The organism is Escherichia sp. MOD1-EC5189, assembly GCF_002966045.1.
In the GTDB taxonomy this organism is placed as follows: Bacteria; Pseudomonadota; Gammaproteobacteria; order Enterobacterales; family Enterobacteriaceae; genus Escherichia; species Escherichia coli_F.
The window spans coordinates 1-115343 of record NZ_PTRX01000002.1; the positions used below are offsets into that span (position 1 = coordinate 1).

Annotated in this window: 95 protein-coding genes, 2 tRNA genes and 1 pseudogene (1 of these 98 running past the window's edge); 59 read left to right on the forward strand and 39 right to left on the reverse strand. The window is 51.1% G+C overall.

The genetic code is table 11. The features are described from left to right. A partial coding sequence (locus ATB02_RS01620; RefSeq protein ID WP_123059820.1) for an IS110 family transposase occupies positions 1-546 on the forward strand: 546 nt, incomplete at its 5' end. Between the two features lie 504 nt (positions 547-1050). Here the strand turns inward: ATB02_RS01620 and aqpZ are convergent. Continuing rightward, positions 1051-1746 carry an aquaporin Z gene (aqpZ, locus tag ATB02_RS01630; RefSeq protein WP_074501056.1) on the reverse strand — a complete coding sequence of 232 codons (696 nt, stop codon included), beginning with the start codon at positions 1744-1746 and terminating at the stop codon, positions 1051-1053. A 425-nt stretch (positions 1747-2171) separates the two neighbouring features. Here aqpZ and ATB02_RS01635 point away from each other — a divergent pair, with 425 nt between their 5' ends. Further along, complete coding sequence (locus ATB02_RS01635; RefSeq protein ID WP_000599806.1) at positions 2172-3830, forward strand: ATP-dependent endonuclease; 1659 nt, start codon at positions 2172-2174, stop codon at positions 3828-3830. Here ATB02_RS01635 and ATB02_RS01640 read toward each other — a convergent pair. Beyond that, a complete protein-coding gene (locus ATB02_RS01640; protein WP_157945198.1) occupies positions 3827-4783 on the reverse strand; it encodes a VirK/YbjX family protein in 957 nt (318 codons plus the stop codon). The genes ATB02_RS01635 and ATB02_RS01640 overlap by 4 nt on opposite strands. A gap of 150 nt (positions 4784-4933) precedes the next feature. Between ATB02_RS01640 and macA the strand changes: the two genes are divergently transcribed. After that, positions 4934-6049, forward strand: coding sequence for a macrolide transporter subunit MacA (gene macA / locus ATB02_RS01645; protein WP_000746460.1), 1116 nt, complete (start codon positions 4934-4936; stop codon positions 6047-6049). Further along, on the forward strand, positions 6046-7992 hold the full coding sequence (gene macB, locus ATB02_RS01650) for a macrolide ABC transporter ATP-binding protein/permease MacB (protein ID WP_000188165.1): 1947 nt from the start codon (positions 6046-6048) through the stop codon (positions 7990-7992). The genes macA and macB overlap by 4 nt, the downstream gene beginning before the upstream one ends. A 72-nt stretch (positions 7993-8064) precedes the next feature. Here the strand turns inward: macB and cspD are convergent, their stop codons facing one another. Further along, on the reverse strand, positions 8065-8289 hold the full coding sequence (cspD, locus tag ATB02_RS01655; protein WP_000410785.1) for a cold shock-like protein CspD: 225 nt from the start codon (positions 8287-8289) through the stop codon (positions 8065-8067). 149 nt (positions 8290-8438) lie between these two features. On the opposite strand from cspD, the gene yljB reads away from it, so the two are divergent. The 3 genes from yljB to clpA all read left to right on the forward strand — a co-directional run bounded on the left by yljB (position 8439) and on the right by clpA (position 11239). Further along, positions 8439-8513 (forward strand): protein YljB, encoded by a 75-nt coding sequence (gene yljB, locus ATB02_RS26565; RefSeq protein WP_001406719.1) that lies wholly within the window; start codon positions 8439-8441, stop codon positions 8511-8513. A gap of 98 nt (positions 8514-8611) precedes the next feature. After that, entirely contained in the window at positions 8612-8932 is a 321-nt protein-coding gene (gene clpS / locus ATB02_RS01660; protein WP_000520781.1) for an ATP-dependent Clp protease adapter ClpS, read from the forward strand. A 30-nt stretch (positions 8933-8962) separates the two neighbouring features. After that, complete coding sequence (gene clpA / locus ATB02_RS01665) at positions 8963-11239, forward strand: ATP-dependent Clp protease ATP-binding subunit ClpA (protein ID WP_000934050.1); 2277 nt, start codon at positions 8963-8965, stop codon at positions 11237-11239. Between the two features lie 343 nt (positions 11240-11582). On the opposite strand, the gene ATB02_RS01675 is transcribed toward clpA, so the two are convergent. The 6 genes from ATB02_RS01675 to trxB all read right to left on the reverse strand — a co-directional run bounded on the left by ATB02_RS01675 (position 11583) and on the right by trxB (position 17754). Next, a tRNA-Ser gene (locus tag ATB02_RS01675) sits at positions 11583-11670 on the reverse strand. A gap of 258 nt (positions 11671-11928) precedes the next feature. Continuing rightward, complete coding sequence (gene infA, locus ATB02_RS01680; protein ID WP_001040187.1) at positions 11929-12147, reverse strand: translation initiation factor IF-1; 219 nt, start codon at positions 12145-12147, stop codon at positions 11929-11931. Positions 12148-12431: 284 nt separating this feature from the next. Continuing rightward, complete coding sequence (gene aat / locus ATB02_RS01685) at positions 12432-13136, reverse strand: leucyl/phenylalanyl-tRNA--protein transferase (RefSeq protein ID WP_032183842.1); 705 nt, start codon at positions 13134-13136, stop codon at positions 12432-12434. A 41-nt stretch (positions 13137-13177) separates the two neighbouring features. Beyond that, the gene (gene cydC / locus ATB02_RS01690) at positions 13178-14899 is read right to left on the reverse strand and encodes a heme ABC transporter ATP-binding protein/permease CydC (RefSeq protein ID WP_032183844.1); all 1722 of its coding nucleotides are present in this window, start codon (positions 14897-14899) and stop codon (positions 13178-13180) included. Next, complete coding sequence (gene cydD, locus ATB02_RS01695) at positions 14900-16666, reverse strand: heme ABC transporter permease/ATP-binding protein CydD (RefSeq protein ID WP_001043631.1); 1767 nt, start codon at positions 16664-16666, stop codon at positions 14900-14902. A 122-nt stretch (positions 16667-16788) separates the two neighbouring features. Then, complete coding sequence (trxB, locus tag ATB02_RS01700; protein ID WP_105270989.1) at positions 16789-17754, reverse strand: thioredoxin-disulfide reductase; 966 nt, start codon at positions 17752-17754, stop codon at positions 16789-16791. 544 nt (positions 17755-18298) lie between these two features. On the opposite strand from trxB, the gene lrp reads away from it, so the two are divergent. The 8 genes from lrp (at position 18299) to dmsC (ending at position 30639) form a co-directional block, all read left to right on the forward strand. After that, positions 18299-18793 (forward strand): leucine-responsive transcriptional regulator Lrp, encoded by a 495-nt coding sequence (lrp, locus tag ATB02_RS01710; protein WP_000228473.1) that lies wholly within the window; start codon positions 18299-18301, stop codon positions 18791-18793. A 134-nt stretch (positions 18794-18927) separates the two neighbouring features. After that, the gene (gene ftsK, locus ATB02_RS01715; RefSeq protein ID WP_105270990.1) at positions 18928-22956 is read left to right on the forward strand and encodes a DNA translocase FtsK; all 4029 of its coding nucleotides are present in this window, start codon (positions 18928-18930) and stop codon (positions 22954-22956) included. Positions 22957-23114: 158 nt separating this feature from the next. Further along, entirely contained in the window at positions 23115-23726 is a 612-nt protein-coding gene (gene lolA, locus ATB02_RS01720) for an outer membrane lipoprotein chaperone LolA (RefSeq protein WP_001295343.1), read from the forward strand. Between the two features lie 10 nt (positions 23727-23736). Further along, positions 23737-25080 carry a replication-associated recombination protein RarA gene (gene rarA, locus ATB02_RS01725; protein ID WP_000067769.1) on the forward strand — a complete coding sequence of 448 codons (1344 nt, stop codon included), beginning with the start codon at positions 23737-23739 and terminating at the stop codon, positions 25078-25080. Positions 25081-25170: 90 nt separating this feature from the next. Further along, positions 25171-26463, forward strand: coding sequence for a serine--tRNA ligase (gene serS, locus ATB02_RS01730; RefSeq protein ID WP_105270991.1), 1293 nt, complete (start codon positions 25171-25173; stop codon positions 26461-26463). A 238-nt stretch (positions 26464-26701) separates the two neighbouring features. Continuing rightward, the gene (gene dmsA, locus ATB02_RS01735; RefSeq protein WP_032183849.1) at positions 26702-29146 is read left to right on the forward strand and encodes a dimethylsulfoxide reductase subunit A; all 2445 of its coding nucleotides are present in this window, start codon (positions 26702-26704) and stop codon (positions 29144-29146) included. Between the two features lie 10 nt (positions 29147-29156). Further along, on the forward strand, positions 29157-29774 hold the full coding sequence (gene dmsB / locus ATB02_RS01740) for a dimethylsulfoxide reductase iron-sulfur subunit DmsB (protein ID WP_000213098.1): 618 nt from the start codon (positions 29157-29159) through the stop codon (positions 29772-29774). Position 29775: 1 nt separating this feature from the next. After that, positions 29776-30639 (forward strand): dimethyl sulfoxide reductase anchor subunit DmsC, encoded by an 864-nt coding sequence (gene dmsC, locus ATB02_RS01745; RefSeq protein ID WP_000534649.1) that lies wholly within the window; start codon positions 29776-29778, stop codon positions 30637-30639. Between the two features lie 34 nt (positions 30640-30673). Here dmsC and ycaC read toward each other — a convergent pair whose 3' ends face one another. Then, positions 30674-31300, reverse strand: a complete 627-nt coding sequence (gene ycaC, locus ATB02_RS01750) for an isochorismate family cysteine hydrolase YcaC (RefSeq protein WP_000165876.1) — start codon at positions 31298-31300, stop codon at positions 30674-30676. A 314-nt stretch (positions 31301-31614) separates the two neighbouring features. Here ycaC and ATB02_RS01755 point away from each other — a divergent pair, with 314 nt between their 5' ends. Together ATB02_RS01755 and ATB02_RS01760 are read left to right on the forward strand one after the other, a co-directional pair. Then, positions 31615-32763, forward strand: a complete 1149-nt coding sequence (locus ATB02_RS01755; RefSeq protein WP_000109295.1) for an MFS transporter — start codon at positions 31615-31617, stop codon at positions 32761-32763. Between the two features lie 209 nt (positions 32764-32972). Continuing rightward, positions 32973-34403 carry an APC family permease gene (locus tag ATB02_RS01760; protein ID WP_000918528.1) on the forward strand — a complete coding sequence of 477 codons (1431 nt, stop codon included), beginning with the start codon at positions 32973-32975 and terminating at the stop codon, positions 34401-34403. Here ATB02_RS01760 and ATB02_RS01765 read toward each other — a convergent pair whose 3' ends face one another. Then, positions 34404-35312 carry a LysR family transcriptional regulator gene (locus ATB02_RS01765; RefSeq protein ID WP_001242673.1) on the reverse strand — a complete coding sequence of 303 codons (909 nt, stop codon included), beginning with the start codon at positions 35310-35312 and terminating at the stop codon, positions 34404-34406. A gap of 99 nt (positions 35313-35411) precedes the next feature. Here ATB02_RS01765 and ATB02_RS26570 point away from each other — a divergent pair. Next, positions 35412-36002: pseudogene (locus ATB02_RS26570) on the forward strand (NAD(P)H oxidoreductase). Between the two features lie 80 nt (positions 36003-36082). On the opposite strand, the gene pflA reads toward ATB02_RS26570, so the two are convergent. The 4 genes from pflA to ycaO all read right to left on the reverse strand — a co-directional run bounded on the left by pflA (position 36083) and on the right by ycaO (position 42375). Beyond that, the gene (pflA, locus tag ATB02_RS01780) at positions 36083-36823 is read right to left on the reverse strand and encodes a pyruvate formate lyase 1-activating protein (protein WP_000111043.1); all 741 of its coding nucleotides are present in this window, start codon (positions 36821-36823) and stop codon (positions 36083-36085) included. 191 nt (positions 36824-37014) lie between these two features. After that, a complete protein-coding gene (gene pflB / locus ATB02_RS01785) occupies positions 37015-39297 on the reverse strand; it encodes a formate C-acetyltransferase (protein WP_001292814.1) in 2283 nt (760 codons plus the stop codon). A gap of 54 nt (positions 39298-39351) precedes the next feature. Next, positions 39352-40209 carry a formate transporter FocA gene (focA, locus tag ATB02_RS01790; RefSeq protein WP_000642546.1) on the reverse strand — a complete coding sequence of 286 codons (858 nt, stop codon included), beginning with the start codon at positions 40207-40209 and terminating at the stop codon, positions 39352-39354. A 405-nt stretch (positions 40210-40614) separates the two neighbouring features. After that, positions 40615-42375 carry a 30S ribosomal protein S12 methylthiotransferase accessory factor YcaO gene (ycaO, locus tag ATB02_RS01795; protein WP_105270994.1) on the reverse strand — a complete coding sequence of 587 codons (1761 nt, stop codon included), beginning with the start codon at positions 42373-42375 and terminating at the stop codon, positions 40615-40617. Positions 42376-42504: 129 nt separating this feature from the next. On the opposite strand from ycaO, the gene ATB02_RS01800 reads away from it, so the two are divergent. The 14 genes from ATB02_RS01800 (at position 42505) to ATB02_RS01865 (ending at position 58386) form a co-directional block, all read left to right on the forward strand. Next, entirely contained in the window at positions 42505-43197 is a 693-nt protein-coding gene (locus tag ATB02_RS01800; RefSeq protein WP_000642852.1) for a DUF421 domain-containing protein, read from the forward strand. Between the two features lie 198 nt (positions 43198-43395). Continuing rightward, positions 43396-44484 (forward strand): 3-phosphoserine/phosphohydroxythreonine transaminase, encoded by a 1089-nt coding sequence (gene serC, locus ATB02_RS01805; protein WP_000057129.1) that lies wholly within the window; start codon positions 43396-43398, stop codon positions 44482-44484. Positions 44485-44554: 70 nt separating this feature from the next. Further along, positions 44555-45838 (forward strand): 3-phosphoshikimate 1-carboxyvinyltransferase, encoded by a 1284-nt coding sequence (gene aroA, locus ATB02_RS01810; protein ID WP_105270995.1) that lies wholly within the window; start codon positions 44555-44557, stop codon positions 45836-45838. Positions 45839-46006: 168 nt separating this feature from the next. Then, on the forward strand, positions 46007-46771 hold the full coding sequence (gene ycaL / locus ATB02_RS01815; RefSeq protein ID WP_001353317.1) for a metallopeptidase YcaL: 765 nt from the start codon (positions 46007-46009) through the stop codon (positions 46769-46771). Positions 46772-46943: 172 nt separating this feature from the next. Beyond that, complete coding sequence (cmk, locus tag ATB02_RS01820; protein WP_000125016.1) at positions 46944-47627, forward strand: (d)CMP kinase; 684 nt, start codon at positions 46944-46946, stop codon at positions 47625-47627. Between the two features lie 110 nt (positions 47628-47737). Next, positions 47738-49411 carry a 30S ribosomal protein S1 gene (rpsA, locus tag ATB02_RS01825; RefSeq protein ID WP_000140327.1) on the forward strand — a complete coding sequence of 558 codons (1674 nt, stop codon included), beginning with the start codon at positions 47738-47740 and terminating at the stop codon, positions 49409-49411. A 159-nt stretch (positions 49412-49570) separates the two neighbouring features. Then, complete coding sequence (ihfB, locus tag ATB02_RS01830; RefSeq protein WP_000167336.1) at positions 49571-49855, forward strand: integration host factor subunit beta; 285 nt, start codon at positions 49571-49573, stop codon at positions 49853-49855. Between the two features lie 205 nt (positions 49856-50060). Beyond that, a complete protein-coding gene (locus ATB02_RS01835) occupies positions 50061-52325 on the forward strand; it encodes a ComEC family protein (protein ID WP_105270996.1) in 2265 nt (754 codons plus the stop codon). Between the two features lie 36 nt (positions 52326-52361). After that, entirely contained in the window at positions 52362-54110 is a 1749-nt protein-coding gene (gene msbA / locus ATB02_RS01840) for a lipid A ABC transporter ATP-binding protein/permease MsbA (RefSeq protein ID WP_000551266.1), read from the forward strand. Beyond that, positions 54107-55093, forward strand: a complete 987-nt coding sequence (gene lpxK / locus ATB02_RS01845; protein ID WP_105270997.1) for a tetraacyldisaccharide 4'-kinase — start codon at positions 54107-54109, stop codon at positions 55091-55093. Before msbA ends, lpxK begins: the two co-directional genes overlap by 4 nt. Before the next feature lie 36 nt (positions 55094-55129). Further along, positions 55130-56362 carry a crosslink repair DNA glycosylase YcaQ gene (ycaQ, locus tag ATB02_RS01850; protein ID WP_105270998.1) on the forward strand — a complete coding sequence of 411 codons (1233 nt, stop codon included), beginning with the start codon at positions 55130-55132 and terminating at the stop codon, positions 56360-56362. Positions 56363-56413: 51 nt separating this feature from the next. Beyond that, complete coding sequence (gene ycaR, locus ATB02_RS01855; protein ID WP_000350058.1) at positions 56414-56596, forward strand: protein YcaR; 183 nt, start codon at positions 56414-56416, stop codon at positions 56594-56596. Continuing rightward, positions 56593-57339 (forward strand): 3-deoxy-manno-octulosonate cytidylyltransferase, encoded by a 747-nt coding sequence (gene kdsB / locus ATB02_RS01860; RefSeq protein ID WP_000011610.1) that lies wholly within the window; start codon positions 56593-56595, stop codon positions 57337-57339. Before ycaR ends, kdsB begins: the two co-directional genes overlap by 4 nt. A gap of 153 nt (positions 57340-57492) precedes the next feature. Then, positions 57493-58386: a YcbJ family phosphotransferase gene (locus ATB02_RS01865; RefSeq protein WP_000436921.1), complete on the forward strand. Its 894-nt coding sequence runs from the start codon at positions 57493-57495 to the stop codon at positions 58384-58386. On the opposite strand, the gene elyC is transcribed toward ATB02_RS01865, so the two are convergent. Next, positions 58363-59142: an envelope biogenesis factor ElyC gene (gene elyC / locus ATB02_RS01870; protein WP_105270999.1), complete on the reverse strand. Its 780-nt coding sequence runs from the start codon at positions 59140-59142 to the stop codon at positions 58363-58365. The two genes, ATB02_RS01865 and elyC, sit on opposite strands and share 24 nt — an antisense overlap. Before the next feature lie 135 nt (positions 59143-59277). On the opposite strand from elyC, the gene cmoM reads away from it, so the two are divergent. From cmoM to gloC, 7 genes are all read left to right on the forward strand, one after another. Continuing rightward, entirely contained in the window at positions 59278-60063 is a 786-nt protein-coding gene (gene cmoM, locus ATB02_RS01875; protein ID WP_001360537.1) for a tRNA uridine 5-oxyacetic acid(34) methyltransferase CmoM, read from the forward strand. Continuing rightward, a complete protein-coding gene (mukF, locus tag ATB02_RS01880; protein WP_001288850.1) occupies positions 60060-61382 on the forward strand; it encodes a chromosome partition protein MukF in 1323 nt (440 codons plus the stop codon). The genes cmoM and mukF overlap by 4 nt, the downstream gene beginning before the upstream one ends. Then, positions 61363-62067: a chromosome partition protein MukE gene (gene mukE, locus ATB02_RS01885; protein ID WP_001295347.1), complete on the forward strand. Its 705-nt coding sequence runs from the start codon at positions 61363-61365 to the stop codon at positions 62065-62067. Before mukF ends, mukE begins: the two co-directional genes overlap by 20 nt. Continuing rightward, on the forward strand, positions 62067-66527 hold the full coding sequence (mukB, locus tag ATB02_RS01890) for a chromosome partition protein MukB (protein WP_105271000.1): 4461 nt from the start codon (positions 62067-62069) through the stop codon (positions 66525-66527). Before mukE ends, mukB begins: the two co-directional genes overlap by 1 nt. Before the next feature lie 260 nt (positions 66528-66787). Beyond that, on the forward strand, positions 66788-68635 hold the full coding sequence (gene ldtD, locus ATB02_RS01895) for a L,D-transpeptidase (protein ID WP_105271001.1): 1848 nt from the start codon (positions 66788-66790) through the stop codon (positions 68633-68635). Positions 68636-68815: 180 nt separating this feature from the next. Continuing rightward, the gene (locus ATB02_RS01905) at positions 68816-69364 is read left to right on the forward strand and encodes a YcbK family protein (RefSeq protein ID WP_001295932.1); all 549 of its coding nucleotides are present in this window, start codon (positions 68816-68818) and stop codon (positions 69362-69364) included. A gap of 26 nt (positions 69365-69390) precedes the next feature. Then, a complete protein-coding gene (gloC, locus tag ATB02_RS01910) occupies positions 69391-70038 on the forward strand; it encodes a hydroxyacylglutathione hydrolase GloC (RefSeq protein ID WP_105271002.1) in 648 nt (215 codons plus the stop codon). A gap of 49 nt (positions 70039-70087) precedes the next feature. On the opposite strand, the gene aspC is transcribed toward gloC, so the two are convergent. The 4 genes from aspC to pncB all read right to left on the reverse strand — a co-directional run bounded on the left by aspC (position 70088) and on the right by pncB (position 75909). Continuing rightward, positions 70088-71278 (reverse strand): aspartate transaminase, encoded by a 1191-nt coding sequence (gene aspC / locus ATB02_RS01915; RefSeq protein ID WP_000462687.1) that lies wholly within the window; start codon positions 71276-71278, stop codon positions 70088-70090. A 184-nt stretch (positions 71279-71462) separates the two neighbouring features. Further along, positions 71463-72536, reverse strand: coding sequence for a porin OmpF (gene ompF / locus ATB02_RS01920; protein ID WP_000977905.1), 1074 nt, complete (start codon positions 72534-72536; stop codon positions 71463-71465). A gap of 601 nt (positions 72537-73137) precedes the next feature. Further along, on the reverse strand, positions 73138-74538 hold the full coding sequence (gene asnS / locus ATB02_RS01925; protein ID WP_000117877.1) for an asparagine--tRNA ligase: 1401 nt from the start codon (positions 74536-74538) through the stop codon (positions 73138-73140). Positions 74539-74706: 168 nt separating this feature from the next. Next, positions 74707-75909, reverse strand: coding sequence for a nicotinate phosphoribosyltransferase (gene pncB, locus ATB02_RS01930; protein WP_001305916.1), 1203 nt, complete (start codon positions 75907-75909; stop codon positions 74707-74709). Positions 75910-76174: 265 nt separating this feature from the next. On the opposite strand from pncB, the gene pepN reads away from it, so the two are divergent. Beyond that, positions 76175-78787: an aminopeptidase N gene (gene pepN / locus ATB02_RS01935; protein WP_105271003.1), complete on the forward strand. Its 2613-nt coding sequence runs from the start codon at positions 76175-76177 to the stop codon at positions 78785-78787. Between the two features lie 206 nt (positions 78788-78993). Here the strand turns inward: pepN and ssuB are convergent, their stop codons facing one another. The 5 genes from ssuB to ssuE are packed head-to-tail and all read right to left on the reverse strand — an operon-like array spanning position 78994 to position 83229. Next, on the reverse strand, positions 78994-79761 hold the full coding sequence (gene ssuB, locus ATB02_RS01940; protein WP_032302800.1) for an aliphatic sulfonates ABC transporter ATP-binding protein: 768 nt from the start codon (positions 79759-79761) through the stop codon (positions 78994-78996). Further along, positions 79758-80549 carry an aliphatic sulfonate ABC transporter permease SsuC gene (gene ssuC, locus ATB02_RS01945; protein WP_000235189.1) on the reverse strand — a complete coding sequence of 264 codons (792 nt, stop codon included), beginning with the start codon at positions 80547-80549 and terminating at the stop codon, positions 79758-79760. Before ssuC ends, ssuB begins: the two co-directional genes overlap by 4 nt. A 10-nt stretch (positions 80550-80559) precedes the next feature. Beyond that, on the reverse strand, positions 80560-81705 hold the full coding sequence (ssuD, locus tag ATB02_RS01950) for an FMNH2-dependent alkanesulfonate monooxygenase (protein WP_105271004.1): 1146 nt from the start codon (positions 81703-81705) through the stop codon (positions 80560-80562). Continuing rightward, complete coding sequence (gene ssuA / locus ATB02_RS01955) at positions 81702-82661, reverse strand: aliphatic sulfonate ABC transporter substrate-binding protein SsuA (RefSeq protein WP_105271005.1); 960 nt, start codon at positions 82659-82661, stop codon at positions 81702-81704. The genes ssuD and ssuA overlap by 4 nt, the downstream gene beginning before the upstream one ends. Then, positions 82654-83229, reverse strand: a complete 576-nt coding sequence (gene ssuE, locus ATB02_RS01960) for an NADPH-dependent FMN reductase (RefSeq protein WP_105271006.1) — start codon at positions 83227-83229, stop codon at positions 82654-82656. The genes ssuA and ssuE overlap by 8 nt, the downstream gene beginning before the upstream one ends. A gap of 236 nt (positions 83230-83465) precedes the next feature. On the opposite strand from ssuE, the gene pyrD reads away from it, so the two are divergent. Beyond that, positions 83466-84476 (forward strand): quinone-dependent dihydroorotate dehydrogenase, encoded by a 1011-nt coding sequence (pyrD, locus tag ATB02_RS01970; RefSeq protein ID WP_105271007.1) that lies wholly within the window; start codon positions 83466-83468, stop codon positions 84474-84476. Between the two features lie 173 nt (positions 84477-84649). Continuing rightward, the gene (gene zapC, locus ATB02_RS01975; RefSeq protein WP_001295353.1) at positions 84650-85192 is read left to right on the forward strand and encodes a cell division protein ZapC; all 543 of its coding nucleotides are present in this window, start codon (positions 84650-84652) and stop codon (positions 85190-85192) included. Here zapC and ycbX read toward each other — a convergent pair. After that, entirely contained in the window at positions 85189-86298 is a 1110-nt protein-coding gene (gene ycbX / locus ATB02_RS01980) for a 6-N-hydroxylaminopurine resistance protein YcbX (RefSeq protein ID WP_105271008.1), read from the reverse strand. The genes zapC and ycbX overlap by 4 nt on opposite strands. 97 nt (positions 86299-86395) lie before the next feature. On the opposite strand from ycbX, the gene rlmKL reads away from it, so the two are divergent. From rlmKL to rmf, 6 genes are all read left to right on the forward strand, one after another. Further along, on the forward strand, positions 86396-88504 hold the full coding sequence (rlmKL, locus tag ATB02_RS01985) for a bifunctional 23S rRNA (guanine(2069)-N(7))-methyltransferase RlmK/23S rRNA (guanine(2445)-N(2))-methyltransferase RlmL (protein ID WP_001086495.1): 2109 nt from the start codon (positions 86396-86398) through the stop codon (positions 88502-88504). 11 nt (positions 88505-88515) lie between these two features. Beyond that, positions 88516-90423 carry an ABC transporter ATP-binding protein gene (locus ATB02_RS01990; protein ID WP_105271009.1) on the forward strand — a complete coding sequence of 636 codons (1908 nt, stop codon included), beginning with the start codon at positions 88516-88518 and terminating at the stop codon, positions 90421-90423. Between the two features lie 129 nt (positions 90424-90552). After that, a complete protein-coding gene (gene pqiA, locus ATB02_RS01995) occupies positions 90553-91806 on the forward strand; it encodes a membrane integrity-associated transporter subunit PqiA (protein WP_000333170.1) in 1254 nt (417 codons plus the stop codon). A gap of 4 nt (positions 91807-91810) precedes the next feature. Next, entirely contained in the window at positions 91811-93451 is a 1641-nt protein-coding gene (gene pqiB / locus ATB02_RS02000; protein WP_000445539.1) for an intermembrane transport protein PqiB, read from the forward strand. Then, positions 93448-94011, forward strand: coding sequence for a membrane integrity-associated transporter subunit PqiC (pqiC, locus tag ATB02_RS02005; RefSeq protein WP_105271010.1), 564 nt, complete (start codon positions 93448-93450; stop codon positions 94009-94011). Before pqiB ends, pqiC begins: the two co-directional genes overlap by 4 nt. 255 nt (positions 94012-94266) lie before the next feature. Beyond that, positions 94267-94434 carry a ribosome modulation factor gene (rmf, locus tag ATB02_RS02010; RefSeq protein WP_000828648.1) on the forward strand — a complete coding sequence of 56 codons (168 nt, stop codon included), beginning with the start codon at positions 94267-94269 and terminating at the stop codon, positions 94432-94434. 69 nt (positions 94435-94503) lie between these two features. On the opposite strand, the gene fabA is transcribed toward rmf, so the two are convergent. Next, positions 94504-95022 carry a bifunctional 3-hydroxydecanoyl-ACP dehydratase/trans-2-decenoyl-ACP isomerase gene (fabA, locus tag ATB02_RS02015; RefSeq protein WP_000227927.1) on the reverse strand — a complete coding sequence of 173 codons (519 nt, stop codon included), beginning with the start codon at positions 95020-95022 and terminating at the stop codon, positions 94504-94506. A 68-nt stretch (positions 95023-95090) separates the two neighbouring features. Continuing rightward, positions 95091-96851 carry an AAA family ATPase gene (locus ATB02_RS02020; protein WP_105271011.1) on the reverse strand — a complete coding sequence of 587 codons (1761 nt, stop codon included), beginning with the start codon at positions 96849-96851 and terminating at the stop codon, positions 95091-95093. 185 nt (positions 96852-97036) lie between these two features. Here ATB02_RS02020 and matP point away from each other — a divergent pair, with 185 nt between their 5' ends. Further along, positions 97037-97489 carry a macrodomain Ter protein MatP gene (gene matP / locus ATB02_RS02025; protein WP_000877161.1) on the forward strand — a complete coding sequence of 151 codons (453 nt, stop codon included), beginning with the start codon at positions 97037-97039 and terminating at the stop codon, positions 97487-97489. A 75-nt stretch (positions 97490-97564) separates the two neighbouring features. Here matP and ompA read toward each other — a convergent pair whose 3' ends face one another. Together ompA and sulA are read right to left on the reverse strand one after the other, a co-directional pair. Next, positions 97565-98605, reverse strand: a complete 1041-nt coding sequence (gene ompA, locus ATB02_RS02030; protein WP_001314606.1) for a porin OmpA — start codon at positions 98603-98605, stop codon at positions 97565-97567. Positions 98606-98961: 356 nt separating this feature from the next. Further along, the gene (gene sulA / locus ATB02_RS02040; RefSeq protein WP_000288710.1) at positions 98962-99471 is read right to left on the reverse strand and encodes an SOS-induced cell division inhibitor SulA; all 510 of its coding nucleotides are present in this window, start codon (positions 99469-99471) and stop codon (positions 98962-98964) included. Between the two features lie 218 nt (positions 99472-99689). Between sulA and sxy the strand changes: the two genes are divergently transcribed. Further along, positions 99690-100319, forward strand: a complete 630-nt coding sequence (gene sxy, locus ATB02_RS02045; RefSeq protein ID WP_000839153.1) for a CRP-S regulon transcriptional coactivator Sxy — start codon at positions 99690-99692, stop codon at positions 100317-100319. Here the strand turns inward: sxy and yccS are convergent. Next, positions 100282-102444: a YccS family putative transporter gene (gene yccS, locus ATB02_RS02050; RefSeq protein ID WP_000875038.1), complete on the reverse strand. Its 2163-nt coding sequence runs from the start codon at positions 102442-102444 to the stop codon at positions 100282-100284. The two genes, sxy and yccS, sit on opposite strands and share 38 nt — an antisense overlap. A 9-nt stretch (positions 102445-102453) precedes the next feature. After that, entirely contained in the window at positions 102454-102900 is a 447-nt protein-coding gene (locus ATB02_RS02055; RefSeq protein ID WP_001261235.1) for a YccF domain-containing protein, read from the reverse strand. A gap of 122 nt (positions 102901-103022) precedes the next feature. Between ATB02_RS02055 and helD the strand changes: the two genes are divergently transcribed. Continuing rightward, positions 103023-105077 (forward strand): DNA helicase IV, encoded by a 2055-nt coding sequence (gene helD, locus ATB02_RS02060; RefSeq protein WP_105271012.1) that lies wholly within the window; start codon positions 103023-103025, stop codon positions 105075-105077. Positions 105078-105108: 31 nt separating this feature from the next. Here helD and mgsA read toward each other — a convergent pair whose 3' ends face one another. Together mgsA and ATB02_RS02070 are read right to left on the reverse strand one after the other, a co-directional pair. After that, positions 105109-105567: a methylglyoxal synthase gene (gene mgsA, locus ATB02_RS02065; RefSeq protein ID WP_000424181.1), complete on the reverse strand. Its 459-nt coding sequence runs from the start codon at positions 105565-105567 to the stop codon at positions 105109-105111. Between the two features lie 95 nt (positions 105568-105662). Further along, positions 105663-106325, reverse strand: coding sequence for a DUF2057 family protein (locus tag ATB02_RS02070; RefSeq protein ID WP_000847791.1), 663 nt, complete (start codon positions 106323-106325; stop codon positions 105663-105665). 172 nt (positions 106326-106497) lie between these two features. Between ATB02_RS02070 and ATB02_RS02075 the strand changes: the two genes are divergently transcribed. Then, positions 106498-106911: a CoA-binding protein gene (locus ATB02_RS02075; protein WP_000665218.1), complete on the forward strand. Its 414-nt coding sequence runs from the start codon at positions 106498-106500 to the stop codon at positions 106909-106911. Between the two features lie 44 nt (positions 106912-106955). Here ATB02_RS02075 and hspQ read toward each other — a convergent pair whose 3' ends face one another. Next, positions 106956-107273: a heat shock protein HspQ gene (gene hspQ, locus ATB02_RS02080; RefSeq protein WP_001295356.1), complete on the reverse strand. Its 318-nt coding sequence runs from the start codon at positions 107271-107273 to the stop codon at positions 106956-106958. Between the two features lie 57 nt (positions 107274-107330). Beyond that, positions 107331-108521, reverse strand: coding sequence for a 23S rRNA (cytosine(1962)-C(5))-methyltransferase RlmI (gene rlmI / locus ATB02_RS02085; protein WP_105271013.1), 1191 nt, complete (start codon positions 108519-108521; stop codon positions 107331-107333). Between the two features lie 94 nt (positions 108522-108615). Between rlmI and yccX the strand changes: the two genes are divergently transcribed. Beyond that, complete coding sequence (gene yccX / locus ATB02_RS02090) at positions 108616-108894, forward strand: acylphosphatase (protein WP_000048228.1); 279 nt, start codon at positions 108616-108618, stop codon at positions 108892-108894. On the opposite strand, the gene tusE is transcribed toward yccX, so the two are convergent. The 3 genes from tusE to ATB02_RS02105 all read right to left on the reverse strand — a co-directional run bounded on the left by tusE (position 108891) and on the right by ATB02_RS02105 (position 110264). Next, a complete protein-coding gene (gene tusE, locus ATB02_RS02095) occupies positions 108891-109220 on the reverse strand; it encodes a sulfurtransferase TusE (protein ID WP_000904443.1) in 330 nt (109 codons plus the stop codon). The two genes, yccX and tusE, sit on opposite strands and share 4 nt — an antisense overlap. Positions 109221-109310: 90 nt before the next feature. Further along, positions 109311-109970 (reverse strand): FtsH protease modulator YccA, encoded by a 660-nt coding sequence (gene yccA / locus ATB02_RS02100; protein WP_000375136.1) that lies wholly within the window; start codon positions 109968-109970, stop codon positions 109311-109313. A gap of 206 nt (positions 109971-110176) precedes the next feature. Further along, positions 110177-110264, reverse strand: a tRNA-Ser gene (locus ATB02_RS02105). A gap of 425 nt (positions 110265-110689) precedes the next feature. On the opposite strand from ATB02_RS02105, the gene hyaA reads away from it, so the two are divergent. The 6 genes in view from hyaA to ATB02_RS02135 are tightly spaced (at most 18 nt apart) and all read left to right on the forward strand, a layout consistent with a single transcriptional unit that may run on beyond the window. Beyond that, complete coding sequence (hyaA, locus tag ATB02_RS02110; protein ID WP_001353311.1) at positions 110690-111808, forward strand: hydrogenase 1 small subunit; 1119 nt, start codon at positions 110690-110692, stop codon at positions 111806-111808. Beyond that, positions 111805-113598 (forward strand): Ni/Fe-hydrogenase large subunit, encoded by a 1794-nt coding sequence (gene hyaB, locus ATB02_RS02115; protein WP_000107384.1) that lies wholly within the window; start codon positions 111805-111807, stop codon positions 113596-113598. Before hyaA ends, hyaB begins: the two co-directional genes overlap by 4 nt. A gap of 18 nt (positions 113599-113616) precedes the next feature. Continuing rightward, complete coding sequence (gene hyaC, locus ATB02_RS02120; RefSeq protein ID WP_001186424.1) at positions 113617-114324, forward strand: Ni/Fe-hydrogenase b-type cytochrome subunit; 708 nt, start codon at positions 113617-113619, stop codon at positions 114322-114324. Beyond that, the gene (hyaD, locus tag ATB02_RS02125) at positions 114321-114908 is read left to right on the forward strand and encodes a hydrogenase 1 maturation protease (RefSeq protein ID WP_000003634.1); all 588 of its coding nucleotides are present in this window, start codon (positions 114321-114323) and stop codon (positions 114906-114908) included. Before hyaC ends, hyaD begins: the two co-directional genes overlap by 4 nt. Further along, positions 114905-115303 carry a hydrogenase-1 operon protein HyaE gene (gene hyaE / locus ATB02_RS02130; protein ID WP_105271014.1) on the forward strand — a complete coding sequence of 133 codons (399 nt, stop codon included), beginning with the start codon at positions 114905-114907 and terminating at the stop codon, positions 115301-115303. The genes hyaD and hyaE overlap by 4 nt, the downstream gene beginning before the upstream one ends. Continuing rightward, on the forward strand, positions 115300-115343 hold the 5' portion of the coding sequence (locus tag ATB02_RS02135) for a hydrogenase expression/formation protein (protein ID WP_105271015.1). 814 nt of this gene lie beyond the right edge of the window; the window shows 44 of its 858 coding nt (coding positions 1-44); its start codon is at positions 115300-115302; its stop codon lies beyond the right edge, outside the window. Before hyaE ends, ATB02_RS02135 begins: the two co-directional genes overlap by 4 nt.

Consider the following 115343-nt stretch of genomic DNA (forward strand, 5'->3'; position numbering starts at 1 on the left):
CTGCCAGCCATTCTGGAGGATGGCGAAAATGGTTTATCTCCCTTTGTCAGAACCAGCATCTACAGACAGTCTAAACATATCCGGGAACTTGAAGAACAAGTTAAACAGGTAGAAGAAGCTCTGGCCTCCTGGTATAGAACGCAGGAAGCCTGCCAGAGAATGGCCAAGATCCCGGGGGTTGGCATGCTAACGGCCACTTATGTGGTAGCAGCAGTGGGTAATGCCCGACAATTCAGTACCGCAAAGCAGTTCGCTTCATGGCTGGGGCTGACACCAAAGGAACATTCCAGCGGCGGGAAACAGCAACTGGGAGGGATCAGCAAACGTGGAGATGGATATTTCCGATACCTGCTGGTTCACGGCGCACGCGCACTTACCGCCTGGGTCAACCGAAACGGCGCGGTTGAGGAGAATTCCTGGCTTCAGGGACTCCTTGAGCGGAAGCACTACAATGTAGCTGTTGTCGCCATGGCGGCAAAAACAGCGAGGATCATGTGGTCAATGTTGTCACACAATACTGAATATCAACCTCGGCAGCTCGCCTGACACAAGGTCAGTCAATCTGACGAGGTGCTGAAAAAAAGTTAACGTCCTGGTAGGTGCAGGTGACTTCAGAAGATGGCAAAACAGGTAAGACCGCAGGCAGGATACACCGAGAGGTAACAAGGGCAAGTTAGCCCGTAGAGGATGATTGGTACCTGCCTGGCGGATTTCATCATGGTTCGGGATAAAAATCCCATCAGAAACCGGATATATGGCTGCACCTACCCGTTTTATTACATAACTGAAGAAAGCATTGCATTCCGGGAGCGTCCATATATGTTACCTCGCGCCCGACCCGGTAGCCGCAAGGGATAAGTCGAGGGCACCGCGCAGCGGCGATTTTGTTCGCCAGAGCCCGGGGGTGCAGGGGGCGGCGGCGATTGGCCGCCCCCTGCGCGCTCCCTGCGCCAGTGACTATATGTGGCTTAACACATCAAGGAGCGCAACAGGAAGATGAATCAATATATTTAAAAAAGGCCTGACATTGCGCCAGGCCTTCTGCGTTAATTAATTACGTTTTTCCAGCAGAGTCCGGTAAATCAGACCACCGATAATGCCGCCGACAATTGGCACCACCCAGAAGAACCACAGTTGTTCTAACGCCCAGCCGCCCTGGAAGATGGCAACCGCAGTACTGCGCGCCGGGTTAACGGAAGTGTTAGTCACCGGAATACTGATTAAGTGAATCAGCGTTAATGCCAGACCAATGGCAATTGGTGCAAAACCCGCCGGAGCGAATTTGTCGGTTGCGCCGTGGATCACCAGCAAGAAACCTGCACTCAATACCAGTTCAACTACCAGCGCGGAAAGCATGGAATAACCGCCTGGTGAATGCTCGCCATAACCGTTAGAAGCAAAACCGCTGGCTACCGCGTCAAATCCCGTTTTACCACTGGCAATTAAATACAGCAGCGCCGCTGCAACAATACCGCCGACAACCTGGGCAATTACGTAGCCAACGACTTCTTTTGCCGGAAAACGTCCGCCAGCCCATAAGCCAATAGTGACCGCCGGGTTAAAATGACCACCAGAAATATGACCAACAGCGAAGGCCATCGTCAGAACGGTTAAACCGAATGCCAGCGCCACGCCGGTAAAACCAATACCTAATTCCGGGAAGCCTGCGGCCAGTACGGCACTACCACAGCCACCAAAAACAAGCCAGAAAGTACCAAAACATTCAGCTGCTAATTTTCTGAACATATCCACCTCAATTAAAAATTGACCCTGTGAAAAATATGGTCGTTTTATAGGGTCGTCGTAAAAAAGTGACGACGGAAATAATGCGCGGCTATTTTAAAAACGAAGGCGAGTCATTCACCAGATAAATAAATCCAGTAAATTTGATTTAGGGCAACAGCGGGTTGCCCCATATAGTCATTTGTCTGATTGACAGTGTAGTGCAAGCAAAAGATTTAATCCTTTAGGCGTAATAAAAAATAATTTATCATGCTAATTATTTGATTTTGTTGTTTTTGCAGACTTATCAGCAAGAGGGAGTATAACGCGATTATTCGCTCATTTTTCAGACATTTGCCATGCTTAAATGTGATGTCATCACGTATTAGCAAGGCCTTTCCCGTTATACTGCCAGCGTAAAGGATAAGTCACATATTTCTGGAGGGGATATGATTCTTGAGCGCGTTGAAATTGTGGGTTTTCGCGGTATCAACCGTTTATCGTTGATGCTGGAACAAAACAACGTCCTGATTGGGGAGAACGCGTGGGGTAAATCCAGCTTGCTGGACGCCTTAACCCTGCTGCTATCGCCAGAATCAGATCTCTACCATTTTGAGCGCGACGATTTCTGGTTTCCGCCGGGAGATATCAACGGGCGGGAACATCATCTGCATATTATTTTGACCTTCCGCGAATCGCTGCCAGGCCGTCATCGGGTACGCCGCTATCGACCGTTGGAAGCATGCTGGACGCCATGCACCGATGGTTATCATCGAATTTTTTATCGCCTGGAAGGGGAGAGTGCGGAAGATGGCAGTGTGATGACACTCCGCAGTTTTCTCGATAAAGACGGACATCCGATTGATGTCGAGGATATTAACGATCAGGCACGCCATCTGGTGCGTTTAATGCCGGTGTTGCGCTTGCGTGATGCCCGTTTTATGCGCCGTATTCGTAACGGCACGGTGCCAAATGTCCCTAATGTGGAAGTCACCGCGCGCCAGCTCGATTTCCTCGCCCGTGAATTATCCTCACATCCGCAAAATCTCTCTGATGGACAGATTCGTCAGGGACTTTCCGCAATGGTGCAGCTGCTTGAGCATTATTTCTCTGAGCAGGGGGCTGGACAAGCGCGATATCGTTTAATGCGGCGGCGGGCCAGTAATGAGCAACGAAGCTGGCGTTATCTGGATATCATCAACCGGATGATTGACCGGCCTGGAGGGCGCTCGTATCGGGTTATTTTGCTCGGCCTGTTTGCTACTTTATTGCAGGCAAAAGGCACATTGCGGCTGGATAAAGACGCCCGTCCATTGTTGCTGATCGAAGATCCAGAAACCCGTTTACACCCCATTATGCTTTCAGTTGCCTGGCATCTGTTGAATCTTCTGCCATTGCAGCGCATTGCCACCACCAACTCTGGCGAGCTGCTTTCGTTAACGCCGGTAGAGCATGTTTGCCGACTGGTACGTGAGTCCTCTCGCGTTGCCGCCTGGCGTCTGGGGCCGAGTGGCTTGAGTACCGAAGATAGCCGACGCATCTCTTTCCACATTCGTTTTAATCGTCCGTCATCGCTGTTTGCACGCTGCTGGCTGCTGGTGGAAGGCGAAACGGAAACCTGGGTTATCAATGAACTGGCGCGTCAGTGCGGACATCATTTTGATGCCGAAGGGATCAAGGTCATTGAGTTTGCCCAGTCCGGGCTAAAGCCACTGGTTAAATTTGCTCGCCGAATGGGGATTGAATGGCATGTACTGGTCGATGGCGATGAAGCCGGGAAGAAGTATGCCGCTACGGTACGCAGCCTGTTGAATAACGATCGGGAAGCCGAACGAGAACATTTAACGGCGTTACCGGCGCTGGATATGGAACATTTTATGTATCGCCAGGGATTTTCCGATGTGTTCCACCGCGTGGCGCAGATCCCGGAAAATGTGCCGATGAATCTGCGTAAAATTATCTCGAAAGCGATCCATCGCTCTTCCAAACCCGATCTTGCCATTGAAGTGGCAATGGAGGCAGGACGTCGTGGTGTGGATTCCGTACCGACACTGCTGAAAAAAATGTTCTCACGCGTGCTGTGGCTGGCGCGCGGTCGCGCGGATTAACCGCGAAACATCGTGGCCATTTGTGGCTGAATAGCGTCGAGCATCTCATAGCGCCGACGGTATTCAGCCCGTTTTTTACTGGCGATTTCGGCAATCTCTTTTCGTGCTATCTGTGCCGGAAGGCGGTAATGGCGTTCAGCATCACATACGCCGCCAACCGACTCCCAGAACGCGTTGTAATCAGCATGGATCTTGCCTTCTTTATCGCGATAACGCAGGCTGCGGTAAATATGTGTTTCATTGCTGACGGCAATGATCTGCTCTACCTGCAAACGTTGGGCAAACAGACAGGCCGCTTCCATCACAAGGCGTTTGGGAAATAGCCCGTGGCAGGCTTTCGTCGCATTCTGGATTTCCTGATGTGGAATTTCCCATTTTGCGCCTTGCAGTCCGCCAATAAACATTGTTCTTTTCCCCTGATATTCACACAGGGTAAACGTGATCTCTGCCAGAGGAATACCTTCGCTGTTGCGGAACAGGATTGTGCTGTCACCTTCTTTATCCATTGAGATCATCATGGTCAGCTCAAGCGTGAACTGCTCGCCGTTTTTGCCTTCCAGCTTCGCCAGTTGCAGCCCGGGGGTATTCAAATATAAGCTGAATTCTTCCGCCGACATACATCCGCGGAGTAACGCATAATGGTAACGTAACGCTCCCAGCAATTGCTTACGGCTAAGATTCGCCGCAAGGTAAGGGCGATGCAGACGCACAGGCAGTCGCGGCTGGCGCGTTAACAACACATTGAGATTAGGCCAGTGGGAAAGTTCGTTCATCCACTCAACGCTTAAACGCGGCATAATCAACGAGCGCAGCAAAAATTTCTGGCGAAAACTACGGCGATGCCAGAATTTACCCGGCCGACACTGTCCACGTGCCAGACTAAGAAAAAGTGACAGGCTGCTGAGAGATTCAGATGGCGTAAAGGTCCGTTCAGTTAGCTGCGACATATTCATGAAATCAATGGTTATACATAACGTCGATTTCACCATGGCGTATCTTAACCAAACATCAATAGTGTGATTACTAACGTAAATTTTAGGGTTTTGTTGATATTTCGTTGAAGTTAATGACCCGGATTGGCATATGGAGTATTCAGAATATTTATGAAAAAGCGGAAAACCGTGAAGAAGCGTTACGTTATTGCGCTGGTGATAGTCATTGCCGGGCTGATTACGTTATGGAGAATTCTTAACGCACCCGTGCCGACTTATCAGACGCTGATTGTGCGCCCCGGTGATTTACAGCAAAGCGTGCTGGCGACCGGAAAGCTGGACGCGCTGCGTAAGGTTGACGTGGGTGCACAGGTCAGCGGTCAGTTGAAAACGCTGTCGGTGGCGATTGGCGATAAAGTAAAAAAAGACCAGCTTTTAGGGGTTATTGATCCTGAACAAGCTGAAAACCAGATCAAGGAGGTGGAAGCAACGCTGATGGAGCTACGCGCGCAGCGGCAGCAGGCGGAAGCGGAGCTGAAACTGGCGCGGGTGACGTATTCCCGTCAGCAACGTCTTGCACAAACGCAGGCGGTTTCACAGCAGGATCTCGATACCGCCGCGACGGAGATGGCTGTGAAACAGGCGCAAATTGGCACCATTGACGCGCAAATCAAGCGCAATCAGGCCTCACTCGATACGGCTAAAACCAATCTCGATTACACCCGCATCGTTGCCCCGATGGCCGGGGAAGTCACGCAAATCACCACTCTGCAAGGCCAGACGGTGATTGCCGCACAACAAGCACCGAACATTCTGACGCTGGCAGATATGAGCACCATGCTGGTAAAAGCGCAGGTTTCTGAAGCGGATGTAATCCACCTGAAGCCGGGGCAAAAAGCCTGGTTTACGGTGCTTGGCGATCCGCTGACGCGCTATGAGGGGCAAATCAAGGATGTGCTACCGACGCCGGAAAAGGTTAACGACGCTATTTTCTATTACGCCCGTTTTGAAGTACCCAACCCCAATGGTTTGCTGCGGCTGGATATGACCGCGCAAGTGCATATTCAGCTCACCGATGTGAAAAATGTGCTGACGATCCCTCTGTCGGCGTTAGGCGATCCGGTTGGCGATAATCGTTATAAAGTCAAATTGTTGCGTAATGGTGAAACACGCGAGCGTGAAGTGACAATTGGCGCACGTAACGATACCGACGTTGAGATTGTCAAAGGGCTGGAAGCGGGCGATGAAGTGGTGATTGGTGAGGCCAAACCAGGAGCTGCACAATGACGCCCTTGCTCGAATTAAAGGATATTCGTCGCAGCTATCCTGCCGGTGATGAGCAGGTTGAGGTGCTGAAGGGCATCACCCTCGATATTTATGCTGGTGAGATGGTGGCGATTGTCGGCGCTTCGGGTTCCGGTAAATCGACCCTGATGAATATTCTCGGCTGCCTGGATAAGGCCACCAGCGGCACCTATCGCGTCGCCGGTCAGGATGTTGCCATGCTGGACGCCGATGCGCTGGCGCAACTGCGTCGCGAACACTTCGGCTTTATTTTCCAGCGTTACCATTTGCTTTCACATTTAACCGCCGAGCAGAACGTTGAAGTACCCGCCGTCTATGCCGGTCTTGAGCGGAAACAGCGGTTGCTTCGCGCCCAGGAGTTACTGCAACGACTGGGGCTGGAAGACCGTACAGAGTATTACCCGGCACAGCTTTCGGGTGGTCAGCAACAGCGCGTCAGCATCGCGCGGGCATTGATGAACGGCGGTCAGGTAATTCTTGCCGATGAACCAACCGGCGCACTGGACAGTCATTCTGGCGAAGAGGTGATGGCGATCCTGCATCAGCTGCGCGATCGCGGGCATACGGTGATTATCGTTACCCACGATCCGCAGGTCGCTGCTCAGGCCGAGCGGGTGATCGAAATTCGCGACGGCGAAATTGTGCGCAATCCTCCCGCCATTGAAAAAGTGAATGTTGCTGGCGGGACGGAGCCTGTTATCAATACGGCGTCTGGCTGGCGGCAGTTTGTCAGCGGTTTTAACGAGGCGCTGACGATGGCGTGGCGGGCGCTGGCAGCGAATAAAATGCGTACTTTACTGACCATGCTGGGGATTATTATCGGTATTGCGTCGGTGGTTTCCATTGTCGTGGTGGGCGATGCCGCTAAACAAATGGTGCTGGCGGATATCCGTTCTATTGGTACGAATACTATTGATGTCTATCCCGGGAAAGATTTTGGCGATGACGATCCGCAATATCAGCAGGCGCTGAAGTACGACGACTTAATCGCCATCCAAAAACAACCGTGGGTCGCCTCAGCCACTCCTGCCGTCTCGCAAAACCTGCGCCTGCGTTATAACAATGTCGATGTGGCTGCCAGTGCCAATGGCGTGAGCGGCGATTATTTTAATGTCTATGGCATGACCTTCAGTGAAGGGAACACCTTTAATCAGGAGCAGCTGAACGGTCGTGCGCAAGTCGTGGTTCTCGACAGTAATACTCGCCGTCAGCTTTTCCCCCATAAAGCAAATGTGGTTGGCGAGGTTATCTTGGTTGGTAATATGCCAGCGAGAGTCATCGGCGTGGCAGAGGAAAAACAGTCGATGTTTGGCAGTAGTAAAGTGCTGCGCGTGTGGTTACCTTACAGCACGATGTCCGGGAGAGTTATGGGCCAGTCGTGGCTGAACTCTATTACTGTCAGGGTGAAAGAGGGCTTTGACAGCGCCGAGGCGGAACAGCAACTCACGCGTTTACTTTCACTGCGCCACGGTAAGAAGGATTTCTTTACCTGGAACATGGACGGCGTCTTGAAAACCGTTGAAAAGACCACACGTACTTTACAACTGTTTCTGACGCTGGTGGCGGTGATTTCGCTGGTGGTGGGCGGTATTGGTGTAATGAATATTATGCTGGTGTCAGTGACCGAGCGGACGCGGGAAATTGGCATTCGCATGGCTGTAGGTGCGCGAGCAAGCGATGTTTTGCAACAGTTTCTGATCGAAGCCGTACTGGTTTGCCTGGTCGGTGGCGCGTTGGGAATAACACTGTCACTGTTAATTGCTTTCACCTTGCAGCTTTTCTTACCCGGCTGGGAGATTGGTTTTTCACCGTTGGCGCTGCTGCTGGCGTTTCTCTGCTCGACGGTCACCGGGATTTTATTTGGCTGGTTACCCGCACGAAATGCGGCACGACTGGATCCAGTAGATGCTCTGGCACGAGAGTAATTTTTGAGATAAAAATGCCAGCCGATCGGGCTGGCATTTTGCCTTTAGGATGTACACAATGAGACAGAAGAGCTATGCGACTGCCGCTTCTACTTCGACGGGCACAATAACACTGGCGTGATTGCCTTTTGGCCCCTGGTGGACATCAAACTGAACGGATTGTCCAGCTTTTAGCGTTCTGTAACCATCCATCTGAATGGTGGAATAATGAGCGAAAATATCTTCGCCGCCGCCTTCAGGGCAGATGAAACCAAACCCTTTGGCATTGTTGAACCACTTAACAGTACCCTTTTCCATGCTTCGACATCCTTCGCAAATCTTATACAAGTAAGATGGAATAAACCGGGGTCAGAGAGGGGGCTGTTCAAAACCTCGCCAACTCTAGAAATACAATTTAGAGAATTAGGGCGAGCCGTCAAGCATTTGACAGGGGCCAGGGGGCAGGTATGAATCAAAAATTTGAAGCAGTTAACGCTATTGACAGGAATGTGACAGATGTCGCTGATGCCAACGATAGATGATAGTTATCTATCATGTGGAGTAGATTGGTCAGGCAAATAAGCTCTTGTCAGCGGCAGGGCGTTCTGCCGATAACCGTAACCGAAGATGATAACTGACAATGGGTAAAACGAACGACTGGCTGGACTTTGATCAACTGGCGGAAGAAAAAGTTCGCGACGCGCTAAAACCGCCATCTATGTATAAAGTGATATTAGTCAATGATGATTACACTCCGATGGAGTTTGTTATTGACGTGTTACAAAAATTCTTTTCTTATGATGTAGAACGTGCAACGCAATTGATGCTCGCTGTTCACTACCAGGGGAAGGCCATTTGCGGAGTCTTTACCGCCGAGGTTGCAGAAACCAAAGTGGCGATGGTGAACAAGTACGCGAGGGAGAATGAGCATCCATTGCTGTGTACGCTAGAAAAAGCCTGAATGCAGGCATAAAAATTGGGGGAGGTGCCTATGCTCAATCAAGAACTGGAACTCAGTTTAAATATGGCTTTCGCCAGAGCGCGCGAGCACCGTCATGAGTTTATGACCGTCGAGCACTTGTTACTGGCGCTGCTCAGTAACCCATCTGCCCGGGAGGCGCTGGAAGCGTGTTCTGTGGATTTGGTTGCGCTCCGTCAGGAACTGGAAGCCTTTATTGAACAAACCACACCCGTTCTGCCTGCCAGTGAAGAGGAGCGCGACACACAGCCAACGCTGAGTTTTCAGCGTGTACTGCAACGTGCGGTCTTCCATGTCCAGTCCTCCGGTCGCAATGAGGTTACCGGTGCAAACGTTCTGGTCGCTATCTTTAGCGAACAGGAGTCGCAGGCGGCATATCTGTTGCGCAAACATGAAGTCAGCCGTCTCGATGTGGTGAACTTTATCTCTCATGGCACGCGTAAAGACGAGCCGACACAGTCTTCTGATCCTGGCAGCCAGCCAAACAGCGAAGAACAAGCTGGTGGGGAGGAACGTATGGAGAATTTCACGACGAACCTGAATCAGCTTGCGCGTGTGGGCGGAATCGACCCACTGATTGGTCGTGAGAAGGAGCTGGAGCGTGCTATTCAGGTTCTCTGCCGTCGCCGTAAAAACAACCCGCTGCTGGTGGGGGAGTCTGGTGTCGGTAAAACCGCGATTGCGGAAGGTCTTGCCTGGCGAATTGTTCAGGGCGATGTGCCGGAAGTGATGGCTGACTGTACGATTTACTCTCTCGATATCGGTTCTCTGTTAGCGGGCACTAAATATCGCGGCGACTTTGAAAAACGTTTTAAAGCGTTGCTCAAGCAGCTGGAGCAGGACACTAACAGCATCCTGTTTATTGATGAGATCCACACCATTATCGGTGCGGGTGCAGCCTCTGGTGGTCAGGTTGATGCGGCTAACCTGATCAAACCGTTGCTCTCAAGCGGTAAAATTCGCGTAATTGGTTCGACAACCTATCAGGAGTTCAGCAACATTTTCGAGAAAGACCGTGCTCTGGCGCGTCGCTTCCAGAAAATTGATATTACTGAACCGTCGATCGAAGAAACCGTACAGATCATCAACGGCCTGAAACCGAAGTACGAAGCGCACCATGACGTGCGTTATACCGCAAAAGCGGTGCGTGCAGCGGTAGAGCTGGCGGTGAAATACATTAACGATCGTCATCTGCCGGATAAAGCCATTGACGTTATCGACGAAGCGGGCGCTCGCGCACGCCTGATGCCGGTAAGCAAACGCAAGAAAACCGTTAATGTGGCGGATATTGAGTCCGTGGTGGCCCGTATTGCGCGCATTCCAGAGAAGAGTGTTTCTCAGAGTGACCGCGATACCCTGAAAAACCTCAGCGATCGCCTGAAAATGCTGGTCTTCGGTCAGGATAAAGCCATTGAGGCGCTGACTGAAGCCATTAAGATGGCGCGTGCAGGTTTAGGTCACGAACATAAACCAGTCGGTTCGTTCCTGTTTGCCGGCCCTACCGGGGTCGGGAAAACAGAGGTGACGGTACAGCTTTCGAAAGCTTTGGGCATTGAGCTTCTGCGCTTTGATATGTCCGAGTATATGGAACGCCATACCGTCAGCCGTCTGATTGGTGCGCCTCCGGGATACGTTGGTTTTGATCAGGGCGGTTTGCTGACTGATGCGGTCATCAAGCATCCTCATGCGGTGCTGCTGCTGGACGAAATCGAGAAAGCGCACCCGGACGTGTTCAATATTCTGTTGCAGGTGATGGACAACGGTACGCTGACCGATAACAACGGACGCAAAGCGGACTTCCGTAACGTGGTGCTGGTGATGACCACTAATGCCGGGGTACGGGAAACTGAGCGTAAATCCATTGGTCTTATCCACCAGGATAACAGCACCGATGCGATGGAAGAGATCAAGAAGATCTTTACACCGGAATTCCGTAACCGTCTCGACAACATTATCTGGTTCGATCATCTCTCCACCGACGTGATCCATCAGGTAGTGGACAAATTCATCGTCGAGTTGCAGGTTCAGTTGGATCAGAAAGGTGTTTCTCTGGAAGTGAGCCAGGAAGCGCGTAACTGGCTGGCCGAGAAAGGTTACGACCGGGCAATGGGCGCACGTCCGATGGCGCGTGTCATCCAGGACAACCTGAAAAAACCGCTCGCCAACGAACTGTTGTTTGGTTCGCTGGTGGACGGCGGTCAGGTGACGGTTGCGCTGGATAAAGAGAAAAATGAGCTGACTTACGGATTCCAGAGTGCACAAAAGCACAAGGCGGAAGCAGCGCATTAATCTGATTGTTAGGTAGGTTTGTGAAGTCCGTAATCTCGTCAGGGGTTACGGACTTTTTATTTGTAGGGTGGAATGGTGAAAACCCTATTTTTGGAGGTGAAGGTAAGTTGTTGATAATTAATGGTGCTGGAAGGTAAGAATAAAAAAGGGTGGCAGCAGGAAAATGAGATGATTTTTCTTTATTAACAACGAGCTAAACGTGTAGTATTTGAGTTCACTGCCGTACAGGCAGCTTAGAAAGCCAACCGAAAGAAAAACTCGATTTTTATACCGTTCACTGCCGTACAGGCAGATAAAATGCGAAAAAAAAGCCCGTACTTTCGTACGAACTCTTCTTCAAATATGGCGGTGAGGGGGGGATTCGAACCCCCGATACGTTGCCGTATACACACTTTCCAGGCGTGCTCCTTCAGCCACTCGGACACCTCACCAAATTGTTTTGCTGCCTGACCTCATGGGGGGCAACGGGGCGCTACTATAGGGAGTTGGAGTAAAACGGTCAAGAAGAATTTTAATGATAATTATTGTTTGCTCATACTGTAAACAAGTTGTGCAGTATATCTACATCGAGACAAGTTATGTTATGGACTTATACTTCCAAAGTACTTCATACATATCACAAAATAAAAAGGCCGGTTAAACCGACCTTTTACTCGTTCTTTCTCTTCGCCCATCAGGCGGTAAAACAATCAGCGACTACGGAAGACAATGCGGCCTTTGCTCAGGTCGTACGGGGTCAGCTCAACAGTCACTTTGTCGCCCGTCAGGATGCGGATGTAGTTTTTACGCATTTTACCGGAGATGTGTGCAGTAACCACGTGACCGTTTTCTAACTCTACGCGGAACATGGTGTTAGGCAACGTTTCAAGAACGGTACCTTGCATTTCAATATTGTCTTCTTTGGCCATCTAATCCTCTGGGGTATCACTACCGTAATTTGAACCGGCAAGATAATGCCGAAGTTCTGTAAATAAGTAAAGATTTGCGCGCTAAATCGCAACAAACAGGTTCGGCACATTACTCCGAAAACACACGGCTAAGCCGCACCAAAAGCGCAACGTATAAGGGAGCGGTGAGATAAACGATGGGCGTTACCTGACGCGAAAAATTCCTTATCGGCAGCGGGGTAATGAGCGTAACCAACTCTGCGACCGCAATTATAACACTCTGGGGAGAAATGTGCCGAAAACATTCATTCTTGTGGTGAAAACAAGCACCGTGGTACCCAGAAATTATTCGGCAATCGTCCGAGGCGCATTTGATTGAGATAATTTAGATAATCCCGGCGGGGAATTTCGCAGGCACCAAGCGAAGCTGTGTGATCGTTAAGGACCTGGCAGTCGATAAGTTTGCCACCGTGACGGATAAATTCATCACAGAAGACCAGTAGCGCTGTTTTGGACGCGTTTTCCATCCGGCTGAACATAGACTCGCCACAAAATAGCGTTCCCTGGGCCACGCCGTACATACCGCCGACAAGCTCATCTTCACACCAGACTTCGATGGAGTGGGCATGACCGAGTTCGTGAAGGCGATGGTAGGCTTCGACCACGCCACGCGTGATCCAGGTTCCTTCTTCGCGATCGCTGGCACAGCCTTCAATGACCTGACCAAAGGCGTAATTCATCGTGACACGATAGGGCGAGCGTTTATGAAATCGTTTCATACTACGGCTGATATGCAATGATTCAGGCCATAGTACCGCGCGAGGATCGGGCGACCACCAGAGGATGGGGTCGCCTGGAGAAAACCACGGAAAAATACCACGCTGATAAGCCATTAACAGGCGCGCAGGGCTAAGATCGCCCCCCAGTGCCAGCAGGCCGTTAGGCTCACGTAATGCGCCTTCCGGGGAAGGGAAGGCTATTGAATGGCGAGAAAGCTGAACCAGGCGCATGACCGCAAAACCCCACGCAAGTCGGATCGTTCAATAATAGCTTACAAACCCTGCTTAAACTGGTAATAACGCCCCTGTCGGGCAAGCAGTTCTGCGTGAGTACCTTGCTCAATAATTTGCCCGTTGTCCATCACTATTATTTGCTGGAAACGAGAGAGCCCGCGAAGTCGATGGGTGACCATTAACACCGTTTTCTCACGCATCATTTCTGCAAGTAATTCAAGGATCTGACTTTCAGTTGTGGCATCTAAGCCTTCGGTAGGTTCATCCAGCAATACCAGTGGCGCATCATGTAACAGCGCACGGGCGATAGCCAGACGGCGCAGTTCACCACCGGAGAGCTGGCGTCCGCCTTCACCTAACCAACTGTTGAGACCTGCATCCTCGAGCAGCTTCTCCAGACCAACTCGACGCAAGATCTCCGCCAGAGCTTCATCACTACTGCCAGGCGAGGCGAGTAACAGATTATCACGCAGCGTGGCGCTAAACAGATGCACTCGCTGTGGCACAACGCTGATGGTCTGGCGCAGAGTTGCTTCGTTCAGGCTGGCTATGGGACTATCGTTAAGTAAAATCTCGCCCTGTTGCGGGTCCCATGCGCGGGTCAGCAGTTGTAACAATGTTGATTTACCGCATCCGGTTCGCCCGAGAATCGCAATATGTTCTCCGGCGTTTACTTGAAGAGAAATCCCTTTCAGTGCTTGTTGGGATTGCTCCGGATAAGTGAACTGAACATCCCGTAACGTCAGCGAAACGCAATCGGCAACACGGGTTTGGGTATCAGGGAAGGTGACTTCAGGTTTTTGATCCGTTAAATCGGTGATCCGTACGGCAGAGGCAATGACTTGCCCCAGATGCTGAAATGCACCCGTTACTGGTGCCAGTGCTTCAAACGCGGCTAACGCACAGAAGACAAACAGGGCAATTAACGCGCCTGGTTGAGTATTGCCACCAACGCCGCCAGACGCCATCCACAGCATCAGGATCACCGCTAACGCGCCAATTAACAGCATTATTGCTTGCGACAAAGCTGTCAGTTCAGATTGACGGCGTTGCGCTTCCAGCCACTGAATTTCAGTATTCTCTAATTGCGTGCGATAACGATCGCTGGCACCAAAAATGGTCAGCTCAGCTTGCCCTTGCAGCCAGGCTGTCAGTTGTTGGCGATACTGCCCGCGAAGATGAGTCAGATTTTGCCCGGTGCTTTTTCCCGCACGATAAAACAGCGGTGGCATCAGCAAAAGCGTCAGTAACATAATGCCGCCCAGCGTAAAGGCGAGGGTGAAATCAAGGAAACTTAACCCGATTGTCACCACCATAATCACCACAAAAGCGCCCACCAGCGGCGAGATAACGCGCAGGTAAAGATGATCGAGCGTATCAACATCCGCCACCACGCGGTTGAGCAATTCGCCCTGACGATAGCGCGCCAGTCCGGCAGGGGAGAGGGGGAGCAATTTGCTGAAGGTGTAAATGCGCAGATGCTGCAACACGCGGAAAGTCGCGTCATGGCTCACCAGACGTTCAAAATAACGCCCGGCGGTACGGGTGATTGCTGCGCCACGCACGCCTGCAGCGGGTAGCATATAGTTGAAGCTATACAGTCCTGCAACGCCCGCCACCGCTGAGGCGGAGAGGAACCAGCCGGAAAGTGTCAACAGACCGATACTGGCGAGCAGTGTGACAATTGCTAGCACAATGCCAAGGCTTAACATCCATTTATGACGTTTATACAGAGCCAGATAGGGTAGCAAAGCGCGCATTTAAATCTCCTCCTGACGATGGGCCAGCAATGTGGCAAAAGGACCGTTAGCCACGCTTAATTCCGCGTAACGTCCTTGCTCGATAATCTGACCATCCTGCATTACCCAAATGACATCCCAGTCAGCAAGATCTTCTAACTGGTGGGTGACCATTAACGTTGTCTGGCGCAGAGAGGCGGCATTCAGCGCCTCCATTACGCGCTGTTCACTGTGAGCATCAAGGCTTGCTGCGGGTTCATCCAACAGTAATAGCGAACAGGGATTCAGTAATGCACGCGCCACCGCCACACGTTGTGCCTGGCCTACGGAAAGGCGGGCAGCCTGGTCGCCAACAGGCGTATCAACTCCTTGTGGCAGGAGCGGTAGAAACTCACTGACCCACGCGTTATCCAGTGCTGTTTGTAACTCTTGTTCGCTGGCATCAGGTCGTGCCAGCAGTACGTTATCTCGTAGTGTTGCTGCTGGTAATTGTGGATTTTGACCAACCCAGGAGAGATGCTTACGCCATGATTCCGGTGATAAATCACGTAATTCTATTCCGTTGATTCGTAGCGATCCCTGATATGAAAGAAAACCGGAAAGCGCATTCAGTAGTGAGCTTTTACCTGAACCGCTACGACCAACCAACACCGCTCGTTGGCCTGCTGGCAAAGTAAAGTTCAACGGACCTGCCAGCGTTTTACCTTCCGGCGACGTGATAAACAGATCCTCGGCCTCAATGGTCACCGGATCGGCCGACGTTAATTCAGCCTCACCGCGCTGCGGATGGGCGAGCGGGGTTTCCATAAACGTTTTCAGACTGTCCGCCGCGCCAACAGCCTGGGCTTTAGCATGATAAAACGTACCCAGATCGCGCAATGGCTGGAAAAACTCCGGCGCAAGGATCAGGGCCAGAAACCCCGCAGCCAGCGTCACGCCAGTATCGTAGTGACCAAAATCCAGCTCGCCGAGGTAGGAAAAACCAAAGTAGACCGCCACCAGAGCAATTGACAGCGAGGTAAAAAATTCGAGAATGCCGGAGGATAAAAACGCCAGCCGTAGCACTTCCATTGTCCGTTGGCGGAAATCTTCCGAAGCAGAACGAATACTTTCAATTTCAGCTTCGCCACGACCAAAAATACGCAATGTTTCCATGCCGCGCAGGCGATCGAGGAAATGTCCACTTAAGCGAGCAAGTGCAAGAAAGTTACGTCTGTTAGCATCGGCAGCTCCCATTCCAACCAGCGCCATAAACAAGGGAATTAACGGTGCAGTACCCAACAGAATGAGTGCTGCAGCCCAGTTAGAGGGGAAGATAGCCACCACAATCAGCAGCGGCACCGATACCGCCAGCGCCATTTGTGGCAGGTAGCGTGCATAGTAATCATGCATATCGTCAATTTGCTCGAGTACCAGCGTCGCCCAACTACCTGCCGGTTTACCCTGAATCCACGCTGGCCCTGCTTGTTGCAGACGGTCGAGAACCTGACGGCGGATGGCAAAGCGGATATGCTGCCCGGCGTGATAACCCACTCGTTCGCGTAACCAGACCACCCATGCGCGCAGTACAAAGGTCAGAACCAGTAACGTAAAGGGAAGCAGCAGGGCTTCACGGGGAATACTCTCCATAATCATATGTTGCAGAATACGCGCCATGAACCAGGCCTGGGCAATGATCAATATGCCGCTCACAAAGCCCAGTAGACGAGAAATATTCAGCCAACGTTGGGAGATGACGCTTTGCTGTTTTAACCAGCGGGTTAACTCTTTTTGACGGGATTTATTCATTGCACGCTTAGCAGGTGAGTTATCAGAATTATTTGCAGAGCAATGTTACAACGGGGAAAAAATAAAGGCGACCCATAGTCGCATGGTGTCGCCTTCTTTACTTTTGTTACTGATTTGTAAAATTATTTTGCGTCAGCTAAACCATCGAGGTAGCGTTCCGCATCAAGTGCCGCCATGCAGCCTGTACCCGCAGATGTAATGGCCTGGCGATAAATGTGATCCATCACGTCGCCTGCGGCAAAGACGCCAGGGATGCTGGTCTGGGTGGCATTACCATGAATACCCGACTGCACTTTGATGTAGCCGTTTTCCAGTTCCAGCTGCCCTTCGAAAATAGCCGTGTTCGGGCTGTGGCCGATAGCAACAAACAGACCGGCAACGTCGAGTGACTCGATATTATCGGTGTTTTGCGTATCGCGCAGACGAACGCCAGTGACGCCCATCTGATCGCCGGTCACTTCTTCCAGCGTACGGTTGGTGTGCAGAATAATGTTGCCGTTCTCCACTTTATCCATCAGACGCTTAATGAGGATTTTTTCCGCGCGGAAACCATCTCGGCGGTGAATCAGATGAACTTCCGAAGCGATGTTAGACAGATACAGCGCCTCTTCAACCGCGGTATTGCCGCCGCCGATGACCGCAACTTTCTGGTTACGATAGAAGAAACCGTCGCAGGTTGCACAGGCAGAAACCCCACGCCCTTTAAAGGCTTCTTCAGAGGGCAGGCCGAGATAGCGAGCAGAAGCTCCAGTGGCAATAATCAGCGCATCGCAAGTGTATTCGCCGCTATCGCCAGTCAGACGGAACGGACGATTCTGCAAATCTACTTTGCTGATGTGATCAAAAATGATTTCAGTTTCAAATTTAGCGGCATGTTCGTGCATGCGCTCCATTAATAACGGACCGGTCAGATCGTTTGGATCGCCTGGCCAGTTTTCCACTTCCGTAGTGGTGGTCAGTTGGCCGCCTTTTTCCATGCCGGTAATCAGCACAGGTTGCAGGTTGGCGCGCGCCGCGTAGACAGCAGCGGTGTATCCCGCCGGGCCTGAACCCAGGATAAGCAGTTTACTGTGTTTGGTCGTGCCCATGAGATCCCCATAGTTGTTGGCAGACAATGGGCAGGATTGTAGGGAATTTACAGACGTAAAAAAAGAGTATGACGATTTTGTTAACAATTTGTGCAATCGGCAGTATCGATAAGCAGGTCAAACTCCCTCCGGCATTATCACCTCTGCTACTTAAATTTCCCGCGTTATAAGCCGATTAAATGATGAATAAACGCCCCTGTTAATGAATATCTGGCATGTTGTACTAAAAATCGATGTTTTGCTTTGACAATCCCCTGGTGTTTTGCGAAAACATTCGAGGAAGAAAAAAAACAGTATTCTTATATGCGCATAACCATGCATGTAAATACCATGTTTACCGTGCTAGTGAAATCTACGTATGGCGTGGACAGACGCCATTCGTGATGTCGATAGCTGCCACCAGGCAACGGTCTTCTCACCGTAGACCAGGCATTGCGCGCCGTGAATCTTAATGATTTCGGTCTATCGTGACGGGTAGCGACTCTGAACAGTGATGTTTCAGGGTCAGACAGGAGTAGGGAAGGAATACAGAGAGACAATAATAATGGTAGATAGCAAGAAGCGCCCTGGCAAAGATCTCGACCGTATCGATCGTAACATTCTTAATGAGTTGCAAAAGGATGGGCGTATTTCTAACGTCGAGCTTTCTAAACGTGTGGGACTTTCCCCAACGCCGTGCCTTGAGCGTGTGCGTCGGCTGGAAAGACAAGGGTTTATTCAGGGCTATACAGCGCTGCTGAACCCCCATTATCTGGATGCATCACTTCTGGTATTCGTTGAGATTACTCTGAATCGTGGCGCACCGGATGTGTTTGAACAATTCAATACCGCTGTACAAAAACTTGAAGAAATTCAGGAGTGTCATTTAGTATCCGGTGATTTCGACTACCTGTTGAAAACACGCGTGCCGGATATGTCGGCTTACCGTAAGTTGCTAGGGGAAACCCTGCTGCGTCTGCCTGGCGTCAATGACACGCGGACATACGTTGTTATGGAAGAAGTCAAGCAGAGTAATCGTCTGGTTATTAAGACGCGCTAACACGGAACAGGTGCAAAATCGGCGTATTTTGATTACACTCCTGTTAATCCATACAGCAACAGTACTGGGGTAACCTGGTACTGTTGTCCGTTTTAGCATCGGGCAGGAAAAGCCTGTAACCTGGAGAGCCTTTCTTGAGCCAGGAATACACTGAAGACAAAGAAGTCACATTGACAAAGTTAAGTAGCGGCCGCCGCCTTCTGGAGGCGTTGCTGATCCTTATTGTCCTGTTTGCCGTCTGGTTGATGGCTGCCTTACTAAGCTTTAACCCTTCGGACCCCAGCTGGTCGCAAACGGCCTGGCATGAACCTATCCATAATATAGGTGGGATGCCCGGTGCGTGGCTGGCAGATACGCTGTTCTTTATTTTTGGCGTGATGGCTTACACCATTCCCGTCATTATTGTCGGCGGTTGTTGGTTTGCCTGGCGTCATCAATCCAGCGACGAATACATTGATTATTTTGCCGTTTCGCTACGCATCATTGGCGTTTTGGCGCTCATCCTTACCTCCTGTGGTCTGGCGGCAATCAACGCTGACGATATCTGGTATTTTGCCTCCGGTGGCGTCATTGGCAGCTTACTAAGCACTACGCTACAACCACTGCTACACAGTAGCGGGGGAACTATTGCGCTGCTCTGCGTTTGGGCAGCGGGCCTGACGCTGTTCACCGGTTGGTCATGGGTGACCATTGCTGAAAAACTCGGCGGCTGGATTTTAAACATTCTCACCTTCGCCAGTAATCGTACCCGTCGCGATGATACCTGGGTCGATGAAGATGAGTATGAAGACGACGAAGAATATGAAGATGAAAATCACGGCAAACAGCATGAATCACGCCGTGCCCGTATTCTTCGCGGCGCGTTAGCGCGTCGTAAACGTCTGGCGGAAAAATTCATTAATCCGATGGGGCGGCAAACAGATGCTGCGTTGTTCTCCGGTAAGCGGATGGATGATGAAGAAGAGATTACCTACACTGCACGCGGTGTGGCTGCCGACCCTGACGACGTCCTCTTTTCGGGCAATCGTGCAACGCAGCCAGAATATGACGAATACGATCCATTATTAAACGGTGCGCCAATTACCGAACCTGTTGCTGTAGCTGCTGCTGCTACCACGGCGACACAAAGCTGGGCTGCACCGGTTGAACCTGTGACTCAGACGCCGCCAGTTGCCTCTGTTGATGTTCCACCTGCGCAACCAACTGTAGCCTGGCAGCCTGTACCGGGGCCGCAAACGGGCGAGCCGATTATTTCTCCTGCACCGGAAGGTTACCCACAGCAACCACAATATGTGCAGCCTGCAGTGCAATATAATGAGCCGCTGCAACAACCTGTACAGCCACAGCAGCCGTATTATGCACCTGCGGCGGAACAACCTGTGCAGCAGCCTTGTTACGCTCCTGCGCCGGAACAACCTGTTCAGCAACCGTATTACGCTCCTGCACCTGAACAACCGGTGGCAGGTAACGCCTGGCAAGCCGAAGAGCAGCAATCCACTTTTGCTCCGCAGTCTACATACCAGACGCAGCAAACTTATCAGCAGCCAGCCGCTCAAGAACCGTTATACCAACAGCCGCAATCCGTTGAACAGCAGCCTGTTGCGGAGCCTGAACCCGTTGTAGAAGATACAAAACCCGCACGTCCGCCGCTTTACTATTTTGAAGAAGTGGAAGAGAAGCGTGCCCGTGAACGTGAACAACTTGCGGCCTGGTATCAACCGATTCCTGAACCGGTTAAAGAACCAGAACCGATTAAATCATCGCTGAAAGCACCTTCTGTTGCAGCAGTACCTCCAGTAGAAGCCGCTGCCGCTGTTTCTCCGCTGGCATCTGGCGTGAAAAAAGCGACATTGGCGACGGGGGCTGCCGCAACCGTTGCCGCACCAGTCTTCAGTCTGGCAAATAGCGGTGGACCGCGTCCGCAGGTTAAAGAGGGGATTGGCCCGCAGTTGCCACGACCGAAACGTATCCGGGTGCCAACTCGTCGTGAACTGGCGTCATATGGCATTAAGCTGCCCTCACAGCGTGCAGCAGAAGAAAAAGCCCGTGAAGCCCAGCGCAATCAGTACGATTCCGGCGATCAGTATAACGATGATGAAATCGATGCGATGCAGCAGGATGAACTGGCGCGTCAGTTCGCCCAGACGCAGCAGCAACGCTATGGCGAACAGTATCAACATGATGTGCCAGTCAACGCAGAAGATACAGATGCTGCAGCAGAGGCAGAACTGGCTCGTCAGTTTGCTCAAACTCAACAGCAACGTTATTCGGGCGAACAACCAGCTGGGGCGAATCCGTTCTCGCTGGATGATTTCGAATTTTCGCCAATGAAAGCTTTGCTGGATGATGGGCCACACGAGCCGCTGTTTACGCCAATTGTTGAACCTGTACAGCAGCCGCAACAACCGATAGCGCCGCAGCAGCAATACCAGCAGCTACAACAACCGGTTGCACAGCAGCCGCAATATCAGCAGCCGCAACAGCCGGTTGCACCACAGCCGCAGTATCAGCAGCCACAACAGCCGGTTGCACCACAGCAGCAATATCAGCAGCCGCAACAGCCAGTTGCGCCGCAGCCGCAGTATCAGCAGCCACAACAACCGGTTGCGCCGCAGCCGCAGGATACCCTGCTTCATCCGCTGTTGATGCGCAATGGCGACAGCCGTCCGTTGCATAAACCGACGACGCCGCTGCCTTCTCTGGATTTGCTGACGCCGCCGCCGAGCGAAGTGGAGCCGGTAGATACCTTTGCGCTTGAACAAATGGCGCGTCTGGTGGAAGCGCGTCTGGCTGATTTCCGTATTAAAGCCGATGTCGTCAATTATTCTCCGGGGCCGGTTATCACTCGCTTTGAATTGAACCTGGCACCGGGCGTAAAAGCGGCGCGTATTTCTAACTTGTCACGTGACCTTGCCCGTTCACTTTCGACGGTGGCGGTGCGTGTCGTTGAAGTTATTCCTGGCAAACCCTATGTAGGTCTGGAGTTACCGAATAAAAAACGACAAACCGTTTATCTGCGCGAAGTTTTGGATAACGCCAAATTCCGCGATAATCCGTCGCCATTAACCGTGGTGCTGGGTAAAGATATCGCCGGTGAGCCGGTGGTTGCCGATCTGGCGAAAATGCCGCACTTGTTGGTTGCGGGGACTACCGGTTCCGGTAAGTCTGTCGGTGTGAACGCGATGATCCTGAGCATGCTTTATAAAGCACAGCCAGAAGATGTGCGTTTCATCATGATCGACCCGAAAATGCTGGAGCTTTCGGTTTATGAAGGCATTCCGCACCTGTTAACGGAAGTCGTTACCGATATGAAAGATGCCGCCAACGCGCTGCGCTGGTGTGTTAACGAGATGGAGCGTCGTTATAAACTGATGTCTGCACTGGGTGTGCGTAATCTGGCGGGTTATAACGAAAAAATTGCTGAAGCCGATCGCATGATGCGTCCGATTCCAGACCCGTACTGGAAGCCGGGTGACAGTATGGATGCCCAGCATCCGGTGCTGAAAAAGGAACCGTACATTGTGGTGTTGGTGGACGAATTTGCCGACCTGATGATGACGGTAGGTAAAAAAGTGGAAGAGCTGATAGCACGTCTGGCGCAAAAAGCCCGTGCTGCAGGTATCCACCTCGTACTGGCAACTCAGCGTCCATCGGTTGATGTTATTACTGGTCTGATTAAAGCGAATATTCCGACCCGTATCGCCTTTACCGTATCCAGTAAGATTGACTCACGTACCATTCTTGATCAGGCTGGCGCGGAATCACTGCTGGGTATGGGGGATATGCTTTACTCTGGGCCGAACTCCACGTTGCCGGTACGTGTTCATGGTGCTTTTGTTCGCGATCAGGAAGTTCATGCCGTGGTGCAGGACTGGAAAGCGCGTGGTCGCCCACAGTATGTTGACGGCATCACCTCCGACAGCGAAAGCGAAGGTGGTGCGGGTGGTTTCGATGGCGCTGAAGAATTGGATCCGTTGTTCGATCAGGCAGTGCAGTTTGTCACTGAAAAACGCAAAGCGTCAATTTCAGGCGTACAGCGTCAGTTCCGCATTGGTTATAACCGTGCGGCGCGGATTATCGAACAGATGGAAGCGCAGGGGATTGTCAGCGAACAGGGGCACAATGGTAATCGTGAAGTATTGGCCCCACCTCCGTTTGACTAATTAGAGTATCGTAGGCCGGATAAGATGCGATAGCATCGCATCCGGCAATCTGGTAACTGAAAATTCAGTATTTTCTTCTTTCCTCAAGCTGATTATTAGCCTGGAATAGAGAGTAGAGGGAACTCCCGGTCGGGAGTGACGTAATTTGAGGAATAATGATGAAAAAAATTGCCATCACCTGTGCATTACTCTCAAGCTTAGTAGCAAGCAGCGTTTGGGCTGATGCCGCAAGCGATCTTAAAAGCCGCCTGGATAAAGTCAGCAGCTTCCACGCCAGTTTCACACAAAAAGTGACTGACGGTAGCGGCGCGGCGGTGCAGGAAGGTCAGGGCGATCTGTGGGTGAAACGTCCAAACTTATTCAACTGGCATATGACTCAACCTGATGAAAGCATTCTGGTTTCTGACGGTAAAACACTGTGGTTCTATAACCCATTCGTTGAGCAAGCTACGGCAACCTGGCTGAAAGATGCTACCGGTAATACGCCGTTTATGCTGATTGCCCGCAACCAGTCCAGCGACTGGCAGCAGTACAATATCAAACAGAATGGCGATGACTTTGTCCTGACGCCGAAAGCCAGCAATGGCAATTTGAAGCAGTTCACCATTAACGTGGGGCGTGATGGCACAATCCATCAGTTTAGCGCGGTGGAGCAGGACGATCAGCGCAGCAGTTATCAACTGAAATCCCAGCAAAATGGGGCTGTGGATGCAGCGAAATTTACCTTCACCCCGCCGCAAGGCGTCACGGTAGATGATCAACGTAAGTAGAGGCACCTGAGTGAGCAATCTGTCGCTCGATTTTTCGGATAATACTTTTCAACCTCTGGCCGCGCGTATGCGGCCAGAAAATTTAGCACAGTATATCGGCCAGCAACATTTGCTGGCTGCCGGGAAGCCATTGCCGCGCGCTATCGAAGCTGGGCATTTGCATTCTATGATCCTCTGGGGGCCACCGGGTACCGGCAAAACAACCCTCGCTGAAGTTATAGCCCGTTATGCGAACGCTGATGTGGAACGTATTTCTGCCGTCACCTCTGGCGTGAAAGAGATTCGCGAGGCGATCGAGCGCGCTCGGCAAAACCGCAATGCTGGTCGCCGCACTATTCTTTTTGTTGACGAAGTTCACCGTTTCAACAAAAGCCAGCAGGATGCATTTCTGCCACATATTGAAGACGGCACCATCACTTTTATTGGCGCAACCACTGAAAACCCGTCGTTTGAGCTTAATTCGGCACTGCTTTCCCGTGCCCGTGTCTACCTGTTGAAATCCCTGAGTACAGAGGATATCGAACAGGTACTGACTCAGGCGATGGAAGACAAAACCCGCGGTTATGGTGGTCAGGATATCGTTCTGCCGGGTGAAACAAGACGCGCCATCGCTGAATTGGTGAATGGCGACGCGCGCCGCGCGTTAAATACGCTGGAAATGATGGCGGATATGGCTGAAGTCGATGATAGCGGTAAGCGAGTCCTGAAGCCTGAATTACTGACCGAAATCGCCGGTGAGCGTAGCGCCCGCTTTGATAACAAAGGCGATCGCTTTTACGATCTGATCTCTGCACTGCATAAATCGGTGCGTGGGAGCGCACCCGATGCGGCGCTGTACTGGTATGCGCGAATTATTACCGCCGGTGGAGATCCGTTATATGTCGCGCGTCGCTGCCTGGCGATTGCGTCTGAAGATGTGGGTAATGCTGACCCACGGGCGATGCAGGTGGCAATTGCGGCCTGGGATTGCTTTACTCGCGTTGGTCCGGCTGAAGGTGAACGTGCCATTGCTCAGGCGATTGTTTACCTGGCCTGCGCGCCAAAAAGTAACGCTGTCTATACCGCATTTAAAGCCGCGCTGGCCGATGCTCGCGAACGTCCGGATTATGACGTGCCGGTTCATTTGCGTAATGCGCCGACGAAATTAATGAAGGAAATGGGCTACGGTCAGGAATATCGTTATGCTCATGATGAAGCAAACGCTTATGCTGCCGGTGAGGTTTACTTCCCGCCGGAAATAGCACAAACACGCTATTATTTCCCGACAAACAGGGGCCTTGAAGGCAAGATTGGCGAAAAGCTCGCCTGGCTGGCTGAACAGGATCAAAATAGCCCCATAAAACGCTACCGTTAATGTTATCGTTGCGGTAATGTTGTTACTGTATCCCTGTGGTCGCAGGCTGTGGCCACATCTCCCATTTAATTCGATAAGCACAGGATAAGCATGCTCGATCCCAATCTGCTGCGTAATGAGCCAGACGCAGTCGCTGAAAAACTGGCACGCCGGGGCTTTAAGCTGGATGTAGATAAGCTGGGCGCTCTTGAAGAGCGTCGTAAAGTATTGCAGGTCAAAACGGAAAACCTGCAAGCGGAGCGTAACTCCCGATCGAAATCCATTGGCCAGGCGAAAGCGCGCGGGGAAGATATCGAGCCTTTACGTCTGGAAGTTAACAAACTGGGCGAAGAGCTGGATGCAGCAAAAGCCGAGCTGGATGCTTTACAGGCTGAAATTCGCGATATCGCGCTGACCATCCCTAACCTGCCTGCAGATGAAGTGCCGGTAGGTAAAGACGAAAATGACAACGTTGAAGTCAGCCGCTGGGGTACCCCGCGTGAGTTTGACTTTGAAGTTCGTGACCACGTGACGCTGGGTGAAATGCACTCTGGCCTCGACTTTGCAGCTGCAGTTAAGCTGACTGGTTCCCGCTTTGTGGTAATGAAAGGGCAGATCGCTCGCATGCACCGCGCACTGTCGCAGTTTATGCTGGATCTGCATACCGAACAGCATGGCTACAGTGAGAACTATGTTCCGTACCTGGTTAACCAGGACACGCTGTACGGTACGGGTCAGCTGCCGAAATTTGCTGGCGATCTGTTCCATACTCGTCCGCTGGAAGAAGAAGCAGACACCAGTAACTATGCACTGATCCCAACGGCAGAAGTTCCGCTGACCAACCTGGTACGCGGTGAAATCATCGATGAAGATGATCTGCCAATTAAGATGACCGCTCATACCCCATGCTTCCGTTCTGAAGCCGGTTCTTATGGTCGTGATACCCGTGGTCTGATTCGTATGCACCAGTTCGACAAAGTTGAAATGGTGCAGATCGTGCGTCCGGAAGATTCAATGGCGGCACTGGAAGAGATGACCGGTCATGCGGAAAAAGTCCTGCAGTTGCTGGGCCTGCCGTACCGTAAAATCATTCTTTGCACCGGCGACATGGGCTTTGGCGCTTGCAAAACTTACGACCTGGAAGTATGGATCCCGGCACAGAACACCTACCGCGAGATCTCTTCCTGCTCCAACGTTTGGGATTTCCAGGCGCGTCGTATGCAGGCACGTTGCCGTAGCAAGTCGGACAAGAAAACCCGTCTGGTTCATACCCTGAACGGTTCTGGTCTGGCTGTTGGCCGTACGCTGGTTGCGGTAATGGAAAACTATCAGAAGGCTGATGGTCGTATTGAAGTACCAGAAGTTCTACGTCCGTATATGAACGGACTGGAATATATTGGCTAATACCCAATTTTTCTGAATCTAAAAAGCGCCTTCGGGCGCTTTTTTTGTCTCCCTTTGATACCGAACAATAATTACTCCTCACTTACACGTAATACTACTTTCGAGTGAAAATCTGCCTATCTCTTTGATTTTCAAATCATTCGATGTATACAAACCTATATAGCGAACTGCTATAGAAATAATTACACAATACGGTTTGTTACTGGAATCAATCGTGAGCAAGCTTGAGTGAGCCATTATGAAAACGAAAATCCCTGATGCGGTATTGGCTGCTGAGGTGAGTCGCCGTGGTTTGGTAAAAACGACAGCGATCGGCGGCCTGGCAATGGCCAGCAGCGCATTAACCTTACCTTTTAGTCGGATTGCGCACGCTGTTGATAGTGCCCTTCCGGCAAAGTCAGACGAAAAGGTTATCTGGAGCGCCTGTACAGTTAACTGTGGTAGCCGCTGCCCGCTACGTATGCACGTTGTGGACGGTGAAATTAAATATGTTGAAACGGATAATACCGGCGATGACAACTATGACGGCCTGCACCAGGTGCGCGCCTGTCTGCGTGGGCGTTCCATGCGTCGCCGTGTCTACAATCCGGACCGCCTGAAATATCCGATGAAACGAGTCGGGGCGCGCGGTGAAGGCAAATTCGAGCGCATTAGCTGGGAAGAAGCCTACGACATCATCGCGACCAATATGCAGCGCCTGATCAAAGAGTACGGCAACGAGTCTATCTATCTGAACTATGGTACCGGTACGCTGGGCGGCACCATGACCCGCTCCTGGCCGCCGGGAAATACCCTGGTCGCTCGCCTGATGAACTGCTGCGGCGGTTATCTGAACCATTACGGTGACTACTCTTCCGCGCAAATTGCGGAAGGTTTGAACTATACCTACGGCGGCTGGGCGGATGGTAACAGCCCGTCAGATATTGAAAACAGTAAGCTGGTGGTACTGTTTGGTAATAACCCTGGCGAAACGCGAATGAGCGGTGGTGGGGTGACTTATTACCTTGAGCAGGCTCGTCAGAAATCCAACGCTCGTATGATCATTATCGATCCGCGCTATACTGACACCGGTGCCGGGCGCGAAGATGAGTGGATCCCTATTCGTCCGGGAACAGATGCCGCACTGGTTAACGGTCTGGCGTATGTCATGATCAGCGAAAACCTGGTGGATCAGGCATTCCTCGATAAATATTGCGTTGGCTACGACGAGAAAACACTGCCAGCCAGTGCGCCGAAAAATGGTCACTATAAAGCTTATATTCTGGGTGAAGGGCCAGATGGCGTGGCTAAAACACCGGAATGGGCCTCGCAAATTACCGGTGTTCCGGCAGACAAAATCGTCAAACTGGCACGTGAGATCGGCAGTACTAAACCCGCGTTTATCAGTCAGGGATGGGGGCCGCAGCGTCACGCTAACGGTGAAATCGCAACCCGTGCTATCTCAATGCTGGCGATTCTGACCGGTAACGTTGGTATTAACGGGGGCAACAGCGGAGCACGCGAAGGTTCATACAGCTTACCGTTTGTGCGGATGCCTACCCTGGAAAACCCGATCCAGACAAGCATTTCCATGTTCATGTGGACCGATGCGATTGAACGTGGTCCGGAAATGACGGCGCTGCGTGATGGGGTGCGCGGGAAAGATAAGCTTGATGTGCCGATCAAAATGATCTGGAACTATGCCGGTAACTGCCTGATTAACCAGCATTCTGAAATCAACCGTACCCATGAAATCCTTCAGGATGATAAGAAGTGCGAGCTGATTGTGGTTATCGACTGCCACATGACTTCATCGGCGAAATATGCTGACATCCTGCTGCCTGACTGCACCGCTTCCGAACAGATGGACTTTGCACTGGATGCATCCTGCGGGAATATGTCTTACGTGATTTTCAACGATCAGGTGATTAAACCACGCTTTGAATGTAAGACCATCTATGAAATGACCAGCGAACTGGCAAAACGTCTTGGCGTTGAGCAACAGTTTACTGAAGGCCGTACCCAGGAAGAGTGGATGCGGCATCTGTATGCCCAGTCGCGGGAAGCGATTCCTGAACTGCCAACGTTTGAAGAGTTCCGCAAGCAGGGGATCTTTAAAAAGCGCGACCCACAAGGGCATCACGTTGCTTATAAAGCCTTCCGTGAAGATCCGCAGGCAAATCCACTGACCACGCCATCGGGTAAAATTGAGATTTATTCGCAGGCGCTTGCTGACATTGCCGCTACCTGGGAATTGCCAGAAGGCGATGTGATCGATCCACTGCCGATCTACACGCCGGGCTTTGAAAGTTATCAGGATCCGCTGAACAAACAGTATCCGCTGCAGCTTACGGGTTTCCACTATAAATCTCGCGTTCACTCAACTTACGGCAACGTTGATGTGCTGAAAGCGGCTTGCCGTCAGGAAATGTGGATCAACCCGCTTGATGCGCAAAAACGCGGTATCAACAACGGCGATAAAGTCAGGATCTTTAACGATCGTGGTGAGGTTCATATTGAGGCGAAAGTGACGCCACGAATGATGCCGGGTGTGGTCGCACTGGGTGAAGGTGCCTGGTATGACCCGGATGCAAAACGTGTCGATAAGGGCGGTTGTATCAACGTACTGACCACTCAACGTCCGTCTCCTCTCGCTAAGGGGAATCCGTCACATACAAACCTTGTTCAGGTTGAAAAGGTGTAAGGAGTAACCGATGACAACCCAGTATGGATTTTTTATTGATTCCAGCCGTTGCACCGGTTGCAAAACCTGCGAGCTGGCTTGTAAAGACTACAAAGATTTGACGCCAGAAGTCAGTTTCCGCCGCATTTATGAATATGCTGGCGGCGACTGGCAGGAAGATAACGGTGTCTGGCACCAGAACGTGTTTGCCTACTATCTGTCGATTTCATGTAACCACTGCGAAGATCCGGCTTGTACTAAAGTCTGCCCGAGCGGTGCGATGCATAAACGTGAAGATGGTTTTGTTGTGGTCGATGAAGATGTATGCATTGGCTGCCGTTACTGCCATATGGCTTGCCCGTACGGCGCACCGCAATATAACGAAACGAAAGGCCATATGACCAAATGCGATGGTTGTTATGACCGTGTTGCGGAGGGGAAAAAACCGATCTGCGTAGAATCCTGCCCGCTGCGGGCGCTGGATTTCGGCCCTATCGACGAGCTGCGTAAAAAACATGGCGATTTGGCGGCTGTTGCGCCGTTGCCGCGAGCTCACTTTACCAAACCGAATATTGTGATCAAACCCAATGCCAACAGCCGCCCGACCGGGGATACCACTGGCTACCTGGCAAACCCGAAGGAGGTGTGAGATGGGAAGTGGATGGCATGAATGGCCGCTGATGATCTTCACGGTCTTCGGGCAATGTGTAGCGGGTGGTTTTATCGTTCTGGCTTTGGCGCTGCTCAAAGGCGACCTGCGAGCAGAAGCCCAGCAGCGTGTTATTGCCTGCATGTTTGGCTTATGGGTGCTGATGGGTATTGGCTTTATCGCCTCTATGCTTCATCTTGGTTCACCGATGCGCGCCTTTAACTCGCTCAACCGGGTAGGGGCTTCAGCACTCAGTAACGAAATCGCCAGCGGTTCGATCTTTTTTGCTGTTGGTGGCATCGGCTGGTTACTGGCAATGCTGAAAAAGCTGTCACCGGCATTGCGTACGCTGTGGCTGGTGGTGACGATGGTTCTTGGCGTAGTCTTTGTCTGGATGATGGTGCGTGTCTATAACAGCATCGATACCGTACCCACCTGGTACAGCATCTGGACACCGATGGGCTTCTTCCTGACGATGTTCATGGGCGGCCCGTTACTGGGTTACCTGTTGCTGAGTCTGGCTGGCGTCGATGGCTGGGCGATGCGTCTGCTGCCAGCTATTTCTGTACTGGCCCTGGTAGTGAGTGGCGTGGTGTCAGTGATGCAGGGCGCAGAGCTGGCGACTATTCATAGCTCTGTGCAGCAGGCCGCAGCGCTGGTGCCGGACTATGGTGCGCTGATGTCCTGGCGGATCGTGCTTTTGGCTGTTGCCCTGTGCTTGTGGATTGCACCACAGCTAAAAGGTTATCAGCCTGCGGTTCCGCTACTTTCCGTATCATTCATTCTGCTTCTGGCAGGGGAATTAATCGGTCGTGGCGTATTCTATGGTTTGCATATGACCGTGGGGATGGCCGTCGCAAGCTAATCATAACAACCGGGGTTTCGGCCCCGGTTCTCTTTTATTTCTGCTTCGTTAACGTGTCATAACTGGTCATCAAATTACGATAATCAGGAATATGGTTAGAGAACAACGTCGCCAGTCCTTCAATATCATTACGCCAGTCGCGATGCAGCTCGCACGCCACGCCGAACCATGTCATCAATTGCGCACCAGCTTGCGACATGCGATCCCATGCCGAATGCCGGGTAATTTCATTAAAGGTCCCTGACGCGTCAGTCACGACAAAGACGTCAAACCCTTCTTCAATGGCTGAAAGCGCCGGGAATGCCACGCAAACTTCGGTTACCACACCGGCAATAATTAACTGTTTTTTACCTGTCGCTTTGACAGCTTTTACAAAATCTTCGTTATCCCAGGCGTTAATATTTCCCGGGCGAGCAATGTAAGGTGCATCGGGAAACTGTGCTTTCAGTTCTGGAACTAATGGGCCGTTAGGACCGGTTTCAAAACTGGTGGTAAGAATAGTAGGTAAGTTGAAATACTTAGCTAGGTCGCCCAGCGCCAGCACGTTATTTTTAAACTTATCGGGTTCGATATCCCGTACAAGGGAAAGTAAACCAGCCTGGTGATCAACAAGCAAAACGGCAGCATCATTTTTATCAAGACGAACATACGGTTTGGTCATCCTCTTCTCCTTTCGAGAGTCAGCGGTACGTCTGAAATCGGTCAGACGCGATGCATTGCTCTGAAAGCATAGACGGGAAATATGAGTTTGCTGTGACCATGAAATTTTTCGACTGAACGAAGCGTATGAAATTTGTGTTAGATCAATAAAAACAATCAGATGAGATTAATCGTCTCTCCAGCATTAGCGTTATGAATGAGTAATATAAATCGATAATACCTCAGCTGCGATATGCGCGTATTTTCACCCATTGACAATGTTTTTGGCGGTGGCATGATGCGCATGAAATTTGAACTTCCTCACGGTTTTAATTCATGTCCACGTATACCCGGCCTGTCATGCTTTTGCTGTCTGGCCTGCTTTTGTTGACTTTGGCGATCGCAGTGTTAAATACACTCGTGCCGCTTTGGCTCGCCCAGGAACATATGTCCACATGGCAGGTAGGCGTTGTCAGCTCATCCTATTTTACCGGCAACCTGGTCGGTACATTGCTGACAGGGTATGTCATTAAGCGCATTGGCTTTAACCGCAGCTATTATCTGGCCTCCTTCATTTTTGCCGCTGGCTGTGCCGGCCTTGGCCTGATGATTGGATTCTGGAGCTGGTTGGCTTGGCGTTTTGTCGCCGGCGTCGGCTGTGCCATGATTTGGGTGGTTGTTGAGAGCGCGCTGATGTGCAGTGGGACGTCACGTAACCGTGGGCGTTTGCTTGCTGCGTATATGATGGTTTATTACGTGGGAACGTTTTTAGGCCAGTTACTGGTCAGCAAAGTTTCAACCGAGCTGATGTCCGTATTGCCGTGGGTTACAGGTTTGACGTTGGCAGGGATCTTACCGCTGTTGTTTACGCGTGTGCTGAATCAGCAGGCTGAAAACCATGATTCGACGTCAATTACGTCCATGCTAAAACTCCGTCAGGCGCGGCTTGGCGTGAATGGCTGCATTATCTCAGGAATCGTTCTGGGATCTCTATATGGCCTGATGCCGCTGTACCTCAATCACAAAGGGGTGAGCAATGCCAGCATTGGTTTCTGGATGGCGGTACTGGTTAGTGCGGGTATCCTTGGACAATGGCCGATTGGACGTCTGGCGGATAAGTTTGGTCGACTGCTGGTGTTGCGTGTTCAGGTCTTTGTCGTCATTCTCGGCAGTATCGCGATGCTTAGCCAGGCGGCGATGGCCCCAGCGTTATTCATCCTCGGTGCCGCTGGCTTTACGCTATATCCGGTGGCGATGGCATGGGCTTGCGAGAAAGTTGAACATCATCAACTGGTGGCGATGAACCAGGCCTTACTGTTGAGCTATACTGTGGGAAGTCTGCTTGGCCCGTCATTTACTGCCATGCTAATGCAGAATTTCTCCGATAATTTATTGTTTATCATGATCGCCAGCGTATCGTTTATCTATTTGCTGATGCTGCTTCGCAACGCCGGTCATACGCCGAAACCCGTTGCTCACGTGTAAATGAATTAACGCAGAGTGTGAACTTACTGTTTCACACTCTGCTTTTTTGTTTCTTCTCTCTGACTTGCTTTTTTCAAAATTTTATTCGTTTCAAAATAAAATGTGCAGCAGGTTATAATTTTGCATTTCGCTATTTCCGCACTTCTTATTTGCCGCGCATAATCCCTCGTTTTACAGATGCCCCTTTAATTTTGGCGAAGGATTTGTCTATGGCTGGGAATGTTCAGGAAAAACAGCTGCGATGGTACAACATTGCGCTGATGTCTTTTATCACTGTCTGGGGTTTTGGCAACGTTGTTAATAACTACGCCAACCAGGGGCTGGTGGTTGTTTTTTCATGGGTGTTTATCTTTGCGCTCTATTTCACACCTTATGCGCTAATTGTTGGTCAGTTAGGCTCGACCTTCAAAGATGGGAAAGGCGGGGTCAGTACCTGGATTAAACACACGATGGGACCCGGACTGGCTTACCTCGCCGCGTGGACCTACTGGGTAGTGCATATTCCCTATCTGGCACAAAAACCCCAGGCAATACTGATTGCGCTCGGTTGGGCGATGAAAGGCGACGGTTCGCTAATCAAAGAATATTCAGTCGTAGCGTTACAGGGGTTAACGCTGGTGCTGTTTGTCTTCTTTATGTGGGTTGCTTCACGCGGTATGAAATCGCTGAAAATCGTCGGTTCTGTGGCAGGGATTGCGATGTTTGTTATGTCGCTCCTGTATGTGGCGATGGCGGTAACCGCGCCTGCGATTACTGAAGTGCATATTGCGACCACAAACATTACCTGGGAAACGTTTATTCCTCATATCGACTTTACCTACATTACCACTATTTCAATGCTGGTCTTTGCGGTTGGTGGAGCAGAGAAGATTTCTCCCTACGTTAATCAAACACGCAACCCAGGAAAAGAATTTCCAAAAGGGATGTTATGCCTGGCGGTGATGGTTGCGGTGTGCGCGATCCTTGGATCGCTTGCAATGGGGATGATGTTTGACTCCCGCAATATTCCCGATGACTTAATGACCAATGGCCAGTATTACGCCTTCCAGAAGCTGGGCGAGTATTACAGCATGGGTAATACTTTAATGGTGATTTACGCCATTGCGAATACTCTGGGTCAAGTAGCTGCGCTGGTATTCTCGATTGATGCGCCGCTTAAAGTATTATTAGGCGATGCTGACAGCAAATATATTCCTGCCAGTTTATGTCGTACCAACGCATCTGGTACGCCCGTTAATGGCTATTTTCTGACCCTGGTGCTGGTGGCGATCCTGATTATGCTGCCGACTCTCGGCATCGGTGATATGAACAATCTCTATAAATGGCTGTTGAATCTTAACTCGGTAGTGATGCCGCTGCGTTATTTATGGGTATTTGTTGCATTTATTGCAGTTGTTCGCCTGGCGCAGAAATATAAGCCGGAATATGTCTTTATTCGTAATAAGCCGCTGGCAATGACCGTCGGAATTTGGTGTTTTGCCTTTACCGCTTTTGCCTGCCTGACTGGTATTTTCCCGAAAATGGAAGCCTTCACCGCAGAGTGGACATTCCAGTTGGCGCTGAATGTTGCAACGCCGTTTGTGCTGGTGGGATTAGGGCTGATATTCCCGCTGCTGGCGCGTAAAGCGAATAGCAAATAATTATTGTGGTCGGTGACGCTGACTCTGGCAGATCTGACCCGTTTTTACATAATCGAGAAATGCGCGCAAGCCGCAGGACATATACTGGCGGTTTGGGTAATAGATCTGGAAGCCTGGACGCTCTGTGATCCAGTCTTCCAGTACACATTCTAAACGACCGGTATCAAGGTACTCCTTGATCTGTTCATAGAGCAGATACCCGATACCAGCACCCATCAAAACGGCATCCAGTTCAGCATCAACATCATCCAGAATGATATTTCCTGCGACAGCAATTTCCAGCTCCTTTGCAAATTGCCAGTGGAAAGGTTTGCCGCTGGGATAACGAAAAACAACACATTGATGATTAAGCAGATCATGAGGATGGCGGGGTTTGCCATATCTTGCAAAGTACTCTGGCGTTGCTGCTACACATAATTTCACTGGCGGGCCGATCGCCACGCTGATCATATCTTTTTCGACGATGCCACTAAGTCGAACGCCAGCGTCAAAGCCCTGCTGGACGATATCAACAAGAGAGTCGTCAGTTGTGAGCTCGACTTTAATATCAGGATATTCACGTGTGAAACCAACCAGTAAAGGCATTAAAAATATACGTGCAGCTACCCGGGCGGCATTGATTTTGAGCGTACCTGTCGGTGTCAGACGAAAATCATTCATCTCATCTAACATGATCTGAATTTCGTCGAAAGCTGGGCGCAATCGTTCATAGAGATTAGAACCCGCTTCCGTTAACGATACGCTTCGGGTTGTCCGATTGAATAAGCGAATTTTAAGACGTTGTTCCAGTGTTTTAATACTATGGCTAATGGCGGACGAAGATAAGCCTAACTCATCGCCTGCTGCACGAAAGCTTTGATTACGGGCCACGGCAAAGAAAGTGGCAAAGTCAGACATATTCATCCGCATTAGTGAAAATCCTTCATTAACTCATCCTGAATCATCACGTTTACAGGATGATGCCGCCTGCGTAAAGTGCGCTCCAGAACTTAACGTGGAGGTAAAATTATGCAGTCTGAACGTATTTATTTGGTATGGGCCCATCCTCGTCATGATTCATTGACCGCATATATTGCTGATGCGATCCATCAGCGGGCAATGGAGCGGAAAATACAGGTGACGGAACTCGATTTATATCGGCGTAATTTCAACCCGGTGATGACGCCGGAAGATGAACCAGACTGGAAGAATATGGATAAACGTTATTCTCCAGAGGTTCATTAGCTTTATTCAGAGCTGCTTGAACATGACACGTTAGTGGTGGTTTTTCCTCTCTGGTGGTACAGCTTCCCAGCAATGCTAAAAGGATATATTGACAGAGTATGGAATAATGGGCTGGCTTATGGAGATGGGCACAAATTACCATTCAATAAAGTTCGTTGGGTGGCGCTGGTTGGAGGAGACAAAGAATCATTTGTCCAGATGGGCTGGGAAACAAATATAAGCGATTATTTGATAAATATGTGCAGTTATCTTGGTATTGAAGATGCCGATGTCACTTTCTTGTGTAATACAGTGGTATTCGATGGGGAAGAACTTCACGCGAGCTATTATCAGTCGTTATTATCTCAGGTACGGGATATGGTAGATGCACTATAAGATGTGTTAAAACGCTGTAGCAGAATAAAGCGCGGAATAACAAAGCGGCAACTCAATAAAGTTGCCGCTTTACGGGGAAATTAGAACATTACCTTATGACCGTACTGCTCAAGAATGCCTTTCACGCGTTCCATGGTCTCTTTCTTCGGTGGTTTAACACCATCAAGTTTGTATTCTTCACCCATCGCAACCCATTTGTGTTTGCCCAGCTCGTGGTAGGGGAGAAGCTCGATTTTCTCAACGTTGCCCATATCACGGGTAAATTCACCGAGGCGATGCGCTGAATCGTCATCGTCAGACCAGCCTGGGACAACAACGTAGCGGATCCACACCTTCACATTTTTATTCGCCAGATATTTAGCAAACTCCAGCGTGCGGTGGTTGGAAACTCCAACCAGATTTTGGTGGATCTCGTCGTTCATCTGTTTGAGATCGAGCATTACCAGGTCGGTTACTTCCAGCAGTTCATCAATCACCGGATCGTAACGACGAACAAAACCGTTGGTATCCAGACAGGTATGAATGCCTTCTTTTTTGCAGGCGCGGAACCAGTCACGAACAAACTCAGCTTGCAGGATTGCTTCACCGCCGGATGCGGTAACGCCGCCGCCGGAAGCGTTCATAAAGTGGCGATAGGTCACCACTTCCTTCATCAAATCTTCAACGGTAACTTCTTTACCGCCATGCGTGTCCCAGGTGTCGCGGTTATGACAATACAGGCAGCGCATCAGGCAGCCCTGGAAAAAGGTGATAAAGCGAATACCCGGGCCGTCTACGGTTCCACAGGATTCAAAGGAGTGAATGCGACCAATAACTGACATTGCGGTGTTTCTCCAGATGTGGCCCATCTGAGGCCGTGTTGGTGCGCAGCTCGAAGGCTACGTCGAGTCTGTTTTGGCAGTCACCTTAAAGTATAGATAGCTGACAAAAAAGGCTCTCGTGCTAAAAAAGGCCCCACTTTCGTGGAGCCTTTATTGTACGCTTTTTACTGTACGATTTCAGTCAAAACTAATTACATAGATTGAGTGAAGGTACGAGTAATAACGTCCTGCTGCTGTTCTTTAGTCAGCGAGTTGAAACGTACTGCGTAGCCAGATACACGGATGGTCAGCTGCGGATATTTTTCCGGGTTTTCCATCGCGTCGAGCAGCATTTCACGGTTCATCACGTTAACGTTCAGGTGCTGACCACCTTCGATGGATGCTTCGTGGTGGAAGTAACCATCCATCAGACCAGCCAGGTTGGTCTTACGAACTTCGTCGTCTTTACCCAGTGCGTTCGGAACGATAGAGAAGGTGTAGGAGATACCATCTTTAGCGTAAGCAAACGGCAGTTTAGCAACGGAAGTCAGAGATGCTACAGCACCTTTCTGGTCACGACCGTGCATCGGGTTAGCACCCGGTCCGAACGGCGCGCCAGCACGACGACCGTCTGGGGTGTTACCAGTTTTCTTACCATACACAACGTTAGAAGTGATGGTCAGAACAGACTGAGTCGGGATTGCGTCACGGTAGGTGTGCAGTTTCTGAATTTTCTTCATGAAACGTTCTACCAGGTCAACCGCCAGGTCATCTACACGCGGGTCGTTGTTACCAAACTGCGGGTATTCGCCTTCGATTTCGAAGTCGATAGCCAGACCGTCTTCGTCACGAATCGGTTTAACTTTCGCATATTTGATTGCAGACAGGGAGTCAGCAGCAACGGACAGACCAGCGATACCACACGCCATGGTGCGGATAACGTCACGGTCGTGCAGCGCCATCAGAGAGGCTTCGTAGCTGTACTTGTCGTGCATGTAGTGGATGATGTTCAGTGCAGTGATGTACTGTTTAGCCAGCCAGTCCATGAAATGATCCATGCGCTCCATCACTTCATCGTAGTTCAGGACGTCGCCTTTGATCGGTTCAGATTTCGGACCAACCTGCATTTTCAGTTTTTCGTCAACGCCGCCGTTGATTGCGTACAGCATGGTTTTTGCCAGGTTTGCACGCGCACCGAAGAACTGCATTTGTTTACCAACGATCATCGGGCTTACGCAGCAAGCGATAGCGTAGTCATCGTTGTTGAAGTCCGGACGCATCAGGTCATCGTTCTCATACTGCAGAGAAGAGGTGTCGATGGACACTTTAGCGGCGAATTTCTTGAAGTTCAGCGGCAGTTTTTCAGACCACAGAATGGTCATGTTCGGTTCCGGAGACGGACCCATGGTGTACAGGGTGTTCAGGAAACGGAAGCTGTTTTTGGTAACCAGGGTACGACCGTCGAGGCCCATACCACCGATAGATTCGGTTGCCCAGATCGGGTCGCCAGAGAACAGTTCATCGTATTCCGGAGTACGCAGGAAGCGAACCATACGCAGTTTCATGACCAGGTGGTCAACCATTTCCTGCGCTTCTTGTTCGGTGATCTTGCCAGCTTTCAGGTCACGTTCGATGTACACATCCAGGAAGGTGGAGGTACGACCGAAGGACATTGCAGCACCGTTCTGAGACTTAACAGCAGCCAGGTAGCCGAAGTAAGTCCACTGGATTGCTTCCTGAGCGTTGGTAGCCGGACCAGAGATGTCGTAGCCGTATTTCGCAGCCATTTCTTTCATCTGACCCAGAGCGCGGTGCTGTTCAGCGATTTCTTCGCGCAGACGGATAGTCTGTTCCAGGTTTACGCCGTTTTCCAGATCAGCCTGCAGAGAGGTGAACTGAGCGTATTTGTCTTTCATCAGGTAGTCGATACCGTACAGCGCAACGCGACGGTAGTCACCGATGATACGACCACGGCCATAAGCATCTGGCAGACCGGTCAGAACACCGGATTTACGGCAACGCAGGATGTCCGGAGTGTAAACGTCGAACACGCCCTGGTTGTGAGTTTTACGGTATTCAGTGAAGATTTTTTTGATCATCGGGTCCAGTTCGCGGTTGTACGCTTTGCAGGAACCTTCGATCATTTTGATACCACCGAACGGGATAAGAGCACGTTTCAGCGGAGCTTCAGTCTGCAGACCAACAACTTTTTCCAACGCTTTGTTGATGTAGCCAGCGTCGTGAGAGGTGATGGTGGAAGCAACAGCGGTGTCAAAGTCAACTGGCGCGTGAGTGCGGTTTTCCAGTTTAACGCCTTCCATTACTTTGTCCCACAGGGTGGTGGTCGCTTCAGTAGCGCCAGCCAGGAAGGACTCGTCACCCTCGTACGGAGTGTAGTTTTTCTGAATGAAGTCACGGACGTTTACTTCATTCTGCCAGTCACCTTTGGTAAAACCTTCCCAGGCTGTGGCTAACTTTTCATTAAGCTCGGACATGTAACACCTACCTTCTTAAGTGGATTTTTTATTTACTGCGTACTTCGACAACCATTAATGGTGATCGTTTTCACGCAGGTAAATGACCCAGTATGTCAACCCAACCAACAAACCACCGCCGATAATATTACCGATCGTAACCGGAATCAGGTTATCAGTGATGAAGTTCATCACGGTCAGGTGAGAAAAATTTTCCGGTGCAGAACCGACAGCGGTCCAGAATTCCGGAGATGCGAAGTCGCGGATTACAATACCCATCGGGATCATAAACATGTTTGCGATACTGTGCTCAAAACCGCTGGCAACAAACATCGCGACCGGCAGCACCATAATGAACGCTTTATCCATCAGGCTGCGGCCAGAATAACTCATCCATACTGCCAGACATACCATCAGGTTTGCCAGGATACCAAGGCAGACGGCCTCAATAAAAGTATGGTGAACTTTGTGGTCGGCGGTTTGTAGGACGTTTAGTCCCCATTGACCATTCGCGGTCATATACTCGCCGGAAAGCCACATTAAAAGTACAAACAGCAGTGCGCCGACCAGGTTGCCAAAATAGACATTTAGCCAGTTTTTCGCCAACTGACCCCAGGTGATGCGCCCACTCGCCTTAGCAACAACAATCAACACTGTGGAAGTAAAGAGATCGGCTCCGCAGACAACACAAAGAATCAGCCCCAGAGAGAAGCAAATGCCGCCAACCAGTTTTGCCATGCCGAAGGGCATTGTTCCTGTGCCAGTGGTTGCTGTGATATAGAAGACGAATGCGATTGAGATGAAAACACCGGCGGTAATCGCCAGATAGAAAGTCTTAAGCGGATGTTTCGTTGCTTTATAGACACCTGCCTCTTCGGCCACTTTGGCCATTGCTGCAGGAAGTAAAAGATCAAAAGGGTTGTCAGCTTTCACACTAACTCTCTCTTTATTAAGTCGGCGACGAGATACTAACAAAGCATTATAGATGAGAAATTGATATAGATCATATCTCGCCTGGCTTATAGGCCCGTAACTCGCATGGTTTTTATGCAAATACGGAGTAAATATTTGATTATCCAAATAAAAATAAATTTTAAAAATTAACAAATGAGTTGAATTTTTTCCGCATCCTCCGCTAAAACAGTTAATTAAAAGGGAGCACCAGGCGAATAAAGTAACAATATCGATCGTATTTATTAAATACAAATTACCGATATTTAACTTTATAATTACAATTATTTTATTAATGCAAATATATGTAAAGCGGGGCATTAAAAAAACGCCCCGTAATATAACTCAGACGAATCATTAAGCCTACATTGCGTAGGCTATTTGATTTTATTTTGCCCAGAATGCTGCTTTGGCGCGCTGCAGCTTTTCGTAGGCCTTCAACAACGACTGATGTGCAGCAAACGCGTGCAGATCGCTATCTACGGGTTGCAAGCCATAAAACGCCGCTTCGCCGCTCATTGCCGCACTGGCGGCTTCCACGGCATCTGCGCCGTACATGCGAACAAACGCATTCAGATATTGCAGCGGCTGGCGATCTTCTTCCTGCGCCAGTAATAACAACGTTTGCAGGCAGCGATAATAGTTGGCGCGTTCCGGACTGAACACTGATGAGTTAAATTCCATCGTCCATTCAGTCCAGACCAGAGCCTGTTCCAGATCGCCACCAGCCAGCGCCAGCATGGCTTTTAATTCTCCGATACGCAGGGTGTACCAACCGTTATCCGACCCGGTCGCCAGACCCAACAGCTCACGCACGCGAGTAAAGTCATCAAAACCTTCTTCATCCAGTTGCTCGATGAGGTTCAGGTAATCTTCTTTTTCCCACTCGCTGCCTGGGAGTGAAAGAATCATTTCACGTAAATGGCTGCCCATGCTGTTATTCGCCAGCCACAGATCTTCTGCCGGATAAATATCGGACATGCCAGGCACGATAATGCGGCAAGCATAAACGCCCAGATGCTCGTAATCGGCAATATAAACTTCTTTATCTTCTTTGTTGAAGATAGCCATCAGCGTAGCAAACTCTTCTTCCGTGGTGCCTGAGAAGCTCCAGTCCACAAACGGATAATCAGCATCCTGCTTGAATAGGTCCCAGGAGATTAAACCGCTGGAATCGATAAAGTGCGTTTCGAGGTTAGTATGTTCAGCGACTTCTTCATCATCGAAGGTTGGCGGAGTAAACACATCCAAATCTTTCAGACCGCGGCCTTGCAGCAACTCGGTCACGGTACGTTCCAGTGCAACGCCAAAATCAGGATGTGCACCGAAGGATGCAAAGCAGGTACCGTTAGCTGGATTGAACAGTACCACGCAGATCACCGGATATTGACCGCCAAGCGAGGCATCATAAGCGAAGATCGGGAAACCTTCCGCTTCCAGTGTTTCGATCGCTTCAACCACCGCTGGATAACGCGCCAGCACGTCTGCCGGGATCTCTGGCAGGCTGATGCTTTCAGCAATAATCCGGTTTTTCACGTAGCGTTCGAAAACTTCGGACAACCCCTGAACGCGTGCTTCGTTTCGGGTATTGCCAGCGGACATACCGTTAGAAACGTACAGGTTACCAATGATATTCATCGGAATATAAACGATCTGATTGTCGGACTGGCGCGTAAACGGTAGACCGCAAATACCACGATCTTCGTTACCAGATTGTAGGTCAATCAGCATGCTGCCGGTCAGTTCATTCTCCGGATCGTAAAATGCGCGCAGACGGTCATCGAGCAGCCCTTCTGGTACATCGTCGTTTTCGGTCAGTGGGAACCATTTTTCGTTGGGATAATGCACGAATGGACCGTTGGCGATGGTTTCGCCCAGCCAGAAGTCAGCAAAAAAGTAGTTGGTAGACAGACGCTCGAAATATTCACCGAGTGCAGAAGCCAGCGCCGCTTTTTTGGTTGCGCCTTTACCGTTGGTAAAACACAGTGCGCACTCTTTGTCGCGAATATGCACAGACCAGACGTTAGGCACGGGATTCAGCCAGGAGGCCTCTTCAATCTGAAAACCGAGGTCTGAAAGTTTTTGCTGGAAGCGAGCGATGGAATCTTCCAGGGCGGCATCTTTGCCGGGGATAAATGTTTGCGTCATGAAAATCACTTTAGTCGTACGGAAAGCGCGCAATAATACGGGTTTTATCTCAAAGGCGCTATCACCGCCGCCAGGCAGATGAACTGTTGACTATGCTTTTAGCGGATAAACCACGATAAGAGCATAAAAATGAAGGCATTCGATCTCCACCGTATGGCATTTGATAAAGTGCCTTTTGATTTCCTTGGCGAAGTTGCACTACGTAGTCTTTATACCTTTGTACTGGTCTTTTTATTCCTCAAAATGACCGGCAGACGCGGTGTGCGGCAGATGTCGCTGTTTGAAGTGTTAATCATTCTGACGCTGGGGTCAGCGGCGGGGGATGTGGCGTTTTATGATGATGTGCCGATGGTTCCGGTGCTTATCGTCTTTATTACTCTGGCGTTGTTATACCGTCTGGTAATGTGGTTGATGGCGCACAGTGAAAAACTGGAAGATCTTCTGGAAGGCAAGCCGGTTGTCATTATTGAGGATGGTGAGCTGGCCTGGTCGAAACTTAATAACTCCAACATGACGGAATTTGAGTTCTTTATGGAGCTGCGACTGCGTGGAGTGGAGCAGTTGGGGCAGGTACGTCTGGCGATTCTCGAAACCAACGGGCAAATCAGTGTCTATTTCTTTGAAGATGACAAGGTCAAACCGGGCTTGCTTATTTTACCCAGTGACTGTACTCAGCGTTACAAAGTGGTGCCTGAGTCGGCGGACTATGCTTGCATCCGTTGCAGTGAGATCATTCATATGAACGCAGGGGAAAAACAATTATGTCCGCGCTGTGCAAATCCAGAATGGACGAAGGCAAGTCGGGCTAAACGGGTGACCTGACAGCAAAAAAATCGGTTTTTGGACAATAATCCGAGAGATTCTATTGTGTGACGCGTGCCGCATTTTTGCCCTCGACTGTTTTACCCATTGCGATGCGCGCCACTGAATGATAAAACCGATAGCCACAGGAATAATGTATTACCCGCGGTCGCAATCGATTGTCCGTGGGTTAATGGCAACGCAACGTGGTGAGGGGAAATGGCTCAAATCTTCAATTTTAGTTCTGGTCCGGCAATGCTACCGGCAGAGGTGCTTAAACAGGCTCAACAGGAACTGCGCGACTGGAACGGTCTTGGTACGTCGGTGATGGAAGTGAGCCACCGTGGTAAAGAGTTCATTCAGGTTGCAGAGGAAGCCGAGAAGGATTTTCGCGATCTTCTTAATATCCCCTCCAACTATAAAGTATTGTTCTGCCACGGCGGTGGTCGCGGTCAATTTGCTGCAGTACCGTTGAATATTCTTGGTGATAAAACCACTGCAGATTATGTTGATGCCGGTTACTGGGCGGCAAGTGCCATTAAAGAAGCGAAAAAATACTGCAAGCCAAATGTCTTTGACGCCAAAGTGACTGTTGATGGTCTTCGTGCGGTTAAGCCAATGCGTGAATGGCAGCTCTCTGATAATGCCGCTTATATGCATTACTGCCCAAATGAGACCATCGATGGTATCGCCATCGACGAAACGCCAGACTTTGGTAAAGAAGTGGTGGTTGCAGCCGACTTCTCTTCAACGATTCTTTCCCGTCCAATTGACGTCAGTCGTTACGGTGTGATTTATGCTGGCGCACAGAAAAATATCGGCCCGGCGGGCCTGACAATCGTCATCGTTCGTGAAGACTTACTGGGTAAAGCGAATATCGCTTGTCCGTCGATTCTGGATTATTCCATCCTTAACGATAACGACTCAATGTTTAACACGCCGCCGACATTTGCCTGGTACCTGTCCGGTCTGGTATTCAAATGGCTGAAAGCGAACGGCGGCGTGGCTGCAATGGATAAAATCAATCAGCAAAAAGCAGAACTGCTGTATGGGGTGATTGATAACAGCGATTTCTACCGCAATGACGTGGCGAAAGCTAACCGTTCGCGGATGAACGTGCCGTTCCAGTTGGCGGACAGTGCGCTTGACAAATTGTTCCTTGAAGAGTCTTTTGCTGCGGGGCTGCATGCCCTGAAAGGGCATCGTGTGGTCGGCGGTATGCGTGCGTCAATTTATAACGCAATGCCTCTGGAAGGCGTTAAAGCGCTGACAGACTTCATGATTGAGTTCGAACGCCGTCACGGCTAATGCCGAAATTTTGCTTAATCCCCACAGCCAGCCTGTGGGGTTTTTATTTCTGTTGTAGAGAGTTGAGTTCATGGAATCCCTGACGTTACAACCCATCGCTCGTGTCGATGGCACCATTAATCTGCCCGGTTCCAAGAGCGTTTCTAACCGCGCTTTATTGCTGGCGGCATTAGCACATGGCAAAACAGTATTAACCAATCTGCTGGATAGCGATGACGTGCGCCATATGCTGAATGCATTAACCGCGTTAGGGGTAAGTTACACGCTTTCAGCCGATCGTACGCGTTGCGAAATCATCGGTAATGGCGGTCCATTACACGCAGAAAGTGCTCTGGAGTTGTTCCTCGGTAACGCCGGAACGGCAATGCGTCCGCTGGCGGCGGCTCTTTGTTTGGGTAGCAATGATATTGTGCTGACCGGTGAACCGCGTATGAAAGAACGCCCGATTGGTCATCTGGTGGATGCGCTGCGTCAGGGCGGGGCGAAGATCACTTACCTGGAACAAGAAAATTATCCGCCATTGCGTTTACAAGGTGGCTTTACTGGCGGCAACGTTGACGTTGATGGCTCCGTTTCCAGTCAGTTTCTCACCGCACTGTTAATGACTGCGCCTCTTGCGCCAGAAGATACGGTGATTCGTATTAAAGGCGATCTGGTTTCTAAACCTTACATTGACATCACACTCAATCTGATGAAGACGTTTGGTGTTGAAATTGAAAATCAGCACTATCAACAATTTGTCGTAAAAGGCGGGCAGTCTTATCAGTCTCCGGGTACTTATTTGGTCGAAGGCGATGCATCTTCGGCTTCTTACTTCCTGGCAGCAGCAGCGATCAAAGGTGGCACTGTAAAAGTGACCGGTATTGGACGCAACAGTATGCAGGGTGATATTCGCTTTGCTGATGTGCTGGAAAAAATGGGCGCAACCATTAGCTGGGGCGATGATTATATTTCCTGCACGCGTGGTGAACTGAACGCTATTGATATGGATATGAACCATATTCCCGATGCGGCGATGACCATTGCCACGGCGGCATTATTTGCAAAAGGCACTACCACGCTGCGCAATATCTATAACTGGCGTGTTAAAGAGACTGATCGCCTGTTTGCGATGGCAACAGAGCTACGTAAAGTCGGCGCGGAAGTAGAAGAGGGGCACGATTACATTCGTATCACTCCACCGGAAAAACTGAACTTTGCCGAGATCGCAACATACAATGATCACCGGATGGCGATGTGTTTCTCGCTGGTGGCGTTGTCAGATACACCAGTGACGATTCTTGATCCCAAATGCACGGCCAAAACATTTCCGGATTATTTCGAGCAGCTGGCGCGGATTAGCCAGGCAGCCTGAATGAACAACGTGCAATAAATAGCCAAATCTTTCTTTATCAATACGTCGGCACATTGCCGGCGTTTTTTTTCGGACCTTGTGAGTCATTTTGATTAATGGTAGCGTCGTTTGTCGATGTAAGTTATTGATACATAATATTTATATATGATTAATCAACGGATGATTCACATGAAGAATACTAAATTACTGCTGGCGATTGCGGCCTCTGCAGCTTTACTGACAGGGTGTCAGAATACCCACGGTATTGATACCAATATGGCTATCAGCTCAGGTTTAAATGCCTATAAAGCAGCAACGTTAAGCGATGCTGATGCAAAAGCGATTGCCAATCAGGGCTGTGCCGAAATGGACAGCGGCAATCAAGTCGCAAGTAAATCCAGCAAGTACGGTAAACGTCTGGCAAAAATCGCCAAAGCATTGGGTAACAATATTAATGGCACGCCGGTCAACTATAAGGTTTATATGACCAGCGACGTCAACGCATGGGCGATGGCGAACGGCTGTGTTCGTGTCTACAGTGGCCTGATGGACATGATGAACGACAACGAAATTGAAGGCGTTCTGGGTCATGAACTGGGCCACGTCGCGTTGGGTCACTCGCTGGCTGAAATGAAAGCTTCTTATGCGATCGTTGCCGCACGTGATGCGATTTCCGCTACCAGCGGTGTGGCTTCCCAGCTTTCTCGCTCACAATTAGGTGATATCGCAGAAGGCGCGATCAATGCTAAATACTCCCGCGATAAAGAGTCCGAAGCAGATGATTTCTCCTTTGATCTGTTGAAGAAACGTGGCATCAGCACCCAGGGGCTGGTTGGCAGCTTTGAAAAATTGGCCAGCCTGGATGGCGGCCGTACCCAGTCCATGTTTGACTCTCACCCACCATCAACAGAGCGTGCGCAACACATCCGTGATCGTATCGCCTCTGGTAAGTAAATCATTGTCATCTTTCGGGCTGGTCTTCTGCCAGCCCGCTATAATTGCGCAATAAATCCCCATCTGAATACAGACAAAACTGGTTTTTGCACACAACGTTAACGATTTGTGGCGTCGGCGCGTATAATGCGCGCGGTTATGTTAACGGTACGCCTGTTTTAAGGAGATAAAGATGACGGCAATTGCCCCGGTTATTACCATTGATGGCCCAAGCGGTGCAGGGAAAGGCACCTTGTGTAAGGCTATGGCGGAAGCGTTGCAATGGCATCTGCTGGACTCGGGTGCAATTTATCGCGTACTGGCACTGGCGGCATTACATCACCATGTTGATGTTGCATCGGAAGATGCGCTCGTGCCGCTGGCATCCCATCTGGATGTACGTTTTGTGTCGACCAATGGCAATCTGGAAGTGATCCTCGAAGGGGAAGATGTCAGCGGCGAAATTCGTACTCAGGAAGTGGCGAATGCTGCTTCACAAGTCGCGGCATTCCCACGCGTTCGTGAAGCATTATTGCGTCGCCAACGCGCGTTTCGCGAATTACCAGGCTTGATTGCCGATGGCCGCGATATGGGAACGGTGGTATTCCCTGATGCGCCAGTGAAAATTTTCCTTGACGCCTCCTCGGAAGAACGTGCGCATCGCCGCATGCTACAGTTGCAGGAGAAGGGCTTTAGTGTTAACTTTGAGCGCCTTTTGGCCGAGATCAAAGAACGCGACGACCGCGATCGTAACCGAGCGGTAGCGCCACTGGTTCCGGCTGCCGATGCTTTAGTGTTGGATTCCACCACCTTAAGCATTGAGCAAGTGATTGAAAAAGCGCTACAATACGCGCGCCAGAAATTGGCTCTCGCGTAAGCGACCGAATTTGCAGTACCCCCGTTGCAATGGAATGACAGCGGGTATGTTAAACAACCCCATCCGGCATGGAGCCAGGTGGACGTTAAATATAAACCTGAAGATTAAACATGACTGAATCTTTTGCTCAACTCTTTGAAGAGTCCTTAAAAGAAATCGAAACCCGCCCGGGTTCTATCGTTCGTGGCGTTGTTGTTGCTATCGACAAAGACGTAGTACTGGTTGACGCTGGTCTGAAATCTGAGTCCGCCATCCCGGCTGAGCAGTTCAAAAACGCCCAGGGCGAGCTGGAAATCCAGGTAGGTGACGAAGTTGACGTTGCTCTGGACGCAGTAGAAGACGGCTTCGGTGAAACTCTGCTGTCCCGTGAGAAAGCTAAACGTCACGAAGCCTGGATCACGCTGGAAAAAGCTTACGAAGATGCTGAAACTGTTACCGGTGTTATCAACGGCAAAGTTAAGGGCGGCTTCACTGTTGAGCTGAACGGTATTCGTGCGTTCCTGCCAGGTTCTCTGGTAGACGTTCGTCCGGTGCGTGACACTCTGCACCTGGAAGGCAAAGAGCTTGAATTCAAAGTAATCAAGCTGGATCAGAAGCGCAACAACGTTGTTGTTTCTCGTCGTGCCGTTATCGAATCCGAAAACAGCGCAGAGCGCGATCAGCTGCTGGAAAACCTGCAGGAAGGCATGGAAGTTAAAGGTATCGTTAAGAACCTCACTGACTACGGTGCATTCGTTGATCTGGGCGGCGTTGACGGCCTGCTGCACATCACTGATATGGCCTGGAAACGCGTTAAGCATCCGAGCGAAATCGTCAACGTGGGCGACGAAATCACTGTTAAAGTGCTGAAGTTCGACCGCGAACGTACCCGTGTATCCCTGGGCCTGAAACAGCTGGGCGAAGATCCGTGGGTAGCTATCGCTAAACGTTATCCGGAAGGTACCAAACTGACTGGTCGCGTGACCAACCTGACCGACTACGGCTGCTTCGTTGAAATCGAAGAAGGCGTTGAAGGCCTGGTACACGTTTCCGAAATGGATTGGACCAACAAAAACATCCACCCGTCCAAAGTTGTTAACGTTGGCGATGTAGTGGAAGTTATGGTTCTGGATATCGACGAAGAACGTCGTCGTATCTCCCTGGGTCTGAAACAGTGCAAAGCTAACCCGTGGCAGCAGTTCGCGGAAACCCACAACAAGGGTGACCGTGTTGAAGGTAAAATCAAGTCTATCACTGACTTCGGTATCTTCATCGGCCTGGACGGCGGCATCGACGGCCTGGTTCACCTGTCTGACATCTCCTGGAACGTTGCAGGCGAAGAAGCAGTTCGTGAATACAAAAAAGGCGACGAAATCGCTGCAGTTGTTCTGCAGGTTGACGCAGAACGTGAACGTATCTCCCTGGGCGTTAAACAGCTCGCAGAAGATCCGTTCAACAACTGGGTTGCTCTGAACAAGAAAGGCGCTATCGTAACCGGTAAAGTAACTGCAGTTGACGCTAAAGGCGCAACCGTAGAACTGGCTGACGGCGTTGAAGGTTACCTGCGTGCTTCTGAAGCATCCCGTGACCGCGTTGAAGACGCTACCCTGGTTCTGAGCGTTGGCGACGAAGTTGAAGCTAAATTCACCGGCGTTGATCGTAAAAACCGCGCAATCAGCCTGTCTGTTCGTGCGAAAGACGAAGCTGACGAGAAAGATGCAATCGCAACTGTTAACAAACAGGAAGATGCAAACTTCTCCAACAACGCAATGGCTGAAGCTTTCAAAGCAGCTAAAGGCGAGTAATTCTCTGACTCTTCGGGATTTTTATTCCGAAGTTTGTTGAGTTTACTTGACAGATTGCAGGTTTCGTCCTGTAATCAAGCACTAAGGGCGGCTACGGCCGCCCTTAATCAATGCAGCAACAGCAGCCGCTAAATTTGCCTTTAAGGAACCGGAGGAATCATGACCAAGTCAGAATTGATAGAAAGACTTGCCACCCAGCAATCGCACATTCCCGCCAAGACGGTTGAAGATGCAGTAAAAGAGATGCTGGAGCATATGGCCTCGACTCTTGCGCAGGGCGAGCGTATTGAAATCCGCGGTTTCGGCAGTTTCTCTTTGCACTACCGCGCACCACGTACCGGACGTAATCCGAAGACTGGCGATAAAGTAGAACTGGAAGGAAAATACGTTCCTCACTTTAAACCAGGTAAAGAACTGCGCGATCGCGCCAATATTTACGGTTAAGTTTTTACTCAAACTTGAACGCGAGAAAAGCACCTGTCGGGTGCTTTTTTCATTTCTCTAATCTGGAACTGGAAGCTGCCTCGCAGAGTTTTGAGCAGTTTTCACCCTGTCGTTAAATTCTTCTGAACGTGCCTCGGGGAACGCAAAACTCCCACCAGACAACCATTCAACAAAGTTGCACACTTTCTATAAACAGGGAGGGTGCATGAAAATAACGACAGTCGGAGTATGCATAATTTGCGGAATTTTTCCGTTGCTGATTTTGCCCCAATTGCCAGGGACAGTAACCCTTGCGCTTCTGACTATCTTCGCCTGTGTACTGGCATTTATCCCTGTTAAAACCGTCCGTTATATCGCGCTGACGTTGCTGTTTTTCGTTTGGGGCATATTAGCAGCAAAGCAAATTTTGTGGGCAGGAGAAACCTTAACTGGCTCGACGCAGGATGCAATTGTTGAGATCATTGCTACTGACGGCATGACCACTCATTACGGTCAAATTACTCATCTACAAGGTCGACGTATATTCCCTGCGCCAGGCCTCGTACTGTATGGCGAATATCTTCCGCAAGCGGTTTGTGCCGGACAAGTATGGTCAATGAAACTCAAAGTTCGTGCAGTTCATGGCCAACTTAATGATGGCGGCTTTGATAGCCAGCGTTATGCCATTGCCCAGCATCAACCGCTCACCGGCCGTTTTCTGCAGGCAAGTGTCATTGAACCGAATTGTAGCCAGCGTGCACAGTATCTGGCGTCACTACAAACAACGCTGCAACCCTATATGTGGAACGCGGTTATTCTTGGATTAGGTATGGGGGAACGGTTATCCGTCCCCAAAGAAATCAAAAATATCATGCGTGATACTGGAACGGCGCATTTAATGGCGATATCGGGGCTGCATATCGCCTTTGCGGCGTTACTGGCTGCCGGACTCATTCGCAGTGGACAAATATTTCTGCCTGGGCGCTGGATCCACTGGCAAATGCCATTAATTGGCGGAATCTGCTGTGCTGCTTTTTATGCCTGGCTAACGGGAATGCAACCTCCTGCATTGCGTACCGTGGTGGCGCTTGCCATTTGGGGAATGCTTAAGTTAAGTGGACGACAATGGAGTGGCTGGGATGTATGGATATGTTGTCTGGCGGCAATTTTGCTGATGGATCCTGTTGCCATTCTTTCGCAAAGTTTATGGCTCTCTGCCGCTGCGGTCGCGGCACTGATTTTTTGGTATCAGTGGTTTCCCTGTCCGGAGTGGCAGCTGCCGCCGGTATTGCGCGCGGTTGTTTCCCTCATCCATCTGCAACTGGGAATCACCCTCCTGCTTATGCCCGTGCAAATTGTCATATTTCATGGCATTAGTCTGACCTCGTTTATTGCAAATCTTTTTGCAATTCCCCTGGTGACATTTATCACGGTTCCGTTGATTCTCGCCGCGATGGTTGTGCATTTAAGCGGGCCGTTTATTCTGGAACAAGGGTTATGGTTTCTTGCCGACCGGTCTTTGGCTTTACTTTTCTGGGGGTTAAAGAGTTTGCCGGAAGGGTGGATCAACATTGCTGAACGTTGGCAATGGCTAACATTTTCCCCATGGTTCTTACTGGTGGTATGGCGATTAAACGCCTGGCGAACGTTGCCAGCAATGTGTGTGGCTGTAGGCTTGCTGATGTGCTTGCCGCTGTGGCAAAAACCTCGACCTGACGAGTGGCAAGTGTACATGCTTGATGTCGGGCAAGGGCTGGCAATGGTCATTGCGCGAAACGGCAAAGCGATTCTCTATGACACGGGACTGGCCTGGCCCGAAGGGGATAGTGGGCAACAACTGATTATCCCCTGGCTCCACTGGCATAATCTTGAACCGGAAGGCGTTATTTTGAGTCATGAACATCTGGATCACCGGGGAGGGCTGGACTCAATATTGCACACATGGCCGATGTTATGGATCCGAAGTCCGTTAAACTGGGAACATCATCAGCCCTGTGTGCGTGGCGAAGCGTGGCAATGGCAAGGATTGCGTTTCAGCGTGCACTGGCCTTTACAAGGTAGCAACGATAAAGGAAATAACCATTCCTGTGTGGTTAAGGTTGATGACGGGACGAATAGCATTCTCCTAACCGGTGATATTGAAGCCCCCGCTGAACAAAAGATGCTAAGCCGTTACTGGCAGCAAATGCAGGCAACATTACTTCAGGTACCTCACCATGGCAGTAATACCTCATCATCGTTGCCATTAATTCAGCGAGTGAATGGAAAAGTGGCACTCGCATCGGCATCGCGCTATAACGCATGGCGACTGCCCTCAAGCAAAGTTAAACATCGCTATCAACAACAGGGTTATAAGTGGCTTGATACTCCACATCAGGGTCAAATAACGGTCAATTTTTCAGCGCAAGGCTGGCGGATTAGCAGCCTCAGAGAGCAAATTTTACCTCGTTGGTATCATCAGTGGTTTGGCGTGCCAGTGGATAACGGGTAGAATATGCGGCTATTTCAACAAATGCTGGTTTTTTGAATGCATAACGACAAAGATCTCTCTACGTGGCAGACGTTCCGCCGACTGTGGCCAACCATTGCGCCTTTTAAAGCGGGTCTGATCGTGGCGGGCGTAGCGTTAATCCTCAACGCAGCCAGCGATACCTTCATGTTATCGCTCCTTAAGCCACTTCTTGATGATGGCTTTGGTAAAACAGATCGCTCCGTGCTGGTGTGGATGCCGCTGGTGGTGATCGGGCTGATGATTTTACGTGGTATCACCAGCTATGTTTCCAGCTACTGTATCTCCTGGGTATCAGGAAAGGTGGTAATGACTATGCGTCGCCGCCTGTTTGGTCACATGATGGGAATGCCCGTTTCATTTTTTGACAAACAGTCAACGGGTACGCTGTTGTCGCGTATCACCTACGATTCCGAACAGGTTGCTTCTTCTTCTTCCGGCGCATTGATTACTGTTGTGCGTGAAGGTGCGTCGATCATCGGCCTGTTCATCATGATGTTCTATTACAGCTGGCAACTGTCGATCATTTTAATTGTGCTGGCACCGATTGTTTCGATTGCGATTCGTGTCGTATCGAAGCGTTTTCGCAACATCAGTAAAAACATGCAGAACACCATGGGTCAGGTGACCACCAGCGCAGAACAAATGCTGAAGGGCCACAAAGAAGTATTGATTTTCGGTGGTCAGGAAGTGGAAACGAAACGCTTCGATAAAGTCAGTAACCGAATGCGTCTTCAGGGGATGAAAATGGTTTCAGCCTCTTCCATCTCTGATCCGATCATTCAGCTGATCGCCTCTTTGGCGCTGGCGTTTGTTCTGTATGCGGCGAGCTTCCCAAGTGTTATGGATAACCTGACTGCCGGTACGATTACCGTTGTTTTCTCTTCAATGATTGCACTGATGCGTCCGCTGAAATCGCTGACCAACGTTAACGCCCAGTTCCAGCGCGGTATGGCGGCTTGTCAGACGCTGTTTACCATTCTGGACAGTGAGCAGGAGAAAGACGAAGGTAAGCGCGTGATCGAGCGTGCGACTGGCGACGTGGAATTCCGCAATGTCACCTTTACTTATCCAGGACGTGACGTGCCCGCATTGCGTAACATCAACCTGAAAATTCCGGCAGGAAAAACGGTCGCTCTGGTTGGACGCTCTGGTTCAGGTAAATCAACCATCGCCAGCCTAATCACACGTTTTTACGATATTGATGAAGGCGAAATCCTGATGGATGGTCACGATCTGCGCGAGTATACCCTGGCGTCTTTACGTAACCAGGTTGCTCTGGTGTCGCAGAATGTCCATCTGTTTAACGATACGGTTGCCAACAACATTGCTTACGCACGGACAGAACAGTACAGCCGTGAGCAAATTGAAGAAGCGGCGCGTATGGCCTACGCCATGGACTTCATCAATAAGATGGATAACGGTCTCGATACAGTGATTGGTGAAAACGGCGTGCTGCTCTCTGGCGGTCAGCGTCAGCGTATTGCCATCGCTCGAGCCTTGTTGCGTGATAGCCCGATTCTGATTCTGGACGAAGCTACCTCGGCGCTGGATACCGAATCTGAACGTGCGATTCAGGCGGCACTGGATGAGTTGCAGAAAAACCGTACCTCTCTGGTGATTGCCCACCGCTTGTCTACCATTGAAAAGGCAGACGAAATCGTGGTCGTCGAGGATGGTGTCATTGTGGAACGCGGTACGCATAACGATTTGCTTGAGCACCGTGGCGTTTACGCGCAACTTCACAAAATGCAGTTTGGCCAATGATCGAAAAAATCTGGTCTGGTGAATCCCCTTTGTGGCGGCTATTGCTGCCACTCTCCTGGTTGTATGGTCTGGTGAGTGGCGCGATCCGTCTTTGCTATAAACTAAAACTGAAGCGCGCCTGGCGTGCCCCCGTACCGGTTGTCGTGGTTGGTAATCTCACCGCTGGCGGCAACGGAAAAACTCCGGTCGTTGTCTGGCTGGTGGAACAGTTGCAACAGCGCGGTATTCGCGTGGGAGTCGTGTCCCGGGGATATGGCGGTAAGGCTGAATCTTATCCGCTGTTATTGTCGGTAGATACCACCACAGCACAGGCGGGTGATGAACCTGTGTTGATTTATCAACGCACTGGCGCGCCTGTTGCGGTTTCTCCCGTGCGTTCTGATGCGGTAAAAGCCATTCTGGCGCAACACCCTGATGTGCAGATCATCGTAACCGACGACGGTTTACAGCATTATCATCTGGCGCGTGATGTGGAAATCGTCGTTATTGATGGCGTGCGTCGCTTTGGCAATGGCTGGTGGTTGCCGGCGGGGCCAATGCGTGAGCGAGCGGGGCGCTTAAAGTCGGTTGATGCGGTAATCGTCAACGGCGGTGTCCCCCGCAGCGGTGAAATCCCCATGCATCTGCTGCCGGGGCAGGCGGTGAATTTACGTACCGGTACGCGTTGTGACGTTGCTCAACTTGAACATGTGGTGGCGATGGCGGGGATTGGGCATCCGCCGCGCTTTTTTGCCACGCTGAAGATGTGCGGCGTACAACCGGAAAAATGTGTACCACTGGCCGATCATCAGTCTTTGAATTATAAGGATGTCAGCGCGTTGGTAAGCGACGGGCAAACGCTAGTAATGACTGAAAAAGATGCGGTGAAATGCCGGGCCTTTGCAGATGAAAATTGGTGGTATTTGCCTGTTGACGCACAGCTTTCAGGCGATGAACCAGCGAAACTGCTTGCGCAACTAACCTCGCTGGCTTCTGGCAACTAGTTACGCCGCGGCAGCGTTCGATTGATGGAGTCATGAATGTCGCTGCCGCACCTCTCCCTTGCTGATGCGCGTAATCTTCACCTTGCTGCGCAAGGCCTGTTAAACAAACCCCGCCGTCGAGCGTCGTTGGAAGATATTCTGGCAACGATTTCCCGCATGTCCTTGCTGCAAATTGATACCATCAATATTGTTGCCCGTAGCCCATATCTGGTACTTTTCAGTCGTCTGGGAAATTATCCTGCGCAGTGGTTGGATGAGTCTCTGGCGCGTGGCGAATTAATGGAATACTGGGCGCATGAAGCCTGCTTTATGCCACGTAGCGATTTTCGTCTTATTCGCCACCGCATGCTGACACCTGAAAAAATGGGCTGGAAATACAAAGACGCCTGGATGCAGGAACATGCGGCAGAAATTGCACAGTTAATTCAACATATTCATGATAAGGGGCCGGTACGTTCAGCCGATTTCGAGCATTCTCGTAAAGGTGCAAGCGGCTGGTGGGAATGGAAGCCGCATAAACGGCATCTGGAAGGTTTATTTACTGCCGGAAAGGTGATGGTGATTGAACGGCGCAACTTCCAGCGCGTTTATGATTTAACCCACCGTGTCATGCCTGACTGGGATGATGAGCGCGATCTCGTTTCGCAAACAGAAGCAGAAATCATCATGCTGGATAACAGTGCGCGTAGCCTGGGCATATTCCGCGAACAGTGGCTGGCAGATTACTATCGGCTGAAACGTCCGGCACTGGCGGCTTGGCGCGAAGCGAGGGCTGAACAGCAGCAAATCATTGCTGTGCATGTTGAAAAATTGGGCAATCTTTGGCTGCATGCTGATTTGCTGCCGCTACTCGAACGCGCGCTCGCCGGAAAGCTCACTGCAACGCACAGCGCGGTACTTTCGCCTTTTGATCCTGTTGTCTGGGATCGCAAACGCGCGGAGCAGCTTTTTGATTTTAGCTACCGGCTGGAGTGCTATACCCCAGCGCCGAAACGCCAGTATGGCTATTTTGTTCTGCCGTTATTACATCGTGGGCAATTAGTTGGGCGAATGGATGCCAAAATGCATCGCCAGACAGGCATCCTTGAAGTTATCTCTCTGTGGTTACAGGAAGGCATTAAACCAACGACAACGCTGCAAAAAGGGTTACGTCAGGCGATTACTGATTTCGCTAACTGGCAGCAGGCAACGCGGGTGACATTAGGACGCTGCCCGCAAGGCCTCTTTACTGATTGCCGCGCCGGCTGGGAAATAGACCCCGTCGCATAAATGATTATGATAAGATTTATGCATTCATAACCCGATCCATCTGGAGGAACTATGGATCATCGTCTGCTTGAAATCATTGCCTGCCCGGTTTGCAACGGAAAACTTTGGTATAACCAGGAAAAACAAGAGCTTATCTGCAAACTGGACAACCTGGCTTTCCCGCTGCGCGATGGCATTCCAGTGTTGCTGGAAACGGAAGCCCGCGTGCTGACTGCTGATGAGAGTAAATCATGAGTTTTGTGGTCATTATTCCCGCGCGCTACGCGTCCACGCGTCTGCCCGGTAAACCATTGGTTGATATTAACGGCAAACCCATGATTGTTCATGTTCTTGAACGCGCGCGCGAATCAGGTGCCGAGCGCATCATCGTGGCAACCGATCATGAGGATGTTGCCCGCGCTGTTGAAGCGGCTGGCGGCGAAGTATGTATGACGCGCGCCGATCATCAGTCAGGTACAGAACGTTTGGCGGAAGTTGTCGAAAAATGCGCATTCAGCGACGACACGGTGATCGTTAATGTGCAGGGTGATGAACCGATGATCCCTGCGACAATCATTCGTCAGGTTGCTGATAACCTCGCTCAGCGTCAGGTGGGTATGGCGACTCTGGCGGTGCCAATCCACAATGCGGAAGAAGCGTTTAACCCGAATGCGGTGAAAGTGGTTCTCGACGCCGAAGGGTACGCACTGTACTTCTCTCGCGCCACCATTCCGTGGGATCGTGATCGTTTTGCAAAAGACCTTGAAACCGTAGGCGATAACTTCCTGCGTCATCTTGGTATTTATGGCTACCGAGCAGGCTTTATCCGTCGTTATGTTACCTGGCAGCCAAGTCCGTTAGAACATATCGAAATGTTAGAGCAGCTTCGTGTTCTGTGGTACGGCGAAAAAATCCACGTTGCTGTTGCTCAGGAAGTTCCTGGTACAGGTGTGGATACCCCTGAAGATCTCGAGCGCGTTCGCGCTGAAATGCGCTAATTTCACTTCACGACACTCCAGCCAATTTTGGGAGGAGTGTCGTACCGTTACGATTTTCCTCAATTTTTCTTTTCAACAATTGATCTCATTCAGGTGACATCTTTTATATTGGCGCTCATTATGAAAGCAGTAGCTTTTATGAGGGTAATCTGAATGGAACAGCTGCGTGCCGAATTAAGCCATTTACTGGGCGAAAAACTCAGTCGTATTGAGTGCGTCAATGAAAAAGCGGATACGGCGTTGTGGGCTTTGTATGACAGCCAGGGAAACCCAATGCCGTTAATGGCAAGAAGCTTTAGTACGCCCGGAAAAGCCCGACAGCTGGCATGGAAAACCACCATGCTGGCAAGAAGTGGGACTGTCCGTATGCCGACTATTTATGGTGTGATGACGCATGAAGAACACCCCGGCCCCGATGTCCTGCTACTGGAGCGGATGCGTGGTGTTTCGGTGGAGGCTCCAGCCCGAACACCAGAACGCTGGGAACAACTCAAAGACCAAATCGTTGAAGCCTTACTGGCCTGGCACCGTCAGGACAGTCGTGGTTGCGTCGGCGCGGTCGACAATACTCAGGAAAATTTCTGGCCCTCATGGTACCGGCAACATGTTGAAGTGCTATGGACTACGCTCAATCAGTTCAATAACACCGGTCTAACGATGCAAGATAAGCGGATCCTGTTTCGCACCCGTGAATGTCTCCCGGCATTATTTGAAGGCTTTAACGACAATTGTGTGCTGATTCACGGTAACTTCTGTTTACGCAGCATGCTGAAAGATTCGCGCAGCGATCAGTTACTGGCGATGGTCGGACCGGGACTAATGCTTTGGGCACCGCGAGAATACGAACTGTTCCGACTAATGGATAATTCTCTGGCGGAAGATTTGCTCTGGAGTTATCTGCAACGCGCGCCAGTGGCGGAGTCGTTCATCTGGCGGCGTTGGTTGTATGTGTTATGGGATGAAGTTGCGCAACTGGTTAATACCGGACGATTTAGTCGGTGCAACTTCGATCTGGCATCAAAATCACTCTTGCCGTGGCTCGCCTGACGAACCTTTCAGCCACTGCCAGATGCGGCCAAGCGTTTCATAGCCAACACGATCGCTATGCATTAACCAGACTGGAGAAGGGATTGCTCGTTCCCACGGATTAAGCGGCGAGTCGATGGCCAACTGGTTCGCCGGGGCTGGCAGCGGATTTAACCCTTCCTGCTGAAAAAAGATCATCGCGCGCGGCAGATGTGATGCGGAGGTTACCAGCAGGAAAGGGGCGTCACCAATCGCCTGTTTCACTGCCGCAGCTTCTTCTTCGGTATCTTTTGGCAAATCCAGGGTGATAATTTGCTCGCGAGGGACACCCAGCGATTGCGCAACTCTTGCACCTACTTCGGCTGTACTCACCGTATTGGTTTTTGCTACGCCTCCCGTGAAGATCAGCTTTGATCCCGGATTTTCGCGCCATAAGCGAATACCCTCATTCAGACGTGGCAGACTGTTATTGATTAAATTCGAGCTCGGTGCCCATTGTGGGTTCCAGGTATAACCACCTCCGAGTACCACGATATAGTCCACTTTTTGCGAATTATTCCATGTCGGATAGGTGCTTTCGATGGGACGCAGCAGGCGGTCGGCTACCGGTTGCAAACTCAATAACAAGAGCGCCAGCCACCCAAGGCTAATAAAAATCTTCCCGGTTTTTTGAAAACGGCTAAACCACAGCAGCGCCAGGCCAGCGCCAATAATCAACAACATCAGCGGAAGTGGCAGCAGCATACCGCCAATCACTTTTTTCAGTGTAAAAAGCATCCTTTCTGGTTCCTTTTTTGACCATATAGCAAGGGATCGCCAGCGATATTACACCAGACGGGTTCATTCTCGCCGTGGCTGTGACAAAATAGCGTCTTTATCAGAAAACGTCTTAGCCAACCGGTGGAGAAAGCAATGCAGGATCGCAATTTTGATGATATTGCGGAAAAGTTTTCCCGTAACATTTACGGCACCACCAAAGGGCAGCTTCGACAGGCTATTCTGTGGCAGGATCTCGATCGCGTGCTGGCGGAAATGGGCTCGCAAAAACTGCGTGTGCTGGATGCTGGCGGTGGAGAAGGGCAGACCGCAATCAAAATGGCCGAGCGTGGGCATCAGGTCATTTTATGCGATCTTTCAGCGCAGATGATCGACCGCGCAAAACAGGCGGCAGAAGCAAAAGGTGTGAGCGACAACATGCAATTTATACATTGCGCCGCTCAGGATGTTGCTTCGCATTTGGAAACGCCCGTTGATCTGATATTGTTCCATGCGGTGCTCGAGTGGGTGGCCGATCCCCGCAGCGTATTGCAGACCCTGTGGTCAGTGTTGCGTCCAGGCGGTGTGTTGTCGTTAATGTTCTACAATGCGCACGGCTTGCTGATGCATAACATGGTCGCCGGGAATTTTGATTACGTGCAGGCGGGAATGCCGAAAAAGAAAAAACGGACGCTTTCGCCAGATTATCCACGCGACCCGGCGCAGGTTTATCTGTGGCTGGAAGAAGCTGGTTGGCAAATTATGGGTAAGACCGGCGTTCGCGTGTTTCATGATTACCTGCGCGAGAAGCACCAGCAGCGCGACTGCTATGAAGCATTACTTGAATTAGAAACGCGTTATTGCCGTCAGGAACCGTATATTACCCTGGGGCGTTATATTCATGTCACCGCGCGCAAACCGCAGAGCAAGGATAAAGTATGAGTGAATTTTCCCAGACAGTCCCCGAACTGGTTGCCTGGGCCAGAAAAAATGACTTCTCCATCTCGCTGCCGGTAGACCGACTCTCTTTTCTGCTGGCAGTTGCCACGCTGAACGGCGAGCGTCTGGATGGTGAGATGAGTGAAGGCGAGCTGGTGGATGCATTCCGCCATGTGAGTGATGCGTTTGAGCAAACCAGCGAAACCATCGGCGTGCGCGCCAACAACGCGATCAACGACATGGTGCGTCAACGTCTGCTGAACCGCTTTACCAGCGAGCAGGCGGAAGGGAACGCAATTTACCGTCTGACGCCGCTTGGCATCGGTATTACCGATTACTACATCCGTCAGCGCGAGTTTTCGACGCTGCGCCTTTCTATGCAGTTGTCGATTGTGGCGGGCGAACTGAAACGCGCGGCAGATGCCGCCGAAGAGGGCGGTGATGAGTTTCACTGGCACCGTAATGTCTATGCGCCACTGAAATATTCGGTAGCAGAAATTTTCGACAGCATCGACCTGACGCAACGTCTGATGGACGAACAGCAGCAGCAGGTGAAAGATGATATCGCCCAGTTGCTGAACAAAGACTGGCGGGCGGCGATTTCCAGCTGCGAATTGTTGCTTTCGGAAACTTCCGGAACGCTGCGTGAATTGCAGGATACGCTGGAAGCGGCAGGTGATAAATTGCAGGCTAATCTGTTACGCATTCAGGATGCGACGATGACTCATGATGATCTGCATTTCGTCGATCGTCTGGTGTTCGATCTGCAAAGCAAACTTGACCGTATTATTAGCTGGGGCCAGCAATCCATCGACTTATGGATTGGCTACGACCGCCACGTACACAAATTTATTCGTACCGCTATCGATATGGATAAAAACCGCGTCTTTGCTCAGCGGTTACGTCAGTCGGTACAAACCTATTTTGATGAACCGTGGGCGCTAACTTATGCCAATGCCGATCGTCTGCTGGATATGCGTGACGAAGAGATGGCACTGCGCGATGAAGAGGTGACTGGGGAACTTCCTGAGGATCTGGAGTACGAAGAGTTTAACGAGATCCGCGAACAGCTGGCGGCGATCATCGAAGAACAACTTGCCGTGTACAAAACCAGACAAGTGCCGCTGGATCTTGGTCTGGTGGTACGCGAATATCTGTCACAGTATCCGCGTGCGCGTCACTTTGACGTTGCGCGTATTGTTATCGATCAGGCGGTACGCCTCGGCGTAGCGCAAGCAGATTTCACCGGACTGCCAGCGAAATGGCAGCCGATTAATGATTACGGAGCCAAGGTACAGGCGCATGTCATCGACAAATATTGAACAAGTGATGCCGGTTAAGCTGGCGCAGGCGCTGGCGAATCCGTTATTTCCGGCGCTGGATAGCGCCTTACGTTCAGGCCGTCATATTGGCCTTGACGAACTGGATAATCATGCATTCCTGATGGATTTTCAGGAATATCTGGAAGAATTTTACGCGCGTTATAACGTTGAGCTTATTCGCGCACCGGAGGGGTTCTTCTATTTACGCCCACGTTCCACCACGCTGATCCCACGTTCCGTCTTGTCAGAACTGGATATGATGGTCGGGAAAATCCTCTGTTATCTCTATCTCAGCCCGGAACGGCTGGCGAATGAGGGGATTTTCACCCAGCAGGAATTGTACGACGAACTGCTCACCCTGGCCGATGAAGCAAAATTGCTGAAACTGGTGAACAATCGTTCTACTGGTTCAGACGTTGACCGGCAGAAGTTGCAGGAAAAAGTACGCTCTTCGCTCAACCGTCTGCGTCGCTTAGGCATGGTGTGGTTTATGGGCCACGACAGCAGCAAGTTCCGCATTACCGAATCGGTGTTCCGCTTCGGAGCCGATGTGCGTGCTGGCGACGATCCCCGTGAAGCACAGCGTCGCCTGATTCGTGATGGCGAAGCAATGCCGATTGAAAATCATCTGCAACTCAACGATGAAACCGAAGAGAATCAGCCAGATAGCGGAGAGGAAGAATAATGATTGAACGCGGTAAATTTCGCTCACTGACGCTGATTAACTGGAACGGCTTTTTTGCCCGAACTTTTGACCTCGATGAGCTGGTTACGACGCTCTCCGGTGGTAACGGTGCGGGTAAATCTACTACCATGGCGGCGTTCGTTACGGCGCTGATCCCCGACCTGACCCTGCTGCATTTCCGTAACACCACGGAAGCCGGGGCCACCAGCGGTTCGCGCGATAAAGGTCTGCACGGTAAGCTGAAAGCGGGTGTCTGCTATTCGATGCTCGACACCATTAACTCGCGCCATCAGCGCGTGGTGGTCGGCGTGCGTCTGCAACAGGTTGCCGGGCGCGATCGTAAAGTTGATATCAAACCATTTGCCATTCAGGGCTTGCCGATGTCGGTGCAGCCGACACAACTGGTGACCGAAACTCTGAATGAACGTCAGGCGCGCGTGCTCCCGCTTAACGAGCTGAAAGACAAGCTCGAAGCGATGGAAGGCGTGCAGTTTAAGCAGTTCAACTCTATTACCGATTACCACTCGCTGATGTTCGATCTGGGCATCATCGCACGTCGTCTGCGCTCAGCGTCTGATCGTAGTAAATTCTATCGTCTGATTGAAGCTTCGCTGTACGGCGGGATTTCCAGCGCCATCACCCGTTCTCTGCGCGACTACCTGTTGCCAGAAAATAGCGGCGTGCGTAAAGCGTTTCAGGACATGGAAGCGGCGCTGCGTGAAAACCGTATGACGCTGGAAGCGATTCGTGTTACCCAGTCTGACCGTGACTTGTTCAAGCATCTGATCAGCGAAGCGACTAACTACGTGGCGGCGGACTACATGCGCCACGCCAACGAGCGCCGTGTTCACCTGGATAAAGCGCTGGAGTTTCGTCGTGAGCTTCACACTTCGCGTCAGCAACTGGCGGCTGAGCAGTACAAACACGTCGATATGGCGCGAGAGCTGGCTGAGCACAACGGTGCCGAAGGCGATCTGGAAGCGGATTATCAGGCGGCCAGCGATCACCTGAACCTGGTGCAAACCGCACTGCGTCAGCAGGAAAAGATTGAACGCTACGAAGCGGATCTCGATGAGTTGCAGGTCCGCCTGGAAGAGCAAAACGAAGTGGTGGCAGAAGCCATCGAGCGCCAGGAAGAGAACGAGGCTCGTGCGGAAGCTGCCGAGCTGGAAGTGGACGAGCTGAAAAGCCAGCTTGCTGACTACCAGCAGGCGCTGGACGTCCAGCAAACGCGCGCGATCCAGTACAACCAGGCGATTGCTGCGCTTAATCGTGCCAAAGAACTGTGCCATCTGCCAGACTTAACCGCCGACAGCGCCGCCGAATGGCTGGAAACCTTCCAGGCGAAAGAGCTGGAAGCGACTGAAAAAATGCTCTCTCTTGAGCAGAAAATGAGCATGGCGCAAACCGCGCACAGCCAGTTTGAACAGGCTTATCAGCTGGTGGTCGCAATCAACGGCCCGCTGGCGCGTAACGAGGCGTGGGATGTCGCCCGCGAACTATTGCGCGAAGGGGTCGATCAGCGTCACCTGGCAGAGCAGGTTCAACCGTTGCGGATGCGCTTAAGCGAACTGGAACAGCGTCTGCGCGAGCAGCAAGAAGCTGAGCGTCTGTTGGCAGATTTCTGCAAACGTCAGGGCAAGAATTTTGATATCGACGAACTGGAAGCTCTGCATCAGGAGCTGGAAGCGCGCATTGCCTCTCTTTCCGACAGTGTTTCTAACGCCCGCGAAGAGCGTATGGCACTGCGTCAGGAGCAGGAACAGCTGCAGTCTCGCATTCAGAGTTTGATGCAGCGTGCGCCGGTTTGGCTGGCTGCGCAAAACAGTCTCAACCAGTTGAGCGAACAGTGCGGCGAAGAATTCTCCTCAAGCCAGGACGTCACCGAATATCTGCAACAGTTGCTGGAGCGTGAGCGCGAAGCGATTGTTGAACGTGACGAAGTTGGCGCACGCAAAAACGCCGTCGATGAAGAGATCGAACGTTTAAGCCAGCCAGGCGGCTCTGAAGACCAGCGTCTGAATGCGCTGGCGGAGCGTTTTGGCGGCGTGTTGCTGTCAGAAATTTATGACGACGTTAGCCTGGAAGATGCGCCGTACTTCTCGGCGTTGTACGGCCCGTCACGCCACGCTATCGTGGTGCCGGACCTGTCACAGGTAACCGAGCATCTGGAAGGCTTGACCGATTGCCCGGAAGATCTCTATCTGATCGAAGGGGATCCGCAGTCATTCGATGACAGCGTGTTCAGCGTTGATGAGCTGGAAAAAGCGGTAGTGGTGAAAATCGCCGATCGTCAGTGGCGTTATTCACGTTTCCCGGAAGTGCCGCTGTTTGGTCGTGCTGCGCGTGAAAGCCGTATTGAAAGCCTCCATGCGGAACGTGAAGTGCTTTCCGAACGCTTCGCCACGCTCTCCTTTGATGTACAGAAAACCCAGCGTCTGCATCAGGCGTTCAGCCGCTTTATTGGTAGCCATCTGGCGGTAGCGTTTGAGTCTGATCCGGAAGCAGAAATCCGTCAACTGAACAGCCGTCGCGTCGAACTGGAGCGGGCGTTGAGTAATCATGAAAATGATAACCAGCAGCAGCGTATTCAGTTTGAGCAGGCGAAAGAGGGCGTTACGGCGCTGAACCGCATTCTGCCGCGTCTTAACCTGCTGGCTGATGACAGCCTGGCAGATCGCGTCGATGAAATCCGCGAACGTCTGGATGAAGCCCAGGAAGCCGCGCGTTTTGTTCAGCAGTTTGGCAATCAACTGGCGAAACTGGAACCGATCGTTTCGGTATTGCAGAGCGACCCGGAACAGTTCGAACAGTTAAAAGAAGATTACGCGTACTCTCAGCAGATGCAGCGCGATGCCCGTCAGCAGGCGTTTGCCCTGACGGAAGTGGTGCAGCGTCGTGCGCACTTTAGCTACTCTGACTCGGCAGAAATGCTTAGCGGTAACAGCGATCTCAACGAAAAACTGCGTGAACGTCTGGAACAGGCGGAAGCGGAGCGTACCCGCGCTCGTGAAGCGTTGCGCGGACACGCAGCGCAGTTGAGTCAGTACAACCAGGTGCTGGCTTCGCTGAAAAGTTCTTACGACACCAAAAAAGAGCTACTCAACGATCTGCAACGTGAATTGCAGGATATCGGCGTGCGTGCTGATAGCGGGGCAGAAGAGCGGGCGCGTATTCGCCGTGACGAGTTGCACGCGCAACTGAGCAATAACCGTTCACGCCGCAACCAACTGGAAAAAGCGCTTACCTTCTGCGAAGCGGAGATGGACAACCTGACCCGCAAACTGCGCAAGCTGGAGCGTGATTACTTTGAGATGCGCGAGCAGGTAGTGACCGCGAAAGCGGGCTGGTGTGCAGTGATGCGCATGGTGAAAGATAACGGTGTTGAGCGCCGCTTACACCGCCGTGAGCTGGCTTATCTCTCCGCTGATGATTTGCGTTCCATGTCGGATAAGGCGTTGGGTGCGTTGCGTCTCGCGGTAGCGGATAACGAACATCTGCGCGACGTGCTGCGTATGTCGGAAGATCCAAAACGTCCGGAACGTAAAATTCAGTTCTTCGTGGCGGTTTATCAGCATCTGCGCGAGCGTATTCGTCAGGATATTATTCGTACCGATGATCCGGTTGAAGCTATCGAGCAGATGGAGATCGAACTTAGCCGTCTGACTGAAGAGTTAACGTCCCGCGAACAGAAACTGGCGATCAGTTCCCGCAGCGTGGCGAACATCATCCGTAAAACCATTCAGCGCGAGCAGAACCGTATCCGTATGCTCAACCAGGGCTTGCAGAACGTATCGTTCGGTCAGGTGAACAGCGTGCGCCTCAACGTGAACGTGCGTGAAACGCACGCCATGCTGCTGGATGTGCTCTCTGAACAGCACGAACAACATCAGGATCTGTTTAACAGCAACCGTCTGACCTTCTCGGAAGCGCTGGCGAAACTGTATCAGCGCCTTAATCCGCAGATTGATATGGGGCAGCGCACGCCGCAGACCATCGGTGAAGAACTGCTGGATTACCGTAACTATCTTGAAATGGAAGTTGAGGTTAACCGTGGTTCCGATGGCTGGTTGCGCGCGGAGTCTGGTGCATTGTCGACCGGTGAGGCTATTGGTACCGGTATGTCGATTCTGGTGATGGTGGTACAGAGTTGGGAAGATGAATCTCGCCGCTTGCGCGGTAAAGATATCTCTCCTTGCCGTCTGCTGTTCCTTGATGAAGCAGCGCGACTGGATGCCCGTTCCATCGCCACGCTGTTTGAATTGTGTGAGCGTTTGCAAATGCAGCTCATCATCGCAGCGCCGGAAAATATCAGCCCGGAAAAAGGCACCACCTATAAACTGGTGCGTAAAGTCTTCCAGAATACCGAACACGTTCACGTAGTCGGTCTGCGTGGTTTTGCACCGCAACTCCCTGAAACGCTTCCAGGAACTGACGAAGCGCCTTCCCAGGCGAGTTAAGATTGAGGCGGCAGCGATGCCGCCTTTCCTGTTTCTGAAAACTCCGTTTCTGCACTAAAAAAGTGCCACATTCTGGCGCGCTTTTCTTTAAACTTCTTTACATTAGGTTATGTAAAAACGTATCGGCGTTTATATACTGAAGATAAGCCTGATGAGTAACAGGCTTGCTCGTCATACTTTCGTGAGTATTGGCGTTGTACAGGCAAGTCGTAAAATAACAGCCTGGCTATTCAGAGTATGATAAAAACAGGGGGCAAGGGATGTTGCTTAATATGATGTGTGGTCGTCGGCTGTCGGCAATCAGTTTGTGCGTGGCCGTAACATTCGCTCCACTGTTCAATGCTCAGGCCGATGAGCCTGAAGTAATCCCTGGCGACAGCCCGGTGGCTGTCAGCGAACAGGGCGAGGCACTGCCGCAGGCGCAGGCCACGGCAATAATGGCGGGGATCCAGCCATTGCCTGAAGGTGCGGCAGAAAAAGCTCGCACGCAAATCGAATCTCAATTACCTGCAGGCTATAAGCCGGTTTATCTTAACCAGCTTCAACTGTTGTATGCCGCACGCGATATGCAACCCATGTGGGAAAACCGTGATGCTGTTAAAGCCTTCCAGCAACAGCTGGCAGAAGTGGCGATTGCCGGTTTCCAGCCGCAGTTTAATAAATGGGTAGAGTTGCTGACCGATCCTGGTATTAACGGGATGGCACGCGATGTGGTGCTCTCTGATGCGATGATGGGCTATCTCCATTTCATCGCAAATATTCCAGTCAAAGGCACTCGCTGGCTATACAGCAGTAAACCTTATGCGCTTTCCACGCCGCCGCTCTCGGTGATTAACCAATGGCAGCTGGCGCTGGATAAAGGTCAATTGCCTACGTTTGTTGCAGGGCTGGCACCGCAGCATCCGCAATATGCGGCGATGCATGAATCGTTACTGAACTTACTCAGTGACACCAAACCGTGGCCCCAACTGACTGGCAAAGCAACATTGCGTCCAGGGCAGTGGAGTAACGACATACCGGCATTGCGCGAAATATTGCAACGTACAGGCATGCTGGACGGGGGGCCGAAAATAACTCTGCCTGGCGATGAAACGCCAACTGACGCGGTGGTCAGCCCATCCGCTGTTACTGTTGAAACAGCAGAAACTAAGCCGATGGACAAGCAAACGACGTCTCGTAGTAAACCTGCGCCAGCCATTCGTGCCGCCTACGATAATGAACTGGTGGAAGCCGTTAAACGTTTTCAGGCATGGCAAGGATTGGGAGCAGATGGCGCTATTGGCCCGGCAACGCGTGACTGGTTAAACGTAACGCCCGCCCAGCGTGCTGGCGTGTTGGCACTCAACATCCAGCGATTGCGCTTGCTGCCAACTGAGCTTTCAACCGGGATCATGGTTAATATTCCGGCCTATTCGCTGGTCTATTATCAGAAAGGCAATCAGGTGCTGGATTCGAGAGTCATTGTCGGTCGCCCCGATCGCAAAACGCCGATGATGAGCAGTGCCCTTAACAACGTGGTGGTAAACCCGCCGTGGAATGTACCACCAACTCTGGCACGCAAAGATATTCTGCCGAAAGTGCGCAACGATCCGGGATATCTCGAAAGCCATGGCTATACGGTGATGCGCGGTTGGAACAGCAGGGAGGCGATTGATCCGTGGCAGGTTGACTGGTCTACAATCACGGCCTCGAATTTACCGTTCCGCTTCCAGCAGGCTCCAGGCCCACGGAACTCGCTGGGGCGCTATAAATTCAATATGCCGAGTTCAGAGGCCATTTATTTGCATGACACGCCGAACCACAATCTGTTCAAGCGTGATACACGCGCATTGAGCTCAGGCTGTGTACGAGTGAATAAAGCTTCCGATCTGGCGAATATGCTGTTGCAGGATGCAGGCTGGAATGACAAACGTATTTCTGATGCGCTGAAGCAGGGCGATACGCGTTACGTCAATATTCGGCAGTCGATTCCGGTGAATCTCTACTATCTGACGGCCTTTGTTGGTGCAGATGGTCGTACCCAGTATCGTACAGATATTTACAATTATGATCTGCCTGCGCGATCCAGCTCGCAAATCGTATCGAAAGCGGAACAATTAATCAGGTAAATGAAGCAGTTCGGGGAAATCAGTTGTCGTAATAATTAGCATGATAGGGGGCGATTCTCTGCAGCCCCCGTCACTGCTGGGGTTGAGTCATCTTGACGTCTGCTTTACGGGCGGTTAAGGTGCCTCTTGTGCGCCAGAAGTGCATATAAACGATAACATTGACCTGTAGACTTGATTATCATGGACAAATTCGACGCTAATCGCCGCAAACTGCTGGCGCTTGGTGGCGTTGCACTCGGTGCCGCCATCCTGCCGACCCCTGCGTTTGCAACACTCTCTACCCCACGCCCGCGTATTTTGACACTCAATAATCTTCATACCGGAGAGTCAATCAAAGCGGAGTTTTTCGATGGCAGAGGCTATATTCAGGAAGAATTGGCAAAACTTAACCATTTTTTCCGCGATTACCGCGCGAACAAAATAAAGTCCATCGACCCAGGATTATTCGACCAGTTGTATCGCCTGCAAGGGTTGTTAGGCACCCGCAAACCGGTGCAACTCATTTCCGGTTATCGTTCCATTGATACCAACAATGAACTACGCGCCCGCAGCCGTGGAGTAGCGAAGAAAAGCTATCACACTAAAGGCCAGGCGATGGATTTCCATATTGAAGGCATCGCGTTAAGCAATATTCGCAAAGCCGCGTTATCTATGCGCGCAGGTGGTGTAGGATATTACCCACGTAGTAACTTTGTGCATATTGATACCGGGCCAGCACGGCACTGGTAGTAATCGCTTAACGAAACAGGGGCAGTATGAACTATCGTATTATTCCGGTCACCGCATTCTCCCAGAACTGTTCATTGATCTGGTGTGAACAAACCCGTCTGGCCGCACTGGTCGATCCTGGCGGTGATGCGGAAAAAATCAAACAGGAAGTTGATGCCAGCGGCCTGACACTGATGCAGATCCTGCTGACTCATGGTCATCTGGACCACGTTGGCGCAGCGGCGGAACTGGCGCAACATTACGGCGTGCCGGTTTTTGGCCCGGAAAAAGAAGATGAGTTCTGGCTGCAAGGCTTGCCTGCGCAAAGTCGTATGTTTGGTCTGGAAGAGTGCCAGCCGCTGACGCCAGATCGTTGGCTGAACGAAGGCGATACCATCAGCATAGGGAATGTGACTTTACAGGTGTTACATTGCCCTGGGCATACGCCGGGTCATGTCGTGTTTTTTGATGAGCGGGTAAGGCTGCTGATTTCTGGCGACGTTATTTTCAAAGGTGGAGTAGGGCGCAGTGACTTCCCGCGTGGCGATCATAATCAACTGATTTCTTCAATCAAAGATAAATTGCTGCCACTGGGGGATGATGTGACATTTATTCCGGGTCACGGACCATTATCCACACTTGGTTATGAGCGCCTGCATAATCCCTTCCTGCAAGACGAAATGCCCGTCTGGTAAAGGCGCATAAAAAAGCCCGCTTTTCAGCGGGCTTCATTGTTTTTAACGCTTACAGCACTGCCACAATCGCTTCGCACAGCGGAGCCATATTATCTGGTGTCATCCCGGCCACGTTTACGCGACCAGAAGCAACAGCATACACGCCAAACTCTTCGCGCAGACGCAGCACTTGTTCTTTTGTCAGGCCACTGAAGGAGAACATGCCGTTCTGTTTGATGATAAAGCTGAAGTCGCGGTTTGCGCCTTTTTCCTGCAGCGTATTGACGAACAACTGACGCATACGCTGAATACGCTGGCGCATATCAGTCAGCTCTTGTTCCCAAATCGCACGTAACGCATCGTTGCTCAGGATGGTGGCAACAACAGAAGCGCCGTGTGCTGGTGGGTTAGAGTAGTTAGCGCGAATCGCCGCTTTCATTTGGCTGAATGCGCGATCAACGGTCTCACTGTCAGCAGCAACCAGAGTACAAGCGCCAACACGCTCGTTGTACAGGCCAAAGTTTTTAGAGTAGGAACTAGCAACAATCAGCTCTTTATGCATAGCCGCGAAAGCGCGCAGTCCTTCAGCATCTTCTTCCAGACCACGGGCAAACCCCTGGTAAGCGAAGTCAAACAGCGGTAACCAGCCTTTCTCAACGGAAAGTTGTGCCAGTGTCTGCCATTGTTCCAGCGTAGGGTCGATACCGGTTGGGTTATGGCAGCAGCCATGGAACAGCACTACGTCGCCAGCCTGAGCTTCGTTCAGGCTGTTAATCAGTGCATCGAAGTCAAGGGTGTGATTTTCCGCATCATAATAAGCGTATTCACGAACTTCCAGACCTGCAGAGTTAAAGACGCTCTTATGGTTCGGCCAGCTTGGGTTGCTCACCCACACACGCTTAACGCTGGTATTTTTTGCCAGGAAATCGGCAGCCACGCGTAGTGCGCCAGTGCCACCCGGAGTCTGTGCCGTGCGAGCACGTTTGTCATTGATCAGGGCGCTACCTTTACCAAACAGCAGTTCCTGAGTGCAGCGACCAAATTCAGGGATGCCGTCAATGCCGAGGTAATTTTTGGTGGTTTCATTTTCGAGCAGATACTGTTCAGCCTTTTTCACGCTGGTCAGTACCGGGGTTTTGCCCGTCTCATCTTTATAGACACCAATCCCGAGGTTAATTTTGCCGGGACGTTCATCGGCACGAAACAGATCGGCCAGGCCCAGAATCGGGTCGGCAGGAGCGGCGGTAATGTTCTCAAACATGACGAGGTTCCATTATGGTTACAGAAGGGAAGTCCGCTATCAGGGTAACGGGAGATTTACAAAATTCCAACTATTACTGATGAAAACGCAGGCTGTTTTTGCAAGACGTGAGATTGCTCTGGAAGGCATAAAAAAAACAGGACCAAAGTCCTGTTTTTTCGGCATTTAACAAAGAGGTGTGCTATTAGAACTGGTAAACGATACCCACAGCAACGGTGTCGTCAGAACCTACGCCCAGTTTGTTGTCAGAATCGATCTGGTTGATGATGTAGTCAACATAGGTGGACATGTTTTTGTTGAAGTAGTAGGTTGCGCCCACTTCAAAGTAGTTCACCAGATCAACATCACCGATACCTTCTACGTCTTTCGCTTTAGATTTGGTGTAAGCGATGGACGGACGCAGACCGAAATCGAACTGGTATTGCGCAACTAACAGAACGTCTTGCGTTTTGTTGGCGAAGCCGCCTTCAATTGGCGTAGCGTTGCGGGTTTCACCGTAGTTCGCTGCCAGGTAGATGTTGTTCGCGTCATACTTCAGACCAGTTGCCCACTGTTCAGCTTTTTTACCCTGACCGCGGAATTCGGCTTCCTGGGCGTCGGTACGGTCTGCTGCACCGTAAGCACCTACGATACCAAAGCCTTCGAATTCGTAGCTGATAGAGCCACCGACGCCGTCGCCGTTGGAACGCTCAGGAATACCAGCACGTTCGTTTTTGCCCAGGTACTGAACGGCAAAGTTCAGGCCGTCAACCAGACCGAAGAAGTTGGAGTTACGATAGGTAGCAACGCCGCCTACACGACCAACGAAGAAGTCATCGCTGTATGCCGTGTCACCGCCAAACTCAGGCAGCATATCGGTGTAACCCAGTGCGTCGTAAACCACACCGTAGTTACGACCGTAGTCGATAGAACCCGCATCAGCGAATTTCAGACCTGCGAATGCCAGACGAGTTTTGTTACCTTTCTGGGCATCAGCGCCTTCAGAGTTGTTACCCTGGAAGTTATATTCCCACTGACCGTAGCCGGTCAGATCGGAATTGATTTGTGTTTCCCCTTTAAAACCAAGACGGGCATAAGTTTTGTCGCCGTTTCCGCCGTAACTGTTTACACCATTGTCTTTAGAAAAATAATGCAGACCGACAGCTTTACCGTACAGATCTACTTTGTTGCCATCTTTGTTATAGATTTCTGCAGCGTTTGCAGTACCTGCTACTAACAGAGCAGGGACGATCACTGCCAGAATATTGCGCTTCATCATTATTTATTACCCTCATGGTTTTTTTATGACACCTGCCACTGCCGTCAATAAGTTCTGTCAATAAAAATTTACGGAACTATTGATGAGAGTTTGGTGTCTTTATGTGTCTGCAGGCATCTTTCCATTCAAACTAACGTTTCGCTACCGTGAAAGTGCTACAAAGATAAAGATTTGGTTTCAAAAAGAAAAAATATGTAACTAAAAGTAAAATTTAAGGAACTTTGTGAACACCGTCATATTTCCATAGAAGCGTGATGATATTTACAGCAATTTTTATCTATTTATATGATTTCCTTATATTTAAATTAACTAAAAGGAAATTTTGTTTCTGATGGAAACTTTATCGGCCTGGCACTAAATCCTCGTTCAGACATCCAGAACGCCAAAAAATAGTATGAAAATTGTGCTATCAGCTAAGAAAAAACTAATCCGCAATAAGAATGCGGATTATTTTTTGTGCGCAAATGTTGCAGTGTAATATTCCGTAACAGGATGATCGTTATGGCGGGGTTGCAAATAGATTGCTTGACTTAACAAACAGATAACTTGACAGAAAGGATAAAAAAAGAGCCAGCGGGTGCTGGCTCTTGAAGACGCTAAATTAGAAGCTGGCGTTACGCGGAGTACGTGGGAACGGAATCACATCACGCACGTTTTGCACGCCAGTTACGTAAGCAATCAGGCGTTCAAAACCAAGACCGAAACCGGAATGCGGAACAGTACCGTAGCGACGCAGATCGCGATACCACCAGTAATCTTCTTTATTCAGGCCCATTTCCAGCATACGCTCGTCCAGCACGTCCAGACGCTCTTCACGCTGAGAACCACCAATGATTTCACCGATGCCCGGAGCCAGAACATCCATAGCCGCAACGGTTTTTCCGTCTTCGTTAAGGCGCATATAGAACGCTTTAATGTCTTTCGGATAGTTTTTAACCACCACCGGTGCTTTAAAGTGTTCTTCCGCCAGATAACGTTCATGCTCAGAAGAGAGATCAACGCCCCAGTAAACCGGGTTTTCAAACTTCTTGCCGCAGTTTTCGAGAATGGTCACTGCGTCGGTGTAATCCACCTGCGCGAAATCGGCCTCAATAAAGCGTTCCAGACGTGAAACGGCATCTTTATCTACGCGTTCAGCGAAGAACTTCATGTCGTCAGCGCGTTCTTCGAGAACCGCTTTGAAGACATATTTCAGCATGGCTTCAGCCAGACCCGCGATATCGTTCAGGTTAGCAAACGCCACTTCCGGCTCCAGCATCCAGAATTCCGCCAGGTGACGGCTGGTGTTGGAGTTTTCAGCACGGAAAGTCGGGCCGAAGGTATAAATTTTGGACAATGCGCAAGCGTAGGTTTCGCCGTTCAACTGGCCAGATACGGTCAGGAAAGACTCTTTACCAAAGAAGTCTTTGTCGAAATCCACTTTGCCCTGATCGTTACGCGGCAGGTTTTCCAGATCCAGCGTAGAAACGCGGAACATTTCGCCAGCCCCTTCGGTATCAGACGCAGTAATCAGTGGCGTTGAAACCCAGAAGAATCCCTGCTCGTTAAAGAAGCGATGCAGCGCCTGCGCCAGCGTATGGCGAACGCGCGCGACGGCACCAATCAGGTTTGTGCGCGGACGCAGGTGAGCGACTTCACGCAGATACTCAATGCTGTGGCGTTTTGCCGCCATCGGGTAAGTGTCTGGATCTTCAACCCAACCAGCAACTTCAACCTTGCTGGCCTGAATTTCAAATTGTTGCCCCTGTCCTGGCGACGCCACGACTTTACCCGTCACAATGACCGAGCAACCGGTGGTCAGACGCAGAACGTCTTCATTGTAATTGGGCAGAGAATTATTGATGACAGCCTGTACAGGATCAAAGCAGGAACCGTCATAAACGGCGAGGAAGGAGATGCCAGCTTTTGAATCTCGGCGGGTACGTACCCATCCGCGCACGGTGACTTCGCTGTCAACGGCTACGCGGCCCTGGAGTACGTCGGCTACAGGCACAACGCTCATAATATTCTCTCTGTTAATAGTCGGAAAAAATAAACACTTGTCCACCCGTAAATGGGGGGATACCTATGTTACCTGGCATCTGCAATCAGACAAGCAGAATTCGCAAATGCAGCGAAAGATTTCGGAATTAAAGGTAAAAAAAGGGAGCCGAATAGCTCCCTGATGATATTAACTGGCTTTTTTAATATGCGGAAGGTCGAACGCTTTGCGCAGCGCCCGAACAAACGCTTTATCGTGGCAGATAGTTTTGCCAGGACTGTCAGAAAGTTTCGCCACTGGTTTACCGTTACACTCCACCAGCTTAATGACAATATTCAGGGGTTTTACCTGGGGGATATCGCAGGTCAGGCGAGTCCCAATACCAAAACTTAATTGCACGCGGGAAGAGAAATGGCGGTATAGCTCAACCGCTTTGCGTAAATCCAGATTGTCAGAGAAAACCAGCGTTTTACTCTGTGGATCAATTCCCAGCTTCTCATAATGTGCAATGGCTTTTTCACCCCATTCAACCGGGTCGCCGGAGTCATGACGCAAGCCCTGATAGCGGCTGGCAAATTCTACGCCGAAATCTCGCAGGAAAGCATCCATGGTAATACAGTCGGTTAACGCAATGCCAAGTTGGTCGGGATATTCTTCCAGCCAGGCAGCAAGTGCAGCTCGCTGGCTGTTGGCAAGATCCGGACTGATTTGCTGATGCGCCTGGAACCATTCGTGTGCTTGTGTTCCCATTGGCGTGAGGGAAAGCCGACGCGCCAGATCGTAGTTGCTGGTGCCTACGAACCAGGATTCCTGTTGCAGACGTTTCACTATGGTTTCTTGTACTTCACGAGAAAAACGTCGGCGGGTGCCAAAATCCATCAGATGGAAGCGCGACATATCAAGACCGGCGGTTAATGCCGAGAAGTCGGCTAATTTGCTTTCCAGCGTGTCGAGGGCTTGCGCAACGTCGGCCTGCGGTGAGCGATAGCGATGTACCATTTCACTGATAACCGCCAGCAAAGGAACTTCCCAGAGGATGACTTCACGCCACGGGCCGCTTAAACGAATATCCAGCTTGCCATTATCATTGGACACGGTGACTTGTTCCGGGTTAAAGCGGAACTCGCGTAGCCAGTTAAGATAGTCGGCCTTAAAGAAAGGCAGGGCAGAGAGCCACTGATATTCATCATCCTGCAGGCGCAGGTGCTGCATCGCCTGAACCTGTTCACGAATAGCATCGGCATAAATACCCAGCAGATCGTCACCTCGGCAACGAAACTCCGCCGCGACATGCACATCGTAATAGTGATGAAACACGGCTTGCTGCATATGCAACTTATAAGCATCTGTATCCAGCAACGAGTGCAGAACAGGAGAAGCGAATTGTGTCATAGGTGCGCAGTAGCGTCCTCGTACAGGAGCGTTTAGTACAATAAACATCTTCAGGAACTGCTGGAGTATACCTTGTTTCGTAATTTATTGAACCCCGATCACACCATATGTCACCTTTCTGGTCGATGGTATTGCGCTGCGTATGTTATAAAAATGTAGCAATAAAGGCGTTTGTACCTGAAAAGATGAAGATTCTGCATAGCGCGATTTACGCAACAGGAATAGACTGAACACCAGACTCTATAAAAGATGCTAAAGGTTATTTATGACTCAACAGCCACAAGCCAAATACCGTCACGATTATCGTGCGCCGGATTACCAGATTACTGATATTGACTTGACCTTTGACCTGGACGCGCAAAAGACGGTCGTTACCGCGGTCAGCCAGGCTGTCCGTCATGGTGCATCAGATGCTCCGCTTCGTCTTGATGGCGAAGATCTTAAACTGGTTTCTGTTCATATTAATGATGAGCCGTGGACCGCCTGGAAAGAAGAAGAGGGCGCACTGGTCATCAGTAATTTGCCGGAGCGTTTTACGCTCAAGATCGTTAATGAAATTAGCCCAGCGGCGAATACTGCGCTGGAAGGGCTTTATCAGTCAGGCGATGCGCTTTGCACCCAGTGTGAAGCCGAAGGTTTCCGCCATATTACGTATTATCTCGACCGCCCGGACGTGCTGGCGCGTTTTACCACCAAAATTATTGCCGATAAAACCAAATACCCGTTCCTGCTTTCCAACGGTAACCGCGTTGCGCAAGGCGAACTGGAAAATGGACGCCACTGGGTACAATGGCAGGACCCGTTCCCGAAACCGTGCTACCTGTTTGCGCTGGTGGCAGGCGACTTCGACGTGCTGCGCGACACCTTCACCACGCGTTCTGGTCGCGAAGTGGCGCTGGAGCTGTACGTCGATCGCGGCAACCTTGATCGCGCGCCATGGGCGATGACCTCGCTGAAAAACTCCATGAAATGGGATGAAGAACGCTTCGGCCTGGAGTATGACCTCGACATCTATATGATCGTTGCAGTGGATTTCTTCAATATGGGCGCAATGGAGAATAAAGGTCTGAATATCTTTAACTCCAAATATGTGCTGGCCCGTACCGATACCGCGACCGATAAAGATTATCTCGATATTGAGCGCGTTATTGGTCATGAATATTTCCATAACTGGACCGGTAACCGTGTGACCTGCCGCGACTGGTTCCAGCTCAGCCTTAAAGAAGGCTTAACCGTGTTCCGCGATCAGGAGTTCAGCTCTGATCTTGGTTCCCGCGCAGTAAACCGTATCAACAACGTGCGCACCATGCGCGGATTGCAGTTTGCGGAAGATGCCAGCCCGATGGCGCACCCGATCCGCCCGGATATGGTTATTGAAATGAACAACTTCTACACCCTGACCGTTTATGAGAAGGGCGCGGAAGTGATTCGCATGATCCACACTCTGCTGGGCGAAGAAAACTTCCAGAAAGGGATGCAGCTCTATTTCGAGCGCCATGATGGCAGTGCGGCAACCTGCGACGACTTTGTTCAGGCGATGGAAGATGCGTCAAATGTCGATCTCTCCCATTTCCGCCGTTGGTACAGCCAGTCCGGTACGCCGATTGTGACCGTCAAAGACGACTACAATCCAGAAACTGAGCAGTACACCCTGACCATCAGCCAGCGCACGCCAGCTACGCCGGATCAGGCAGAAAAACAGCCGCTGCATATTCCGTTTGCCATCGAACTGTATGATAACGAAGGCAAAGTGATCCCGTTGCAGAAAGGCGGTCATCCGGTCAATTCGGTGCTGAACGTCACCCAGGCGGAACAGACCTTTGTCTTTGATAATGTCTACTTCCAGCCGGTGCCCGCACTGCTGTGCGAATTCTCTGCGCCAGTGAAACTGGAATATAAGTGGAGCGATCAGCAACTGACCTTCCTGATGCGCCATGCGCGTAATGATTTCTCCCGCTGGGATGCGGCGCAAAGCCTGCTGGCAACCTACATCAAGCTCAACGTCGCCCGTCATCAGCAAGGGCAGCCGCTGTCTCTGCCGGTGCATGTGGCTGACGCTTTCCGCGCGGTGCTGCTCGATGAGAAGATTGATCCGGCGCTGGCGGCAGAAATTCTGACGCTGCCTTCCGTCAATGAAATGGCAGAACTGTTCGATATCATCGATCCGATTGCTATTGCCGAAGTGCGTGAAGCACTCACCCGTACTCTGGCGACTGAACTGGCGGATGAGCTGCTGGCTATTTACAACGCGAATTACCAGAGCGAGTATCGCGTTGAGCATGAAGATATTGCAAAACGCACTCTGCGAAATGCCTGCCTGCGCTTCCTCGCTTTTGGTGAAACGCATCTGGCTGACGTGCTGGTAAGCAAGCAGTTCCATGAAGCAAACAATATGACCGATGCGCTGGCCGCGCTTTCTGCGGCGGTTGCTGCACAGCTGCCATGCCGTGACGCGCTGATGCAGGAGTACGACGACAAGTGGCATCAGGATGGTCTGGTGATGGATAAATGGTTTATCCTGCAAGCCACCAGCCCGGCGGCGAATGTGCTGGAGACGGTGCGTGGTCTGTTGCAGCATCGCTCATTTACCATGAGCAACCCGAACCGCATTCGTTCGTTGATTGGCGCGTTTGCGGGCAGCAACCCGGCAGCGTTCCATGCCGAAGATGGCAGCGGTTACCAGTTCCTGGTGGAAATGCTTACCGACCTCAACAGCCGTAACCCGCAGGTGGCTTCACGTCTGATTGAACCGCTGATTCGCCTGAAGCGTTACGATGCCAAACGTCAGGAGAAAATGCGCGCGGCGCTGGAGCAGTTGAAAGGGCTGGAAAATCTCTCTGGCGATCTGTACGAGAAGATAACTAAAGCACTGGCTTGATACTTTTGAGCCCAAATGCCGGATGCGACGCTTGACGCGTCTTATCAGGCCTACAAGTCCGTTGAAAATGCTGGTTTTGTAGGCTGGATAAGGCGTTCACGCCGCATCCGGCAGCCGTGCCCAAATGCCTGATGCGACGCTTGACGCGTCTTATCAGGCCTACAAGCCCGTTGAAGCTGCTGGTTTTGTGCGCCACATCCGGCATATTAACCATGACGCCGAATCGGTTGTTCAGAGTGCCCACGCTGCATCACCCGTTGCAACACTTCCGCTTCCAGCTCCGCTAATCTCACCGACCCTAACCGGCGCGGACGGGGGATATCCACCGTCAAATCCAGACCAATTTTTCCCTCTTCAATTAACAGCACCCGGTCAGCCATCGCCACCGCTTCGCTCACATCATGCGTCACCAACAGTACGGTAAAGCCGTGCTCCTGCCAAAGTGACACAATCAAATCCTGCATCTCGAGCCGAGTCAGGGCGTCCAGCGCCCCGAGCGGTTCATCAAGCAATAATAAACCCGGTCGATGAATTAACGCTCTTGCCAGCGCCACACGCTGTTTCTGCCCGCCAGAAAGTGCGGCAGGCCATTCCCGCGCGCGATTCTCCAGCCCTACCGCAGCCAGCGCCCGACGCGCGGCATCGCGCCACTGGCCTTTAAGGCCCAGCCCAACGTTATCAATCACCGATTTCCACGGTAGCAGACGCGCATCCTGAAACATCATTCGCGTGTCTTCCTGAATCTCAGCTAGCGGTGTGGTACCCGCTAACACATCGCCTGCGGTTGGCGTTTCCAGACCTGCCAGCAGGCGCAGCAGGGTACTTTTGCCACCACCGCTGCGGCCCACCACCGCCACAAACTGACCTGCCGGAATATGTAAATCCAGTTGGTTCAGGACGATATTTTCCGCGTAATGTTTGCTTACTGCATTGAGTAACAAGGGTGTGCCCTGGTTCAGACGAGCAGTATTCATACCGTGGCCTCCTTCAAATGATAAGCCGGATTCCAGCGCAGCCAGAGGCGCTCTAACAGCTGCGCGCTGACGTCAGCAAGTTTGCCGAGCAGGGCGTAGAGAATAATGGCGACTACCACCACATCCGTTTGCAAAAACTCCCGCGCATTCATCGCCAGATAACCAATGCCGGAATTGGCAGAAATGGTTTCGGCAACAATCAGCGTCAGCCACATCAGGCCCAACGCAAAACGTACGCCGACCATAATTGAGGGCAGGGCACCAGGCAGGATCACATGGATAAACAGCGGTATGCCGGATAATCCATAGCTACGCGCCATTTCCACCAGACCGCGATCGATATTACGGATGCCGTGCCAGGTGTTGATATAAATGGGGAATAGCGTGCCGAGCGCCACCAGAAAGATTTTTGCGGATTCATCAATGCCAAACCACAAAATCACCAGCGGGATCAGCGCCAGATGCGGCACGTTGCGCAACATCTGAATTGAGGTATCCAGCAGCCTCTCTCCCCAGCGCGACAGTCCGCTTATCAGTCCCAGAATCAACCCCAGCGATCCGCCAATTGAAAAACCAATCAGCGCCCGCCAGGAGCTGATCGCCAGATGTTGCCACAATTCGCCGCTGGCGGAGAGCGTCCAGAACGCCATTACCACCCCTTCCGGAGAGGGCAAAATACGCGTCGACAGCCAGCCAACTGAGGAGGCCAGTTGCCACACCGCCACGATGCCCACCGGTAAAAACCAGGGGGCAACGCGCAATAACCACTTCTTGACTGGCGTTGCCATTATTTCTTCCTTAGCTTTGCGCGACGTTACGGGGGATAAAATCATTCGCCACCGCTTCGCCTTGCGGATTCAGCGGTTGTGGCTGGGGAATTTCCGGGATGGCGACATCCAGATGTGGGAACAGTAACTCGCCGACCCGATACGCTTCTTCCAGATGCGGGTAGCCCGAAAGCACAAAACTGTCGATGCCAAGTGCAGCGTATTCGTTGATTCGCGCGGCGACCGTAGGACCATCGCCCACCAACGCCGTCCCGGCACCGCCGCGCACTAAGCCAACGCCCGCCCATAAATTGGGGCTGATCTCCAGATTGTCGCGCTTGCCGTTATGTAGCGCCGCCATTCGCTGTTGCCCCACGGAATCCGTGCGGGCAAACGCGGCTTGTGCTTTAGCGATGGTCTCATCATCAAGATGCGAGATTAACCGCTCGGCGGCCTGCCACGCTTCGTCGTTAGTTTCACGAACAATCACATGCAGACGAATACCGAAACGAATTTTGCGTCCATGCGCGGCAGCTTTCGCCCGCACGTGTTCGATTTTCTCTTTAACCAGTTCCGGCGGTTCGCCCCAGGTGAGGTAGAGATCAACTTGTTCTGCCGCCAGCTCCTGGGCGACGTCTGACGAGCCGCCAAAGTAAAGCGGAGGATAGGGCTGTTGAATCGGCGGGAAGAGCAGTTTTGCTCCGCGTACATGTATATGTTTACCGTTAAAATCGACGGTTTCGCCCTGCAATAAGCGCCGCCAGACCTGTGTAAATTCAGACGAGGCTTCGTAACGCTCGCAATGATCGAGGAATACGCCGTCGCCTGCCAGCTCTTGCGGATCGCTGCCTGTGACCAGATTAAACAACGCGCGTCCGTTAGAGAGACGATCCAGCGTGGCGGCCTGGCGGGCAGCAACGGTAGGTGAGGTTACGCTGGGGCGCAGGGCAACAAGAAACTTCAACCGTTGCGTCACCGGGATCATCGACGCCGCCACCAGCCACGCATCTTCACACGAGCGCCCTGTGGGAATTAGCACACCGGTATAGCCCAGACGATCCGCCGCTTGCGCAATTTGTTGCAGATAACCGTGATCAACCGGGCGTGAACCTTCTTCCGTTCCCAGATAATGCCCGTCACCGTGGGTCGGTAAAAACCAGAACATATTCAGACTCATAATTGTTTTCCTTCCAGTTGAGTGGGCTGCCAGATACGCTGGCGAATATCGACTTTTTTCGGCACCAGACGGTTTTCATAAAACAGATCTGCCGTTTGCTGCTGTAAGGCGGCAACCTCGGCGTTAACCGGTTTGATGGTGGTAGGGGGGCGATGATCTAAATAAGAGGCAATCACCGGCGTTGGTAAGCCCATCGTTTTTGCCAGTAAAGCGATGCTTTGCTCGCGTTGGCTGCGAGTTAACGCATCGGCCTCGCTGAAGGTTGCTAGTACGCCCTGAATAAATGCGCCGTTTTTTTCTGCATAGGGACGAGCTGCCAGGTAAAACGAGCCGGTTTGATTAAGATCGGTGCCGTCTTTTAGCACCCGCACGCCGCCCTGTAATAACGCGGCGGAATAGTAGGGATCCCAGATAGCCCAGGCGTCGACGTTACCTTGCTGGAACGCGGCGCGGGCATCGGCGGGCGTCAGGTAAGTGGGCTGGATATCCGTGAATTTAAGCCCGGCCTGGCGTAGTGCGCGCAGTAAAAGGTTGTGTGAACTGGAACCTTTCTGAAAAGCAACTTTGTGACCTTTAAGATCGGCTACGGTTTTGATCGGGCTGTTTTCTGCCACCAGAATCACTTCGGCTTTGGGCTTCGGCGGCTCGACGCCCACATATACCAAATCAGCCCCGGCAGCCTGGGCAAAGATTGGTGGAATATCCCCGGTACTGCCGAGATCGATACTGCCGACGTTTAACGCCTCCAGCATCTGTGGGCCAGCCGGGAACTCCACCCACGAGATTTTTGTTTGCGGATAGCGTTTTTCCAGCATTTGGTAATTTTTCGCCAGTACCGAACTGATATTGCTTTTCTGATAGCCAATCCTTAACGCTTCTGGCGAAGATTCCGCGGCAACTGCGAGTGTAGAGACGCTAAGCAATCCCGCAAGCGCCAGTTTAATGATGTTACGCATGGGCATTACCTCGCAGAGACAGAAGATCGGGAACCTGAACATCACGGCGGTGAAGTGCCTGCCAGAAAGTTTCTAGCGCGGTATCAAGACGGGTTTGCAGATTTGGCGTGAACTGGGGTTTGTGGTGGTAATCAATTACTTGTGAGTCATCGGCAAACACGCCGTGCAGGATCTCCTGGGCTTTCAGCGCGCTTAATACCGGTTTAAGCGCGTAATCGACCGCCAGAAGGTGAGCCACTGTACCGCCCGTTGCCAGCGGCAGTACCACTTTGTCTTGCAACGCACGTTCTGGCAGCAGATCGAGCAGGGTTTTCAGCGCTCCGGAATAGGCGGCCTTATACACAGGTGTGGCGACAATTAACCCATCGGCCTGTTGCAGCTTTTCGGTAAAAGTTTTCAGGGCCGGACTATCGAAACGGGCATAGAGCAGATCCTCCGGGGCGAAGTTTTGCAGATTCCAGTGATAAACCTCGACATCCAGGTTATTCAGTTTTTCCCGCGCATATTCCAGCAAAGAACTGGAGCGAGAAGGAAAACGAGGACTCCCCGCCAGGGTGATGACACGCATACTCTCTCCTTATAACCAACTGTTCTTGTTTTGTTAAAATTGATAACAATTTGGTCAGTCTGACAGAGGGCGTCCGCGAGTCGAAATGATTTATCTGACGAAGCAAAGCCAAAAAAAGCATAAAAAAAGCGCAATAAGAAAACGTTTGCTATTTATTGCCGTAGGTCAATTCCCTTTTGGTCCGAACTCGCACATAATACGCCCCCGGTTTGCACACCGGGAATCCAGGAGAGTTCATGTACTACCCCTTCGTTCGTAAAGCCCTTTTCCAGCTCGATCCAGAGCGCGCTCATGAGTTTACTTTTCAGCAATTACGCCGCATTACCGGAACGCCGTTTGAAGCACTGATTCGGCAAAAAGTTCCAGCAAAACCCGTTAGTTGCATGGGCCTGACGTTTAAAAATCCACTTGGTCTGGCAGCTGGTCTGGATAAAGACGGGGAGTGCATTGACGCATTAGGCGCGATGGGATTTGGATCGATCGAGATCGGTACCGTCACACCACGTCCACAACCAGGTAATGACAAGCCGCGTCTCTTTCGTTTGGTTGATGCCGAAGGTTTGATCAACCGTATGGGCTTTAATAATCTCGGCGTTGATAACCTCGTTGAGAACGTAAAAAAAGCTCATTACGATGGTGTTCTGGGGATTAATATCGGCAAAAATAAAGATACGCCGGTGGAGCAGGGTAAAGATGACTATCTGATTTGTATGGAAAAAATCTATGCCTATGCGGGATATATCGCTATCAATATTTCATCGCCGAATACCCCAGGATTACGCACACTGCAATATGGCGAAGCGCTGGATGATCTCTTAACCGCGATTAAAAATAAGCAAAATGATTTGCAAGCGATGCACCATAAATATGTGCCGATCGCAGTGAAGATCGCGCCGGATCTTTCTGAAGAAGAATTGATCCAGGTTGCCGATAGTTTAGTTCGCCATAATATTGATGGCGTTATTGCAACCAATACCACACTCGATCGTTCTCTGGTTCAGGGAATGAAAAATTGTGATCAAACCGGTGGCTTAAGTGGTCGTCCGCTTCAGTTAAAAAGCACAGAAATTATTCGCCGCTTGTCACAGGAATTAAACGGTCGCTTACCGATCATCGGTGTTGGCGGCATTGACTCGGTTATCGCTGCGCGTGAAAAGATTGCTGCGGGGGCCTCACTGGTGCAAATTTATTCTGGTTTTATTTTTAAAGGACCGCCGCTGATTAAAGAAATCGTTAACCATATCTAATTATTTCTTTGAATTTCTCTTTATAAGATAATCAGGGCTTTATTTTAAGCCCTGGTTGTTTTATATTCATCGCTGTTGCTTATTTAGACATTTTGTACTTTTATTGTTGAGGTTATTAAGCGAAGCGACAATGGATTGTGTTGCTGCGGTTTTATAGGGTAGGGGAGAGGCAAATGCGAATTAAACCAGACGATAACTGGCGTTGGTATTACGATGAAGAGCACGATCGAATGATGCTCGATTTAGCCAATGGTATGCTATTTCGCTCACGTTTTGCGCGCAAAATGTTGACTCCAGATGCCTTTTCTCCCGCAGGCTTTTGCGTTGACGACGCCGCGCTCTATTTCTCATTTGAAGAAAAATGCCGCGATTTTAATTTATCTAAAGAACAAAAAGCCGAACTGGTGCTTAATGCGCTGGTAGCAATTCGTTATCTCAAACCGCAAATGCCGAAAAGCTGGCATTTTGTTTCCCATGGTGAAATGTGGGTGCCCATGCCGGGCGATGCGGCCTGCGTTTGGTTGAGCGACACTCACGAGCAAGTCAATTTGCTGGTCGTTGAATCTGGCGAAAATGCCGCACTATGCCTGCTGGCACAACCCTGCGTTGTTATTGCGGGTCGCGCGATGCAGTTGGGGGACGCCATCAAAATCATGAATGACAGGCTGAAACCGCAGGTTAATGTTGACAGTTTCAGCCTCGAACAGGCAGTTTAACGCGCTAGTTTAAGCGCAGTCTTCGGCACACAACTACAGCAAAGAATGGTACCATCATTGCTGATTGCTGATTTTTTGAGCGGTGTGACTTCGCCTTCTAAAAGCTGAACACGGCAGCTTCCACAAATGCCCGCGCGGCAAGAATAAGGGATACGAATTCCCCGATTTTCTAATTGCTCCAGCAGAACCTGTTGGTTATTTCCACGAAATGCCTGCCCTTGCCAGTCAATATCTACATTTGCGTCCGGTTGCTGCGCGGCGTCGACGGTATCGTCCACGGCAGCTGCGCCGTAAACTTTCGCCGGAGCCGTTGCAAGAATTTCCACCTCGTCGCCAACGCGAATCACGCCACTATTACGGGCAATTAAATTCTGACCAAAATCGACATCGCCGTTATCCTGGGCTGTTCGGAAAGATTGCAATGTTTTTAATGGTTCGCCTGCCGGATGTTTTTGCCCTTTTTCTGGGCTGACGGTGGTGAAAATACAGCGGCTACAAGGTTTAACCACATCAAACACCACATCACCAATACTAATCACTTTCCAGCTATCTTCTTCCCAGGCCGACGCACCGGAAACCACCAGATTGGGGCGGAATTGCTCCATTTTTACACTGGCCGGACAACGTTGTTGGAGATCACGTAACGAGGCTTCGTTAGCAAGAAGGTAAGGATAGCCATCAGCAAATGACAGAGGTACAGTGTTGTGGCGTTTCACGCGCCGGGTCATTTGTGGCCCCACCCAGCGCAATTGCACTTCGCGGGAGAAAAATCTACTTAACCATTTGTTGATCGCGTCTGGTGCAATTCGCGCAGTAAAATGTGTACCCCAAACTTCGGTTGGGGCGTCTTGTGTGGCGAAATCAGCAAAACGGACATATGCGCTACTGCCATCTGGCGCGGTGAGATGCAAGCCGTCATGTACGGGTGAAGGGGTAAACCGTACCATCTGCGGAAACTGGCGAGCGGTAATAAACGTACCGTCAGGTTCCGTGATCATAAAGATGCGATCGAAGGCCAGACCACTGACATCCGCCAGGGCATGTGTAAGACCAATGCCGCGCATCGATTTAACAGGATGAATAAAAAGCCGGGTTAGTGTCGCCACGCTGCGGTCCTCAAATGAAAATAAGCCTTCAACTTTATGACATGACGCGCTTATTAGCTATAATGCGCAACAATTTTCTTAGTGTAAAAGTGACGATATGAATTCTCTGTTTGCCAGTACGGCCCGTGGGCTGGAAGAGCTGTTAAAAACTGAACTGGAAAACCTGGGGGCCGTTGAATGCCAGGTGGTTCAGGGTGGGGTCCATTTTAAGGGCGACACACGGCTTGTTTACCAGAGCCTGATGTGGAGCCGCCTGGCCTCGCGTATTATGTTGCCGCTGGGCGAGTGTAAGGTTTACAGTGATTTAGACCTCTATCTCGGCGTTCAGGCGATCAACTGGACAGAGATGTTTAATCCTGGCGCGACCTTCGCTGTCCATTTCAGTGGTTTAAATGACACCATTCGCAACAGCCAGTACGGCGCGATGAAAGTGAAAGACGCGATCGTCGATGCTTTCACGCGGAAAAATCTACCACGTCCCAATGTCGATCGTGATGCGCCGGATATCCGCGTTAACGTCTGGCTGCATAAAGAAACCGCCAATATCGCCCTTGATCTCAGTGGTGATGGCTTGCATCTGCGTGGCTATCGTGATCGTGCTGGTATTGCACCGATCAAAGAAACCCTGGCAGCCGCGATTGTGATGCGATCCGGCTGGCAGCCAGGAACACCGCTGCTCGATCCAATGTGTGGTTCCGGTACGTTGCTGATTGAAGCGGCGATGCTGGCGACCGATCGCGCACCAGGCTTGCACCGTGGGCGTTGGGGCTTTAGCGGCTGGGCGCAGCATGATGAAGCTATCTGGCAGGAAGTGAAAGCGGAAGCGCAAGCTCGCGCCCGTAAAGGCCTGGCAGAGTATAGCTCTCATTTTTACGGTTCGGACAGCGACGCCCGGGTGATTCAACGTGCGCGCACTAACGCACGTCTTGCGGGGATTGGTGAACTGATTACCTTTGAGGTGAAAGATGTTGCGCAACTGACCAATCCGCTGCCGAAAGGGCCGTACGGTACAGTGTTGAGCAATCCGCCATACGGTGAACGTCTGGACAGCGAACCGGCGCTGATTGCGCTGCATAGTCTGCTGGGCCGAATCATGAAAAACCAGTTCGGTGGCTGGAATCTCTCTTTGTTTAGTGCCTCGCCGGATCTGCTAAGCTGCCTGCAGCTGCGTGCAGACAAACAGTACAAGGCGAAAAACGGCCCGCTAGACTGCGTACAGAAAAATTATCACGTTGCCGAAAGCACACCAGACAGCAAACCGGCAATGGTAGCGGAAGACTACGCCAACCGCCTGCGTAAGAACCTCAAAAAATTCGAGAAGTGGGCACGTCAGGAAGGGATTGAATGTTATCGCCTGTATGATGCCGATCTGCCGGAGTATAACGTTGCCGTTGACCGTTATGCCGACTGGGTGGTAGTGCAGGAGTATGCGCCGCCAAAAACTATTGATGCGCACAAAGCGCGTCAGCGTCTGTTCGATATTATCGCTGCAACCATTTCTGTACTGGGGATTGCGCCAAACAAACTGGTGCTGAAAACCCGTGAACGCCAGAAGGGCAAAAATCAGTACCAGAAACTGGGCGAGAAGGGCGAGTTTCTCGAAGTCACCGAATATAACGCTCACTTGTGGGTGAACCTGACGGATTACCTCGATACCGGTCTGTTCCTCGATCACCGTATCGCCCGTCGTATGCTCGGTCAGATGAGCAAAGGCAAAGATTTCCTCAACCTGTTCTCTTATACCGGCAGCGCCACCGTGCACGCGGGATTAGGCGGTGCACGCAGCACTACCACCGTGGATATGTCGCGTACTTATCTGGAGTGGGCAGAACGCAACCTGCGTCTGAATGGCCTAACCGGGCGTGCGCATCGCCTGATTCAGGCCGATTGCCTGGCGTGGCTGCGTGAGGCAAATGAACAGTTCGATCTGATCTTTATCGATCCGCCAACCTTCTCTAACTCAAAACGAATGGAAGATGCGTTTGATGTTCAGCGCGATCATCTGGCGCTGATGAAAGATTTGAAACGTCTGCTGCGTGCTGGTGGGACGATCATGTTCTCGAACAACAAACGTGGCTTCCGTATGGATCTTGACGGACTGGCAAAACTGGGACTGAAAGCACAAGAAATTACGCAAAAAACGCTCTCCCAGGATTTCGCCCGTAACCGCCAGATCCACAACTGCTGGCTGATTACCGCAGCCTGAAAGGAATAGTAATGTCATTAATCAGTATGCATGGCGCATGGCTGTCGTTCAGCGACGCGCCGCTTCTCGATAACGCAGAACTGCATATCGAAGATAACGAACGTGTTTGTCTGGTAGGCCGTAACGGCGCAGGCAAATCGACGTTAATGAAAATCCTCAACCGTGAACAAGGGCTGGATGACGGTCGCATTATTTACGAGCAAGATTTGATTGTCGCTCGTCTGCAACAGGATCCGCCGCGTAACGTTGAGGGTAGCGTTTATGATTTCGTTGCCGAAGGCATTGAAGAACAAGCGGAATACCTGAAACGCTATCACGATATTTCGCGCCTGGTGATGAACGACCCGAGCGAGAAAAATCTCAACGAACTGGCGAAGGTTCAGGAACAGTTGGATCACCACAACCTGTGGCAGCTGGAAAACCGCATTAACGAAGTGCTGGCGCAACTGGGGTTAGATCCTAACGTTGCGCTGTCGTCGCTTTCCGGCGGCTGGTTGCGTAAAGCGGCATTAGGACGCGCGCTGGTGAGCAATCCGCGCGTATTGCTGCTCGACGAACCGACTAACCACCTGGATATCGAAACCATCGACTGGCTGGAAGGATTCCTTAAAACCTTCAATGGGACGATAATTTTCATCTCCCACGACCGTTCGTTTATCCGCAATATGGCGACGCGCATTGTTGATCTCGATCGCGGCAAGTTGGTGACCTATCCTGGGAATTACGACCAGTACCTGCTGGAAAAAGAAGAAGCCCTGCGCGTGGAAGAACTACAAAATGCCGAGTTCGATCGCAAACTGGCGCAGGAAGAGGTGTGGATCCGCCAGGGGATCAAAGCACGCCGTACCCGTAATGAAGGCCGCGTACGCGCCCTGAAAGCAATGCGTCGCGAGCGTGGCGAACGTCGCGAAGTGATGGGTACCGCAAAGATGCAGGTGGAAGAGGCCAGCCGCTCCGGTAAGATCGTTTTCGAAATGGAAGACGTTTGCTACCAGGTCGACGGTAAGCAACTGGTGAAAGATTTTTCTGCCCAGGTTCTACGTGGCGACAAAATTGCCCTGATTGGTCCGAATGGATGCGGCAAAACCACGCTGCTGAAACTGATGCTCGGTCAGCTTCAGGCGGACAGCGGGCGTATTCACGTTGGCACCAAACTGGAAGTGGCTTATTTCGATCAGCACCGCGCGGAACTGGATCCCGATAAAACGGTGATGGATAACCTGGCCGAAGGCAAACAAGAAGTGATGGTTAACGGCAAACCACGCCATGTACTGGGTTATTTGCAGGACTTCCTGTTCCATCCGAAACGGGCGATGACGCCGGTACGTGCGCTATCTGGCGGTGAGCGTAACCGCTTGCTGCTGGCGCGTTTGTTCCTCAAACCAAGCAACTTATTGATTCTTGACGAACCGACCAACGACCTTGATGTCGAAACGCTGGAATTGCTGGAAGAACTGATCGACAGCTACCAGGGGACGGTATTGCTGGTGAGCCACGATCGTCAGTTTGTCGATAATACCGTAACAGAATGCTGGATCTTCGAAGGCGGCGGTAAAATTGGTCGTTATGTCGGCGGTTATCATGATGCCCGTGGTCAGCAAGAACAGTATGTGGCGCTCAAACAGCCTGCGGTGAAAAAAAACGAAGAAACCGCCGTGCCAAAAGCAGAAACTGTAAAACGCAGCAGTAGCAAACTAAGCTATAAATTGCAGCGCGAACTGGAGCAGCTACCGCAATTGCTCGAAGATCTGGAGGCGAAGCTGGAAGCCCTACAGACGCAGGTGGCGGATGCTTCCTTCTTCAGTCAGCCGCATGAGCAGACACAAAAAGTGCTCGCCGATATGGCTGCTGCAGAGCAGGAGCTGGAGCAAGCCTTTGAACGCTGGGAGTATCTTGAAGCGTTAAAAAATGGTGGCTGATCGCAAAATAGTCGATTTAAACAGAGACAGCTGACAACGGTAAAATTGCCTGATGCACTGGGTTTATCAGGCATGAAAACCAACACTTTGTTAGTCATCTGTAAAATAGCGCATCATTAAGGAGTACCAATGTGCGAACATCATCATGCCGCGAAGCACATCCTGTGCTCGCAGTGTGACATGCTGGTGGCGTTACCGCGCCTTGAGCATGGTCAGAAAGCGGCATGTCCCCGGTGTGGCACAACGTTAACCGTGGCGTGGGATGCCCCTCGGCAGCGTCCTACCGCCTATGCGTTGGCTGCACTGTTCATGCTGTTGCTGTCCAACTTGTTTCCTTTTGTGAATATGAACGTTGCGGGAGTCACCAGTGAAATTACATTACTGGAAATTCCCGGCGTGCTTTTTTCTGAGGACTACGCCAGCCTCGGCACCTTTTTCCTGTTGTTTGTGCAACTGGTTCCCGCGTTTTGTCTGATAACCATTCTGTTACTGGTGAATCGCGCGGAATTACCGGTCCGTTTAAAAGAGCAACTGGCACGGGTGCTTTTTCAACTCAAAACTTGGGGAATGGCGGAGATTTTCCTCGCGGGTGTGCTGGTCAGTTTCGTTAAACTGATGGCCTACGGCAGCATTGGTGTCGGCAGTAGCTTTCTCCCCTGGTGTTTATTTTGTGTCCTGCAACTGCGCGCCTTTCAGTGCGTTGATCGTCGCTGGTTATGGGACGATATCGCCCCGATGCCAGAACTGCGCCAGCCGCTAAAACCTGGCGTCACGGGGATACGTCAGGGGCTGCGTTCTTGCTCCTGTTGTACGGCAATCCTTCCTGCTGATGAACCCGTATGCCCGCGCTGTGGTACTAAAGGGTACGTTCGGCGTAGAAACAGCCTGCAATGGACACTCGCGCTGCTTGTAACGTCCATCATGCTGTACCTTCCGGCTAATATTTTGCCCATCATGGTGACGGATTTATTAGGCTCGAAGATGCCATCGACGATTCTCGCTGGGGTCATCCTGTTATGGAGCGAAGGATCTTATCCCGTCGCTGCGGTTATCTTTCTGGCCAGTATTATGGTGCCAACGTTAAAGATGATCGCCATAGCGTGGTTGTGTTGGGATGCCAAAGGGCATGGCAAGCGCGACAGTGAAAGAATGCATTTGATTTATGAAGTTGTTGAGTTTGTAGGCCGCTGGTCGATGATTGACGTTTTCGTTATCGCGGTGCTCTCGGCGCTGGTGCGTATGGGAGGTTTAATGAGTATTTATCCGGCAATGGGTGCATTAATGTTTGCTTTAGTCGTCATAATGACAATGTTTTCTGCTATGACGTTTGACCCGCGTTTGTCGTGGGATCGTCAACCTGAATCAGAGCATGAGGAGTCCTGACAGTATGGAATCTAATAATGGGGAAGCCAAAATCCAGAAAGTGAAGAACTGGTCTCCCGTGTGGATATTTCCTATCGTCACGGCGCTCATTGGGGCCTGGGTTCTTTTTTATCATTACAGCCATCAGGGGCCGGAAGTGACCCTGATCACCGCGAATGCGGAAGGAATAGAAGGTGGTAAAACCACCATTAAAAGCCGTAGCGTTGACGTCGGCGTGGTTGAAAGCGCCACACTGGCTGATGATTTGACGCACGTTGAAATCAAAGCGCGGCTGAATTCCGGTATGGAAAAATTGCTGCATAAAGATACCGTCTTTTGGGTGGTGAAACCGCAGATTGGTCGAGAAGGGATTAGCGGCCTGGGAACGCTGCTGTCTGGGGTTTATATCGAACTGCAGCCAGGCGCGAAAGGCAGCAAAATGGATAAATACGATTTGCTGGACTCGCCACCGTTGGCCCCGCCTGATGCGAAAGGTATCCGTGTGATTCTCGATAGCAAAAAAGCCGGGCAGCTCTCGCCAGGAGATCCCGTGCTGTTCCGTGGCTATCGGGTAGGTTCGGTTGAAACCAGCACCTTCGATACGCAAAAACGCAATATCAGCTATCAACTGTTCATCAATGCACCTTATGACCGACTGGTGACCAGCAATGTTCGCTTCTGGAAAGATAGTGGCATTGCGGTTGATTTGACGTCAGCGGGAATGCGTGTGGAGATGGGCTCATTGACAACACTGCTGAGTGGTGGTGTTAGCTTTGATGTGCCGGAAGGTCTGGATTTAGGGCAGCCAGTGGCACCGAAAACAGCTTTCGTTTTGTATGATGATCAGAAGAGCATTCAGGATTCGTTGTACACCGATCACATTGATTATCTGATGTTCTTTAAAGATTCGGTACGCGGTCTGCAACCGGGAGCTCCGGTAGAATTCCGGGGTATTCGCCTGGGTACCGTAAGCAAAGTACCGTTCTTTGCGCCGAATATGCGGCAGACATTTAACGATGATTACCGTATTCCGGTACTGATTCGTATCGAACCAGAGCGGCTGAAAATGCAGCTTGGTGAAAATGCGGATGTTGTTGAGCACCTTGGCGAATTGTTGAAACGTGGTTTACGCGGATCGCTGAAGACCGGAAATCTGGTCACTGGCGCACTGTATGTTGATCTCGATTTCTATCCAAATAGCCCTGCTATTACCGGTATTCGTGAGTTTAATGGTTATCAGATTATCCCGACCGTTAGCGGCGGCCTGGCGCAAATCCAGCAGCGTCTGATGGAAGCGTTGGATAAAATCAACAAACTGCCATTGAATCCGATGATTGAGCAGGCGACCAGTACGCTTTCTGAAAGTCAGCGCACCATGAAAAACCTGCAAACGACACTGGATAGCATGAACAAGATCCTCGCCAGCCAGTCGATGCAGCAGTTGCCGACCGATATGCAGTCTACATTACGTGAGTTGAATCGCAGTATGCAGGGCTTCCAGCCTGGCTCCGCAGCCTACAACAAGATGGTGGCGGATATGCAGCGCCTTGATCAGGTGTTGCGTGAACTGCAGCCGGTGCTGAAAACGCTCAACGAGAAGAGTAACGCGCTGGTATTTGAAGCGAAGGACAAAAAAGATCCAGAGCCGAAGAGGGCGAAACAATGAAAAAGTGGCTAGTGACGATTGCAGCACTGTGGCTGGCCGGATGCAGCTCCGGCGAAATGAATAAAAACTATTACCAGTTACCTGTGGTGCAGAGCGGTACACAAAGTACCGCCAGCCAGGGTAATCGCCTGTTATGGGTAGAGCAGGTCGCTGTTCCTGACTATCTGGCCGGAAATGGTGTGGTTTATCAAACCAGTGATGTGAAGTATGTGATTGCCAACAACAACTTGTGGGCCAGCCCGTTGGATCAACAGTTGCGCAACACTCTGGTTGCCAACCTGAGCACGCAACTGCCCGGCTGGGTGGTTGCCTCCCAGCCTCTGGGAAGCGCCCAGGATACGCTCAATGTTACCGTAACGGAGTTTAACGGGCGCTATGATGGCAAGGTCATTGTCAGTGGTGAGTGGCTGTTGAACCACCAGGGACGACTGATCAAACGTCCGTTCCGTCTGGAAGGAGTGCAAACTCAGGATGGTTACGATGAGATGGTTAAGGTGCTGGCCAGTGTCTGGAGTCAGGAAGCCGCTTCTATTGCGCAAGAGATAAAGCGTCTACCTTAATTATAAAGATTTGTAAATATGACCGTCTCCGGTATGTAGCCTGAGGCGGTTTTTTTGTTTCTAACGTGCGGAAAAAGTTGTTCCTCTTCACATTTTTTGTACAACCGACATGCCCGTGTAGCTCACAAATATGACAGTGGCGTGAATTTTGCGCATTGACGGCAGTTATGATTCGCGGTATTGCTTAACTGTGATTGCACATTTAGTAATCACTGTTTTCTTTTCCACCAGAAACCAGTATGAGGGAAACGAGGCATGAAGAGACAAAAACGAGATCGCCTGGAACGGGCACATCAACGTGGTTATCAGGCCGGCATAGCCGGACGCTCAAAAGAAATGTGTCCCTATCAGACGCTGAATCAAAGGTCACAATGGCTGGGAGGCTGGCGAGAAGCCATGGCGGACAGGGTAGTAATGGCCTGATTCTGTCTCTTTAAAAAGAAACCTCCGCAATGCGGAGGTTTCGCCTTTTTATACTCTGTCTGATTTCAATCAGAAGGCAGACGTATCCTGGAACAGACCGACTTTCAGGTCGCTGGCGGTATAGATCAGACGACCATCAACCAGCACTTCGCCATCTGCCAGACCCATAATCAGACGACGATTAACAATGCGTTTAAAGTGAATACGGTAGGTCACTTTTTTTGCTGTCGGCAGAACCTGACCAGTGAATTTCACTTCGCCAACACCCAGTGCGCGGCCTTTACCTTCGCCGCCCAGCCAGCCGAGGTAGAACCCTACCAGCTGCCACATTGCGTCCAGGCCCAGGCATCCCGGCATAACCGGATCGCCAATGAAGTGGCATCCGAAGAACCACAGATCCGGATTGATATCCAGTTCTGCTTCAACATACCCTTTGTCGAAGTTACCACCCGTTTCGGTCATTTTGACCACACGGTCCATCATCAGCATGTTCGGTGCTGGCAATTGCGGGCCTTTAGCGCCAAACAGTTCACCGCGACCAGAGGCAAGAAGGTCTTCTTTTGTATAGGATTCGCGTTTATCTACCATGTTCTCTGTAAGCCTTATTTTGTTGAAGCACGCAGGATAGCTAACACGTGTACGCTGAACAAGTCCGATCAGTTCGGAATAAACCAGTTCAGCCAACGTAATGGCCATGGAAAACGGTGACGTCCTTCCTGTTGCGATGCTTGCGCGATACGTTCCTGGATGGTTTGCATCAGCGTCGTTTGGCCTTCGCCATCCCACACCAGATTTAATAATAACGGCAGTGCTTCAGTCACATCGTCTACTGCCCAGATGGTGAATTTGCCTTCCTCTACTGCTTTCACCAGTTCACTGTGAAGACTTAAATGGCGAACGTTAGCAGTGGGGATAATGACACCTTGTTTCTCCGTTAACTCACGTTGCTGGCAAATAGCAAAGAAGCCTTCGATTTTCTCATTTAAACCACCGACTGGCTGGGCGCGACCGAATTGATCGACTGAACCTGTGATAGCAATACTCTGATTCACCGGCACATCGGCGAGGGCGCTTATCAGGGCGCAGAGTTCAGCCATTGAGGCACTATCGCCATCCACTTCGCTATATGACTGCTCAAATGTCAGCGATGCTGAGAAGGGGATCTGTTGCTCAAGCTGAAGTTCCGACATCAGGAACGCCTGCATGATCATCATCCCTTTCGCATGGATATTGCCGCCAAGCTCCGCTTTGCGTTCGATGTCAGTGAATTCACCATCGCCAATATGTACAACGCAGCTAATGCGAGAAGGTTCGCCAAAAGCGCGCGGATGACCCGGAAATTCAATGACCGAAAGGGCGTTAATTTGCCCGATGCGTTCGCCTTCGGTTTCAATCAGGATTTGCTCCTGAAGGATCTCATCCTGCATGCGTTCAGCGAGGAAACCTTCGCGCCATTCACGCTGCTGTAACATTAAGTTTAGCTGCTCGCCGGAGAAGGTGTCGCCATCACACAGTGAGGCGACCTCTTTACACTGGCGGAGGATCCACTGCGGGCTAAGCGGCAGTGTTTCTTGTTCACCGGTGTAGCGTGCGGCTTCGCGAATAAGTACCGGCCAGGCATCCGCTCCCGGTGCAGGTAAGTGGTTATGTCTGGCGGTAAATGTCACCCAACGACACCACTGGTTTACTGACTCCGCATCGACAATCTGCAGAGTATCTTCAAATTCGCTATAAATAGCCTGCTCAGCAAGCTCTGGCTCCATCTCCTGGAAATCAGCTAATGATTCGCGTTCGCCTACCAGAATGACTTTCAGCTTCAATGGCATCGAAGGCACAGAGACGGGGAGAGGGCGGGACTCATCAAACGCAACCCAGTCAAAACGCTCGCGGTTAACGATATTTTTCAGCCGCATCCACAGCAGAGGTTGCGCCAGCAGTGTACGCAAAGAGATGATGAGAATACCGCCATTTGCCTGATGCACCAGACCTGGCTGCAGGGTAATGTCACCATTAAACTGGCGCAGGCAGCCAAAGAGTTGTTCCGCTTCTACCCAGTCGGCAGCGACAACCTGCGTTAAAGTCGCAAAATTATCATCTGCACTCACTGCGTTACGTAAGCGGATGGTGTGGCCGGAAACCTCATAGTGACCGCCCACCAGTTGGCCTGCATCGCTTTGTAGCGCATGCGCGGCATCGGCAATAAGATTCAGATACTCAGACTCTTCCGGGGCCTTCGCCAGCATAAAAGAGGAGGATGCTCGCGTATGCAGCAACTGCTCCAGCGCAAATTGCAGTCGCGGTTGAGTATCACTGAATAAAGGATCGTTTTCGTCAATCAAATGTGGCTGAGCAAATATTTCCTGATAGCTATCGGTATCAGGAACCAGGTCACGCCATGCAAGTTTCGTAATGGTCAAAGTTGATGTTTTTTAGTCTGTTGTCAAAGCCGCGATTATACCGTAACCGGCACTGCAGCACACGTAGAAAGCACTGACAATACTCCTGGCATGGGCGTTAAAGCTCACAGGATGGAGATTCTTTTCTTCACTGGCCTAAAAAGCTGATATTCTGTAAAGAGTTACACGGTAACATTGAGATCGCTATGAAATATCAACAACTTGAAAATCTTGAAAGCGGTTGGAAATGGAAGTATCTGGTGAAGAAGCACCGCGAAGGGGAGTTAATCACCCGTTACATAGAAGCCAGTGCCGCCCAGGAAGCCGTCGATGTGTTGCTCTCGCTGGAAAATGAACCCGTGCTGGTAAATGGCTGGATTGACAAGCATATGAATCCGGAACTGGTCAATCGCATGAAGCAGACCATTCGGGCCAGACGGAAGCGCCATTTTAATGCGGAACACCAGCATACGCGCAAAAAATCGATCGATCTGGAATTTATCGTCTGGCAACGTCTGGCTGGCCTTGCGCAGCGTCGCGGTAAAACGCTTTCTGAAACGATTGTTCAGCTGATTGAAGATGCGGAAAACAAAGAGAAATACGCGAATAAAATGTCTTCTTTGAAGCAGGATCTGCAGGCATTGCTGGGTAAGGAATAACTGTCAAAAGTCAGTTCAATTTACGCAAGGCGAAAAAAACCCCGCAGCAGCGGGGTTTTTCTACCAGACGAGAACTTAAGCCTGCGGCTGAGTTACAACGTCTTTGATGCCTTTAACTTCGATCTCTACGCGACGATCCGGAGCCAGGCAGTCGATCAGCGCAGCACGCTGTTTCACGTTGTCACAGGTGTTGCCAGTAACCGGGTTGGATTCACCCATACCACGTGCAGAGATTTTGTCTGCCGGGATACCTTTAGAGATCAGGTAATCAACAACGGACTGAGCACGACGCTCGGACAGACCCTGGTTGTAAGCGTCAGAACCGATGCGGTCAGTGTAACCCAGAACAACTACGGAACCGTCTTTCGGATCCAGGTTGCTCAGCTGGCTGTACAGCTGATCCAGAGCAGCCTGACCTTCCGGTTTCAGGGTTGCTTTGTTGAAAGTGAACAGAACGTCAGACTTCAGAGTGAAGTGCTTGGTCTGTACTTCCGGTGCCGGAGCTGGAGCTGGAGCAACTACTGGAGCTGCTTCGCCCTGACCGAAACGGTAGGAAACACCCAGGCTCAGCATGCCGTTGTCCGGACGAGTACCGATGGTGTGTGCGTCACCGATGTTGTTGGTCCACTGGTATTCCAGACGGGTAGCGATTTCAGGAGTGATCGCATACTCAACACCGCCAGCGAAGACCGGAGAAACGCCGGTGTCGTGGTTTTTACCATCAAAGTTGGATTTAGTGTCTGCACGCCATACCATACCACCCAGACGAGTGTATACGTCCAGATCGTCAGTGATTGGGTAACCCAGTTTAGCGGTCAGCTGAACGCCCTGAGCTTTATATGCACCGTTTTCAACGCTGCCTTTGTATGGCATACGACCTAACCAGTCATAACCCATTTCAAAGCCAACATACGGGTTAACCTGGTAACCACCAAAAGCACCTGCACCCAGTTGGTTTTCGTGGGTCGGACCATTGTTGTTGATGAAACCAGTGTCATGGTACTGGGACCAGCCCAGTTTAGCACCAGTGTACCAGGTGTTATCTTTCGGAGCGGCCTGCGCTACGGTAGCGAAACCAGCCAGTGCCACTGCAATCGCGATAGCTGTCTTTTTCATTTTTTGCGCCTCGTTATCATCCAAAATACGCCATGAATATCTCCAACGAGATAACACGGTTAAATCCTTCACCGGGGGATCTGCTCAATATTAACTCTACCGATATCTTCGGCTTATGCCGAGCACCCCTGGCGATGTAAAGTCTACAACGTAGTTGAAAACTTACAAGTGTGAACTCCGTCAGGCATATGAAAAAAAAGTCTTGTATAAGGTACGTTTAATCTTTTTTGTCAGCGACAATTTACAGAAGAAAATCGCGGAAACCGCTTCAGACAAGCCTCTGCAAGGAAAATTAGTCACGACTGAAAGCATTGGCTGGGCGACAAAAAAAGTTCCAGGATTAATCCTAAATTTACTTAATGATACAAATTAGAGTGAATTTTTAGCCCGGAAAGTTGTCTCGTTGCGTGAGAGGATGCGCTTACCGGACGCATAATAAACCCCATAGCGTTACCTTCATTTGCCGCATCAACAAGTTCAGCATGCTCTTCTTCAGTCAAATCATCTGCCAACCAACCGATCACCACACTGTAATTGCCCGTGCGTAAAGCGCGAACCATTGACTCCACAGTGTGGCAAGGGGAGAGCTGGCTAATCTGCATCACTTTCGTTAAGGGTAGCCCAGATGCCTGAACCCATTCCCGACTCAGTTTTTGTTGCGGTGTTAACCAGAGTTGCCAGCGCGATTGCTGACCGAGTTGCTGTAACAATGGCAACAGTAGAAGTTGCGTCATCATGGGCTGATCTTCGCGATAGACAACTTCACTGATAAGCCCGGCTGTAGTGTTTTCCGTAGAGACACGCGCAATTTTACTTGCTGCGGATGAGAACGACGAAGAACGATGTGCATAGCCTGAAGTGTACATAATCAATCCAGCCCCTGTGAGTTACTGTATGGATATACAGTACATCCAGTGACGACAAAGATCAACCCTATTTTCGGAAAGAGCCTCGCAAATTTTGTCGTTAGTGACGGGAAAACATAAATTAATCTTGCCCCTTAAGAATAAGTTGCCTATTTTCGTAGTTAACGGATCCGTTAATGTGAATCATTCTTTTATGTTATGATTTTAAAAGGAATTTTATGAAAAGCCTCTCCTATAAGCGGATCTATAAATCACAAGAATACCTGGCAACGTTGGGCACAATTGAATACCGATCATTGTTTGGTAGTTACAGCCTGACCGTTGACGACACGGTGTTTGCGATGGTTTCTGATGGTGAGTTGTATCTTCGGGCTTGTGAGCAAAGTGCACAGTACTGTGTAAAACATCCGCCTGTCTGGCTGACATATAAAAAGTGTGGCCGATCCGTTACCCTCAATTACTATCGGGTTGATGAAAGTCTATGGCGAAATCAACTGAAGCTGGTGCGTCTGTCGAAATATTCTCTCGATGCAGCGCTGAAAGAGAAAAGCACGCGCAATACCCGGGAAAGACTGAAAGATTTGCCCAATATGTCTTTTCATCTGGAAGCGATACTCGGGGAGGTGGGGATTAAGGATGTACGGGCGTTACGTATACTTGGGGCAAAAATGTGTTGGTTGCGACTGCGGCAGCAAAACAGTCTGGTGACAGAAAAGATTCTGTTTATGCTTGAAGGGGCCATTATCGGCATTCATGAAGCTGCGCTCCCGGTGGCACGCCGCCAGGAGCTTGCAGAATGGGCTGACTCTCTTACGCCGAAACAGGAGTTTCCTGCGGAACTTGAGTAATCTGGCGTTGCAGACGACCAATCTCTGGCAGTAATGCAATCAATAACCCGACTTGTTGTACGACCAGAGGTTCTTTGCTGTCTGCCCGTGGTTCAAGTTGCTGCATCCGCTGTTTCAGATCAGCTAATGCCTGATTGACGCGTTCTTCATCAGCAGGTTGATGATGTAGCGCGTCATCAACATAGCAAACTGCGTCATCAAGAAACGCCAGAATTTCAGGATTAGTTAACTGCTCCCGGTGAGCACCGAGGGCTGAGATATAGCTGGTAAACGTATGGTTAAGGCACAGCAACCGAAACGCGGCCTCGCGAATTTGCGGGGTAACGTTCGGCTCGCTGGACATATTTGATACCACCGACGCCAGTTCAGCATCACGGTTGTGTGCATCGCGGCGGGCAATACGATACGCCAGACGGTTATCACGCCCCTGATGGTATTGCTCCAGTATGGCATCGAGATAGCGACAGTTGGCCTCGGTGGCACGTTCGAGCATGCGCGGCAGATTGCGAAACTTCCAGTCAGGCCAGATGTAGCTCACCGCCGCCCACGCAATGGCACAACCAATCAGCGTATCGATTACGCGAGGTAACGCCACTTCAAAACCTTCACCCAGCAAGTTAAAACAAAGTAGCACCAAAAGTGTGATGAACATCGTTGCATGGGCATATTGCACGTTACGGAAGGCAAAAAAGAGCACGCCGGTAATAACCAGCAGCACCAGCTGCCCTTCCAGTGACGGCACAAACCACAGTACAGGAATGCCAATGGCGATACCTACCAGCGTACCAATAATCCTTAACTTCAGGCGGTGGCGCGTGGCGTTATAGTTTGGCTGGCAGACAAACAAACTTGTCAGCAAGATCCAATACCCGTGATGCATTCCGGTTATCTGAATGATGGCGTAGCCGAAGCACAACACCAGCGACATTCTTACCGCATGACGGAAGAGGGCGGATTCCGGTGTGAAGTGACGGCTAAGACGCAGCCAGATATCACTCAATCCGTGCGGGCTGTCATCAGCGAGCTCATTTTCGTCATTATTATGGGGCAGTGCCTGGGCCTGTTCTGATTCAATTGTTGCCAGTTGGGCATCAATAGCGCGTAAATTGTTCAGCAAAAATCCCAGTGTTTTGAGTAAATCGGCAGGCGCGCCGTTATCGCGCATCCGCTCCAGCGCAGCATCAATATGCGTAAAAGCGCGCTCAAAATGCGGATCATGTTGATAAGGCTGACGCAGCAAAATACAGCGTGACAGTTGCTGGCACGCCTGGCCCTGCATCGACATCAGTCGCTGAAAACGGAACAGCACGTCGCTGTGGCGAAAATGTTCACGCAATGTTTGATACTGAATATGAGAAGAGCTGGCACGCTCGTGAATATCCTGCGCGACAAAGTAATAATGCAGCGTGCGACGCGTTCCCCGTTGACCACGATCGCCACGTAAGCGGGTCAGCAGCGAGAGTTTCGTCTGATTCAATGTCGCCATCAGCTGTCCGTTGGCGAGAGCCAAATCGTACAGCGGTGCCTGGCTTTCATCTTCAATATCAGGATCAAACATGCGTGACTTGAGCTCAAGGTAACGCGCCAGTTGTTCATAGCAACGCGCCAGGTTGTCCTGCAGCGGGCGGACCGGGAACAGTAGATGACCAATAAGTGTCAGGACGTTGTACCAGACGGCACCGGCCAGCAGATACATCGGCTGCTGATACCAGTGCTCATACAGTGACGTCCCCAACATAGTGTAAATGGCGATCAGTAACGCACCGAAGGCAATTGTTGCATAGCGTTGACCCAGACCGCCGAGCAAAATGAAGCCGCTGGTAGAGAGCGTTAAACCAATTGCAAATAGCCAGGGCCAGGGAAACAGCAATTCTACTGAGGCCGAGGCGATAAAAAAGCAGAACAGCGTAATGATGAGGTTACGCAAACGTCCCGCCAGCCGGTCATCGAGATCGGTCAGCGCCGCTGCCACCATCCCCAGCGTCAGCGGAATCGTCAGTTTTACATCACCCAGCCACCACGGAAACGCTGTGGTTCCACAAAGCGCAATAAAAATACGCGCGTAATACAGCCAGGCGCTGTTCCAGGTATAGCGTTTGAGCAAAGGACTTAGCATAAAGGCCATATTAGTGGATTATTCAAAACGACGACGTGCATTGGCTTCACGCGCAGCTTGCGCTGTTTCTACCGATACCACGCGACGACCGACCGGCCATAGTGCAATAGCGGCAATTTTAAAGTTCGCAATGCCGACAGGAATGCCAATGATGGAAATACATTGTGCGATGCCCGTTGCAATGTGCATCAGGCATAACCACCAGCCAAAGAAAATCAGCCAGAAAATATTCAATACCGTACCGCCAGTATTCAGCAGCACATTTTTGCCAGCCGGGTTCAGTTCATCGACATGAATAGCTTCATTGCCATAAGGCACCAGAGAAAGTTTAGTGATCTCCCAGCAGGATCGTGTCAGCGGTAAGGTAAAAATCAGCACAATACTGACCAAAGTCGCCAACAGCCAGCCTAGAGTGGTGGCAAATCCGCCAAGCACAAAGTTCAGAATGTTCAAAACGGTACGCATAAAACCTCGCTTTACTGTGGTTTTCAGTAATGGGCGGCAATTGTAACGTTTTTTTGGGCTGGAGCACGTTTTCTCTGACGGTTACACTGATAAGAAATCATTTCGTGTGGATCTACAGAGTCATGGAACTGAAAGCGACAACGCTTGGAAAACGTCTGGCACAGCACCCTTACGATCGGGCGATGATCCTCAATGCCGGGATTAAAGTCTCCGGCGATCGCCACGAATACCTTATTCCTTTCAATCAATTACTGGCAATTCACTGTAAGCGCGGTCTGGTATGGGGCGAGCTGGAATTTGTACTGCCGGACGAAAAAGTGGTGCGTCTGCACGGCACCGAATGGGGCGAGACGCAGCGTTTTTACCATCATCTTGATGCTCACTGGCGGCGGTGGAGTGGGGAGATGAGCGAAATTGCGGCTGGTGTTTTACGCCAGCAACTGGATTTGATTGCCACGCGCACCGGAGAAAATAAATGGCTGACGCGTGAGCAAACCTCTGGCGTGCAGCAACAAATCCGCCTGGCTTTGTCGGCGTTGCCGTTGCCGGTTAACCGACTGGAAGAATTCGATAACTGCCGTGAGGCGTGGCGTAAATGTCAGGCCTGGTTAAAAGATATTGAAGGCGCTCGGTTGCAGCATAATCAGGCGTATACCGAAGCTATGCTTACCGAGTATGCGGATTTTTTCCGTCAGGTTGAGTCTTCACCGCTGAATCCGGCGCAGGCCCGGGCAGTCGTTAACGGCGAGCATTCTCTGTTAGTGCTGGCTGGTGCAGGAAGCGGAAAAACGTCGGTGCTGGTGGCCCGTGCAGGCTGGTTGCTGGCGCGTGGTGAAGCGTCCCCTGAGCAAATTTTATTGCTGGCGTTTGGTCGCAAAGCAGCTGAAGAGATGGACGAGCGTATCCGAGAACGACTACATACCGAAGACATTACCGCACGCACATTTCATGCGCTGGCGCTGCATATTATTCAGCAGGGCAGCAAAAAAGTGCCGACAGTCAGCAAACTAGAAAATGATACCGCTGCCCGTCATGAACTCTTTATTGCTGAGTGGCGTAAGCAATGCAGCGAAAAGAAAGCGCAGGCGAAGGGCTGGCGGCAATGGCTGACGGAAGAAATGCAGTGGTCAGTGCCAGAAGGTAACTTCTGGGATGATGAGAAATTACAGCATCGTCTTGCTTCTCGCCTCGATCGCTGGGTAAGTCTGATGCGAATGCACGGCGGTGCACAGGCAGAAATGATTGCCAATGCACCTGAAGAGATTCGCGACTTGTTCAGTAAACGTATCAAGTTGATGGCCCCGTTATTAAAAGCCTGGAAAGGTGCGCTGAAGGCAGAAAACGCTGTCGATTTTTCCGGCCTTATTCACCAGGCGATTGTGATTCTGGAGAAAGGTCGCTTTATCAGCCCGTGGAAGCATATTCTGGTTGATGAATTTCAGGATATCTCGCCGCAGCGTGCAGCGTTGTTAGCGGCATTGCGCAAGCAAAACAGTCAAACGACGTTGTTCGCTGTTGGTGATGACTGGCAGGCGATTTACCGTTTCAGCGGTGCGCAAATGTCGCTCACCACCGCTTTCCATGAAAACTTTGGTGAAGGCGATCGCTGTGATTTAGACACGACTTACCGTTTTAACAGTCGTATCGGTGAGGTGGCAAACCGTTTTATTCAGCAGAACCCTGGCCAGCTGAAAAAGCCGCTAAACAGCTTAACCAATGGAGACAAAAAAGCCGTCACGTTATTGGATGAGAGTCAACTTGATGCTTTGCTGGATAAGCTCTCTGGTTATGCCAAACCGGAAGAGCGCATTCTGATCCTGGCGCGTTACCATCACATGAGGCCTGCCAGCCTGGAAAAAGCGGCAACACGCTGGCCGAAGTTGCAAATCGACTTTATGACCATTCATGCCAGCAAAGGGCAACAGGCGGATTACGTCATCATCGTTGGCTTGCAGGAGGGGAGTGATGGTTTTCCGGCTGCGGCGCGGGAGTCGATTATGGAAGAGGCGCTACTACCCCCGGTTGAGGATTTTCCGGACGCTGAAGAACGGCGGTTAATGTACGTGGCGCTGACCCGGGCACGCCATCGGGTATGGGCATTGTTTAACAAAGAGAATCCCTCTCCCTTTGTCGAAATACTGAAAAATCTGGATGTGCCGGTGGCGAGAAAACCGTAGGAAACAGGTGGCGTTTGCCACCTGTGTAATATTACTTCAGACGGTCCGCGAGATAACGCTGATAATCGGGGATCAGAATATCGACCGCGTCGTTGAAATGCGGTGACTGGATAATGAAGTCTGCCGTTGCCACGTTGGTGGCAACCGGAATGTTCCATACCGTCGCCAGACGCAGCAAGGCTTTCACGTCAGGATCGTGCGGAACGGCATTTAGTGGGTCCCAGAAGAAAATCAATACATCAATTTTCCCTTCTGAGATCAATGCGCCAACCTGCTGGTCACCCCCCATTGGGCCACTCAACATCGCGTTGACGTTCATGCCGGTTGCACGGGAAATCAAGTTACCGGTAGTGCCTGTTGCATACAGTACGTGTTGTTCCAGTAACGGTTGATGCCGTTCCACCCAGCTCATCAGCATTTGTTTGCAGTGATCGTGTGCCACCAGCGCAATATGTTTCCGCGCAGGTAAAGTACGTGTCGTCAGTTCCATAATGTACATCCGTAGTTAACTTTCCTACAGATTACTGTAAGCACTTATCGCTGCAAGAGAAAGACCGAAAAAGCCTGCGCACAGGCACAAAAATCTCAGGAAGATGGTTGTTTTTCCGCCCATTGCAGAAAAGTATTTCGCGTTTGTGGGTCAGCCAGTTTAAACCAATACTTCAGCCGTTGTTCTGTGAGCACCTGAGATTGCGGTGGAATAGCATCCAGCTCGGAAACACCCGAAAGCAGCGTACTGTCATCTGCCATCATCGTGGCAAATTGCGGTAGTGAAGCGCGTTTCGCGGATTTGTTATAGCGTTCAACCTCGACCTCATAATCAATCGTTTTTGCCGTTGAGGTAATGGCGAGAATATCCAGCTTTACCGGAATCGGCGTCGCATCGCCATCCAACAATTCAAGGCGCGGCGCGGCATCAAAATGGTTAGCTTCCCGCTCATTCTCCAGGCGAGGCAGGCGAAAATTGACCTGGTTGATGAGCTGGGTATTAAAACTGACCACTAGTGGTGGGGAGATATACAGCCGTTCTTCACTATTGGAAAGATGAATCGTCTTCTCAACGCGAAACACTAACTGATGTGGTCCATTATCCAGTTCAATGCTGTCCGCACCGCGCAGCAGAGAGCTGGAAACCTTCTTGCCGTCGAGTACCAGAAGATCGACATCGGTTGAAAGCCGCAGCGTGGTGGCAAAAACGGATACCGGCAAACATAATGCAATCAAGGTGGTCACGATGCCGGTTTTCATAGGTAGCTCCTGTCAAAAGACCGCCCGAATAATAATGTGTCAAAATTTTTCTTTAATCATACTTACTAACATATAGACATAATTCCCGCTTTTGCTCTCATTCATTCGTATTAGCTGCATGGTTGGCATGTCGGCTTTGTCGTACACTTTGTTAAACAGTCTGGAGGAAATAATGAAAGAAACCGATATTGCAGGCATTTTAACGTCCACTCATACCATTGCGCTGGTGGGGGCAAGCGACAAACCCGATCGTCCCAGCTATCGCGTGATGAAATATCTACTCGACCAGGGGTATCACGTCATTCCGGTTTCACCAAAAGTTGCCGGCAAAACGCTGCTGGGCCAGCAGGGGTATGGCACGCTGGCAGAAGTTCCGGAAAAAGTCGATATGGTCGATGTTTTCCGTAATTCAGAAGCGGCGTGGGGCGTGGCGCAGGAAGCGATCGCCATTGGCGCGAAAACCCTCTGGATGCAACTGGGGGTGATTAATGAGCAAGCGGCAGTACTGGCACGGGATGCCGGGTTAAATGTGGTGATGGATCGCTGCCCGGCTATTGAGATCCCTCGCCTGGGCCTGGCCAAATAAAAAATCCCCGGAAGGCCAAAACCTTCCGGGGATTTGTTCAGGGATTAGTTACGCAGACGCGGGGCCTGAAGTTGTTTGCGGATGGTCTGCGCCAGCTCATCCATGGATGGCTGTTCAGGATGTTCATCCTGCAATTCGCTACTTAGCTGGGCTTCAGCCAGGTAGGTATGAACCGGTAGGCCGTTATCGTCCTCCATCACCACGTGATACCACGGAGCGGCGCGAAGCTCGTCATTCACCGCCAGCTCATCAGGCGACGGTTCAGAGAGCGAATAAACCGGGTCGATATCCACGACCACTCCGAGATAACCTAACAGGGAATGGCGGACCTGCTGGCCGATACCGAATTTGCTGGCAATCATAGTCACCTCCCGGGAAATCTTTACCTTTGATATAAGGGTAAAATTCCACATTTCAAGTTACATGACGCGACAGGCAAACCCTTTCAGATATAGCCCTTCCGGGTAGGTAGCGATCACCGGATGATCGGCTGCCTGACGGAACTGCTCTATAAATTGTACATCACGACCGGCATCAATTGCGGCATCCGCGATGATTTTCTGAAATAAATCGCTGGTCATCAGACCGGAACAGGAGAAAGTCAGGAGAACTCCGCCTTCATTCAGCAACTGAATCGCCAGCATGTTGATGTCTTTATAGCCACGACACGCGCCCATCAACTGGCTTTTATTCTCAACAAACTTCGGCGGGTCCATCACGATAACGTCAAATTTTTCACCGCGATCGCGATAAGTACGCAGCAATTTAAAGACATCATCACGGACAAACTCAGCCTTGCTCAGATCCAGTTTGTTCAGCTCAACATTCTGCCGTGCAATATCCAGCGCTTCCTGGGAGGTATCAACGCTGACAACCTGGCTGCAACCGCCCATCAATGCCGATACGGCGAAACCACCGGTATAGGAAAAACAGTTCAGTACGCGTTTATTTTCAACGTAGCGGCGGGTAGCCAGGCGGCTATCACGCTGGTCCAGGTAGTAACCCGTTTTGTGCCCGTGCTGAATGTCCACCAGCAGCTTCATGCCGTGTTCTTCAATCGGCAGCAGGGCAGGCGGTAGCTCTCCGGTAACGGGGCCCTGGGTCAGTTCCATCCCTTCTTTTTTACGTACCGCAACGTCGCTGCGATCGTAAATTGCACATTCCGGGTACAGTGTTTGTAGGGCGCTAATTAATGCCGCACGCTGGTATTCCGCGCCTGCGCTTAGCAGTTGCAGTACCAGAAAATTACCGAAACGATCGATAGTAATACCCGGCAGGCCATCAGATTCTCCGGCGATTAAACGATAGCTGTCGAGGCCATCTTTTTGCGCCAGCCAGTCACGCCATTTTTGCGCTTGTTGCAAACGGCGGGTAAAAAAAGCAATGTCGATAGATTCATTCGGGTCAAACGTCCAGACGCGCGCCCGGATTTGCGAAGCTGGCGAATAAGCGCCGCGTGCTAACCATTTTCCCTGATGATCAACAATATCGATGGTTTCACCGAGGTTGGCTTTACCTTCCATGCGGGCAACGGCCCCGGAAAAGACCCACGGATGGCGACGAAGTAATGATTTTTCGCGCCCTTTGGCTAACACTAAACGTACACTCATAATTTACTTTTCTGTCGATGCAAAGAAATGGGCGTCATTGTCCGGAGTTTTCCATGGATTTGCAACGCGTCCATTAAGGATAAGGAGAGCAGCAATGTCGAAAGTCTGCATAATTGCCTGGGTTTACGGGCGAGTTCAGGGCGTAGGATTTCGCTATACCACGCAGTACGAAGCGAAAAAACTCGGGTTAAGCGGCTACGCCAAAAATCTTGACGATGGCAGCGTGGAAGTGGTTGCCTGCGGTGAAGAAGGGCAGGTGGAAAAATTAATGCAGTGGTTAAAGAGTGGCGGCCCGCGTTCTGCACGTGTGGAACGGGTGCTCAGCGAGCCGCATCATCCCTCGGGGGAATTAACCGATTTTCGTATTCGTTAGATACATTTTACCGGTTTTGGCAGGCCAGCAATTTTGGTGGCTTGCTTAGCCGGACCTTTCGGAAACAGTCGGTATAAATAGCGGCTGTTACCTTTTTCTTCGCCAAATTTATTCGCCATCGCTTTTACCAGCATACGAATCGCCGGAGAAGTATTGAATTCCAGATAGAAATCACGCACAAAACGCACCACTTCCCAGTGTTCTGGTGACAGCGTAATCCCTTCGTTCTCTGCAATCACCACTGCCAGCGGCTCACTCCACTGACTGCTTTCTTTGAGATAGCCTTCGGTATCCGTTTCTATCTCTTTACCTTCGAAGATCAGCATAATTATTACTACCTTAATCAGACTGTCGGCAGTGTAACAAAAAACAAAGCCCCGCATAAAGCGAGGCTATGAAAGTGTTAGCGGGTGAGATTAATCGCGGCTGGCGAAGCCCAGAATGCTCAGCAGGCTGACGAAGATGTTGTACAGCGAAACATACAGGCTAACCGTGGCACGAATATAGTTCGTTTCACCGCCATGAATGATGTTGCTGGTTTCAAACAAGATAGCGCCAGAGGAGATCAGAATGAAGACCGCGCTGATCGCCAGATGCAGGGCAGGCAGCTGCAGGAAGATATTAGCAACCATACCAATCAGCACCACCACAATACCCGCCATCAGCATACCGCCAAGGAACGACATATCTTTGCGGGTGGTCAGCACATACGCAGAGCAGCAGAAGAACACTAACGCCGTTCCGCCCAGTGCCATAGCGATTACGTCACCCATTCCGGCAGACAGATAGGTATTCAGAATTGGTCCGAGGATATAACCCAGAAAACCGGTAAAGGCGAATGCGGAGATAATTCCGGTCGGCTTATTCGCCGTTTTATAGGTCAGGAACATCAAACCATACATACCCACCAGCGTCAGAATCAGACCCGGAGATGGCAGCATCAGCACCGTACTGGCAGTTGCGGTAATCGCCGAAAAGGCCAGCGTCAGGCTCAGCAGAAAATAGGTATTACGCAGCACCTTATGGGTGCTAAGCAGCGATGTACGGTCATGTGAAGAACTAACAATACGATCCATTGAGTCACTCTCTATGACAGATGTAATTAATTAAGCAGCATAATGATAATGCGTAAGGGCACCCAGAAGTTTTACCCATCTTTACGCATTTGATCTGGAACAGGTTTAACAGCGGATTATCAGGTCATTAAGCAAATATAACGCCCTGAGAATTTCGACAGGCAAAAGAAAAAGGGGTTAGCATTTAGCTAACCCCTTATCTTATTTGGCGGAAGCGCAGAGATTCGAACTCTGGAACCCTTTCGGGTCGCCGGTTTTCAAGACCGGTGCCTTCAACCGCTCGGCCACACTTCCGGAATGACGCGCACTATAAACATCCCGATGCGGCGTGTAAACCCCTAATTTGTTCGTTTGCCTGAAAAACAGCCAAAACCGCATTGATAGCGTGAAATAACAGCAGTTTGATCATTTCATCACCATGAATTCCTTCTCTTTTACTCGTTTAGCAACTGGCTAAACGTCCCCAATGCCCGGCAAAAGAAAAATAGGTCCATTTTTATCGCTAAAAGATAAAACCACATGGTTTGTATTGTTTTGTGCAAAAGTTTCACTACGCTTTATTAACAATACTATCTGGCGACGTGCGCCAGTGCAGAAGGATGAGCTTTCGTTTTCAGCATCTCACGTGAAGCGATGGTTTGCCTTGCTACAGGGACGTCGCTTGCCGACCATAAGCGCCCGGTGTCCTGCCGGTGTCGCAAGGAGAAGAGACGTGCGATATGAATAACGAGGAAACATTTTACCAGGCCATGCGGCGTCAGGGCGTTACCCGGCGCAGCTTTCTCAAATATTGCAGTCTGGCTGCCACCTCGCTGGGATTAGGCGCGGGAATGGCTCCGAAGATTGCCTGGGCGCTGGAGAATAAACCGCGCATTCCTGTGGTGTGGATCCACGGTCTTGAATGCACCTGCTGTACCGAATCTTTTATCCGCTCCGCTCACCCACTGGCGAAGGACGTCATTCTTTCTCTTATTTCCCTCGATTACGACGATACCTTGATGGCTGCTGCCGGAACCCAGGCGGAAGAAGTCTTTGAAGACATCATCACGCAATACAATGGCAAATATATCCTCGCAGTAGAAGGTAATCCGCCGCTGGGCGAGCAGGGGATGTTCTGTATCAGCAGCGGTCGACCGTTTATTGAGAAACTCAAACGTGCCGCTGCCGGAGCCAGTGCGATTATCGCCTGGGGAACCTGCGCATCCTGGGGCTGCGTGCAGGCCGCGCGGCCCAATCCGACGCAGGCCACACCAATCGACAAAGTGATCACCGACAAACCGATCATTAAAGTGCCGGGCTGCCCGCCGATCCCGGATGTGATGAGCGCCATCATTACTTACATGGTGACGTTTGATCGTCTGCCGGATGTCGACAGAATGGGCCGTCCATTGATGTTCTATGGTCAGCGTATTCACGATAAATGTTATCGCCGCGCTCACTTCGACGCCGGAGAGTTCGTGCAGAGCTGGGATGATGACGCTGCCCGTAAAGGTTACTGTCTGTACAAAATGGGCTGCAAAGGGCCTACCACCTATAACGCCTGTTCCTCCACACGCTGGAACGATGGCGTTTCCTTCCCGATCCAGTCTGGTCACGGCTGTCTGGGTTGTGCGGAAAATGGTTTCTGGGATCGCGGTTCATTCTACAGTCGCGTAGTCGATATTCCACAAATGGGTACTCATTCCACCGCCGACACCGTCGGTTTAACCGCGCTTGGCGTGGTGGCTGCGGCTGTTGGTGTACATGCGGTCGCCAGCGCTGTTGATCAGCGCAGACGTCATAACCAGCAACCTACAGAAACCGAACAACAGCCAGGCAATGAGGATAAACAGGCATGAGCACTCAGTACGAAACTCAGGGATACACCATCAACAATGCCGGACGCCGCCTGGTGGTCGACCCGATTACGCGCATTGAAGGCCACATGCGCTGTGAAGTGAATATTAACGATCAGAATGTGATCACCAATGCCGTCTCCTGCGGCACCATGTTTCGCGGGCTGGAGATCATTCTGCAAGGGCGCGACCCGCGCGATGCGTGGGCGTTCGTGGAACGTATCTGCGGCGTCTGTACCGGCGTACACGCTCTGGCTTCGGTCTATGCCATCGAAGATGCTATCGGCATTAAAGTGCCGGACAACGCTAATATCATCCGCAACATTATGCTGGCGACGCTCTGGTGCCATGACCATCTGGTGCACTTTTATCAGCTTGCCGGGATGGACTGGATCGATGTGTTAGATGCGTTGAAAGCCGACCCGCGGAAAACCTCCGAACTGGCGCAAAGCCTCTCCTCATGGCCGAAATCATCACCTGGCTATTTCTTCGACGTACAAAACCGCCTGAAGAAATTCGTTGAAGGCGGCCAGTTGGGGATCTTCCGCAATGGCTACTGGGGGCACCCGCAGTACAAACTGCCGCCAGAAGCCAACCTGATGGGCTTTGCCCACTATCTCGAAGCTCTCGATTTCCAGCGTGAGATCGTCAAAATCCACGCGGTCTTTGGCGGTAAAAACCCACATCCAAACTGGATTGTTGGCGGGATGCCGTGCGCTATCAACATTGACGAAAGTGGCGCGGTCGGGGCGGTCAATATGGAGCGCCTGAATCTGGTGCAGTCGATCATTACCCGCACGGCGGATTTCATTAATAACGTGATGATCCCCGACGCTTTAGCCATCGGTCAATTCAACAAACCGTGGAGCGAAATCGGCACTGGTCTTTCTGATAAATGTGTCCTCAGTTACGGGGCGTTCCCGGATATTGCCAACGACTTTGGCGAGAAAAGTCTGCTAATGCCTGGCGGCGCGGTGATCAACGGCGACTTCAACAATGTGCTGCCAGTGGATTTAGTCGATCCGCAGCAGGTGCAGGAATTTGTCGATCACGCCTGGTATCGTTATCCCAACGATCAGGTCGGGCGTCATCCGTTCGATGGTATTACCGACCCGTGGTACAACCCTGGCGATGTCAAAGGCAGCGATACCAACATTCAGCAGCTGAATGAACAGGAACGCTACTCGTGGATCAAAGCGCCACGCTGGCGCGGTAACGCGATGGAAGTGGGGCCGCTGGCACGCACATTGATCGCTTATCACAAAGGCGATGCTGCGACCGTTGAGTCGGTCGATCGCATGATGTCGGCGTTGAACCTGCCGCTTTCCGGCATCCAGTCAACGTTGGGCCGCATTTTGTGCCGCGCGCACGAAGCGCAGTGGGCCGCAGGTAAGTTGCAGTATTTCTTCGACAAGCTGATGACCAACCTGAAAAACGGCAATCTTGCCACCGCCTCCACGGAAAAATGGGAACCTGCAACCTGGCCGACAGAGTGCCGTGGTGTCGGTTTTACCGAAGCGCCGCGCGGGGCGTTAGGCCACTGGGCTGCCATTCGCGATGGCAAGATTGATCTCTACCAGTGTGTGGTGCCGACCACCTGGAACGCCAGCCCGCGCGACCCCAAAGGGCAAATTGGCGCTTATGAAGCGGCGCTGATGAACACCAAAATGGCGATCCCCGAGCAACCGCTGGAGATCCTGCGTACTCTGCACAGCTTTGACCCGTGCCTCGCCTGTTCAACACACGTGCTGGGCGACGACGGTAGCGAGCTGATCTCCGTGCAGGTGCGTTAACAGCGAAGGAGAATCATCATGCAACAGAAAAGCGACAACGTTGTCAGTCACTATGTCTTTGAAGCACCCGTGCGGATATGGCACTGGCTGACGGTGTTATGCATGGCGGTGTTGATGGTCACCGGTTACTTTATCGGCAAGCCGCTGCCTTCGGTCAGCGGTGAGGCGACGTATCTGTTTTATATGGGCTACATCAGGTTAATTCACTTCAGCGCCGGGATGGTTTTTACCGTGGTCTTGCTGATGCGGATCTACTGGGCTTTTGTCGGCAATCGCTACTCACGCGAGCTGTTTATCGTGCCGGTATGGCGTAAAAGCTGGTGGCAGGGCGTGTGGTATGAAATCCGCTGGTATCTGTTTCTGGCAAAACGTCCGAGTGCCGATATAGGCCATAACCCCATCGCTCAGGCGGCAATGTTCGGCTATTTCCTGATGTCCGTCTTTATGATCATCACCGGTTTTGCGTTGTACAGCGAACACAGCCAGTACGCTATTTTCGCGCCGTTCCGTTATGTGGTGGAATTTTTCTACTGGACGGGCGGCAACTCAATGGACATTCACAGCTGGCATCGGCTGGGGATGTGGCTGATTGGCGCGTTTGTGATCGGTCATGTCTACATGGCGCTGCGCGAAGACATCATGTCCGACGACACAGTGATCTCCACCATGGTCAACGGCTACCGTAGCCACAAATTTGGCAAAATAAGTAACAAGGAGCGTTCATGAGCGAGCAACGCGTGGTGGTAATGGGGCTGGGCAATCTGCTGTGGGCCGATGAAGGCTTCGGCGTGCGGGTGGCGGAACGCCTGTATGCTCATTACCACTGGCCCGATGAAGTCGAGATTGTTGATGGCGGCACTCAGGGACTGAACTTGCTGGGGTATGTCGAAAGCGCCAGCCACTTGCTGATTCTCGACGCCATTGATTACGGGCTGGAACCCGGAACGCTACGAACGTATGCCGGAGAACGCATTCCGGCCTATCTCAGCGCGAAGAAAATGAGCCTGCACCAGAACAGTTTCTCCGAAGTACTGGCGCTGGCAGATATCCGCGGAAATCTGCCAGCACATATTGCCCTCGTCGGCCTGCAACCCGCGATGCTCGACGACTACGGCGGTAGCCTGAGCGAACTGGCTCGGGAGCAACTGCCCGCCGCGGAACAGGGGGCGCTGGCGCAACTGGCTGCGTGGGGAATTGAGCCGCAACCGGCTAATGAATCGCGCTGTCTCAATTATGACTGTCTGTCGATGGAAAACTACGAAGGCGTTCGCTTGCGCCAGTACCGGATGACGCTGGAGGAGCAGGAATGAGCAACGACACGCCATTTGATGCGTTGTGGCAACGTATGCTGGCGCGCGGCTGGACGCCGATCAGTGAATCCCGTCTTGACGACTGGCTTACGCAAGCGCCAGACGGTGTGGTGTTATTAAGCAGTGACCCGAAACGCACGCCAGAGGTCAGCGATAATCCGGTAATGATTGGCGAATTACTGCGCGAGTTTCCTGATTATACATGGCAGGTAGCGATTGCCGACCTTGAGCAAAGCGAAGCCATCGGTGATCGTTTTGGCGTATTTCGTTTTCCCGCCACACTGGTTTTTACCGGTGGTAGCTATCGCGGCGTGCTGAATGGTATTCACCCGTGGGCGGAACTGATAAACCTGATGCGCGGGCTTATTGAACCGCAACAGGAGCGTGCCTTATGAGCGAAACTTTTTTCCATCTACTGGGGCCCGGAACGCAGCC

Bases quoted from the DNA above. Each gene is read 5' to 3' on its own strand.
- aqpZ (WP_074501056.1), bottom strand. From the start codon at position 1,746: ATGTTCAGAAAATTAGCAGCTGAATGTTTTGGTACTTTCTGGCTTGTT.
- ATB02_RS01635 (WP_000599806.1), top strand. From the start codon at position 2,172: ATGATTCTTGAGCGCGTTGAAATTGTGGGTTTTCGCGGTATCAACCGT.
- ATB02_RS01640 (WP_157945198.1), bottom strand. From the start codon at position 4,783: ATGAATATGTCGCAGCTAACTGAACGGACCTTTACGCCATCTGAATCT.
- macA (WP_000746460.1), top strand. From the start codon at position 4,934: ATGAAAAAGCGGAAAACCGTGAAGAAGCGTTACGTTATTGCGCTGGTG.
- macB (WP_000188165.1), top strand. From the start codon at position 6,046: ATGACGCCCTTGCTCGAATTAAAGGATATTCGTCGCAGCTATCCTGCC.
- cspD (WP_000410785.1), bottom strand. From the start codon at position 8,289: ATGGAAAAGGGTACTGTTAAGTGGTTCAACAATGCCAAAGGGTTTGGT.
- clpS (WP_000520781.1), top strand. From the start codon at position 8,612: ATGGGTAAAACGAACGACTGGCTGGACTTTGATCAACTGGCGGAAGAA.
- clpA (WP_000934050.1), top strand. From the start codon at position 8,963: ATGCTCAATCAAGAACTGGAACTCAGTTTAAATATGGCTTTCGCCAGA.
- infA (WP_001040187.1), bottom strand. From the start codon at position 12,147: ATGGCCAAAGAAGACAATATTGAAATGCAAGGTACCGTTCTTGAAACG.
- aat (WP_032183842.1), bottom strand. From the start codon at position 13,136: ATGCGCCTGGTTCAGCTTTCTCGCCATTCAATAGCCTTCCCTTCCCCG.
- cydC (WP_032183844.1), bottom strand. From the start codon at position 14,899: ATGCGCGCTTTGCTACCCTATCTGGCTCTGTATAAACGTCATAAATGG.
- cydD (WP_001043631.1), bottom strand. From the start codon at position 16,666: ATGAATAAATCCCGTCAAAAAGAGTTAACCCGCTGGTTAAAACAGCAA.
- trxB (WP_105270989.1), bottom strand. From the start codon at position 17,754: ATGGGCACGACCAAACACAGTAAACTGCTTATCCTGGGTTCAGGCCCG.
- lrp (WP_000228473.1), top strand. From the start codon at position 18,299: ATGGTAGATAGCAAGAAGCGCCCTGGCAAAGATCTCGACCGTATCGAT.
- lolA (WP_001295343.1), top strand. From the start codon at position 23,115: ATGAAAAAAATTGCCATCACCTGTGCATTACTCTCAAGCTTAGTAGCA.
- serS (WP_105270991.1), top strand. From the start codon at position 25,171: ATGCTCGATCCCAATCTGCTGCGTAATGAGCCAGACGCAGTCGCTGAA.
- dmsA (WP_032183849.1), top strand. From the start codon at position 26,702: ATGAAAACGAAAATCCCTGATGCGGTATTGGCTGCTGAGGTGAGTCGC.
- dmsB (WP_000213098.1), top strand. From the start codon at position 29,157: ATGACAACCCAGTATGGATTTTTTATTGATTCCAGCCGTTGCACCGGT.
- dmsC (WP_000534649.1), top strand. From the start codon at position 29,776: ATGGGAAGTGGATGGCATGAATGGCCGCTGATGATCTTCACGGTCTTC.
- ycaC (WP_000165876.1), bottom strand. From the start codon at position 31,300: ATGACCAAACCGTATGTTCGTCTTGATAAAAATGATGCTGCCGTTTTG.
- ATB02_RS01755 (WP_000109295.1), top strand. From the start codon at position 31,615: ATGTCCACGTATACCCGGCCTGTCATGCTTTTGCTGTCTGGCCTGCTT.
- ATB02_RS01760 (WP_000918528.1), top strand. From the start codon at position 32,973: ATGGCTGGGAATGTTCAGGAAAAACAGCTGCGATGGTACAACATTGCG.
- ATB02_RS01765 (WP_001242673.1), bottom strand. From the start codon at position 35,312: ATGCGGATGAATATGTCTGACTTTGCCACTTTCTTTGCCGTGGCCCGT.
- pflA (WP_000111043.1), bottom strand. From the start codon at position 36,823: ATGTCAGTTATTGGTCGCATTCACTCCTTTGAATCCTGTGGAACCGTA.
- pflB (WP_001292814.1), bottom strand. From the start codon at position 39,297: ATGTCCGAGCTTAATGAAAAGTTAGCCACAGCCTGGGAAGGTTTTACC.
- ycaO (WP_105270994.1), bottom strand. From the start codon at position 42,375: ATGACGCAAACATTTATCCCCGGCAAAGATGCCGCCCTGGAAGATTCC.
- ATB02_RS01800 (WP_000642852.1), top strand. From the start codon at position 42,505: ATGAAGGCATTCGATCTCCACCGTATGGCATTTGATAAAGTGCCTTTT.
- serC (WP_000057129.1), top strand. From the start codon at position 43,396: ATGGCTCAAATCTTCAATTTTAGTTCTGGTCCGGCAATGCTACCGGCA.
- aroA (WP_105270995.1), top strand. From the start codon at position 44,555: ATGGAATCCCTGACGTTACAACCCATCGCTCGTGTCGATGGCACCATT.
- ycaL (WP_001353317.1), top strand. From the start codon at position 46,007: ATGAAGAATACTAAATTACTGCTGGCGATTGCGGCCTCTGCAGCTTTA.
- cmk (WP_000125016.1), top strand. From the start codon at position 46,944: ATGACGGCAATTGCCCCGGTTATTACCATTGATGGCCCAAGCGGTGCA.
- rpsA (WP_000140327.1), top strand. From the start codon at position 47,738: ATGACTGAATCTTTTGCTCAACTCTTTGAAGAGTCCTTAAAAGAAATC.
- ihfB (WP_000167336.1), top strand. From the start codon at position 49,571: ATGACCAAGTCAGAATTGATAGAAAGACTTGCCACCCAGCAATCGCAC.
- ATB02_RS01835 (WP_105270996.1), top strand. From the start codon at position 50,061: ATGAAAATAACGACAGTCGGAGTATGCATAATTTGCGGAATTTTTCCG.
- msbA (WP_000551266.1), top strand. From the start codon at position 52,362: ATGCATAACGACAAAGATCTCTCTACGTGGCAGACGTTCCGCCGACTG.
- lpxK (WP_105270997.1), top strand. From the start codon at position 54,107: ATGATCGAAAAAATCTGGTCTGGTGAATCCCCTTTGTGGCGGCTATTG.
- ycaQ (WP_105270998.1), top strand. From the start codon at position 55,130: ATGTCGCTGCCGCACCTCTCCCTTGCTGATGCGCGTAATCTTCACCTT.
- ycaR (WP_000350058.1), top strand. From the start codon at position 56,414: ATGGATCATCGTCTGCTTGAAATCATTGCCTGCCCGGTTTGCAACGGA.
- kdsB (WP_000011610.1), top strand. From the start codon at position 56,593: ATGAGTTTTGTGGTCATTATTCCCGCGCGCTACGCGTCCACGCGTCTG.
- ATB02_RS01865 (WP_000436921.1), top strand. From the start codon at position 57,493: ATGGAACAGCTGCGTGCCGAATTAAGCCATTTACTGGGCGAAAAACTC.
- elyC (WP_105270999.1), bottom strand. From the start codon at position 59,142: ATGCTTTTTACACTGAAAAAAGTGATTGGCGGTATGCTGCTGCCACTT.
- cmoM (WP_001360537.1), top strand. From the start codon at position 59,278: ATGCAGGATCGCAATTTTGATGATATTGCGGAAAAGTTTTCCCGTAAC.
- mukF (WP_001288850.1), top strand. From the start codon at position 60,060: ATGAGTGAATTTTCCCAGACAGTCCCCGAACTGGTTGCCTGGGCCAGA.
- mukE (WP_001295347.1), top strand. From the start codon at position 61,363: ATGTCATCGACAAATATTGAACAAGTGATGCCGGTTAAGCTGGCGCAG.
- mukB (WP_105271000.1), top strand. From the start codon at position 62,067: ATGATTGAACGCGGTAAATTTCGCTCACTGACGCTGATTAACTGGAAC.
- ldtD (WP_105271001.1), top strand. From the start codon at position 66,788: ATGTTGCTTAATATGATGTGTGGTCGTCGGCTGTCGGCAATCAGTTTG.
- ATB02_RS01905 (WP_001295932.1), top strand. From the start codon at position 68,816: ATGGACAAATTCGACGCTAATCGCCGCAAACTGCTGGCGCTTGGTGGC.
- gloC (WP_105271002.1), top strand. From the start codon at position 69,391: ATGAACTATCGTATTATTCCGGTCACCGCATTCTCCCAGAACTGTTCA.
- aspC (WP_000462687.1), bottom strand. From the start codon at position 71,278: ATGTTTGAGAACATTACCGCCGCTCCTGCCGACCCGATTCTGGGCCTG.
- ompF (WP_000977905.1), bottom strand. From the start codon at position 72,536: ATGATGAAGCGCAATATTCTGGCAGTGATCGTCCCTGCTCTGTTAGTA.
- asnS (WP_000117877.1), bottom strand. From the start codon at position 74,538: ATGAGCGTTGTGCCTGTAGCCGACGTACTCCAGGGCCGCGTAGCCGTT.
- pncB (WP_001305916.1), bottom strand. From the start codon at position 75,909: ATGACACAATTCGCTTCTCCTGTTCTGCACTCGTTGCTGGATACAGAT.
- pepN (WP_105271003.1), top strand. From the start codon at position 76,175: ATGACTCAACAGCCACAAGCCAAATACCGTCACGATTATCGTGCGCCG.
- ssuB (WP_032302800.1), bottom strand. From the start codon at position 79,761: ATGAATACTGCTCGTCTGAACCAGGGCACACCCTTGTTACTCAATGCA.
- ssuC (WP_000235189.1), bottom strand. From the start codon at position 80,549: ATGGCAACGCCAGTCAAGAAGTGGTTATTGCGCGTTGCCCCCTGGTTT.
- ssuD (WP_105271004.1), bottom strand. From the start codon at position 81,705: ATGAGTCTGAATATGTTCTGGTTTTTACCGACCCACGGTGACGGGCAT.
- ssuA (WP_105271005.1), bottom strand. From the start codon at position 82,661: ATGCGTAACATCATTAAACTGGCGCTTGCGGGATTGCTTAGCGTCTCT.
- ssuE (WP_105271006.1), bottom strand. From the start codon at position 83,229: ATGCGTGTCATCACCCTGGCGGGGAGTCCTCGTTTTCCTTCTCGCTCC.
- pyrD (WP_105271007.1), top strand. From the start codon at position 83,466: ATGTACTACCCCTTCGTTCGTAAAGCCCTTTTCCAGCTCGATCCAGAG.
- zapC (WP_001295353.1), top strand. From the start codon at position 84,650: ATGCGAATTAAACCAGACGATAACTGGCGTTGGTATTACGATGAAGAG.
- rlmKL (WP_001086495.1), top strand. From the start codon at position 86,396: ATGAATTCTCTGTTTGCCAGTACGGCCCGTGGGCTGGAAGAGCTGTTA.
- ATB02_RS01990 (WP_105271009.1), top strand. From the start codon at position 88,516: ATGTCATTAATCAGTATGCATGGCGCATGGCTGTCGTTCAGCGACGCG.
- pqiA (WP_000333170.1), top strand. From the start codon at position 90,553: ATGTGCGAACATCATCATGCCGCGAAGCACATCCTGTGCTCGCAGTGT.
- pqiB (WP_000445539.1), top strand. From the start codon at position 91,811: ATGGAATCTAATAATGGGGAAGCCAAAATCCAGAAAGTGAAGAACTGG.
- pqiC (WP_105271010.1), top strand. From the start codon at position 93,448: ATGAAAAAGTGGCTAGTGACGATTGCAGCACTGTGGCTGGCCGGATGC.
- rmf (WP_000828648.1), top strand. From the start codon at position 94,267: ATGAAGAGACAAAAACGAGATCGCCTGGAACGGGCACATCAACGTGGT.
- fabA (WP_000227927.1), bottom strand. From the start codon at position 95,022: ATGGTAGATAAACGCGAATCCTATACAAAAGAAGACCTTCTTGCCTCT.
- matP (WP_000877161.1), top strand. From the start codon at position 97,037: ATGAAATATCAACAACTTGAAAATCTTGAAAGCGGTTGGAAATGGAAG.
- ompA (WP_001314606.1), bottom strand. From the start codon at position 98,605: ATGAAAAAGACAGCTATCGCGATTGCAGTGGCACTGGCTGGTTTCGCT.
- sulA (WP_000288710.1), bottom strand. From the start codon at position 99,471: ATGTACACTTCAGGCTATGCACATCGTTCTTCGTCGTTCTCATCCGCA.
- sxy (WP_000839153.1), top strand. From the start codon at position 99,690: ATGAAAAGCCTCTCCTATAAGCGGATCTATAAATCACAAGAATACCTG.
- yccS (WP_000875038.1), bottom strand. From the start codon at position 102,444: ATGGCCTTTATGCTAAGTCCTTTGCTCAAACGCTATACCTGGAACAGC.
- ATB02_RS02055 (WP_001261235.1), bottom strand. From the start codon at position 102,900: ATGCGTACCGTTTTGAACATTCTGAACTTTGTGCTTGGCGGATTTGCC.
- helD (WP_105271012.1), top strand. From the start codon at position 103,023: ATGGAACTGAAAGCGACAACGCTTGGAAAACGTCTGGCACAGCACCCT.
- mgsA (WP_000424181.1), bottom strand. From the start codon at position 105,567: ATGGAACTGACGACACGTACTTTACCTGCGCGGAAACATATTGCGCTG.
- ATB02_RS02070 (WP_000847791.1), bottom strand. From the start codon at position 106,325: ATGAAAACCGGCATCGTGACCACCTTGATTGCATTATGTTTGCCGGTA.
- ATB02_RS02075 (WP_000665218.1), top strand. From the start codon at position 106,498: ATGAAAGAAACCGATATTGCAGGCATTTTAACGTCCACTCATACCATT.
- hspQ (WP_001295356.1), bottom strand. From the start codon at position 107,273: ATGATTGCCAGCAAATTCGGTATCGGCCAGCAGGTCCGCCATTCCCTG.
- rlmI (WP_105271013.1), bottom strand. From the start codon at position 108,521: ATGAGTGTACGTTTAGTGTTAGCCAAAGGGCGCGAAAAATCATTACTT.
- yccX (WP_000048228.1), top strand. From the start codon at position 108,616: ATGTCGAAAGTCTGCATAATTGCCTGGGTTTACGGGCGAGTTCAGGGC.
- tusE (WP_000904443.1), bottom strand. From the start codon at position 109,220: ATGCTGATCTTCGAAGGTAAAGAGATAGAAACGGATACCGAAGGCTAT.
- yccA (WP_000375136.1), bottom strand. From the start codon at position 109,970: ATGGATCGTATTGTTAGTTCTTCACATGACCGTACATCGCTGCTTAGC.
- hyaA (WP_001353311.1), top strand. From the start codon at position 110,690: ATGAATAACGAGGAAACATTTTACCAGGCCATGCGGCGTCAGGGCGTT.
- hyaB (WP_000107384.1), top strand. From the start codon at position 111,805: ATGAGCACTCAGTACGAAACTCAGGGATACACCATCAACAATGCCGGA.
- hyaC (WP_001186424.1), top strand. From the start codon at position 113,617: ATGCAACAGAAAAGCGACAACGTTGTCAGTCACTATGTCTTTGAAGCA.
- hyaD (WP_000003634.1), top strand. From the start codon at position 114,321: ATGAGCGAGCAACGCGTGGTGGTAATGGGGCTGGGCAATCTGCTGTGG.
- hyaE (WP_105271014.1), top strand. From the start codon at position 114,905: ATGAGCAACGACACGCCATTTGATGCGTTGTGGCAACGTATGCTGGCG.